This is a genomic window from Pseudomonas fluvialis, assembly GCF_014207935.1.
In the GTDB taxonomy this organism is placed as follows: domain Bacteria; phylum Pseudomonadota; class Gammaproteobacteria; order Pseudomonadales; family Pseudomonadaceae; genus Aquipseudomonas; species Aquipseudomonas fluvialis_A.
Map to the genome: position 1 here is coordinate 190231 of NZ_JACHLL010000002.1, position 115343 is coordinate 305573.

105 protein-coding genes and 4 tRNA genes (2 of these 109 only partly in view) are annotated in these 115343 nt (G+C 60.9%); 18 read left to right on the forward strand and 91 right to left on the reverse strand.

The window, feature by feature from the left end; translation table 11 throughout:
- The 55 genes from HNP49_RS05950 to HNP49_RS06220 all read right to left on the reverse strand — a co-directional run.
- Positions 1-2061, reverse strand: the 5' portion of a protein-coding gene (locus HNP49_RS05950; protein ID WP_184681501.1) for a chemotaxis protein CheA. Its footprint begins 180 nt before the window's first position; only the first 2061 of its 2241 coding nucleotides appear in the window; the start codon lies at positions 2059-2061; its stop codon lies off the left edge, out of view.
- Positions 2062-2072: 11 nt separating this feature from the next.
- A complete protein-coding gene (locus tag HNP49_RS05955) occupies positions 2073-2861 on the reverse strand; it encodes a protein phosphatase CheZ (protein WP_184681503.1) in 789 nt (262 codons plus the stop codon).
- A gap of 17 nt (positions 2862-2878) precedes the next feature.
- Entirely contained in the window at positions 2879-3253 is a 375-nt protein-coding gene (locus tag HNP49_RS05960) for a chemotaxis response regulator CheY (RefSeq protein WP_184681504.1), read from the reverse strand.
- Between the two features lie 78 nt (positions 3254-3331).
- Positions 3332-4063, reverse strand: coding sequence for an RNA polymerase sigma factor FliA (gene fliA, locus HNP49_RS05965; RefSeq protein WP_184681506.1), 732 nt, complete (start codon positions 4061-4063; stop codon positions 3332-3334).
- Positions 4060-4893, reverse strand: a complete 834-nt coding sequence (fleN, locus tag HNP49_RS05970; RefSeq protein ID WP_184681507.1) for a flagellar synthesis regulator FleN — start codon at positions 4891-4893, stop codon at positions 4060-4062. The genes fliA and fleN overlap by 4 nt, the downstream gene beginning before the upstream one ends.
- 69 nt (positions 4894-4962) lie before the next feature.
- On the reverse strand, positions 4963-6249 hold the full coding sequence (gene flhF / locus HNP49_RS05975; protein ID WP_184681509.1) for a flagellar biosynthesis protein FlhF: 1287 nt from the start codon (positions 6247-6249) through the stop codon (positions 4963-4965).
- 17 nt (positions 6250-6266) lie between these two features.
- Entirely contained in the window at positions 6267-8393 is a 2127-nt protein-coding gene (gene flhA / locus HNP49_RS05980) for a flagellar biosynthesis protein FlhA (RefSeq protein ID WP_184682503.1), read from the reverse strand.
- Positions 8394-8553: 160 nt separating this feature from the next.
- On the reverse strand, positions 8554-9693 hold the full coding sequence (gene flhB / locus HNP49_RS05985) for a flagellar biosynthesis protein FlhB (protein WP_184681511.1): 1140 nt from the start codon (positions 9691-9693) through the stop codon (positions 8554-8556).
- A 3-nt stretch (positions 9694-9696) separates the two neighbouring features.
- Entirely contained in the window at positions 9697-10473 is a 777-nt protein-coding gene (gene fliR / locus HNP49_RS05990) for a flagellar biosynthetic protein FliR (protein WP_184681513.1), read from the reverse strand.
- Between the two features lies 1 nt (position 10474).
- A complete protein-coding gene (gene fliQ / locus HNP49_RS05995; RefSeq protein ID WP_184681514.1) occupies positions 10475-10744 on the reverse strand; it encodes a flagellar biosynthesis protein FliQ in 270 nt (89 codons plus the stop codon).
- Position 10745: 1 nt separating this feature from the next.
- Positions 10746-11501 (reverse strand): flagellar type III secretion system pore protein FliP, encoded by a 756-nt coding sequence (fliP, locus tag HNP49_RS06000; RefSeq protein WP_184681516.1) that lies wholly within the window; start codon positions 11499-11501, stop codon positions 10746-10748.
- Positions 11501-11932, reverse strand: coding sequence for a flagellar biosynthetic protein FliO (fliO, locus tag HNP49_RS06005; protein WP_184681518.1), 432 nt, complete (start codon positions 11930-11932; stop codon positions 11501-11503). Before fliO ends, fliP begins: the two co-directional genes overlap by 1 nt.
- Positions 11932-12408, reverse strand: a complete 477-nt coding sequence (gene fliN, locus HNP49_RS06010) for a flagellar motor switch protein FliN (RefSeq protein WP_184681520.1) — start codon at positions 12406-12408, stop codon at positions 11932-11934. Before fliN ends, fliO begins: the two co-directional genes overlap by 1 nt.
- A gap of 43 nt (positions 12409-12451) precedes the next feature.
- Complete coding sequence (fliM, locus tag HNP49_RS06015) at positions 12452-13423, reverse strand: flagellar motor switch protein FliM (RefSeq protein ID WP_184681521.1); 972 nt, start codon at positions 13421-13423, stop codon at positions 12452-12454.
- A 9-nt stretch (positions 13424-13432) separates the two neighbouring features.
- Positions 13433-13972: a flagellar basal body-associated protein FliL gene (gene fliL, locus HNP49_RS06020; RefSeq protein WP_184681522.1), complete on the reverse strand. Its 540-nt coding sequence runs from the start codon at positions 13970-13972 to the stop codon at positions 13433-13435.
- A 160-nt stretch (positions 13973-14132) separates the two neighbouring features.
- Complete coding sequence (locus HNP49_RS06025) at positions 14133-15476, reverse strand: flagellar hook-length control protein FliK (RefSeq protein ID WP_184681523.1); 1344 nt, start codon at positions 15474-15476, stop codon at positions 14133-14135.
- Between the two features lie 77 nt (positions 15477-15553).
- Positions 15554-15904, reverse strand: a complete 351-nt coding sequence (locus HNP49_RS06030; protein WP_184681524.1) for an Hpt domain-containing protein — start codon at positions 15902-15904, stop codon at positions 15554-15556.
- 33 nt (positions 15905-15937) lie between these two features.
- Positions 15938-17632: a fused response regulator/phosphatase gene (locus HNP49_RS06035; protein ID WP_184681525.1), complete on the reverse strand. Its 1695-nt coding sequence runs from the start codon at positions 17630-17632 to the stop codon at positions 15938-15940.
- A gap of 9 nt (positions 17633-17641) precedes the next feature.
- Positions 17642-17947: an STAS domain-containing protein gene (locus tag HNP49_RS06040; protein ID WP_184681526.1), complete on the reverse strand. Its 306-nt coding sequence runs from the start codon at positions 17945-17947 to the stop codon at positions 17642-17644.
- A gap of 73 nt (positions 17948-18020) precedes the next feature.
- Positions 18021-18470, reverse strand: coding sequence for a flagellar export protein FliJ (gene fliJ, locus HNP49_RS06045; RefSeq protein ID WP_184681527.1), 450 nt, complete (start codon positions 18468-18470; stop codon positions 18021-18023).
- Between the two features lie 6 nt (positions 18471-18476).
- Positions 18477-19832 (reverse strand): flagellar protein export ATPase FliI, encoded by a 1356-nt coding sequence (gene fliI / locus HNP49_RS06050; protein WP_184681528.1) that lies wholly within the window; start codon positions 19830-19832, stop codon positions 18477-18479.
- On the reverse strand, positions 19822-20643 hold the full coding sequence (gene fliH / locus HNP49_RS06055; RefSeq protein ID WP_184681530.1) for a flagellar assembly protein FliH: 822 nt from the start codon (positions 20641-20643) through the stop codon (positions 19822-19824). Before fliH ends, fliI begins: the two co-directional genes overlap by 11 nt.
- Positions 20644-20732: 89 nt before the next feature.
- Positions 20733-21749: a flagellar motor switch protein FliG gene (gene fliG, locus HNP49_RS06060; protein WP_184681532.1), complete on the reverse strand. Its 1017-nt coding sequence runs from the start codon at positions 21747-21749 to the stop codon at positions 20733-20735.
- Entirely contained in the window at positions 21742-23541 is a 1800-nt protein-coding gene (fliF, locus tag HNP49_RS06065; protein ID WP_184681534.1) for a flagellar basal-body MS-ring/collar protein FliF, read from the reverse strand. Before fliF ends, fliG begins: the two co-directional genes overlap by 8 nt.
- An 8-nt stretch (positions 23542-23549) precedes the next feature.
- On the reverse strand, positions 23550-23879 hold the full coding sequence (gene fliE / locus HNP49_RS06070) for a flagellar hook-basal body complex protein FliE (RefSeq protein ID WP_184681535.1): 330 nt from the start codon (positions 23877-23879) through the stop codon (positions 23550-23552).
- Between the two features lie 144 nt (positions 23880-24023).
- The gene (fleR, locus tag HNP49_RS06075) at positions 24024-25445 is read right to left on the reverse strand and encodes a sigma-54-dependent response regulator transcription factor FleR (protein ID WP_184681537.1); all 1422 of its coding nucleotides are present in this window, start codon (positions 25443-25445) and stop codon (positions 24024-24026) included.
- A 5-nt stretch (positions 25446-25450) separates the two neighbouring features.
- Positions 25451-26662: an ATP-binding protein gene (locus HNP49_RS06080; RefSeq protein ID WP_184681539.1), complete on the reverse strand. Its 1212-nt coding sequence runs from the start codon at positions 26660-26662 to the stop codon at positions 25451-25453.
- Between the two features lie 162 nt (positions 26663-26824).
- A complete protein-coding gene (locus HNP49_RS06085) occupies positions 26825-28303 on the reverse strand; it encodes a sigma-54 dependent transcriptional regulator (RefSeq protein WP_184682505.1) in 1479 nt (492 codons plus the stop codon).
- 222 nt (positions 28304-28525) lie between these two features.
- Positions 28526-28819: a flagellar protein FliT gene (gene fliT / locus HNP49_RS06090; protein ID WP_184681540.1), complete on the reverse strand. Its 294-nt coding sequence runs from the start codon at positions 28817-28819 to the stop codon at positions 28526-28528.
- A 14-nt stretch (positions 28820-28833) separates the two neighbouring features.
- Entirely contained in the window at positions 28834-29214 is a 381-nt protein-coding gene (fliS, locus tag HNP49_RS06095) for a flagellar export chaperone FliS (protein ID WP_184681541.1), read from the reverse strand.
- Between the two features lie 69 nt (positions 29215-29283).
- Positions 29284-29679 (reverse strand): flagellar export chaperone FliS, encoded by a 396-nt coding sequence (gene fliS / locus HNP49_RS06100; protein ID WP_184681542.1) that lies wholly within the window; start codon positions 29677-29679, stop codon positions 29284-29286.
- A 3-nt stretch (positions 29680-29682) separates the two neighbouring features.
- Positions 29683-31413, reverse strand: a complete 1731-nt coding sequence (fliD, locus tag HNP49_RS06105; RefSeq protein WP_184681543.1) for a flagellar filament capping protein FliD — start codon at positions 31411-31413, stop codon at positions 29683-29685.
- Positions 31414-31488: 75 nt separating this feature from the next.
- Complete coding sequence (locus tag HNP49_RS06110) at positions 31489-31872, reverse strand: flagellar protein FlaG (protein ID WP_184681544.1); 384 nt, start codon at positions 31870-31872, stop codon at positions 31489-31491.
- Positions 31873-31943: 71 nt separating this feature from the next.
- On the reverse strand, positions 31944-33569 hold the full coding sequence (locus HNP49_RS06115; RefSeq protein ID WP_184681545.1) for a flagellin: 1626 nt from the start codon (positions 33567-33569) through the stop codon (positions 31944-31946).
- A 290-nt stretch (positions 33570-33859) separates the two neighbouring features.
- Entirely contained in the window at positions 33860-35449 is a 1590-nt protein-coding gene (locus HNP49_RS06120) for a flagellin (protein WP_184681546.1), read from the reverse strand.
- A 337-nt stretch (positions 35450-35786) separates the two neighbouring features.
- A complete protein-coding gene (locus tag HNP49_RS06125; protein WP_184681547.1) occupies positions 35787-36557 on the reverse strand; it encodes a cephalosporin hydroxylase family protein in 771 nt (256 codons plus the stop codon).
- A 48-nt stretch (positions 36558-36605) separates the two neighbouring features.
- Positions 36606-37502 carry an NAD(P)-dependent oxidoreductase gene (locus tag HNP49_RS06130; RefSeq protein ID WP_184681549.1) on the reverse strand — a complete coding sequence of 299 codons (897 nt, stop codon included), beginning with the start codon at positions 37500-37502 and terminating at the stop codon, positions 36606-36608.
- A 1-nt stretch (position 37503) separates the two neighbouring features.
- Positions 37504-38727, reverse strand: coding sequence for a class I SAM-dependent methyltransferase (locus HNP49_RS06135; RefSeq protein WP_184681551.1), 1224 nt, complete (start codon positions 38725-38727; stop codon positions 37504-37506).
- Entirely contained in the window at positions 38724-39284 is a 561-nt protein-coding gene (locus tag HNP49_RS06140) for a dTDP-4-dehydrorhamnose 3,5-epimerase family protein (protein ID WP_184681553.1), read from the reverse strand. The genes HNP49_RS06135 and HNP49_RS06140 overlap by 4 nt, the downstream gene beginning before the upstream one ends.
- Complete coding sequence (rfbG, locus tag HNP49_RS06145; protein ID WP_184681554.1) at positions 39281-40363, reverse strand: CDP-glucose 4,6-dehydratase; 1083 nt, start codon at positions 40361-40363, stop codon at positions 39281-39283. The genes HNP49_RS06140 and rfbG overlap by 4 nt, the downstream gene beginning before the upstream one ends.
- Positions 40345-41118, reverse strand: a complete 774-nt coding sequence (rfbF, locus tag HNP49_RS06150) for a glucose-1-phosphate cytidylyltransferase (protein ID WP_184681555.1) — start codon at positions 41116-41118, stop codon at positions 40345-40347. The genes rfbG and rfbF overlap by 19 nt, the downstream gene beginning before the upstream one ends.
- Positions 41115-43937: a tetratricopeptide repeat protein gene (locus HNP49_RS06155; RefSeq protein WP_184681557.1), complete on the reverse strand. Its 2823-nt coding sequence runs from the start codon at positions 43935-43937 to the stop codon at positions 41115-41117. The genes rfbF and HNP49_RS06155 overlap by 4 nt, the downstream gene beginning before the upstream one ends.
- Positions 43938-44010: 73 nt before the next feature.
- On the reverse strand, positions 44011-45684 hold the full coding sequence (locus HNP49_RS06160) for a flagellar hook-associated protein 3 (protein ID WP_260407080.1): 1674 nt from the start codon (positions 45682-45684) through the stop codon (positions 44011-44013).
- A gap of 11 nt (positions 45685-45695) precedes the next feature.
- Entirely contained in the window at positions 45696-47792 is a 2097-nt protein-coding gene (flgK, locus tag HNP49_RS06165; RefSeq protein ID WP_184681558.1) for a flagellar hook-associated protein FlgK, read from the reverse strand.
- An 8-nt stretch (positions 47793-47800) separates the two neighbouring features.
- Complete coding sequence (gene flgJ / locus HNP49_RS06170) at positions 47801-48994, reverse strand: flagellar assembly peptidoglycan hydrolase FlgJ (RefSeq protein WP_184681559.1); 1194 nt, start codon at positions 48992-48994, stop codon at positions 47801-47803.
- Positions 48995-49004: 10 nt separating this feature from the next.
- Entirely contained in the window at positions 49005-50144 is a 1140-nt protein-coding gene (locus tag HNP49_RS06175; RefSeq protein WP_184681561.1) for a flagellar basal body P-ring protein FlgI, read from the reverse strand.
- A 13-nt stretch (positions 50145-50157) separates the two neighbouring features.
- Positions 50158-50871, reverse strand: a complete 714-nt coding sequence (flgH, locus tag HNP49_RS06180; RefSeq protein WP_184681562.1) for a flagellar basal body L-ring protein FlgH — start codon at positions 50869-50871, stop codon at positions 50158-50160.
- Between the two features lie 30 nt (positions 50872-50901).
- The gene (gene flgG / locus HNP49_RS06185) at positions 50902-51687 is read right to left on the reverse strand and encodes a flagellar basal-body rod protein FlgG (RefSeq protein WP_184681564.1); all 786 of its coding nucleotides are present in this window, start codon (positions 51685-51687) and stop codon (positions 50902-50904) included.
- Positions 51688-51733: 46 nt separating this feature from the next.
- Entirely contained in the window at positions 51734-52474 is a 741-nt protein-coding gene (locus HNP49_RS06190) for a flagellar basal body rod protein FlgF (RefSeq protein ID WP_184681565.1), read from the reverse strand.
- A 189-nt stretch (positions 52475-52663) separates the two neighbouring features.
- On the reverse strand, positions 52664-53971 hold the full coding sequence (gene flgE, locus HNP49_RS06195; RefSeq protein ID WP_184681567.1) for a flagellar hook protein FlgE: 1308 nt from the start codon (positions 53969-53971) through the stop codon (positions 52664-52666).
- 27 nt (positions 53972-53998) lie between these two features.
- Positions 53999-54679, reverse strand: coding sequence for a flagellar hook assembly protein FlgD (flgD, locus tag HNP49_RS06200; RefSeq protein WP_184681568.1), 681 nt, complete (start codon positions 54677-54679; stop codon positions 53999-54001).
- A gap of 20 nt (positions 54680-54699) precedes the next feature.
- Positions 54700-55143, reverse strand: coding sequence for a flagellar basal body rod protein FlgC (gene flgC, locus HNP49_RS06205; RefSeq protein ID WP_184681570.1), 444 nt, complete (start codon positions 55141-55143; stop codon positions 54700-54702).
- Between the two features lie 12 nt (positions 55144-55155).
- Positions 55156-55560 carry a flagellar basal body rod protein FlgB gene (gene flgB, locus HNP49_RS06210; RefSeq protein ID WP_184681571.1) on the reverse strand — a complete coding sequence of 135 codons (405 nt, stop codon included), beginning with the start codon at positions 55558-55560 and terminating at the stop codon, positions 55156-55158.
- 212 nt (positions 55561-55772) lie between these two features.
- A complete protein-coding gene (gene cheR, locus HNP49_RS06215; protein ID WP_184681573.1) occupies positions 55773-56597 on the reverse strand; it encodes a protein-glutamate O-methyltransferase CheR in 825 nt (274 codons plus the stop codon).
- Between the two features lie 45 nt (positions 56598-56642).
- Positions 56643-57575: a chemotaxis protein CheV gene (locus tag HNP49_RS06220; protein WP_095939198.1), complete on the reverse strand. Its 933-nt coding sequence runs from the start codon at positions 57573-57575 to the stop codon at positions 56643-56645.
- Between the two features lie 81 nt (positions 57576-57656).
- Here HNP49_RS06220 and flgA point away from each other — a divergent pair, with 81 nt between their 5' ends.
- From flgA to HNP49_RS06240, 4 genes are all read left to right on the forward strand, one after another.
- Positions 57657-58406: a flagellar basal body P-ring formation chaperone FlgA gene (gene flgA, locus HNP49_RS06225; RefSeq protein ID WP_184682508.1), complete on the forward strand. Its 750-nt coding sequence runs from the start codon at positions 57657-57659 to the stop codon at positions 58404-58406.
- 125 nt (positions 58407-58531) lie between these two features.
- Positions 58532-58858 carry a flagellar biosynthesis anti-sigma factor FlgM gene (gene flgM / locus HNP49_RS06230; RefSeq protein ID WP_184681574.1) on the forward strand — a complete coding sequence of 109 codons (327 nt, stop codon included), beginning with the start codon at positions 58532-58534 and terminating at the stop codon, positions 58856-58858.
- Positions 58859-58901: 43 nt separating this feature from the next.
- Positions 58902-59369, forward strand: a complete 468-nt coding sequence (locus HNP49_RS06235) for a flagella synthesis protein FlgN (protein WP_184681576.1) — start codon at positions 58902-58904, stop codon at positions 59367-59369.
- Between the two features lie 70 nt (positions 59370-59439).
- Positions 59440-60180: a flagellar regulator YcgR PilZN domain-containing protein gene (locus tag HNP49_RS06240; protein ID WP_311772075.1), complete on the forward strand. Its 741-nt coding sequence runs from the start codon at positions 59440-59442 to the stop codon at positions 60178-60180.
- A 37-nt stretch (positions 60181-60217) separates the two neighbouring features.
- On the opposite strand, the gene HNP49_RS06245 is transcribed toward HNP49_RS06240, so the two are convergent.
- Positions 60218-61561 (reverse strand): glutamine synthetase family protein, encoded by a 1344-nt coding sequence (locus HNP49_RS06245; RefSeq protein WP_184681580.1) that lies wholly within the window; start codon positions 61559-61561, stop codon positions 60218-60220.
- A 286-nt stretch (positions 61562-61847) separates the two neighbouring features.
- Here HNP49_RS06245 and HNP49_RS06250 point away from each other — a divergent pair, with 286 nt between their 5' ends.
- Positions 61848-63077, forward strand: a complete 1230-nt coding sequence (locus HNP49_RS06250) for a site-specific integrase (RefSeq protein WP_184681582.1) — start codon at positions 61848-61850, stop codon at positions 63075-63077.
- Between the two features lie 511 nt (positions 63078-63588).
- Positions 63589-63789 carry a helix-turn-helix domain-containing protein gene (locus tag HNP49_RS06255; RefSeq protein WP_184681584.1) on the forward strand — a complete coding sequence of 67 codons (201 nt, stop codon included), beginning with the start codon at positions 63589-63591 and terminating at the stop codon, positions 63787-63789.
- 1076 nt (positions 63790-64865) lie between these two features.
- Here the strand turns inward: HNP49_RS06255 and HNP49_RS06260 are convergent.
- Together HNP49_RS06260 and HNP49_RS06265 are read right to left on the reverse strand one after the other, a co-directional pair.
- Positions 64866-66413, reverse strand: coding sequence for a relaxase/mobilization nuclease domain-containing protein (locus HNP49_RS06260; protein WP_184681586.1), 1548 nt, complete (start codon positions 66411-66413; stop codon positions 64866-64868).
- Positions 66410-66772: a hypothetical protein gene (locus tag HNP49_RS06265; protein WP_184681588.1), complete on the reverse strand. Its 363-nt coding sequence runs from the start codon at positions 66770-66772 to the stop codon at positions 66410-66412. Before HNP49_RS06265 ends, HNP49_RS06260 begins: the two co-directional genes overlap by 4 nt.
- A 173-nt stretch (positions 66773-66945) precedes the next feature.
- Here HNP49_RS06265 and HNP49_RS06270 point away from each other — a divergent pair, with 173 nt between their 5' ends.
- Complete coding sequence (locus HNP49_RS06270; protein WP_184681590.1) at positions 66946-67419, forward strand: hypothetical protein; 474 nt, start codon at positions 66946-66948, stop codon at positions 67417-67419.
- A gap of 234 nt (positions 67420-67653) precedes the next feature.
- Here HNP49_RS06270 and HNP49_RS06275 read toward each other — a convergent pair whose 3' ends face one another.
- The 3 genes from HNP49_RS06275 to HNP49_RS06285 form a co-directional block, all read right to left on the reverse strand.
- Positions 67654-69159, reverse strand: coding sequence for a diguanylate cyclase (locus HNP49_RS06275; protein ID WP_184681593.1), 1506 nt, complete (start codon positions 69157-69159; stop codon positions 67654-67656).
- Between the two features lie 129 nt (positions 69160-69288).
- A complete protein-coding gene (locus HNP49_RS06280; RefSeq protein ID WP_184681595.1) occupies positions 69289-69699 on the reverse strand; it encodes a hypothetical protein in 411 nt (136 codons plus the stop codon).
- 77 nt (positions 69700-69776) lie between these two features.
- Positions 69777-70802 carry a diguanylate cyclase gene (locus HNP49_RS06285; protein WP_184681597.1) on the reverse strand — a complete coding sequence of 342 codons (1026 nt, stop codon included), beginning with the start codon at positions 70800-70802 and terminating at the stop codon, positions 69777-69779.
- Between the two features lie 141 nt (positions 70803-70943).
- Here HNP49_RS06285 and HNP49_RS06290 point away from each other — a divergent pair, with 141 nt between their 5' ends.
- Complete coding sequence (locus tag HNP49_RS06290; RefSeq protein ID WP_184681599.1) at positions 70944-71495, forward strand: hypothetical protein; 552 nt, start codon at positions 70944-70946, stop codon at positions 71493-71495.
- A 358-nt stretch (positions 71496-71853) separates the two neighbouring features.
- On the opposite strand, the gene HNP49_RS06295 is transcribed toward HNP49_RS06290, so the two are convergent.
- A tRNA-Arg gene (locus HNP49_RS06295) sits at positions 71854-71930 on the reverse strand.
- Positions 71931-72198: 268 nt separating this feature from the next.
- On the opposite strand from HNP49_RS06295, the gene HNP49_RS06300 reads away from it, so the two are divergent.
- Entirely contained in the window at positions 72199-72525 is a 327-nt protein-coding gene (locus HNP49_RS06300) for an Arc family DNA-binding protein (RefSeq protein ID WP_184681601.1), read from the forward strand.
- A 56-nt stretch (positions 72526-72581) separates the two neighbouring features.
- Here the strand turns inward: HNP49_RS06300 and mgtE are convergent, their stop codons facing one another.
- Complete coding sequence (mgtE, locus tag HNP49_RS06305) at positions 72582-74024, reverse strand: magnesium transporter (protein WP_184681602.1); 1443 nt, start codon at positions 74022-74024, stop codon at positions 72582-72584.
- A 276-nt stretch (positions 74025-74300) separates the two neighbouring features.
- On the opposite strand from mgtE, the gene HNP49_RS06310 reads away from it, so the two are divergent.
- The gene (locus HNP49_RS06310; RefSeq protein WP_184681604.1) at positions 74301-74795 is read left to right on the forward strand and encodes a DUF4124 domain-containing protein; all 495 of its coding nucleotides are present in this window, start codon (positions 74301-74303) and stop codon (positions 74793-74795) included.
- Between the two features lie 40 nt (positions 74796-74835).
- Here the strand turns inward: HNP49_RS06310 and HNP49_RS06315 are convergent.
- From HNP49_RS06315 to HNP49_RS06390, 16 genes are all read right to left on the reverse strand, one after another.
- Positions 74836-74912, reverse strand: a tRNA-Arg gene (locus HNP49_RS06315).
- 64 nt (positions 74913-74976) lie between these two features.
- Positions 74977-75053, reverse strand: a tRNA-Arg gene (locus tag HNP49_RS06320).
- Positions 75054-75152: 99 nt separating this feature from the next.
- A tRNA-Ser gene (locus HNP49_RS06325) sits at positions 75153-75243 on the reverse strand.
- A gap of 61 nt (positions 75244-75304) precedes the next feature.
- Positions 75305-75490 (reverse strand): carbon storage regulator CsrA, encoded by a 186-nt coding sequence (csrA, locus tag HNP49_RS06330; protein ID WP_095939205.1) that lies wholly within the window; start codon positions 75488-75490, stop codon positions 75305-75307.
- Positions 75491-75681: 191 nt separating this feature from the next.
- Entirely contained in the window at positions 75682-76920 is a 1239-nt protein-coding gene (locus HNP49_RS06335) for an aspartate kinase (RefSeq protein WP_184681605.1), read from the reverse strand.
- A gap of 98 nt (positions 76921-77018) precedes the next feature.
- Positions 77019-79643, reverse strand: coding sequence for an alanine--tRNA ligase (alaS, locus tag HNP49_RS06340; protein ID WP_184681607.1), 2625 nt, complete (start codon positions 79641-79643; stop codon positions 77019-77021).
- Positions 79644-79737: 94 nt separating this feature from the next.
- Positions 79738-80736, reverse strand: coding sequence for a succinylglutamate desuccinylase (astE, locus tag HNP49_RS06345; protein ID WP_184681609.1), 999 nt, complete (start codon positions 80734-80736; stop codon positions 79738-79740).
- 23 nt (positions 80737-80759) lie between these two features.
- Positions 80760-81047 carry a topoisomerase II gene (locus HNP49_RS06350; protein WP_184681611.1) on the reverse strand — a complete coding sequence of 96 codons (288 nt, stop codon included), beginning with the start codon at positions 81045-81047 and terminating at the stop codon, positions 80760-80762.
- A 13-nt stretch (positions 81048-81060) separates the two neighbouring features.
- Positions 81061-82392, reverse strand: coding sequence for an N-succinylarginine dihydrolase (gene astB, locus HNP49_RS06355; RefSeq protein ID WP_260407102.1), 1332 nt, complete (start codon positions 82390-82392; stop codon positions 81061-81063).
- A gap of 14 nt (positions 82393-82406) precedes the next feature.
- Positions 82407-83870: a succinylglutamate-semialdehyde dehydrogenase gene (astD, locus tag HNP49_RS06360; RefSeq protein ID WP_184681612.1), complete on the reverse strand. Its 1464-nt coding sequence runs from the start codon at positions 83868-83870 to the stop codon at positions 82407-82409.
- Between the two features lie 51 nt (positions 83871-83921).
- Positions 83922-84947, reverse strand: a complete 1026-nt coding sequence (gene astA, locus HNP49_RS06365; RefSeq protein ID WP_184681614.1) for an arginine N-succinyltransferase — start codon at positions 84945-84947, stop codon at positions 83922-83924.
- Between the two features lie 88 nt (positions 84948-85035).
- The gene (gene aruF, locus HNP49_RS06370; protein WP_184681616.1) at positions 85036-86052 is read right to left on the reverse strand and encodes an arginine/ornithine succinyltransferase subunit alpha; all 1017 of its coding nucleotides are present in this window, start codon (positions 86050-86052) and stop codon (positions 85036-85038) included.
- A gap of 122 nt (positions 86053-86174) precedes the next feature.
- Positions 86175-87386: an aspartate aminotransferase family protein gene (locus HNP49_RS06375; RefSeq protein WP_184681618.1), complete on the reverse strand. Its 1212-nt coding sequence runs from the start codon at positions 87384-87386 to the stop codon at positions 86175-86177.
- Positions 87387-87627: 241 nt separating this feature from the next.
- Positions 87628-88404 (reverse strand): class II glutamine amidotransferase, encoded by a 777-nt coding sequence (locus HNP49_RS06380; RefSeq protein ID WP_184681619.1) that lies wholly within the window; start codon positions 88402-88404, stop codon positions 87628-87630.
- A gap of 2 nt (positions 88405-88406) precedes the next feature.
- Positions 88407-88853 (reverse strand): HIT family protein, encoded by a 447-nt coding sequence (locus HNP49_RS06385; RefSeq protein WP_184681621.1) that lies wholly within the window; start codon positions 88851-88853, stop codon positions 88407-88409.
- 14 nt (positions 88854-88867) lie between these two features.
- Positions 88868-89344, reverse strand: a complete 477-nt coding sequence (locus HNP49_RS06390; protein ID WP_184682512.1) for an MFS transporter — start codon at positions 89342-89344, stop codon at positions 88868-88870.
- A gap of 78 nt (positions 89345-89422) precedes the next feature.
- Here HNP49_RS06390 and HNP49_RS06395 point away from each other — a divergent pair, with 78 nt between their 5' ends.
- Positions 89423-91456, forward strand: coding sequence for a S9 family peptidase (locus HNP49_RS06395; RefSeq protein WP_184681623.1), 2034 nt, complete (start codon positions 89423-89425; stop codon positions 91454-91456).
- On the forward strand, positions 91456-92823 hold the full coding sequence (locus HNP49_RS06400; RefSeq protein ID WP_184681624.1) for a TIGR01777 family oxidoreductase: 1368 nt from the start codon (positions 91456-91458) through the stop codon (positions 92821-92823). Before HNP49_RS06395 ends, HNP49_RS06400 begins: the two co-directional genes overlap by 1 nt.
- 168 nt (positions 92824-92991) lie before the next feature.
- Here the strand turns inward: HNP49_RS06400 and HNP49_RS06405 are convergent, their stop codons facing one another.
- Complete coding sequence (locus HNP49_RS06405; protein ID WP_184681626.1) at positions 92992-93531, reverse strand: hypothetical protein; 540 nt, start codon at positions 93529-93531, stop codon at positions 92992-92994.
- Between the two features lie 160 nt (positions 93532-93691).
- On the opposite strand from HNP49_RS06405, the gene HNP49_RS06410 reads away from it, so the two are divergent.
- Positions 93692-94060 (forward strand): YajD family HNH nuclease, encoded by a 369-nt coding sequence (locus tag HNP49_RS06410; protein ID WP_095939218.1) that lies wholly within the window; start codon positions 93692-93694, stop codon positions 94058-94060.
- 188 nt (positions 94061-94248) lie between these two features.
- On the opposite strand, the gene HNP49_RS06415 is transcribed toward HNP49_RS06410, so the two are convergent.
- The 4 genes from HNP49_RS06415 to rnd form a co-directional block, all read right to left on the reverse strand.
- Positions 94249-95472, reverse strand: a complete 1224-nt coding sequence (locus tag HNP49_RS06415) for a hypothetical protein (RefSeq protein ID WP_184681628.1) — start codon at positions 95470-95472, stop codon at positions 94249-94251.
- 77 nt (positions 95473-95549) lie between these two features.
- On the reverse strand, positions 95550-95999 hold the full coding sequence (locus HNP49_RS06420; RefSeq protein ID WP_184681630.1) for a YcgN family cysteine cluster protein: 450 nt from the start codon (positions 95997-95999) through the stop codon (positions 95550-95552).
- Between the two features lie 62 nt (positions 96000-96061).
- Positions 96062-96355 carry a YcgL domain-containing protein gene (locus tag HNP49_RS06425; RefSeq protein ID WP_184681632.1) on the reverse strand — a complete coding sequence of 98 codons (294 nt, stop codon included), beginning with the start codon at positions 96353-96355 and terminating at the stop codon, positions 96062-96064.
- On the reverse strand, positions 96352-97473 hold the full coding sequence (gene rnd, locus HNP49_RS06430; protein ID WP_184681634.1) for a ribonuclease D: 1122 nt from the start codon (positions 97471-97473) through the stop codon (positions 96352-96354). Before rnd ends, HNP49_RS06425 begins: the two co-directional genes overlap by 4 nt.
- Positions 97474-97621: 148 nt before the next feature.
- Here rnd and HNP49_RS06435 point away from each other — a divergent pair, with 148 nt between their 5' ends.
- Complete coding sequence (locus HNP49_RS06435; protein WP_184681636.1) at positions 97622-98683, forward strand: SMP-30/gluconolactonase/LRE family protein; 1062 nt, start codon at positions 97622-97624, stop codon at positions 98681-98683.
- A 60-nt stretch (positions 98684-98743) separates the two neighbouring features.
- Here the strand turns inward: HNP49_RS06435 and HNP49_RS06440 are convergent, their stop codons facing one another.
- The 6 genes from HNP49_RS06440 to recQ form a co-directional block, all read right to left on the reverse strand.
- Complete coding sequence (locus HNP49_RS06440) at positions 98744-100885, reverse strand: FimV/HubP family polar landmark protein (protein ID WP_184681638.1); 2142 nt, start codon at positions 100883-100885, stop codon at positions 98744-98746.
- A gap of 173 nt (positions 100886-101058) precedes the next feature.
- Positions 101059-102471 (reverse strand): DHA2 family efflux MFS transporter permease subunit, encoded by a 1413-nt coding sequence (locus HNP49_RS06445; RefSeq protein ID WP_184681640.1) that lies wholly within the window; start codon positions 102469-102471, stop codon positions 101059-101061.
- Positions 102471-102905 (reverse strand): MarR family transcriptional regulator, encoded by a 435-nt coding sequence (locus HNP49_RS06450; RefSeq protein WP_184681642.1) that lies wholly within the window; start codon positions 102903-102905, stop codon positions 102471-102473. The genes HNP49_RS06445 and HNP49_RS06450 overlap by 1 nt, the downstream gene beginning before the upstream one ends.
- Positions 102906-103281: 376 nt before the next feature.
- Positions 103282-104298, reverse strand: a complete 1017-nt coding sequence (locus HNP49_RS06455; RefSeq protein WP_184681644.1) for a DUF2804 domain-containing protein — start codon at positions 104296-104298, stop codon at positions 103282-103284.
- Between the two features lie 111 nt (positions 104299-104409).
- Positions 104410-105567, reverse strand: a complete 1158-nt coding sequence (locus HNP49_RS06460) for a diguanylate cyclase (protein WP_184681646.1) — start codon at positions 105565-105567, stop codon at positions 104410-104412.
- 65 nt (positions 105568-105632) lie between these two features.
- Entirely contained in the window at positions 105633-107762 is a 2130-nt protein-coding gene (gene recQ / locus HNP49_RS06465) for a DNA helicase RecQ (RefSeq protein ID WP_184681648.1), read from the reverse strand.
- Positions 107763-107912: 150 nt separating this feature from the next.
- Between recQ and HNP49_RS06470 the strand changes: the two genes are divergently transcribed.
- From HNP49_RS06470 to lapD, 4 genes are all read left to right on the forward strand, one after another.
- Positions 107913-108500 carry a YecA family protein gene (locus tag HNP49_RS06470; protein WP_184681650.1) on the forward strand — a complete coding sequence of 196 codons (588 nt, stop codon included), beginning with the start codon at positions 107913-107915 and terminating at the stop codon, positions 108498-108500.
- Positions 108501-108507: 7 nt separating this feature from the next.
- Positions 108508-108909 carry a YbaN family protein gene (locus HNP49_RS06475; RefSeq protein ID WP_184681652.1) on the forward strand — a complete coding sequence of 134 codons (402 nt, stop codon included), beginning with the start codon at positions 108508-108510 and terminating at the stop codon, positions 108907-108909.
- 116 nt (positions 108910-109025) lie between these two features.
- A complete protein-coding gene (gene lapG / locus HNP49_RS06480; protein WP_184681654.1) occupies positions 109026-109685 on the forward strand; it encodes a cysteine protease LapG in 660 nt (219 codons plus the stop codon).
- 9 nt (positions 109686-109694) lie between these two features.
- The gene (gene lapD, locus HNP49_RS06485; RefSeq protein WP_184681656.1) at positions 109695-111641 is read left to right on the forward strand and encodes a cyclic di-GMP receptor LapD; all 1947 of its coding nucleotides are present in this window, start codon (positions 109695-109697) and stop codon (positions 111639-111641) included.
- Positions 111642-111719: 78 nt separating this feature from the next.
- Here lapD and HNP49_RS06490 read toward each other — a convergent pair.
- Positions 111720-115343, reverse strand: part of the annotated coding region (locus HNP49_RS06490) for a DUF5801 repeats-in-toxin domain-containing protein (RefSeq protein ID WP_184681658.1) (this coding region is incomplete at its 5' end). Its footprint extends 193 nt past the window's final position; 3624 of its 3817 annotated nt are in view.

Below are 115343 nucleotides of genomic sequence, written 5' to 3' on the forward strand. Positions count from 1 at the left end.
GGTACCAACCGAGAGGATCACAACATGCCCCTCGCCCCGCTCGTCGTAAGCGGCATTGGGCACCAGCCAGCGCTTGAGATAGAACAGCGGTAGCGCCTTGTCGCGCACGATCACTACTTCCTGCCCATCGACCACGTTGGTTCTGGACAGATCGAGGTGGAAGATCTCGTTGACGTTGACCAACGGGAAAGCGAAAGCCTGGTTGGCCAGCATGACCATCAGGGTCGGCATGATCGCAAGGGTCAGAGGCACCTTGATGATGATCTTCGAACCCTGGCCCTTGACCGAATAGACGTTGACCGTACCGTTGAGCTGGGAAATCTTGGTCTTGACCACATCCATGCCCACACCACGACCCGACACGTCGGAAATTTCCGTCTTGGTCGAGAAGCCGGGGGCAAAAATCAGGTTGTAGCATTCCAGTTCGTTGAGGCGATCCGCCGCGTCCTTGTCCAGCAGGCCCTTTTCCACGGCCTTGGCCCGCAGCACATCGGCATCCATCCCCTTGCCGTCGTCGGATATCGACAGGAGGATGTGATCGCCTTCCTGCTCGGCGGACAGCACGACCTTACCGGCACGCGGTTTGCCAGCCGCTTCGCGCTCTTCCGGGGTTTCCACGCCATGGTCGACGGCATTGCGCACCAGGTGCACCAGCGGGTCAGCCAGAGCCTCAACCAGGTTCTTGTCGAGGTCGGTTTCTTCACCGACCAGCTCCAGGTTGATTTCCTTCTTGAGGTTGCGCGCCAAGTCGCGCACCAGTCGCGGGAAACGCCCGAAGACTTTCTTGATCGGCTGCATCCGCGTCTTCATCACCGCGGTCTGCAGATCGGCAGTCACCACATCAAGGTTGGAAACGGCCTTGGACATTGCCTCATCGCCGCTGTTGAGGCCCAGACGCACCAGACGGTTACGCACCAGCACCAGCTCGCCGACCATGTTCATGATCTCGTCGAGACGCGCGGTATCCACCCGGACTGTGGTTTCGGCTTCACTGGCGGCACTGGCCTTGTCGCCAGAGGCTGCCGGTGTTGCGGCGGCACGGGCCGGCGCAGAGACAGGAGCCGGGGCGGCAGGAGCAGCCGCCGGCGCTTTGGGTTCAATCCGCGCCACGCTCTCTTCAGCAATAGGAGCGCTGCTAGAAACTGTCGGTACAGAAGCGGCGGGCTCATCGGGCGCGACAAACTTGCCCTTGCCGTGCAACTGATCAAGCAATGCCTCGAATTCGTCGTCAGTAATATGCTCGTCCGAGGCGGATGCAGGCGCCGAACTGGCACTCGGCTCCGCGGCGGCGGCAACAAACTTGCCCTTGCCGTGCAACTGATCGAGCAGCGCCTCGAATTCCGAGTCGCTGATTTCGTCGCCTCCACCCGCGACTACAGGCGCTGGCTCGGCGACCACAGGCGCGGTGGCGAACTTGCCAGGGCCATGCAGATCATCGAGCAGCTTCTCGAACTCGTCGTCACTGATTTCATCGCTGGCAACGCTGCTGACGGGCGCTTCGGTCGGGCTGGTGTCAGCGGGGCCTAGGGCATCAAGCAGCTGTTCGAACTCGCTATCGGTGATATCCCCCGAAGCCGCGACGGAACTGACGGTCTCAGCGACAACGGCAACCGGCTCTGCTACCGCGGCTGGGGCTGGGGCGGCAGCAGGTGGCGCACTGGGGGCCGCGCTCTGCGGTTCGGCCAGTCGCGCCAGGGCCTGCAACAGCTCCGGCGAGGCGGGGATCGGCTCGGCGCGCTCACGCACCTGACTGAACATTTCATTGACGGTATCCAGTGCCTGCAGCACCACATCCATCAGCTCCGCATCGACGCGGCGGGCGCCCTTGCGCAAGATGTCGAACACATTCTCGGCAATATGGCAGCACTCAACCAGAGCATTGAGTTGGAGGAAGCCTGCCCCACCCTTGACGGTGTGGAAGCCCCGGAAGATGGCGTTGAGCAGATCCATATCATCGGGCCGGCTTTCCAGCTCAACCAGTTGCTCGGATAACAGCTCAAGAATCTCGCCGGCCTCTACCAGGAAGTCCTGGAGAATTTCCTCATCGGCGTCGAAGCTCATGTAGGTGCTCCTTAGAAGCCCAGACTGGACAGCAGATCATCGACGTCGACCTGTCCGGAAACGACATCATCACGCTTATCGGCATGCATCTGCGGACCTTCACCCCGGGAAGAATCTTTTTGTTGTTCGGCTTCGGCCTTGATCTCGGCCTGATCATGTTCGATGCCGGCAAAGCGGTCGACATGACTGGCCATCATCACCAGCTTGACCAGGTTGCTCTCCACCTCGGTCACCAACGCGGTCACGCGTTTAATCACCTGACCGGTGAGATCCTGGAAGTCCTGCGCCAAGAGGATGTCATTCAGGTAGCTGGACAGCTGGCTGCTGTCCTGGTCGACCCGACCGAGAAAGCTGTCGACCTTCTTGGCCAGATCGCGGAAGCCATCGGCATTGATTTCGCGGCGCATGAAGCGCGCCCACTCTTCCCGAAGCTGCAGGGCCTCATCGGAGAGACCATTGACCAGCGGCGCGCTCAGCTCGACCAGATCCATGGTGCGATTGGCCGCTTTTTCGGTCATCTCCACCACATAGTTGAGGCGGTGGGTCGCATCGTTGATCTGCGACATCTCCTGGGCATGCTTGCCGTGGATGTCGATCTGGAAGTTGACAATGGCGTTGTGCAGCTCACGGGTCAGCTTGCCCACTTCCTGGTACAAGCCGCGATCACGCACCTGATTGAGTTCGTAGATGACCTGAATCGCTTCGGCGAAGTTGCCGTGCTCCAGGCTGTCCACCAGCTTGTTGGCGTGATCTTTCAGGGTCGACTCAAGTTCGCCCTGCGAAGATTCGTTTTGCTCCATAGCATCCTCGAGGCTGATCAGCCATTGACCCGCTCAAAGATCTTGTCGATCTTTTCCTTGAGCACCTGGGCCGTAAAGGGTTTGACCACGTAGCCATTCACCCCGGCTTGGGCCGCCTCGATAATCTGGTCGCGCTTGGCTTCGGCAGTCACCATCAGCACCGGCAGGCTCTTCAGGCGCTCATCGGCGCGCACCGCGCGCAGCAGGTCGATGCCGGTCATACCGGGCATGTTCCAGTCGGTGACGAGGAAGTCAAAGCTGCCACTCTGCAGCATCGGCAACGCCGTGGTGCCGTCATCGGCCTCCGACGTATTGGTAAAGCCCAGATCACGCAACAGGTTCTTGATGATCCGTCTCATCGTCGAGAAATCGTCCACGATGAGGATTTTCATGTTCTTGTCCAAGTCGACCTCCGTACAGTCTCAAACGCTTCCCTGAGGAAACGCCGTCAATTCTTGATCGGCCTTATCTCAGCCTAGACGCCAGTCCGCCAGTCGTGCACGCAATCTTGCCGCGCATTGACTGTGCAACTGACTCACTCGGGACTCACTGACACCGAGCACCGCACCGATTTCCTTCAGATTCAGCTCTTCGTCGTAGTACAACGCCAGGACCAGACGCTCGCGCTCCGGCAACTGGGCGATGGCCTCGGCCAGCGCCTGCTGGAACCGTTCATCCTCCAGACCGTGCGCAGGCTCCCCCTGATGGCTGGCATCGTCGTGTTCGCCGTCCTGCAACAAGTCATCAAAACTAAACAGGCGGCTGCCCTGAGTGTCGTTGAGAATGCCGTAGTATTCCTCGAGACTCAATTCAAGTTCGGCCGCAACCTCTTGATCTTTAGCGTCTCTGCCTAATCTGGCCTCAACGGTACGAATCGCCTCGCTGACCATGCGGCTGTTGCGGTGCACCGAACGCGGTGCCCAATCGCCTTTGCGCACCTCGTCCAGCATGGCGCCACGGATGCGGATGCCGGCGTAGGTTTCGAAGCTGGCGCCCTTGCTGGCGTCATATTTCTTTGCGGCCTCCAGCAGCCCGATCATCCCGGCCTGCATCAGGTCTTCGACCTGCACGTTGGCCGGCAAGCGGGCCAGCAGATGATAGGCAATGCGCTTGACCAACGGGCCATGACGCTCGATCAACATCTGCTGTGATTCTTGGGCTTGCGCCTTGCTGTACATACGGAGTCCGCTGGCTGCTGTCATATCGAACTTCCCGCAACCGGCTGCTGCACCAGGCGTTCGACGAAGAATTCCAGGTGGCCGCGCGGGTTGGCTGGCAGGGGCCAGCTATCCACCTTCTGCGCCACCGCCTTGAAGGCCAGGGAACACTTCGAGCGGGGGAAAGCTTCGTAAACCGCTCGCTGCTTCTGCACGGCCTTGCGCACGGACTCGTCGTAGGGAATCGCGCCAACGTACTGCAGGGCCACATCGAGGAAGCGATCAGTCACCTTGGTCAGCTTAGCAAAGAGGTTGCGACCTTCCTGCGGCGAGTGCGCCATGTTGGCCAGCACGCGGAAGCGGTTGACGCCGAAATCGCGGTTGAGCAGTTTGATCAGCGCATAGGCGTCGGTGATCGATGTGGGCTCGTCGCACACCACCACCAGCACTTCCTGAGCGGCTCGGACGAAACTGACCACACCATCGCCGATGCCGGCGGCGGTATCGATGATCAGCACATCGAGGTTCTCGCTGATCTCGCTGAAGGCCTGGATCAAGCCGGCATGCTGCATCGGCGACAGGTGCACCATGCTCTGCGTGCCGGACGCGGCCGGCACGATACGGATGCCGCCGGGGCCCTGCAGCAGCACATCCTTGATGTCGCACTCGCCACTGATCACGTCAGCCAGCGTGCGCTTGGGCGTCAGCCCGAGCAGCACGTCGACGTTGGCCAGGCCAAGGTCGGCATCCATGAGCATGACGCGCCGACCAAGATCCGCCAATGCCAGTGACAGATTCACCGACACATTGGTCTTGCCGACGCCACCCTTGCCGCCGGTTACAGCAATCACCTGTACGGGGTGCATGCTTGCCATTGATTCTTACACCTTGTCTTTCATTATCGGGCCAGATGCCGTTGCACTGGCCATTCTCTTAACGGCCTGTTAGCCGGCTTGCCGCGCCGGCTGCTGATACAGGCCGGCAAACAGCTCGGCCATCGCATCTTCACTCGGGTCTTGCGCACTCTGCAGACTCACCGCACGGCTGACCAGCTGATGGCTACGCCAGACCTGCAGATCGTCAGGAATTCTAGGCCCATCAGCCAGATAGGCTACCGGCAGACGCTGGCTGATCGCCAGCCCCAATGCTTCACCCAGGCTCGCCGACTCGTCGAGTTTGGTCAGGATGCAGCCGGAAAGACCACACTGTTTGTAACTATGGTAGGCCGCTTTCAGCACCTGACCCTGACTTGTGGCAGCCATGACCAGGTAATTGCGCGACTTGACCCCGCGCGAGGCCAGCATTTCCAGCTGCAGGCGCAGGCCCGGATCATTGGCCGGCAGACCTGCCGTATCGATCAGCACCACACGCTTGCGCGCCAACGGCGCCAGTGCTTGCAGCAGCGACTGACCGGGATCGACCGGAGTCACCGATACACCGAGGATGCGGCCGAGGGTCTTGAGCTGTTCCTGGGCTCCAATGCGGTAGCTGTCCAGGCTGACCAGGGCAATGCTCTGCGCGCCGTACTTGAGCACGTAGCGCGCCGCCAGCTTGGCCAGGGTGGTGGTCTTGCCCATGCCGGCCGGGCCGACGAGAGCAATCACTCCGCCCTCTTCCAGTGGCTCCTGCTCGGGAGTACGGATGGCGTGAGCCAGGTGAGCCAGCAGCATGCGCCAGGCCTGACGGGCATCACTGATGCCGGCCACCTTGTCCAGCAGCGGACGAGCCAGATCGGCGGGGATACCCATGCGCTGCAGGCGACGCCAGAGGTTGGCCTGCTGCGGACGACGGCTCTGCATCTGCCCCCAGGCCAGCGAACCGAGCTGGCTCTCGATCAGCTCGCGCAGGCCATGCAGCTCGAAGCGCATGGCCTCAAGGGCGCGCTGATCCATGGCCTGCGACGCCACCGCCTGCGGCTTGCTCGCGGGTTTGACCGCGGCAACGCCCGGGGTGAACAGCTGGCGGTCCTGGTTGTCCGGCAGGCTCACGGGCGCACTCAGCTCTGCGTGGGCCTGGGCGATGCGGGTCTGGGTCTTGCGCAGCTCGGCTTCGAGCTGCGGATTGGGCTGACTCGGTGCTGCCGCCGGCATTGGGTAATCCAGTGCAGCAGTCAGCTCCACGCCGCCGGCAACCCGACGATTGCCAATGATGGCCGCATCGGCGCCCAGCTCATCGCGAACCAGTTTCATGGCTTGACGCATATCGGCGGCGAAGAAGCGTTTGACTTGCATGCTGTGACCTCACTGGCTCAACCGTTTTGACCAACGGTGGCAACAATCGTGACCTGTTTGTTGTCCGGAATTTCCTGGTAGGCCAGCACATGCATGCTGGGTACCGCCATCCGGGCAAAGCGCGCCATCATGGCTCGAATCTGGCCGGCTACCAGGAGGATCACCGGCTTGCCGAGCATTTCCTGACGCTGCGCCGCCTCCACCAGGGAGCGCTGCAGCTTCTCGGCCATTCCGGGCTCGAGGAGAATGCCATCCTCGCTACCTTGTCCGGCCTTGTTGAGACTGTTCAGCAATATCTGTTCCAACCTGGGCTCAAGAGTGATCACGGGGAGCTCCGGCTCAAGCCCCACAACGGTTTGCACGATGGCGCGACTTAGCGCGACACGCACCGCCGCGACCATGGCGGCAGGATCTTGACTCTTGCCGGCCACGTTGGCGATGGCCTCGGCGATGGTGCGAATGTCGCGCACCGGCACCTGCTCCTGCAGTAGCGCTTGCAGAACCTTAAGCAGAGTCGACAGCGACAGCATGCCCGGCACCAGCTCCTCGGCCAGCTTGGGCGAGGTCTTGGCCAGCAATTGCAGGAGCTGCTGGACTTCCTCGTGGCCGATCAGCTCATGGGCATGCTTGTTCAGCACCTGATTGAGGTGGGTCGCTACTACCGTACTGGCATCCACCACCGTGTAGCCGAGCGACTGCGCCTGATCGCGCAGGCCCGTCTCGATCCAGACGGCCTCCAGGCCGAACGCCGGATCTTTGGCGGCGATGCCGTTGATGGGGCCAAACACCTGCCCTGGGTTGATTGCCAGCTCGCGGTCCGGATACACCTCGGCTTCCGCGAGGGAAACCCCCATCAGCGTCAGGCGATAGGCGTTGGGCAACAGATCGAGGTTGTCGCGGATATGCACCGACGGCATGAGAAAGCCCAGTTCCTGGGACAGCTTCTTGCGTACCCCCTTGATGCGCGTCAGCAGCTGACCACCCTGATTGCGATCGACCAGCGGAATCAGCCGATAACCCACCTCCAGCCCGACCATGTCCACCGCCGGCACATCATCCCAGCCCAGCTCCTTGGTTTCCTGCTGGCGCTGCGCGGGCAGTTGCTCCTGCTGCAGCGTCACCGCCTTGACCTCCTCCTCTTTGGCGACCCGCTGCTTGTTGGCAATCCAGTAGGCCGCTCCGGCAGCCACCACCCCTAGGCTGATGAAGGAAAAGTGCGGCATGCCCGGCACCAGGCCCATGGCGATCATGATCGCAGCCGATACCGCCAGCGCCTTGGGCGAAGCAAACATCTGCCGGCCGACCTGGGCACCCATTTCTTCCGAGGTCGACACCCGCGTCACCATGATCGCGGCAGCCGTCGACAGCAGCAGCGAAGGGATCTGCGCCACCAGGCCGTCACCGATGGTCAGCAGGGTGTATATCTTGCCCGCCTCAGCGAAGGCCAGGTCATGCTGCAGGACGCCGATGGCAATACCGCCGATCAGGTTGATGAACAGGATCAGCAGGCCGGCGATGGCATCGCCGCGGACGAACTTGCTGGCACCGTCCATCGAACCGTAGAAGTCGGCCTCCTGCGAGACTTCCAGGCGCCGGCGCTTGGCTTCGGTCTGATCGATCAGGCCGGAGTTGAGGTCGGCGTCGATGGCCATCTGTTTGCCTGGCATGGCATCCAGGGTGAAGCGTGCGCTGACTTCGGAAATCCGCCCGGCACCCTTGGTCACCACCACGAAGTTGATGATCATGAGGATGGCGAACACCACGATACCCACCACGTAGTTGCCGCCGATCACGACCTCGCCGAACGCCTGGATCACCTTGCCCGCGGCGCCATGCCCCTCCTGGCCATGCAGCAGCACCACGCGGGTCGAGGCAACGTTCAGTGCCAGCCGCAGCAGGGTTGCCGCCAGCAGCACGGTGGGGAATACGGCGAAATCCAGCGGCCGCAGCGCGTAGATCGCCACCAGCAGCACGACAATCGACAGGGCAATGCTGAAGGTGAACAACACATCGAGCAGGAACGGTGGGATCGGCAGCATGACCATGGCCAGCATGACCAGCAGCAGCAACGGAATGCCCAGGTTGCCGTGACGCAATCCCGACAGGTTGCTGCGGACATCCCCGATAAGTTGTGCGCGATCCAGTGCCACGTGTTTTCCCCAGCCAATTCAATCTTTTGACGCGGAATGGCGTCATGCAGGGGTAATGGCAAGAAGCGTTCCACAAAGCCCAAGCCAGCGGCAGGTCAGGCACGATACGGCTGAGCGAATGCTCGTGTTGAGGATCTGCTACGCGCGATGAGCCTTATTCGTCGCGACGCAGATCCGGAGGGATCGGCAGGTTGTCCGCCAGCGGCGCCGGGCGTTTGCCCTTGCCGGCCTGGTACTGCTTGATCTGATACACGTAGGCCAGTACCTGAGCCACCGCCAGGTAAAGGCCCGCCGGAATTTCCTGGTCCATTTCCGTGGAAAAGTACACCGCCCGCGCCAGGGCTGGCGACTCCAGCACCATGACCTTGTTCTCCTGGGCGATCTCGCGAATCTTCAGCGCCAGAAAATCTCCACCCTTGGCCAGCAATACCGGCGCGCTGCCCTTGGCCGGATCGTACTTGAGCGCGACGGCGAAGTGGGTCGGGTTGGTGATCACCACGTCGGCCTGTGGCACCGCTTCCATCATTCGCCGCTGGGCCATCTCGCGCTGCAACTGGCGGATACGCGACTTGACCTCGGGCTTGCCCTCGCTGTCCTTGTACTCGTCGCGGACTTCCTGCTTGGTCATCATCAGCTTCTGGCGGTTGTCCCAGAGCTGGAACGGCACATCCACCGCGGCAATCAGAATCAGGCCGCAGGCCAGCCAGATCGCACTTTGCGCCACGATCAGGGCGCTGTGCTGCAACGCCGGTTCCAGCGCCTCATGCCCCAGCGCCAGCAGGTCATCCTGATCCGCCTTCAGGACCAGCAAGGCGACCCCCAGCAGCACGAAAAACTTGGCCAGCGCCTTGAGCAACTCGGCCAGTGCATGCATGGAAAACATGCGCTTGAGGCCTGCCGCCGGGTTCATCCGGCTAAACTTGGGCTGCATTGCCTGCGCCGAGAACAGCCAGCCACCCAGAGCGATGGGGCCGATGATGGAAGCGGCCAGCAAGACCACAAACAGCGGAATCAGCAAAGTGAGCGCCAGCTCGCCGGAAGCCAGCAGGTACAGCGCCATGCTGCGTTCATCCATCACGGTATCGCGGCTGAGTTCGAAATTGGCCCGCATCAGATCGAGCAGACCGACCGCCAGACTGCCGCCGATGCTGAGCAGGGTAATGCAGCCTGCCAGCACCACCGCCAGCGTGTTGAGTTCGCGGGAACGGGCGATCTGGCCCTTCTCGCGCGATTCGCGCAGGCGTTTCTCTGTGGGTTCCTCGCTGCGGTCCTGGCCGCTTTCGCTCTCGGCCATGGCTCAGCGAATCCGCGCCAGTTCGCGCAACAGGTCCAGCGCCTCGCGCAGTAGTAACTGGAACTGACTGAGCAGATCGGCCATGCCGATCCATACGATGAATAGGCCGACCACCAGGGTCAGCGGAAAGCCGATGGAGAAGATGTTCAGCTGTGGCGCCGCACGGGTCATCACGCCAAAGGCAATGTTGACCACCAGCAAGGCAGTGATCGCCGGCAGCGCCAGCAACAACCCAGCCCCCAGTACCCAGCCCAGCTTGCCGGCCAGCAGCCAGTAGTGATCGGTGAGCAATCCCTCGCCCACCGGGATGGTTACAAAGCTCTCGGCGAGCACCTCGAACACCACCAGATGGCCATTCATCAGCAGAAACAGCAGGGTCACCAGCATCAGATAGAACTGACCGAGCACCGGCACCGAAATGCCATTGGTCGGGTCAACCATCGAGGCGAAACCCAGGCCCATCTGGGTCGAGATGATCTGCCCGGCGACAACAAAGGCGTGAAAAAACAGCTGCAGGGAGAATCCCAAGGCCACACCGATGAGCACCTGCTCGGCCACCAGCAGGCTGCTGCGCAGGTTCAGCGCGTCCACCTCGGGCATGGCCGGCAACACCGGCACCAGCACCAGGGTGAACGCTACGGCAAAATACATCCGCACACGCACGGGGACCAGTTGGGTACCGATCACCGGCATGGTCATCAGCACGGCGGCGATGCGGAACAGTGGCAGCATGAAGCTGCCTACCCAACCACCAATCTGCGCATCGGTCAGGGCCAGCATGTCAGCCGATCAGCTGCGGGATGTTCTGGATGAGGTTCTGCATGAAGTCGGTCAGTTGCTGGGTCAGCCAGGGCCCAGCGACGATCAGGGTCAGCAGAATCACCAGCAAACGCGGCAGAAAGCTCAGGGTCTGTTCGTTGATCTGGGTGGCGGCCTGGAACATCGCCACCAGCAGGCCGACTATCAGGCTCGGGGTGACGATCACCGCGACGATCAGAGCCGTCAGCCAGAGTGCCTCGCGAAACAGGTCAACCGCGACTTCCGGGGTCATCTCAGGTTCCTCCGAAGCTGGCGGCCAGGGTGCCCATGATCAGCGCCCAGCCATCGACCAGGACAAACAGCATGATCTTGAACGGCAGGGATACGATCAGCGGCGACAGCATCATCATGCCCATCGCCATCAGCACGCTGGAAACCACCAGGTCGATGATCAGGAACGGGATGAAGATCATGAAGCCGATCTGGAAGGCCGTTTTCAGCTCCGAGGTGACGAACGCCGGAATCACGATGGTCAGCGGCGCCGCCTCGGGGGTGGTGATGTCGGTGCGCTTGGACAGGCGCACGAACAGCTCGAGGTCGCTGGCCCGGGTCTGCGACAGCATGAACTCTTTGAGCGGCACCTCGGCCTTGGCGATTGCCTGCTGTGCCGGCAACTGTTCATTCAAATAGGGCTGCAGCGCCTCGCTGTTAATCCGGTCAAAAACCGGCGCCATGATGAACAGGGTGAGAAACATCGCCATACCGATGAGGATCTGGTTCGACGGCGTCTGCTGCAGGCCCAGTGCCTGGCGCAGAATGGAAAACACGATGATGATGCGCGTGAAGCTGGTCATCAGCATGACGAACGCCGGAATGAAGCTCAGCGCGGTCATGATCAGCAGAATCTGCAGGCTGACCGAATACTCCTGCTGGCCGTCGGCGTTGGTCGACAGGGTAATGGCTGAGATCTTCAGCGGGTCATCGGCGCCCAGCGCCATGGGTGCCAGAACAAGCAGCAGCAGCGCCAGCAGGGTACGCACGGCAGCCATCAGGTCGGGTCCTTCTGATCCTTGCCCAGCATCTCCATCAGGCGCTGGGCGAATTCGGGACTGGCCGCTTCCGCCTCGGGCAGATGCACCGGTTCCTTGAGTACATGCAGCGGACTGATCTGGCCTGGCGTCAGACCCAGCAGCACCTGCTCGGTGCCTACCTGAACCAGCAGCAAGCGCTCGCGCGGACCAATCGCCTGACTGGCCAGCAGGCGAATCAGACCATTACCGCGCATGCCGCTTTGCTGCTGCACACGGCGCAGCAGCCAGGCCAGCAGGAAGATCAGGCCGACCACCAAGCCAAGACCCAACAGCATCTGCACCACCTGCCCGGCAACGCCACTGCCAGCCGCTGCCAGCTTGGCCGGCGCCACCTCATCGGCCAGGGCCGGCCCCGTCAGCAGCCACAGGCAAAGGCTGTATTTGCTCATCAACGCAGCTTCTTGATGCGTTCGCTCGGACTGATCACATCGGTCAGCCGGATACCGAACTTCTCGTTGACCACCACCACCTCGCCGTGGGCGATCAGTGTTCCGTTGACCAGCACATCCAGCGGCTCGCCGGCCAGGCGATCGAGCTCGACCACCGACCCCTGATTGAGCTGCAGCAGGTTGCGGATGCTGATGTCGGTACTGCCCACTTCCATGGAAATGGTCACCGGAATATCGAGAATCACATCCAGATTCGGCCCTTCCAGACCCGCCGGTATGTTCAGCGGAGTGCCCGCACCGAACTCCTCCATCGGCGCCCGCGGCGGTGGCGGCGCACTGGGGGCAGCCGCCCCCTGATTCATCAGTGCGTCGATATCGTCCTGCGAGGCATCATCACCGGCCTCTGCCAGTGCCGCTGCCCATTCATCAGCCAGGGCCTGCTCTTCCGGTGAACTGCTTTCGTTTTCGTCTGCCATCACTATTCCTCATTCCTCGGCTGGCGAGTGCGACTGAACCCGCTTAGCGGGTACGCTCAACCGGTTCAAGAATCTGCAGGGCCAGATTGCCCTTGTGTGCGCCCAGTTTGACCTTGAAGGTCGGCACGCCATTGGCGCGCACCACCATCTGCTCGGGCATTTCCACCGGGATGATATCGCCCGGCTGCATGTGCAGGATGTCGCGCAGCTTGAGCTGACGGCGTACCACCGTGGTATCCAGCGGCACTTTCACATCCAGCACGTCCTCGCGCAGCGCCTTGACCCAGCGTTCGTCCTGATCGTCGACATCCGACTGGAAGCCGGCATCGAGCATTTCGCGGATCGGTTCGATCATCGAATACGGCAGGGTCATGTGCAGGTCACCGCCACCGCCATCCAGTTCGATGTGAAAGGTCGAGACCACCACCACCTCGCTGGGGCTGACGATGTTGGCCAGCGCCGGGTTGACCTCCGAGTTGATGTACTCGAAGTTGATGTCCAGCACCGCATGCCAGGCTTCCTTCATGTCGACGAAGGCCTGATCCAGCACCATGCGCACCACGCGCAACTCCGTGGGGGTGAACTCGCGGCCCTCGATCTTGGCGTGGCGCCCGTCGCCACCGAAGAAGTTGTCCACCAGCTTGAACACCAGCTTGGCATCCAGAATGAACAGCGCCGTGCCGCGCAGCGGCTTCATCTTCACCAGGTTGAGGCTGGTCGGCACATACAGCGAGTGCACGTATTCGCCGAACTTCATCACCTGCACGCCACCGACGGCGACATCGGCCGAACGGCGCAGCAGATTGAACATGCTGATGCGGGTGTAACGGGCGAAACGCTCGTTGATCATCTCCAGGGTCGGCATGCGGCCACGGACGATGCGGTCCTGGCTGGTCAGGTCATAGGACTTGATCGTGCCCGGCTCGGCATCGTTTTCCGTTTCGACCAGGCCGTCGTCGACGCCGTGCAGTAGCGCGTCGATCTCGTCCTGGGAAAGCAGATCCTGCACTGCCATGACTAACCCCTATTGCAGTACGAAATTGGTAAACAGCACCTGCTCGATGACCAGCTCGCCAATTTCCTTCTTGGCCAGCTCTTGCACCGTGGCCGTCGCCTGCTGGCGCAGCATTTCCTTGCCCACCGGTGTCAGCAGGCTGGCGAAGTCCTGGGAAGAAAACAGCATGACCAGACGATTGCGGATCAGCGGCATATGCGCATTCAGCGCTTCCATCTGTTTCTCGTCACGCCCCATCAGACTGACCGTCACCTGCATGTAACGTTGGCGGCCGGCATGGTTGAAATTGACCACGAAGGCGGGTGCGATGAACTGATAAATGGCTTCTTTCTTCTTCGCGGTCTTTTCCTCACCCTCAGCGACAGCGGCTTCTTCCTTCGCGGCCTCGGCCTTCTTGTCGCCCTTGCCGCCCAGCAGGAACCAGGTCGCGCCTACCGATGCGCCGATGACCAGCAGCAAGGCCACCACCACGATGATGATGAGCTTGAGCCTGCTCTTGCCCGCGGGCGCGCCCTCGGCGGCGTCCTGGGGTGCTTCTTTCTTTGCCATGCCAAATTCCCGTCACTGATCGCTCGAATAAGCGTCCGCCATTCAGTCAGAGCAAGTGTTATGCCAGCCAGCGGCATTGCTCTCCCACAAGACGGACACAGACAAACCGCTGCAAGAGCAGCGGTTCATTGTGCCTATTCTAGATCAGCACTGCAGCGAATCAGGCATAGAAGTCGACCAGTCCCGGTGCACCACCGGCCAGGCGCGAGCGAATATCCAGATGCCCCTGAGCGACCAGCGGCTCACTACCGAGCCCGTCATCGTCGCTCTGCCGGCCCGAACCACGCCCCTGTTCCTCGGCCTGCTGCCCCTGCCAGCCACGATTGAGCGACTGATCGGAAACATTCACATCGAGCTGCCCCATGCCCTGCTGGGCAAAGAGTTCACGCAGGCGATGCAGCTGACCTTCCAGCGCATCGCGCACCGATGCATGGGGGCTGGCAAACGTCACCTGCGCCTGATCCGACTGCAGATTGATGCGCACCTCCAGGCGCCCCAGCTCAGCAGGATCCAGCTGGATCTCAGCACTTTTCAGGTTCTGACTGGACAGCCACATGACGCGATCGACTACCGCCTCGCTCATGCCCGTGGCATGCAGCGCCACGGCCTGCCCCGGCACCAGCGCACTCGCCGCCCGCCCGGTCTGCTGGGTTATCGCCTGAGCCAGCATGTTCAGCTTGCCGGCGAAACTTTCCGGCAGACTGTCAGCCTTGCGCTCGCTCGCCACTTCCAGTGTTTCAGCGCCCAGATCGAGCACGCTGGCCTCGGCCGACTCGCCCTCAAGCGCGACGCCCTCACCCTGTACCTGCAGCTTGGCCATGGCCTGGGCAAACAGCGCCGCCGGCTGGCTGGCGGCGGCCGGCGTGGTTGCATTTTGTCCCGCACTATTGCCGGTACTTTTGCCGGCCTCGCCCTGCAGCTCTAGCTGCACATCGGCCAGACTGTTCAACGCATCGATCTGCGGGTCATGGCTGGCTAGGGTCATGCTGGCCGGTGCCGCACCGCCCAGGCCTGCCGACGCAGTCAAGGTCGTCGCCACACTGATCGCCTGGGTCACAGCGGTAGTCAGTAATGGCGCGCTCTCCTGGGTCAGCTCAGCGCCTTCGGGCAGAGCCTCGTCTGGCGTCGCGGCAACGTCGACATTCTGCCCGAGCCCCAGCAACAGCAGAGGATCCTCGCTCGGCGGCGCGGTCTGCGCTTCCCCCTCGCTTACCGCTTCGGCCGGCAAGGGCTTGCCGCTGTCGGCAACTGCGACACCCGCTTCGCCGCACTCGGCACTGGCGCTCGATTCATCGACAGGTTCGTCCCGGCCTTCATCGGCCGGCCGGGCCGCGGCATCCTTGCGTGCCGCAGGCGCTGCCTCGCGCTCGCGCTCATAGACACGGGCAAAGCTGGAAGGCGCGTCATTACTGGGCTGCTCATGCCGCGCCGGCGCGCGCGCGGGCGCCTGGCGGGCCTTGATATCAGGCGTAACCTGCAGCAGAAGATCAGGTGCGACGGACATGGGCACTCTCCGTTCAATGGGTTGGTGACGGGAGAGTTGCAAGGGGTGGGCCAATCAGCCGAAAGCCGCCCACTGTTTCAGGCGTGGCGCTGGCGCTCACTCTTGAACAAGATGCGCACGATGGCGAACTCGCGCTCGACCTGCTCGATCAGGTCTGGCGCCTGCTCCAGTTGTTCGCGACGCCCGGCTTCTTCCAGCTGCTTGCACAGGCTGGCCAGCAGTGGAGCGCCCATGTTGCTGCAACTGCCCTTGAAGCTGTGTGCAGCATGCCGCATGGCGGCGGCATCAGCATTGAGCAATGCCTCGCGCAGCAGGCGCAGGCGCTCATCGGAGTCGACAAGGAAGGTATCCAGCAGAACCGGGTACTCCTCTTCCATCACCTCGCGCAACGAGGCCAGGACCTGATTATCGATATGCGCCTCGGACACTGCTGGGTCACTCCTTGAGCCGTTCTGCGGCGATTATGCATTGCAAGACCAGTAAAACTCCACGCATACACGCTTGCCGTCATCGGACCAGGCACAGTGATCGGCCAATTGGCGAACCAGGGCCATGCCGCGACCGGACAGGCTATTCCTGCCTGTGGAGCCCTGCACAGGCTGCCCCACCTTGAACCCCTCACCACTGTCGCTGACCTCCAGGCGTAAACGTCCGCCTTGCTCGGTGGGGCTGACATCGATGCTGAAACAGACAAAACCTTCGTCGAGCTCCTGCAAGCGGCGGTTGCGCTCCTGATAGTACTGGGCAAAACCGCTGGCCCCCTGTTTCATCGCCGAGTCCAGGCCCATGACTCCGTGCTCCAGGGCATTGGAGTAAAGCTCAGCCAGCACGGTATACAGAGCGCCACCCTTGAGGCGCAGGCCATCCACCGCCATCAGCATCTGCATCAGCTGCGGCAACGGGTTGAAATGGCGCAGGGTCTGTGCACGGTACTCATACTGCGCGCGCCAGTCGGTCGGCCCACGCTGCCCCCCCCTTTCGGCATCGAGCAAGGGGCGCTGCAGGCTGGCGCCATCGACCATACTGACCTCAAGCAGCGTGACATCGTCCTGCACGCTGCCATTGAAGCGGGTCAGGGCCTGGTGGATTTCCTCGAACAGCTGTCCGCGCTCGCGATTACTGCGCAGCACCTCGGTGAAGCGCTGCTCACCAAACATCTCGTCGCACTGATTGCCGGTTTCCAGTACCCCATCGGACAGCAGCACGATGCGCTCACCCAGCTCCAGCGGGAAGACCTCGCACTCATCCTTGAAGGCATTGGCAGAGAGAATGCCCAGCGGCAAGTGCCGCGATGGCAGCGACTGCAGCTCTCCGTCCAGACGCAGCAGATAGCCATCGGGCAGCCCACCGTTCCACACCTCGACCAGACGCCGTTGAAAACTCAGGTTGAGCATCGTCGCGCAGCAGAACACCCCGACCGGAAGGATGCGCTTGAGCTTGGCATTCATCTCGCGAAGGATCTCGGCCATGCTGTGGCCCTTGGCCGTCATCGCATAGAACACCTCGGCCAGCGGCATGGCGCCAATCGCCGCCGGCAAGCCATGGCCAGTGAAGTCGCCAAGCAGCACATGCATACCGCCCGAAGGTTTGAAGGCGGCCAGCAGCAGGTCGCCATTGAACAGAGCAAAGGGTGACTGCAGGTAACGCACATTCGCTGCGTTAAGACTGCCCGAATGGGCAACCTTGTCGAACACCGCCTTGGCCACCCGCTGCTCGTTGAGCAGGTGCTCGTTGTGCCGGGCAATCAGATCGCGCTGTTCCAGCACCGTTGCCTGCAGCCGGCGCAGGCGCGCCATGGCATTGATCTTGGCCTGCAGAATCAGGCGGTTGTACGGTTTGGCCAGGAAGTCATCTCCGCCGGCCTCTAGGCAGCGCGCCAACTCCTCACTGCCGGTCAGCGACGTCAGGAAGATCAGCGGCACCAGTTGCTGCCCTGCCGCCTGCTTGATCTGGCGGGCCGCCTCGAAACCATCCATGACCGGCATCATGGCATCCATCAGGACCAGGTCTGGCCGTTCCTGTTCGAACAGCATCACGGCCTCCTGGCCATTGGCTGCCGTCAGAACACGGTACCCCTCACGGGTCAGGATGGTCGACAAGAGCAATCGATCGGCCGGGCTGTCCTCGGCAATCAGGATGGTCAGTGGCTCGCTCATGGGCGAAACCTAGGCAATCTGAAAGAGCTGCTCGAAATTGGAAATCGCGAGAATCTTGCGCACATCGCCGTTGCAGTTGGCCAGGCGTACCTGGGCGTGATCGCCGCCGGCGTGATCGCGCAGCAGCAGCAGCATGCCCAGCGCCGAGCTGTCGAGGTAGGTCGTGTTTTTCAGGTCAACCACATAGCGACGTGGCGAACTGTCGATGCGCTCGTACGCATCGCGGAATTCCTGATGGGCGCCAAAGTCGAAACGACCCTCCACATGGATGGTCAACTCCTGACCATCGGCAGAAGAATTAGCGGTAATGGCCATGCGGCTCTCCTTATTGTTGTCAGGCGCTATGTGAAGATGTAGCAGTCCGCCAGCAGGCCGGCAAGCTCAAGGCCTATAACGGCGGCACCGAGGCCAGGCGCTGCGCCAGCTCATCGAGCTGTTTCTGCTCACGCTTGTCCTCGGCCAGACGAGCCTCATCCCGGTAACGCTGGACCAGCTTACGCAAGCCCTCAAGGCGTGCATAGCGCTCCTGCCACTGCAGGCGAGCTTTATCCACCGCTCCCTGATGCCAGGCCAGTGCCTGCGCCTGCTGGCTGATGGCCTGTTCCAGCTGGGACAGGAAGCGCTGATAGTTCATCAGCCACTGGCCACTGACGCCCTGGCGCCCTGACTGCAGCCACTGCTGCTGGTAATCGCTACGGTAACGTTCCAGCTCACCCAGCTTGACCTCGGCCTGGGTCAGTTGGCTCTGGGCCCGGGCCAACTGCACCGCGGCAGCCCGTTCGGCACGCTGGGCCATATCGACCACCGGAGCCAAACGGCTGGCACGATCCCGCGCCATGGGTTATCAGCCTGCCGCCGGTCGCAGGATCTGCGCCAGCTTCTGCACGCTGCCCGGCAGCTGCTCGCTCTCGTTAAGTGCCTGCCGCAGGTAGGCCGACATCACTGGCTGCCGGGCGATAGCCAGGTCGGTGTCGGCGTCGCCGCCAGGCACATAGGCACCGACACTGATCAGATCGCGGCTCTGCTGGTAGCGCGACCACAGCTGTTTGAAGCGCTGGGCATCACGCTGATGCTCAGGCGTGACCACTTGCGGCATGACCCGACTGATCGAAGCCTCGATGTCGATGGCCGGATAGTGCCCCTCTTCCGCCAGCCGGCGCGACAGCACGATGTGCCCGTCCAGCACGCCGCGCGCGGCATCGGCAATAGGGTCCTGCTGATCGTCGCCCTCGGAAAGCACAGTGTAGAAAGCGGTGATCGAGCCGCCACCCTCCTCCGCGTTACCGGCGCGCTCCACCAGCTTGGGCAGCTTGGCGAACACCGAGGGCGGATAGCCCTTGGTGGCCGGCGGCTCGCCAATGGCCAGGGCAATCTCGCGCTGGGCCTGGGCAAAACGGGTCAGCGAATCCATCAGCAGCAGAACGTTCTTGCCCTTGTCGCGGAAGTATTCGGCGATGCGCGTGCAGTACATGGCGGCGCGCAGACGCATCAGCGGCGCGTCGTCAGCCGGCGAGGCGACCACCACCGAGCGCTTGAGGCCTTCCTCGCCGAGGATATGCTCGATGAACTCCTTGACCTCGCGGCCCCGCTCGCCGATCAGGCCGACCACGATGATCTCGGCCTCGGTAAAGCGCGTCATCATCCCCAGCAGTACCGACTTGCCCACGCCGGTGCCGGCGAACAGACCGATGCGCTGGCCGCGGCCAATGGTCAGCAGGCTGTTGATCGAACGGATGCCGACATCCAGCGGCTCGCTGATCGGATGGCGCTTGAGCGGGTTGATGGTCGGACCGTCCATCGGCACCCAGTCATCGGCCTTCATCCGCCCCTTGCCATCCAGCGCCCGCCCGGCGCCATCGAGCACCCGCCCGAGCATGCTCATGCCCATCGGCAGGCTGCCGGTCTCGGGCAGCGGCACCACTCGGGCGCCTGGGGAAATGCCAACCAGGCTGCCGACCGGCATGAGGTACAGCTTGCTGCCGGCAAAGCCCATCACTTCGGCCTCGACCTGCACGGCCTGCTGCCCATCCTGGTTGATCACCAGACAGCGACTGCCCATGGCGGCGCGCAGCCCCTCGGCCTCCAGGGTCAGGCCGACCATGCGCAGCAGGCGCCCCTCCACCACGGGCTGCGCCGGTAACTGCAACGCCTCGCCGTAGCCGGCCAGGCGCTGGGCGAAGCTGGAGCGTTCAAGGCGCATCGTGACTATCCGGGTGCAGATCCAGATCCTCGCCCAGATCCAGGCTGATATCCGCTGGCAACGGCTGCGTGGCCTGCTGCCGCTGCTGCTCGAACAGCTGCTTGAGCGCCTGTTCCAGGCGGGTTTCAACGCTGGCGTCGATCAGACTGTGCTCGGTTTCGATCCGACAGCCGCCGGGGGCCAGCGCCTCGTCCTCGAACAAGCGCCAGCTTTCCTCATGCCGCTCGCGCAGCTGCTTGACCTGCTCGAAGTCCTGGGGATTGAGGTGAATACGGATGTTCTGCGCGCCCATCGGCAGCAGTTTGAGTGCACCCTGCACCACCTGGCGAATCTGACTGGAGTCGTGGCTCAGTTCGCGGCGGATGACCTCCTGGGCCAACTGACTGACCAGTTGCACCAGCGCCACCTCGATAGCCTGATCCTGCTCCTGAATCGGCACCAGCAAATGCTGCATCAGCTGTTCGAGTTGAGCCACGCGCGCCGTCAGTGCCGTCTCGGCCTCCTGCCTGGCCTTGAGCTGGCCGGCGTGAAAGCCATCCTTCTCGCCCGTGGCGAAACCATCGTTGTAGGCTTCCTGGCGAATGGCCTCAAGCTGCTCAAGCGTCAGCGGCTGCACCGTGTCTTCAGCCACCTCCACCACCGCATCGGGTAGCGCCTCGGGCTCGGCAGCCTGCTCGGCCGCCACCTCGGCCGCCTGCTGCTCCGCACCACTCGACACCACATGGGCGCCCTCGCCGAAACTCGGCAATAGCCAGCGATCGAAGGCGGCCGTGCCGGGGCGGATCAGTTCGGAGGAGTCCTTGTTGGCCATCGCTGCCCCTTAGCAGGACGTTGAAAAACTAAATATTGAAACCACCCGCATCGTCTGGCCGTTGTTAAAAACGGCCTGTTGGACGGCGATCAGATCATGGCCTCGCCACCGGCACCGCCGAGGACGATCTCGCCGGATTCGGCCATGCGCCGGGCAATGGTGAGAATTTCCTTCTGCGCCCCTTCCACTTCGCTGACCTTGACCGGCCCGCGAGCCTCCAGATCGTCGCGCAGCAGTTCGGCGGCACGCTTGGACATATTCTTGAAGACCTTCTCCTTGATTGCATCGTCGGCGCCCTTGAGCGCCAGCACCAGCACCTCGGAAGAGACCTCGCGCAGCAGCGCCTGGATGCCACGGTCATCGACATCGGCCAGGTTGTCGAAGACGAACATGAGGTCCTCGATCTGGGTCGACAGGTCCTCGTCGACCTCACGGATCGAATCCATCAGCTGGCCTTCGATCGAGCTGTCGAGGAAGTTCATGATGTCTGCCGCGCGCTTGACCCCACCCAGCTGGGTGCGGGTGGCGTTGGCGCCGCCGGCAAACTGCTTCTCCAGAATCTGATTGAGTTCCTTGAGGGCGGTTGGCTGCACGGTATTGAGCGACGACACACGCAGCACGATGTCCAGGCGCACCTTGTGGTCGAAGTGGCCGAGCACTTCGCCGGCCTGGTCCGGATCCAGATAGGCCACCACGATGGCCTGGATCTGCGGATGCTCGTAGCGGATCACATCGGCCACGGCGCGTGGTTCCATCCACTTCAGGCTGTCCAGGCCGCTGGTGCTGCCACCGAGCAGGATACGGTCGATCAGGTTGTTGGCCTTATCCTCGCCCAGGGCCTGGGTGAGCATCTTGCGAATGTAGGTGTCGGCGCCAACGCCCAGGCTGGTCTGGTCGCCCACGGTGGAGACGAACTCGCCCATCACCTGCTCGACCTGTTCGCGCTGCACATTGCGCATCTGCGACATGGCCACGCCGACCCGCTGCACTTCCTTGGGCCCCATATGGCGCAGCACCTGCGCGGCATCGGTCTCGCCGAGCGAGAGCAGGAGAATGGCGGCCTTGTCGACCTTGTTCAGCTTGGCTGGGGCGCGATTATCACTCATCGGCGTTGATCCACTCTTTCACGACTTGCGCCACCCGGCCCGGGTCTTCGGCAACCAGGCTCTTGATGGCATTCAATTGGGCATCGTAGCCCTCGCTAGGGCTCGGCAGCAGGATGCTCGCCGGGCCGCCAAGGCTGACCCGATCCTCGGACAGGCCACCGACGCCACCGATGCCACCCATGTCACCCAGTTCCACATCGCCGCCCCGACCGCCGGCAGCACCCGCGGCGCCAGGCTTGCCGCCACTGATGATGGTATTGAGCACAGGACGCAGCACACCGAACACCAGCACCAGGATGAACAGAATGCCCAGCACCTGCTTGATGATGTCCCAGAACCAGGGCTGCGAATAGAAGGGAACCTCGAAGATTTCCTCCTGCTGATCGGTGAAGGCTGCATTGATCACGCTGACACTGTCGCCACGACTGGCATCGAAGCCCACGGCGTCCTGTACCAGGCGCTTGAAACGCTCGATATCGGCCGCCACCCAGGGCGTACGGGTGACTTCACCGGTCTCGGCATTGATCGCCACCTTGTCATCCAGCACCACGGCCACCGACAGGCGCTTGAGGCGGCCCTGCTGCTGTTTGGTGTGGCTGATCGAACGGTCCAGCTCAAAGTTTCGCGTGGTCTGATCACGCTTGTCCGCCGGGTAAGGTGCCAGCATGGGCTGACCGGTCGCAGGGTCCATCACCTGCTGGCCATTGGCATCGAGCAGCGGCTGGCCGGCAGCAATGGGTCCAGGCGGAGCAGGAGCAGCCGCCGCTTGTTCGGGGGCCGCAGCGGCGCCCGGCGGCTGATTGGACAGCGCACCCGGCACGCCTTGGGGCGGCAGGCCGCTCTGGCGCTGCTCCTTGAGCAACTGCTCGCTGCGCAGCGCCGGCTGGTCGGGGTTGAACATTTCGGCGGTGGACTCCACCGCACTGAAATCGATATCGGCGGAGATTTCCGCCTTGTAGCGGCCCTCGCCGAGTACCGGCTGGAGAATGCTGTGCACGCGCTGGGTCAGCACGCCCTCGACGCGGCGACTGTAGTCGAACTGCTTGCCGGCCATGGTCAGCTCGGACATTTCCTGCTGGTCGGACAGCAGGTTGCCCTTCTGGTCGACCACCGTGACCTGCGACTTGTCCAGTTCCGGCACGCTGGTAGCCACCAGGTTGACGATCGCCAGCACCTGGCTCGGCTCCAGGGTACGCCCGGGGTAGACCTCGACCAGCACCGAAGCACTGGGCTTGCGCTCATCACGGACGAACACCGAACTCTTCGGAATGGCCAGATGGACGCGCGCCGCCTTGACGTTGTTGAGGCTGCTGATGGTACGCCCCAGCTCGCCTTCCAGGCCGCGACGATAGCGGGTGGTTTCCATGAACTGGCTGGAACCCAACCCCTGATCCTTGTCGAGAATCTCGAAGCCGACCGAGCCATCGCTGGGCGCTACTCCGGCAGCCGCCAGCTTGAGGCGAGCCCGCGCCAAGTCCTCGTTCTTCACCAGCAGGGCGCCGGAGTTGGGTTCGATGGTGTAGGCGATATCGGCAGCCGTCAGCGCATCGACCACCTGCGCGGTGTCACCGCCGGCCAGGTTGGCCTGCAACGGGCGCCAGTCCGGCTGCTGCGACCACAGCACCACAGCGAAACCGATCGCCACACTGGCGGCCAGACCGACCAGCAGGCCGATCTGGCGCAGCATGGACATGGCGGCGAGGTTTTCCAGGAAGACCAGACCGAACAGCGGCTTCTTGTCCGCTGCATCATCGATCTTGGCCGGTACGTTACCCGCGACTGCTTCAGCCATGATTCACCTCAGACCGGCATCTGCATGATGTCTTGATACGCCTGAACCAGCTTGTTGCGCACCTGGGTCATGGCCTGGAAGGATACGCTGGCTTTCTGCGAAGCGATCATCACGTCCGTCAGGTCGATGCCCTTCTGCCCCATCTCGAAGGCGCTGGCCATCTCGCTGGCCGCATTCTGCGTTTCGCTGACCTTGTTCACCGCGCTGCCCAGCATCTCGGCAAAGCTCGGCGCACCGGCTTCCTGCGGCGCCGCAGTCGGCTTCGGACGGGCCATGGCATCCATCTGCATGGCTCGCATTTCCAACATCAGGCGATTGAACTCGACACCCTGACTCATGATGTTCTACCTCCATGGTCGCGATTTTTTTGACGCTGCGCGACTCGATACAGGAGAGATTGCAACAAGGGTGCCAGCCTCCTAGCGCCCATGAAAAAGGCGCGCCCCGAAGGAGCGCGCCTTGTCCAAACCGCCCGCTGGCACTCAGCTGGCGAACAGATAACCTTCCACGTCCAGCCCGGCATCGCGCATCTGCGCCAGCTTGTAACGTAGGGTACGCGGACTGATACCCAGCCGCTCGGCGGCCTCCTTGCGACGACCGCGCTCGGCCCGCAGGGTATCGATGATCAGTTGGAACTCGCGGCGGCGCAGGTCCTCGCCCAGGCCACCGGCATCGGCGCTGGCCGGCAGCGCCACCTCATGGCTGACGGGCACCACCGGCGACGACACCACCTGAAGAACCGGCGGCGGCACAGGTACTGCCTGATTGAGGCCGATCGGCGCATGCAGACACAGGTCCTCGGGCTGAATCAGTCCGCCCTGCTGCAGGATCAGGGCACGCTGCAAGGCGTTGTCCAGTTCGCGCACATTGCCCGGCCAGGCGTGCTGCACCAGCGCCTGCTGCGCCGCTGGCGAAAGGTTGACCGGGGCATGATTCATTTTTTTGACGTGTTTGCCGAGCAGGCGCTGGGCCAGCGGCAGAATATCGGCGGGACGCTCACGCAGCGGACGCCACGCCAGCGGGAAGACCGACAGACGATAGTAGAGGTCTTCGCGGAAGCGCCCGGCCGCCACCTCGCCCGCCAGATCGCGGTTGGTGGTGGCCAGCACGCGGATATCCAGGCTGATCGGCTTGCGCGCCCCGACCCGCTCGACCTCGCGCTCCTGCAGTACACGCAGCAGCTTGGCCTGCAGCCCTAGTGGCATCTCGGAAATCTCGTCAAGCAGAATGGTGCCACCGTCAGCCAGCTCGAATTTGCCCGGTGCACTGGCTATGGCACCGGTAAAAGCCCCTTTCTCGTGACCGAACAGGGTCGCCTCAAGCATGTTGTCCGGGATTGCCGCACAGTTGATGGCAATGAACGGTTTGTTGGCGCGCGGCGACTGCTGGTGAATGTAGCGCGCCAGCACTTCCTTACCCGTCCCCGATTCCCCCGAGATCAGCACCGTGGATTCGCTGCGCGCCACCCGCGCGGCCAGATCGAGCAACTGACGGCTAGCCGGTTCCAGCGCCACCGGTCCTTCGCTGGCGCTACTGCCAAGCTGACCCAGGGCATGACGGTTGACCAGCTCGAGCAGCACCTTCGGCTCGAACGGCTTGACCAGGTAGTCTGCCGCGCCCAGTCGCATGGCCTGCACTGCCCGCTCGACGGCGCCATAGGCCGTCATCAGCAGCACCGGCAGCATCGGATAGCGCTGGCGCGCCAGCGCCAGCAGCTCATGGCCATCCATGCCCGGCATGTTCACGTCGCTGATCAGCAGGCTGAAACTCTCTTCACCCAGGGCAACCAGAGCCGACTCGGCACAATCCACGGCCCGGTAATCATGGCCACCCAGGCTCAGGGTATCGGCCAGGGCTTCACGCAGGGCGCGGTCGTCTTCGACCAGCAGAATTTTGGCAGGCATGCGGATTACTCCTGAGCAATCGTCTGGGCCGCGGGGATCAGCGGCAGAATAAGAGTGGCGCAGGTGCCGCGCCCCGGGCGCGAGCGCAACTGCAGCTCGCCGTGATGGGCTCGCGCCACGGCCTTGACCACCGCCAGCCCGAGGCCGGTGCCGGTAGTCTTGGTGGTGAAGAAAGGCTCGCCCAGGCGCGCCAGGGTCAGCGCGTCGATGCCGGCACCACTGTCACTGATGCACAGGCGCAGGCTGCTGCCACGACTGTAAAGGTGCACCTTGAGGCGCAGCGAGGGGCCGGCGGCCTGAATGGCATTCTCGATCAGGTTGAGAACCGCCCCGACCAGGGTGTCGCGGTTGCACAGCAACTCGCCGCGCTCCACTTCACACTGCCAGCGCACATTCAAGCCCTCAACATGGGGCTCGGCGGCCTCGCGCAGAGCCCTGAAGAACTGACGCGGCGGCAAGCGGTCCGGCAAGGGCAGATCACCACGGGCAAACACCAGCATGTCACGCACCTGGTGCTCCAGCTCATGCAGGCGCTCCTTGAGGCGTCCAGCGAAACGCTGCTGCTGTTCGAAGGGCAGGGCCTGCTCACTGAGGTGGCTGGCATAGAGCATGGCCGCCGACAGCGGTGTACGGATCTGATGCGCCAGCGACGCCACCATCCGCCCCAGGGCCGACAGGCGCTCATGGCGCGCCAGCTGATCCTGCAGGCGACGGGTTTCGGTGAGATCGGTGAGCAGCACCAGCTGGCCCGGCTCGCCACTCAGGGACCGGGTGGCAATGGAAAGTCGCCGACCATCCTTGAGGGAGATTTCGTGACCGTCATCCTCGCGTGGCGCAAAGCAGCGGGCGATCACTTCGCGCCAGAGCATGCCCTCCAGAGGTTTGCCCAGCAGCAGGCAGGCAGCCGGATTGGCCTCACGCACCACACCCTGACCGTCGATCACGATCACCCCGCCAGGCAACAGGTCGAGCAGGCTGAGCAGGCGATTGGCCAGGCGCTCCTTCTCCGCCAACTCCTGCATGCGCTGCGCACTCACCAGGGCCAGCTCGCCCTTCAGCTCATTGACCCGAGCCTCCAGCAGGCCATAGGACTCGCTGAGCTGGCTGGACATCTGATTGAACAGCGCAAAGGCCTGCTCCAGGCTGGCACGGCTTTCCAGCTCGGCGGGAGCCTGGCTTGCGGGAGTGGCTGAAGTGGAAGTGACCAGCGCATTCATGCCTGTGTTCTCTTGTCGCTTGCGTCAAAGGACGGTCGTTACAACAAGACTTAGCAATCTGCGTGCCCAAAAAAATATCGTTATTTTTCAAAACCTTAAAAACAAAGGCCGAAGGATGTGTCAATCCTTCGGCCTTTTCAGGGGGCTGTGCCTGGGTGCCGACTAAAAATCGTCGGCCATCTCGTCGTCACGACGACCCATGCCGTACTTGCGCATTTTCTCCACCAAGGTGGTCCGACGGATGCGCAGGCGCTCGGCCGCACGCGCCACCACCCCACCCGCATCGTCCAGCGCCTGCTGAATCAGGCTCTGTTCCAGATTGCCCAGATATTCCTTGAGGTCCAGCCCTTCAGTCGGTAGCAAGGCTCCCGGCACCAGGCCTTGAGGAACACTGGACGACAGGGCCGCGCGCTCCTCGATATCCTCGCGCAACGAGGCCGCCAGTTGCTCGTCCTCATCCTCGACATAGCGGAATTTCTTCGGCAGTTCGGCCACACCAATCACGCCATAGGGATGCATGATCGCCATGCGCTCCACCAGATTGGCCAGCTCACGCACGTTACCCGGCCAGTCGTGGCGGCACAGGGAAAGGATCGCCGCGGAATTGAAGCGAATCGAACCGCGCTTCTCAAACTCCATGCGCGAGATCAGTTCGTTCATCAGCAGGGGAATGTCTTCAGCGCGCTCGCGCAGCGGCGCCATCTCGATCGGGAAGACATTCAGGCGGTAGTACAGATCCTCGCGGAAGGTGCCCAACTCGATCATCTGCTCGAGGTTCTTGTGAGTAGCGGCAATGATGCGCACATCGACATTCTGTGTTTTGTTGCTGCCGACCCGTTCGAAGGTGCGCTCCTGCAACACACGCAGCAGCTTGACCTGCATCGGCAGAGGCATATCGCCGATCTCGTCTAGGAACAGCGTGCCGCCATTGGCCAGCTCGAAGCGCCCGGCGCGGCTGGTTATGGCACCAGTAAAAGCACCCTTCTCGTGGCCGAACAGTTCGCTTTCCAGCAGTTCAGCCGGAATGGCGCCACAGTTGACCGGCACAAACGGGCCTTCGCGGCGCTTGGAGTGGTAGTGCAGGTTGCGCGCCACCACTTCCTTGCCGGTACCGGACTCGCCCAGGATCAGCACGCTGGCATCGGTATCGGCAACCTGCTGCATCATCTGCCGAACCTGCCCGATAGCCCGACTGGTGCCGACCAGGCTGCGGAACAGATTGGTTTCGCGCTGCCGACCGCGCTCGCGCGCCTCGTCGTACATCTCGCGATAGACCTGGGCACGATGCAGCGAGTCAAGCAGCTGGTTGTAGCCCGGCGGCATCTCCAGACTGGCCAGCACGCGCCGCCGGAAATCCTCTGGCCAATCGCCTGGCACCTGCTCGCCAAGGAGCAACACCGGCAGGAACTCATCACGCTCGCCCAGTTCCTTGAGCAACTCCAGCGCCCCGCCCTTGCTCTCGAGCGTTCCCAGCAACACGCAGAGCAGCCCGCGCAACGACTCCTGGCCGTCGCAATGCGCCTGCCAGCTGGCACTGTCACAGCAGATCAGTTCTTCGCCGAGGAAAGTAAAAATGACGCTCAAGTCGCGGCGGCGAGTCGCATCGTCGTCAATCAGCAAAATCTTGGTTTCACGCCACATCTTATTCTTCTGACTCATGTGGAGAACTGGAGGCGCGGCAGTGTTCAGGCAAAAAGCACTGCAGCGGCACATTGCCACTAGTTAAGTCAAAAGTTCGACATTAGTCAATTTAATGGCGTGATTTTTTTGCTGTATCAGCAGCGAAACTAAGTCGCTGAAAGGCGGGAACAAGCACTTGGAGCAAAGACCAGCCATGATGGCTGGTCAAGTCGACTAGGGCTATTAGCCAAATAGCTGATAGACCTTGGCACCTTGGCGGCCCTGGTTGAGCTGGGTCAGTTCGCCGGCCAGGCGCTGCTGCTCCTGCTGGCAGGTAGACACCAGTTGCCGATACAGCCCCAAGAGTTCCTGCATGCGCAGGCGCAAGGTCTCTGCATCCAGTGGTTCAACCATCGCGGCTTCAACGGCCTCGCGGCACTGGCGATCCAGCTCACCGATCGCCAGCCAGTCACGCCGCGCCAATGCCTCACGCAACGCCTCGCCAGTCAGCTCCAGCTGTTGTACTGCAGGACTCATGCTACCTCCCGAACTCAGGGTGCAATCGCATCCCAGCCAGATTTGACATTGCGCAACAAGCCAATCACCTCGTCGATCATCGCTACATCGTTGGCGATGTTGGCCTGGAACAGACGAGTCGACATGTAGTCATAAAGCCCGGCCAGATTCTCTGCCAGCTCTCCCCCAGTGCTCAGGTCCAGCGACTCACGCAAACCACCGATGATGGCAATACTCTGGCTGAGCAACGGGCCTTTCTGCTCGATCAGCCCACGCTCGGTAGCGCCACGAGCCTGAAGCAGACGACTGAGCGCCCCCTCCATGAGCATCTGAATAAGACGATGAGGCGATGCGTCGTCCACCTGTACGCGGGTGTTAACGGTCTGGTACTGCTTGAGGGCCGCCCTTGCGTTCATATCGACTCCTGCAGAGATATGCATGCCTGTTCAAACAGCATATCGGCGCCAGAGGGCAAAACTTTAGCCTCAGGCGTGCGCAGGAGCCACCTGAGGTTCTGGCTCGATAACATCCCAGGCGCCCTTGATGCGCAGCAGCAGCGCCTCTACCTCGTCCAGCGGGCGAGGCGAGTCATCCAGCGCCACCTGCGATAGGCGACGAGTCATGTAGTCATACAAGGCATCCAGATTCTCGGCGATTTCACCGCCGTGCTCCAGGTCGAGACTGGACTGCAGCACTCCGAGAATGGTCACCGTAGTACCGACAGCATTGCCCCGCACATCGGCATTACCTTCCTGCTGCGCCTGGCGGGCCAGACGAACACGCTCAAGCGCGCCATCCAGCAACAACTGGACTGCGCGATAGGGTGTTACCTCATTCCCTGTTTTGACCTGCTTGTATGTATCAATCGGCATGTTGCTCATGGCTTAGCTGTCCTTCTTCACGAGGCCCGGAAGGCTGGCCAACTGGCTGGCCAAGCTTTCACTGGTTTTCTGCAAGCGACCTACCAACTGGTCCATCGCGTTGTACTGTGCCAGCAGGCGCTCCTGCACCTTGGTAATCCGCAGTTCGAGTGCTTCGCGCTGCTTGTCAACGCTCGTCAGGGTGCTCTGCAGCCCCTTCTGCCGCTGGTCAAGAATGCCACTGGATTGCGAGTAGGGCTCTACAACCTTCTGCATGCGAGACATCAACCCGCCCTCGCCACCCAGGAAGTCGGCGACCTTGTCGTAATTGCTAGACAGCGCCGCATCCAGCTTAGTGGCGTCCAGTGCCAGCTTGCCGTCCTTTTGCGTAGTGATACCCAACTGGGCCAGGGAGCGTATGTCCAGATCGGTCCCAAGCTGGGTCATTTCCTTGCGCAAACCACTCATCAGGTTGCGAATGGACGTATCGCCCAGCAGTGGACCGGTGACTGGGGCCTTGCCCTCTCCGACCTGTACCACAGCAGTCATCTCACTCGAGCTCTGCACCAGCTTGTTATAGCTGTCGACAAACTTCTGCAGATTGGCTCGGACACTGCCCTTGTCCTGACCGATGCTAACAGTAATGCTCTTGCCATCGGCAATATCGCTAGCCGACTGTGCCGCGACCAGATTCAGCGTCACGCCGCTGATGACATCACTGACAGTATTGCTGTCCTTGGTCACCGACAATCCATCGACGCTGAATAATGCCGACTTGGCCTCGCTGACAGTGCGCCCACCAGCGTCAGCCGCCGGATTGAGCAGCGTCAGTGAGTTGTCACCCAGGGTGCCGGTTCCGGCATCACTGGCCGTAATCGTCAGGCTCTCGCTGTTGCTCGACTCAATGACCAGACGAGCCCCCGAAGAGACCGTTTCGATCCGTGCACTGATGCCCTGCCCGGCCCCGGAAGTGTTTATCGCATCGCGCACGGTGGTCAGGGAGTCGCCGTCATTGACGGCGACATTCAAATTCGCGGCGCCGGAAACGATACTCAACGAACCCGTTTTGAAAGTAGCCGCAGCGCCTGCGCTCAGCGCCGGCAACTGTGCAGTGCCGGTGCCTTTGCTGAAAGCCAGACTGGATAGTGCATTACTGCCAGCCGTCACTCCGTCCTGGGTCACACTGACCTGGATGTCGTTACCAGCGCCCGTCTTGGTGGAATTGAGCACCAGGCGCGAACCACTGGCATCGGTCACGATGCTGGCGGAAATGCCCTTGCTCTGGCCAGCAGTATTGATGGCATCGCGAATGCCGCTGAGACTGTTATTCGCCGCAGTGACATCAACCGTGATCGATGAGGTACCCGCACTGACCGTCAGCTCACCCGAGCCAAACGTAGCCGCCGTGCCACCACTGACAGACTGCAAGGCAACCTTGCTGCTACTGGCCAACTGCTGCACCTGCAAGCTGAATTGCCCTGCCGTCAGCGTGGAGCTGCTGCTTGCGGTAAGAATCGAAGTATTCGAAGAGACCAGTGTCTGTTTCTGAAAAGCAGACAGCTTGTTGAGGCTTTGCAGTGTCGAGCTCAGCTCGCCCACCACCGAACGCAGAGTGCCGATTGCGGAGATACGCGAGGTCGTCGACTGCTCGAGTCGATCAAGCTGCGACTCCTTGGGCGCTCGCTCGGCATCGACCAGTGCCTTGACGATACTGCTGATATCGATACCAGAGCCAATCCCAGTTACACCGGCCATTTTTCACCTCGTCAAAACAATGACTGTTTGCTCCTCGTGAGAGCAAACAGTCAAAAGCCGTGCCAACCTTTTCTGTCAGGCTTCAGCTTTGAACAACAAGCTGCGAACCTCCGTCAGGTTCTCAGCCAACTGCAACGCCTCTTCCGAGGGAATCTGCCGAATAAGATCACCTGAACTAGGGTCCGTCACCTTGACGATTACCTGACCCGAACCGTCATCGACAGCGAAGTTGAGATCACGCTTGACCGACTGCACGAACTCCTGAATGGATGCCACCGCATCCTCAACCTGAGAACGACTGACCTCGGCGACCACGGGCTGAGCCGCAACGGCCTGACTGCTGCTAGGCGCCACCGCCCCGGTAGCCTGCGCTACACGGCCGGCGGCCGCTTCAGTCGCAGCCATCCGATTGGTCGCTTGCATCGGGCTGAGCGCCGGCTTACTTGAGCTGACGTCCATAATTACCTCCTCACATTGAGGTTGCGAGAGAAGAAGTCACCTTCTCCTCTCGCAGTCTAGCCCCTATCCGCTTAGCCCAGAAGACTCAGCACCGCCTGCGGCAGCTGGTTGGCCTGTGCCAAGATGGCGGTACCGGCCTGCTGCAGGATCTGGTTCTTGGTCAGCTCCGAAGTCTCTGCCGCGAAGTCGGTGTCACGAATCCGGCTACGGGCGGCAGAGGCATTCTCAGCGATGTTCTGCAGGTTCGAGATGGTGTTCTCGAAGCGGTTCTGCACGGCACCGAGCTGAGCCCGCTGACTGTCAATGGTCGAGATCGCGCTGCTGATGATACCGAGCGCATTCTGCGCACCGATGGCAGAGCTGATATCGACATCAGCCACCGACTCCAGGTTGCTGAACACGCTGGCACCTGGGCCGGTCACCGCACCGTCGATATCATCGAAGTTTTCCACCTCGAAGGCATCCGGCGATTCGAAACGCACCTGACCGACAATCACACCACCGTTAGTCCCATCACCGGTCAGATCCAGAGCCGCGCCTACGGTGTCGCTGGCATCTGCCGCATCGGCGATGCCGTTGTCGCCATTGAAGGCCAGCGATTGCATTTCGGCGGCGACGGCGTTGGTTCCCGAATCGGTAGCGGTGTATTCGGTGACAACGATGTCATCGCCACTTTCGCTGACCATTTCCAGAGTACCGTCGACCAGAACACGAGCGCTGACGCCAGTGGTGCCGGTTTCCTTGTTGATCGCATCCGCCAGGCCGGACAGATCGCTCCAGTCGCTGATATTGGCGGAAATTTGCACACCGGCATCTTCATTGGCGTTATTGGCGCCGAACAAAGTGAAGCTGATGGTGCCGGTATCGGTGTTGCTGAACGAACCACCACCGTTAGCCTGCAGGCGCACAGCGGTACGCGCAGTCGAGGTCACGCCGGTGGAGTCGGCAATGGCATTAACTGCCGAAGACAACTCGCGGGCCGAGCTACCTGCAGCGAGCAGCACCGAGGAAGTCCCCAGCTTGCCGCGGATGGTCAGACCGTCAGTGGTCGCAGCGGAAGACGCATAGCCGAAGCTGGTGTCGGTCTGGTAGGTGCTGAACTCACTCACCGCAGCGGCGGCAATGCCTGCCTGCGACTGAGTGGCACTGGCGCCTGTACCCGCCAGGCTGCTGTTGAAACGGTTAGCACCGATGCTGGCAGCACCAGCACCACCAATGGCCACGCTGATGGTTTCGAAGGCGTTGGCGCCAACCTGGAAGCTCTGCGAGCCAAAGGTGCCGTCAAGCAGCTTGCGGGCACCGAAACTGGTGGTATCGGCAATACGGTTCAGTTCCTGTTGCAGCTGCGACACTTCACCCTGCAGAGCCGCACGTTCACTGGCGCCGTTGGAGCCGTTGGCGGCCTGCAGTGCCAGATCGCGCATGCGCTGGAGAATGCCAGTGGACTGTTGCAGAGCGCCTTCAGCGGTCTGCGACAGGGAGATACCGTCGTTGGAGTTACGCACCGCCACGTTCAGACCATTGATCTGACTGGTCAGGCGGTTGGAGATTTGCAAGCCGGCAGCATCGTCTTTGGCGCTATTGATGCGGAAGCCGGTGGAAAGACGCTGCAGCGAAGTATCCAGACCTTTGGACGAGGTGTTCAGGTTACGCTGGGTATTCAGCGACGCAACGTTTGTATTGACAGTGAGGGCCATGGTGATTTCCTCCAAAGGACCTAGCTTATGTGCCTGAGCTTGCGAGCTTTGGGCCTGCTTTAGCTCAGACGCCCCAGTAAGTTCGCATTCGTCCTTTGTATCGGCCCCACCGAGATCAACTTTAGGCAGGAAAAGCAAGAAATCTCCGATTTTTTATCCGATTGAAAATCAATCAGTTAGAAAATCAGAGAAAGCAATTTAGCAGGATTTTGGAAGTTTTGACGCCAGCAGACGCGCCGGATAAACCTCCGGGCGGAGGATGGGGAATCCCCTCCTCCGCCCGAGCGGGTTTAGGACTGCAGCAAGCTGAGTACCGCCTGAGGTAGCTGATTGGCCTGGGCCAGGATGGCCGTACCGGCCTGTTGCAGGATCTGGTTCTTAGTCAGCTCGGAGGTTTCGGCAGCAAAATCGGTATCGCGAATCCGACTGCGCGCCGCCGAAGCGTTCTCTGCAATGTTCTGCAGGTTCGAGATGGTGTTCTCGAAACGGTTCTGCACCGCACCCAGCTGAGCACGCTGGCTATCGATATTGGAAATTGCTCCGTTGAGAATGCCCAAGGCATTCTGCGCACCAATCGATGTGCCGACATCGATGGTGGCCACCGACTCCAGGGTGCTGAACACGCTGGCGTTGACGGCCGCCGGAGTAATCGTGTCGAAGTTCTCCACTTCAAACGCATCCGGCGACTCCAGGCGCACCTGACCGACGGCCACAGCCCCCCCTCCAGCCACGATACTGGCCACTGCACCGACCAGATCACTGGCATCAACCGTGTCATCCACGCGGTTGTCGCCGTTGAACACCAGGTTCTGCAGATCGGCCGTCACCACTGTGTTGGTGCTATCCACCGCCGCCCAGTCGGTGATAAGGATGTCTTCGCCTCGCTCACTGATCATTTCCAGGGTGCCATCGCTATTGGCCTTGGCGGAAATCCCGGTGATGCCCGTTTCCTTGTTGATCGCATCCGCCAGGGAGGAAAGATCACCCCAGTCCGCAATATTGGCGGAAATCAGCGCCCCATCCTCGACACGGCTGTTATTGGCCCCATACAGGGTAAAGCTGATGGTGCCGTTATCGGTCGTGGTACCGCCGATGTTTTCCAGGCGCGCCACAGTGCGGGCACTGGCAGTCACACCGGTGGCATCGGACACCGAGTTGACACCATTGGCCACGTCTCGGGCCGAGCTACCGCTGGCCAAAGCCACCGAGGCACTGCCCAACTTGCCATTGATCGTCAGGCCTGCGGTCGTGGCCGGCGAGCTGGCATAGCCAATCGCCGTGGTGTAGTCGGTAAAGCCGCCAACTGCCGAGGCGGCGATGCCGTCCTGGCTGTTCGTGGTAGCCGCTACCGTACTGTTAAAGCGATTGGCGCCGATATTGGCGGCACCGGCAGCACCAATCGACACACTGATGGTTTCAAAGGCGTTGGCACCGACCTGGAAACTCTGCGAACCAAAGGTCCCATCCAGTACTTTGCGACCACCAAAACTGGTGCTTTCGGCGATTCGGTTGATTTCCTGCTGCAGCTGCGCCACTTCACCCTGCAAGGCAGCGCGTTCACTTGCACCGTTGGAACCGTTGGCCGCCTGCAGAGCCAGATCGCGCATGCGCTGCAGAATGCCGGTAGCCTGCTGCAACGCGCCTTCAGCCGTCTGCGACAGCGAAATGCCGTCGTTGGCATTGCGCACCGCCACGTTCAGGCCATTGATCTGGCTGGTCAGGCGGTTGGAGATCTGCAGGCCGGCGGCGTCGTCCTTGGCGCTGTTGATGCGCAGGCCAGTGGACAGACGTTGCAGGGAGGTATCCAGCCCCTTGGATGTAGCATTTAGGTTTCGCTGTGTGTTGAGCGAGGCCACGTTCGTGTTGACTGTCAGCGCCATGGTGTATTCCTCCAAGGAATTTGCTAAGTACGCCTGAGCTTGTGCACTTCGGGCCGCGTCCTTAACAGGAGACCCTCTGCCACTGAGTTGTGCGACAACCTCACTTGAGCCAATTCCATGCCAACTTTTAAAAGTCCTTGTAAATCAATAAAAAAGCCGCACTAGTCAACACACAGGGACAACAAGCGGCAATGAATTGCCGCTGTTGCGCCGGACTTCTGGCAGCAGCCTGCCGCCTCCTATCCGCCAGGATTTGCCCGGTGCTGAAACAACAATCGCCATCACGCAGAAAAACAAAAGGCGCTCCGAAGAGCGCCTTTTCGATCCCTGAAATGCCTCAGCCGATACGTTTCAACCAGGCATTTGGCCAATGGGTAATATTCTGCGCCAACGTGCTCTCATTGAACGGCCATGCGGGCTGCTCGATAACAAAGGCCGGGGTGGCGGCGGCAAAATCGATGGCGGCCTGCGAGGGGTTATCCTTGTCCCACTCCGGCTTGCCACGCGGCACGATCGCCACGTCCTGCATGACACCGTCCGTGGAGACGATGTATGAGCCCTTGCTGACCAGCGGCGAGTAGAGTCGCAGCTCCTCGCTGACATGGGCGTAGGTGTGATTGGAGTCGAGAATCACCAGTACGGTCTCACCGGGATTCACCTGGGCCTTGACCTGCTCGACGATCTCGGCGGCTACCGAGCTACCCTCGATCAGGGTGATGTATTCGAACAACTCATGAGCCTCGATTGCCGCCCGGTTATGCGGCCGAATCTCGATATCCACCCCGACAACACGACCGGCCTTGCCCATGGCCTTGAACAGGCTGGCGTAGTAGATCAGGGAGCCGCCGTGAGCCACGCCGGTCTCGATGATCACATCCGGTTTGAGGCTGTAGATCACCTCCTGCATGCGGATCATGTCCTCGGGCAGCTGGATGATGGGCCGGCCCATCCAGGAGAAACAGTAGGGATATTTCTGGTTCCAACCCAGGCGCACCCACTCACGCGAAAGCAGTTCAAACGCGGCATCCGTGTACAACGGCATTTCACGCTGTACACCACCCTCTTCCAGCAGCAATACGGCATTATCGGTATCGACGGTCAATTTCATACTGTTCTCCTGCCTTGTAATTATTCAGTTCCTGAAACCAATCCAGCATCAGCCCTGGCACTGCCACCAAGCCAGGGTGTCATCCAATCCATCACGCAAGTCAAAACGTCCCTGCCACCCCAGCGCCTTGAGTTTGCGCACGTCCGCCACCAGCAGGGGTGGTTCTTCAGGGGAGACGGCAACACTGCCCAGGCGCAGCAGATTGGCACGCCCCAGTCGGTCGGCGACATACTCGACAGCCTCGGCCAACCGCTGCGGCAAACCATTACCGATGTTGAACGCGCCGCTGGCGCGTGCCGCCAAGAGGTGAAGCAAGGCCGAGGCCACATCATCCACATGGATGAAGTCACGCAATTGCTGCCCGTGTGAACAATGAGCCTCCTGCCCCTGGCTCAGCGCGGCAATCACCGAAGGCAACAAGCGCCCGGCGGCCTCGTGCGGGCCATACGCCTGGAAGATGCGTCCCCAGGCAACCGGCATGTCGTGCAACTGGGAAAATACCCCAGCCAACTCACTGCAGCTGCGCTTGCAGCGGCCATAGACGGTCGTCGGCTGCAAGGGCGTAAAGGCTTCCTGCATGAAACCGGTGCGCCAGTCGTACTCGGCACAGGTGCCGGCCACCACCGCAGCGTCGCCGCCCTGGAAGCGGAACTGCTCAAGCAGCTGCAACGTAGCCCCCACCCAACGCAGGTTATCAGGGGAAGTCCAATAACTACCGGGCTTGGCACACCAGGCCAGATGAACCAGCTGGCGTGCCTGAACCTGCCGGCACAGCTCCGCTACCTGGGCCAGGTCCAGCAGATCACATTGATGCCAGTGCACGGCATTGTCCGCTTCGGATGCTGCACTGGTGACCGCATGCACCTCATGGCCCTGCTCCAGCAGTTGCCGGACGAGCGGCCTACCGACAAACCCCCGGGCACCTGTGACCAGCACAACGGCCATATCAGTGCAGCTCCAGATGCGGTACCGCCACAACAAAATGCCCATTCCAGGACTTGATGATGGCTTGCTGCTGCATCACTTCACCACGCAGGTTCCAGGGCAGGATCAGCACATAGTCCGGGCGTTCCTCAGCGATCCGCTCGGGGGCGACAATCGGGATTCGACTGCCCGGCATGAACTTGCCCTGCTTGTGCGGGTTGGCATCGGCCACCCAGGCCAGCAAGTCACCGCGCACACCGGCATAGTTGAGCAACGTATTGCCCTTGGCTGCCGCACCGTATCCCACCACACGCTTGCCCTCGGCCTTGGCCTTGAGCAGAAAGCGCAGCAGGTCATGCTTGATCCGCTCTGCGGCGGGCGCCAGGCTGGCGTAGTAATCCGCAGAACAGATACCGATCGCTGCTTCCTGCGCCAGCAACTCGGCAACCGCAGCGCTCACCGGCTGACGCCCCTCCTCGCGCTGCACATAAATGCGCAGCGAGCCACCGTGAGTCGGCAATTGCTCGACATCAAACAGCCGCAGGCCATTGCGCTCCAGTTGAGCCCTGACCGCCGTCAGCGACAGGTAGGAGTAGTGTTCGTGATACAGCGTATCGAACTGGCTCTCGGCCATCAGGCACAGCAGATGGGGGAACTCGAAGGTGGCCACACCGGTCGGTTTGAGCAATCCGGCAAAGCCCTGGAGAAAATCATTGATATCCGGCACATGGGCCAGCACGTTGTTGGCTGCCATCAGGTCAGCAGCCCACCCCTCTTCACGCAGCGCCTGTGCGGTCTCCCGGCCAAAGAACAACTCACGGATCTGCAAGCCTTTCTCGCGGGCCGCCCGGGCCGTGCTGGCCGTTGGCTCAATGCCCAGACAGGGAATGCCGCGCTGGGCCACGTACTGCAACAGATAGCCATCGTTGGCGGCCACCTCCACCACGCGACAATCTGGCGTCAGGGCAAAACGCTCGACCATCTGCGCCACATAACGCTCGGCGTGAGCCAGCCAGGTACTGGAGAACGAGCTGAAGTAAGCATACTCGGCATCGAACAGGCTATCCGCAGCGCGATAGTCCTCGGTCTGCACCAGCCAGCAGTGCTCACAGACCAGCGCCCGCAACGGCACCCAGGACTCCGCCTGATCCAACTGTTCGCGCCGCAGATAGGCGTTGGACGGCGGCGCCGTCCCCAGATCGATCAGTGGCAGACGCAACTCCGCGCTGCAACCACGACACTTCATAGACAGACTCCTTGAAATGATTCATCCAGCAACATGTGCTGACTGTCACGAGCTGACAGCTGCTGCACGGGCAATGGCCAGTCGATCGCCAGCCGCGGATCGGTCGGTCGCAACCCGCCCTCATGGCTTGGGTCGTAATCCGCGCTGTGCAGGTAGAGCAACTCCGCATCCTCGCTCATGGCCTGAAAACCATGGGCAAAGCCGGGAGGCAACAACAGGCTGCGGCCATCGCCGGCCTCAAGCAACTCGGCATGCCAACAGAGGAATGTCGGTGAATCCCGACGGATATCCACCGCCACATCCCAGACCGAGCCCCGCAGGCAGGTGATCAGTTTGTGCTCGGCATGCGGCGGAAACTGAAAGTGAAGGCCGCGGACCGCCCCTCGCAATGCCGTACGGGAATGATTGATCTGGCGGATATGCACGGTCTGCCCAAGAGCGGACAACGTACCTTCGCAAAACAGTCGGGCAAACCGCCCACGCTCATCCTCGTGAACCTTGTGCCTGAGGCTGAACAGCCCCTGCAGCGGCAACGCCTGCAACTGCAGATCACTCATGCCAGCCCCCGGTAGGACGCCACCTGCTGCAAGGTAACGCTGCGCATATCCTGGCCACCACGCCAGGCCTGATGCCACTCCAGCGTGGCTGCGAGGCACTGCTGCAGATCCCAGCGCGGCAGCCAGCCCAACAGCTGCCGAGCCCGCGTACTGTCCAGACGCAGCAAGCCGGCCTCATGCAGCTCGGCCGGCTCGATACGCAGGCCAGGGCAATCAGGCCAATGCTGCGCCAGATGTTCGACCACCTGACCAACACGGCACATATCGGTATCGGCCGGCCCGAAATTCCAGGCCCCGGCCAGCGCCGGTCCCTGCTCATAAAGCCCCTGCGCCAGTTGCAGATAGCCAGCCAGCGGCTCCAGGGCATGCTGCCAGGGCCGTACCGCCTGCGGATAACGCAGGGTCACCGGCTCTCCGCGACTCCAGGCCGCCAGCACATCGGGAATCAAGCGGTCGGCGGCGAAGTCGCCACCGCCCAGCACATTACCGGCACGCGCGGTGGCCATGGCCAGGCCATGCTCGGCATAACGTGAGGGGTGGAAGAATGAGGCCGCATAGGACTGCGCCAACAGCTCGCAGCAGGCCTTGCTGCTGCTGTAAGGGTCGTGCCCGCCCAGCGGCTCGTCCTCGCGGTAGGGCCACAGCCACTCGCGATTGGCGTACACCTTGTCGGTGGTGACCAGCACGCAACTGCGCACCCCGCCGACCTCGCGCATCACCTCCAGCAGGTGCAGCGTGCCCATCACGTTGCTGGCGTAGGTGCCGAGCGGGTCGCGGTAGCTTTCACGCACCAGCGGCTGCGCCGCCAGGTGCAGGACAATCTCTGGCCGCGCGCTCCGCACGACAGCCTGCAATGCCGCGAGATCTCGCAGATCGCCAATGTGACTGCTGATGCCTTCACCGACACGCGCCAATTCATAGAGGCTGGGCTGGGTCGGTGGCGCCAGGGCGAACCCGGTGACCTGTGCGCCAAGCTGCTCCAGCCAGAGAGCCAGCCAGCTGCCCTTGAAGCCGGTGTGACCGGTCAGCAGGACCCGCTTGCCCTGCCAGAACGCGGAATTCAGGACCACTGTTTCCATGGCGCGGCTCCGCTCTGCCACAAATGTTCGAGGTAGTTCTTGTCGCGCAGGGTATCCATCGGGTGCCAGAAGCCTGAGTGTTCAAAGGCCATCAGCTCACCCTCGCTGGCCAGGCGCGCCAGCGGCTCGGCCTCCCAGGTGGTGTCCTCACCGTCGATATAGGGCAGGACTTTCGGCGACAGCACGAAGAAGCCGCCGTTGATCCAGCCGCCGTCCCCGCGTGGCTTCTCGATGAAGCCGGTGACCTGATCACCTTCACGCTGCAAGGCGCCGTAACGGCCTGGCGGCTGCACGGCCGTAACCGTGGCCAGACGACCATGTTCCTGGTGAAAACGCAGCAAGGCGCCGATATCCAGATCGGAAACGCCATCACCGTAGGTGAAGCAGAACGGCTCATCGCCCTGCAGGAAATGCGCGGTCCGCTTGAGGCGGCCACCGGTCATGCTCTCATCACCGGTATCGACCAATGTCACCTTCCACGGTTCGCTGTAGTTCTGGTGCACTTCCATGCGGTTGTTCTGCATGTCGAAGGTGACATCCGAGGTGTGCAGGAAGTAGTTGGCGAAGAAATCCTTGATCGCATAGCCCTTGTAACCCAGACAGATCACGAACTCATGGATACCATGCGCCGAGTACATCTTCATGATGTGCCAGAGGATCGGCATACCGCCGATCTCGATCATCGGTTTGGGTTTGAGGTGCGACTCTTCGCTGATTCGGGTACCCAGGCCACCGGCCAAAATCACTGCTTTCATTGTTGTTCTCCCTGCGCGCAGTAGTCTTGCCACATCTGCTGGAAGCTCGCCTCCATGCGTTTGGCGAAGTCGGCAGCATCACACAGTGGCGACGCCAGCATGCCCTCGCGCAATCCCGCACGGATTGCCGCCAGCTTTGGCAGATCACTGGCCAACGCTACCAGTTTCTCGATGTATTGTTCTTCGGTATCGGCGATCCACTCGTCATGCCCGGCGCCGTGCAGAATCAGCGCCCCAACGCGTCCCATCGACGGCCGATCACGCAAGCTGACGACCGGCACTCCCATCCACAGGCTCTCATACAGCGTGGTACCCGAGTTGTGCGGGAAACAGTCCAGGCCAATGTCCATGGCCGAGAGTGCCGCAGTGGCCGGTGAGGTACAACCGATCAGCAAGCGCTCGGGCTCAATACCCTGAGCCTCGAACAGGGCACGGTAATGCTGCTGCAGACTCTCATCTCGCAGCAGGATGCTGTCGAGCATGAGCTTGGCATTGGGAACTCGGCGCAACAGTTCGGCCCAGACGCGGATCACCCGGTGATTCAGACGAATCGGACGGGTCAGCGTGCCAAAGGTGACATAGCCATTGCTCAACGCCGGCAACGCCGTGACCTCGACCTGCATGTGCTCAGGCGCCTGGTAGGCCACTGCTGGCGCCTGCATGCGCCACAGGCGCTCGGCAAAGGATGACTCACAACCAGGCGGCAGCATTTGCTCGTCGGCCAGGAAGTAGTCCACCTGCTTGAGCCCCGTACCAAAGGCAAAGCCCATCCACCAGCTGACCTGCACGGGCGCGGGCTTGAGCGCCAGAATCGGCAAGCCGTTGTTACCGGTATGGCCGGCCAGGTCGACCAGAATATCGATGCGATCCTCGCGGACCTTTTCCGCGATAGCGTCGTAGCTCAAGCCGACACAGTGGCGCCAGTGATCGACATAGCCCATGAAACGCTCGGTCACCTGATCCTCGCGCTTGACCAGCGAGTAGGCATACACCTCGACCAGCGACTTGTTGTGGTTGGCCAGCAGCGGCTCGATGAACTGGGCACAGACGTGGTGCCGGAAGTCCGGAGAGACATAGCCAATACGCAAGCGCCGGTTGCTGGTCAGCGCATTGGCATAATCGAAGTAACGCCTGGCCGGCAGGCGCTTGGCCACTTCCTGATAAAGGGCAAACACCTGCTCGCCGCTCCAGTCCGGGTGGTAGTTGGCGAAAAACAGGATATTGGTCCAGGCCTGCGGACTGTCGATGATGATGCGCAGCAGCTCGATGGCTCGATCCAGATTGCCGAAATGCGATTCCACGCCGGCCAGGTTGGCGAGGACCGGACGATAGTCCGGCGCCACCTCCAGCACCTGCCGATAAGCCTCCTGGGCGTCCTTGAGGCGGCGAGCGGCACTCAGAATGTTGCCCAGGTTGTTCCACAGGTTCGGCTCATCCGGCGCCAGGTCGATCGCCACGTGCATGACCCGCTCGGCTTCCTCGAGCAGCAAGGCATCCAGATAGGTATTGGCCAGGTTGTTCCAGGCATAAGCCTGATCCGGTGCAATAGCCAGTGCCCGCATGAAGCAGCCTTCGGCCTCGTGCTGACGCCCAACCGACTGATACACGCCGCCCAGCATGTTCCAGCCGCCCTGATAGTCGGGTTTGAGCTGCAGGCCGTGGGCCAGGTAGCCCAGAGCCTGCTGGGGTTCCTTGCGATTCTGGAAGGACATGCCCAGCCAACACCAGGCCTCGTGCTGATTGGCATCCAGGGTCAACGCCTGTTGCAGGACCGGACGTGCCTGCTCGGCGTGGTCGGCCATGACCAGACTCATTCCCCATTGCGTCCAGGCCTCCGCATTCTGCGGGCAACGCTCTGTCCATTGCCGGCCGAGTTCCAGATCATCCGCGACGCGGCCGAACTTGCGCAGGAAGTGGCTGAGGCGCTGCCAGGCCATGTCGCAATTAGGGTTGTGACTGATCAGCTCACGCAAGACCAGCTCGGAAAGCCCAGGGTCCCCGGCACGCGCGTGGCAAGCTGCCAGAACCAGAGCCGCCCGCCAGTTGTCCGGCTGGGCCTCGAGGACCGATTCAGCCAACGCTTTGGCGCCGCCTAACGAATAGTCCAGCTCCAGATCTGCCTGGGCGGCACGCAGCTCGAGATCGTCGGGAAATTCGCTGATGGCCTGCTTGATCAGGGGATAGGCCGGCCCTCGCTGGCTCAATTGGTAGCGAGCCAAAGCCAGAGAACGCTGGGCAATCGCCGTCAACTGGGGCAGCTCATCGGCCAGCGACACCACGGTGCTCCACTCACCATCGGCAAAGGCCTGCTGCAAGCGCTGCAGCATCAGCTGCTGGGAACTCTTGGCCAGACAGCACTTCTTGTATTTCAGGCCGCTGCCGCAGGGGCAGGGATCATTGCGCCGCGGTGCCGCGGCAGGCAGCTGCTCCAGCGTTTGCAGGCGGGCCTGCAGCTGCTGCACCAGAGCCAGTGCCTGCAGCGCCTCGGCATTGTCTGGCTGCAGTTCCAGTGTCTGTTCCAGGGCCGCAATTGCCGCTGGCCAGTCCTGCAGCTGCAAAGCTGCCTTGCCTAGCCGCAAGGCGTGTTCGGCGGTCTCGGGCTGCAGCTCCAGCAAACGCTCGAAAGCGTGTATTGCCGTAGCACTGTCATGGCTGGCCAGGGCGGCCTCGCCGAGCAGCGTCCAGGCCTCGACATCCGTCGGCACACGCTGCAGTACGCCACGGCAACAATTGCGCACCCGAGTGAAATCGCCTTCTTCGAAGCCGAGGCGGGCCTGCTTGCGGAAAAACTCGACCAGCCAATCCGTGTCTACCTGCATAACCTCTTCCGTCAACTTTCCAGCGCTGCGCGTCAGTTGAGGAGTGACAGGCAATTAGCAGGCCAGCCGCACATCAGCGCAGCTGGTTGAACAGGTTGAGACCGGCAATCTTGACGTAGCTCTGTTGCGCCGCCTCCAGCACGATGGTCTGGAACGACAGCCGCGACAGCGCCTCGGCGTAATCCAGCTCACCCAGCTCGGCCTGAGTGGCCTTGTTGACCAGCGTCACATCCTCGTTGTCATTGGCCGTGGACTCGACCAGATTCAGGCGTGCGCCGATCTCGGTCTGCACTTCCAACACCTGCCCCATGCCATTGTCCAGGTTGCTCAGGGCGATACTGACCTCATCGCGAACCAGCAGGTTGCCCGCCGAGCCGGCCGGAGCCGATTCCAGTGCCTGACGCAGGCGCGAGATGGTATTGAGGATGCTGCGCTGCTCGGGAGAAATGGCCTGCACACTGAACTCATCCCCAGCCGCTGCAAAGCTGCTGATGGTGAAATCGGCGCCATACAGGCTGATGGTTTCCGGGAAGGCCCCGGCCAGCGCACCGCTGGCAACCGGGGTACTGCCTGCACCAACCGGCTGGGCATAGACGTCATAGTTGCTGGCACTGGTAAAGCGCAGCAGCAACCCGGACACCGGGAACTGCGCGTCGAAGGTTGCCTGGTTGCTGACGGTGCCCGCGGTGAGCAAGGCCGTCGACGTATTGGCTCCGCCGCGGATCAGCGCAAAATCAGTGGGCGACGACTGCAAGGTAAAGGTGTGGGTATTGATGCCCGGCACCCCTGGCGTGGCCGTATCGGCCAGCAGCCCGTCCAGATCGAGGGCGTTATCGCCTTGCTGCAACACCACATCCAGCTGGAAGCGCATGCCGCGGAAATTGATGACATTGCCACCACTGACCAATGGATCGATCTGCCCGCCGCCTGTGGCCTCGGCTGTCACATCGGTGCCGGCTGCATCGTAGATGCGGAACTCGGTACCGCTGACAAAGGCCAGCGAATAGGGCTCACCGGCCTGAAAGTCGGCCCGGTAGACATCGGAATCCTGAACCAGCCCCGGCGACATGAACACCCGCTCGGTGCCGGCGGCGCGGGCCGGGATGGTGGTAGCCGGCAGTGGCGGCGTGGGCAGCGCCGCGTTGTCGATACCGGCGAAATTTTCCGTGCGATTGGCGTTGGTGACATTCTCGAACAGGCGCTGGCCATTGTCGTTGATCGCCACCGTCGTCGAGTTGGCCACCTGCAGGCTGCGCTGCCCCTCGTCGCCCTGATAGCTGTAGGTGCCATCGGGATTGCGCAGGAACGGCTGGGTCTTGCCCAGGTAGCCGGAAAACAGGTAATCACCCTGGGCATTACGGCTGTTCATCAGGTTGAGCAGCTCGTTCTCACGCTCACCCAGTTCCTTGGCAATCGACTTGCGATCCTCGCCAGACAACGCGCCACCACCGGCCTGAACGGTCAGCTCACGGATGCGTTGCAGGACGTTAACCACCGAGTTGAGGGTCGTTTCTTCCTGGGTCAGGCTATTTTTCGCCGCGGTGAGATTGTCCTTGTACTGCGACAACAAGGCTTCCTGCTGATCCAGCTGCAACAGGCGCACCGATGCCACCGGGTCGTCGGCCGGGGTAAGGATGCGCTTACCACTGCTGATCTGCTCCTGGGTGCGGGTAACGCTGGCGTAGTTGCGCTGCAGGCCGTTAACGCCGTTGTTGAATGCCTGCAGACTGGATATGCGCATGACCATGATGGCGCACCTTAATTGAAGGTATTGATCAGAGTATCAAACAGACTGCGGGCGACCTGGATGATCTGCGCCGAAGCCTGGTAATACTGCTCGAACTGAATCAGCTTGGCGGCCTCCTCATCCAGGCTGACGCCGGAGATCGAGTCGCGGTTGTCGGTGGCCTGCTTGAGAATCGCGCTGGTCGCCTCGCCATCCACCCGCGCCTGGCTGGTCAGGGTGCCGACCCGCTCGACCAGATCGCCATAGGCATCGGTAAAGCTGGAGCCGGTTGTGCCCGGCGCGGCCAGGTTGACACCAATGACCGCACGACTCTGCAGTTCGGTGAGTTTCAGCGCGTTACGGTTGTCGGCCACGCCATTGGCATTGAACGATACCGTGAAGTTGTCACCTTGCGCCGGACGACCGCTGATCGTGACCTGAAAGTCGAAGGTGCTGGGCACCGAGGGCGGGCCTGCCGAGGCCGGCACACTGATGCTGACGGTATTGCTCTGGCCGGGAATGAAGCTGCCACTGGTCAAGACGTTACCGTTGATATCCACCACATCGTAATTCTGCGTGGCGCCACCGGCTGCCCCCATGACGATACGCATGGGCGGCGCATTGCGCAGGCTGGTTTCCAGATTGGCCTGGGCGGTAGCGTCGTAGATGTCGATCTCGGTCGTTACGCTGGGCTGGCTGAGCACGCCACCGCCACTGTTGCTCGGGTTGCTGACCAGCTTGAGCGGCGACGCGAAGGCCAGCTCCTCGGCGCGGGTCATGTCCATGCGCATGTAGCTGCCTTCATTACGCGTAGGCGTAATGCGGAACACATCACCCGCGGCAAAGGTGCCGGAAGCCACATTGAGGGAGAAACCGTCGAACTGCAGGGGAATGGCACTGCCAATGTCATAGGGCGCCGGCGCCGTGACCAACGGCGTGCTCGGGTCGGCATCATCGTCATACAGCGGCTGAATCATCTGCCCATCCGACACCCGGCGCACCGTGTACTCGGTTGCGCTGGTGAAGGTCACTTCGTAGTCGCTGGTGCTCAGCTGGCTGCTGTCCTCGATCAGCACATTGAGATTGGCCGACGTATCACTGTTGCCAACACGCGCCAGGCTGCGCTGGCTGACCAGTGCCGGATCATTGATCGAGCGAAACAGCTCCTCGCCAAACTGGCCATTGAGATCCAGACCCTGGCCCAACTGGCGATTGACCTGATCGGCCACGGAAATCGCCAGGCGCCCAACCGAGTTGAGGGTGACGTCCAGCACATCCTCGCGGTAGCGAATCAAGCCGCCCATCTCGCCACCGGTGATCAGCGAGGTGACGCCCTGTACCGAGTTGCCACTGACGAACTGCACCTCGCTGCGCAGTGGATCGGCCAGGCCGGGAACCACCTGCAGCTTCGCGGCCTGATTGCTGACCACCAGCGGCTGACCGGAGCCGATGAACAGGTTGTAGGTATTGTCATCCTGCGGCACCACGGTGACACCGATGAACTCAGACAGCTTGCGCACCGCTTCTTCGCGGGCGTCGAGCAGATCATTGGGTTGCTGGCCGTTGGCCGAGGCGATGGCAATCGCATCGTTGTAGCCGGCAATCGAACCCGCCAGCTGGTTGACCTGATCGGTGACCGCCGACAGCTGCTTGTTGATGAAACCGTTCTGTTCGTACAGGCGGTCGTAGATGGTGTTGAAGCGCTTGGCTACGCCTTCCGCTTCGGACAACACCAGTTGCCGCGCCGGAATGTTGGCCGGATCCTCGGCAGCCGTCTGCAGGGCGTCGAAGAAGCGCTGCAGCCCCGGCGTCACACCGGTGGTGCTACCGGCCAGCAACGAGTCGAGCTGGTTGATCTGGCTCAGGTAAGCGTCGGTATCGCTGTTGAGTGCCGTGGCAGAGCGCAGCTGGGTGGTCAGAAACTCGTTATAGATACGCCGCACATCGGTCAGCGTGGTTCCGGAGCCGATGTAGCCAGCACCGAACTGCTGAGGCACGCGGGTGGCCTGCACCGTCTCCTGGCGGGTAAAGCCCGCGGTGTTGACGTTGGTGATGTTGTGGCCGGTGACGGTCAGCGAGGTCTTGTTGACCGACAGGCCCGACAGGCCAATGTTCAGAAGATCAGCCATGTGCCACCTCAGCCGCGCGTGGACTCGGCATCAGCGCTGGCTACCGCTTGGTAGGCCTGCATCTGCCGGGCGATCTGGGAGATCTTGCGCGCGTATTGCGGGTCGGTGGCATAACCGGCCTGCTGCAATTCGCGCACGAAGCCCTCGGGGTTGTTATCGGCCTTCTCCAGCGCCTCTTGATAACGCTGGTTGCCTTTGAGGAAGCTCACGTAGTCCTTGAAGCTGTGTTCGAACGACTCGTAGGCCCGGAAGGACGCGGCCTCACGGACGGCCTTGCCACCCTTGTACTCGGTGGTCAGCACCCGCGCGGACTCGCCTTCCCAACCGCCCAGCGACTTGATGCCGAACAGGTTGTGGCTGCTCGAGCCATCCTGCTGACGAATGATCGACTTGCCCCAGCCGGTTTCCAGCGCCGCCTGGGCCACCAGATAGCGTGGGTCGATGCCGAGGCTTTGCGCCGCTTCTTCAGCCATGGGCAACATGGTGGCGACGAAGTCCTCTGGCGAGGCGAAGGCGGCCTTGCCCGGCGCCAGCGGCGGCTGGGCAATACGCCGGCCACTGATGGCATCGCTGCCAGCCACGTTGAGCGGCTTGCTCTGCGGTGCGGCAAACGCCTGCGCCGGCACCCAGTCGGCACCACTCAGCGGTTGCGCCGCCACATTTGCGGTCGTCTCACCGGCTGGCGGCACGATACCGGCCAGAAGGCGGTCAGTCAGCTTGCTGGGCAACGACAGGCGCCGCTGGTTGAGCAGCTTGGAGTCGTCACGCGCCGTATCGGACACCGTTGCGGCCGCACTGCCCTTCTCTGGCCACACGGCCTTCTGGGTGGCCGCCACCTGGGCAAAGGGATTGGGGCGGCTATCGGCCTGTTTCATCTTCGACATCTGCCGTACCAGCACATCGGCCAACCCCATGCCCTGATTCTTGGCCAGGGTCACCGCCAGTTGCTGATCGTGCATGCCTTCGTAGAACTGGGTGTCCTTGCTGTTCATGAAGTTGCCATCGGCAAATACCTGATTGGCCGAGCGCATGGCTTTCATCATCTCATTGAGAAACAGCGATTCGAATTCCTGGGCGACCTTGCGCAGGTTGCCCTCGCTGTCACGATCCTTGCCGACCTTGAGCTGATTCAGGCGATTGAGATCGGTATAGGCGCCGGAGTCGACACCACCACCGATACCAGCCATCAGACGGGAATCCATGCTGGCCTCCTCAGATCACGATCAGGTCGGCTTGCAGGGCGCCGGCCTGTTTCAAAGCTTCAAGAATGGCCATCAGGTCCGAGGGCGCTGCGCCCACCTGATTGACCGCCCGCACGATCTCATCCAGCGTGGTACCGGGGCCGAACTTGAACATCGGTTTGGCCTCCTGCACCGCATCCACCTTGGAGCGCGGCACCACGGCCGTCTGCCCACCCGACAGCGCTTCCGGCTGGCTGACGATCGGATCTTCGGTGATGGTCACGGTCAGACTGCCGTGGGTTACGGCGGCCGGCGACACCTTGACGTTCTGCCCGATGACGATGGTGCCGGTGCGCGAATTGATGATGACCTTGGCCGCCGCCTGGCCCGGATCGACTTCCAGGTTTTCCAGGATGGCCATGTAATCGACCCGCTGACTGGCCTCAATCGGCGCACTGACCCGCACCGAGCCGCCATCCACGGCGCTGGCCACACCCGGACCGAGCAGTTCATTGAGCTTGTCGACGATATTCTTGGCCGTAGTGAAGTCCGGGCGATTGAGGTTGAGGGTCAGGGTATTGCCCTGTTCGAAACCACTCGGCACCGGGCGCTCGACGGTCGCGCCGGACGGAATGCGCCCCGCCGTCGGCACGTTGACGGTAATCCGCGAGCCATCGCTACCCTCGGCATCGAAACCACCGACCACCAGATTGCCCTGGGCCACCGCATAGATGTTGCCGTCGATCCCCTTCATCGGCGTCATCAGCAGGCTGCCGCCGCGCAGGCTCTTGGCATTTCCGATGGCAGATACGGTGATGTCGATCTGCTGACCCGGCTTGGCAAACGGCGGCAGGTCGGCATGGATCGACACCGCGGCGACGTTCTTCAGCTGCACGCTGCCACCCGCCGGCACCTTGATGCCGAACTGCGCAAGCATGTTGTTGAAGGTCTGCAGGGTGAATGGCGTCTGGGTGGTCTGGTCACCCGTACCATTGAGACCGACCACCAGTCCGTAACCGATCAGCTGGTTGCTGCGCACACCCTGGATGCTGGCAATGTCCTTAAGCCGCTCGGCATGGGCGGGGGGCGCCAACAACAACCACAGCAGGCAGAGCACGGCCACCAGGCTGTAGGAGATGCCGTCTTGATCGGCGCGGGGTTGTCTGTTCATGAGTTTCACCTGTTCAGAACGGCCACAGCGGGCTCATGAAGAAACGATCCAGCCAACCCGGCTGGCTGGCATCGGCGAAGGCACCGGTGCCGGAATAGGTAATCCGCGCATCCGCTACCCGGGTCGAAGCCACGGTGTTGTCGGTGGCGATATCGTCTGAACGGATCATCCCGGAGATACGCACCAGTTCGTCACCGGTATTCAGGGTCAGCCATTTCTCGCCTCGCACGGCGAGGATGCCGTTGGGCAGTACATCGGACACGGTGACGGTGATCGAGCCGGTCAGGCTGTTGCTCTGCCCGGCCTTGCTGTCGCCTTCGGTCTCACGGGTTGCGTTGTATTCCGCCCCCAGACTGAGGTTGCTGCCATTGATCGGATTGAGACCGATATCCGGGTTATCCACCGATACCGAGCCACCGAACAGCGAGGTCAGGCCGATATTCGCCGTGCTGTCCTTGGCCATTGCCGAGTTGGCGTTCTTGCTGGCCTGGGTCTTCTCGTTGAGGGTGATGGTGATGATGTCGCCGACACGGAACGCCTTGCGGTCGTTGTACAGGTCCATGCCGAATCCCGACTGGAAGATCGCCCCGTTGTTCTGCGCCGCCGGCAGTGGCGTGCGCGGCAGCACCGGCGCGTAGTAAGGATCATTCGGCTTCGGCGCCGGTGCCACACAGCCCACCAGCAGGCTGGCGCCCAGGAGCGTGGAGCAAAGTGTCAGCCGTTTCATGTCCCTTACCTCACTGCGACGGGATCAGACTCAGAGGTTCTGCGTGATGAACGAGAGCATCTGGTCGGCGGTGGAAACCACCTTGGAGTTCATTTCATAAGCACGCTGGGTGGTGATCATGTTGACCAGCTCCTCCACCACGCTGACGTTGGAGTTCTCCAGCGTGTTCTGCAGCACGACGCCTAGCCCTGTGAGACCCGGGGTACCCACTTGCGGCGCACCGCTGGCGCCGGTTTCCAGGAACAGGTTGTTGCCGATGGCCTGCAGACCGCCCGGATTGATGAAATCGGCGGTCTGGATATTGCCCACGACTTGTGGCGTCGGATTACCGAAGGTGGTAACCGACACGGTGCCGTCTTCACCCACGGTAAAGCTCTGAGTTTCCGGCGGAATGACGATGGCCGGCTCCAGCGCATAACCGTTGGAGGTAACCAACTGACCGTCGGAACTCAGATGGAAGCTGCCATCGCGGGTATAGGACGTAGTGCCATCCGGGAGCAGTACCTGAAAGAAGCCGCGACCGTTGATTGCCATGTCCAGCGGCTGCTCGGTGGTCTGCAGACTGCCTTCGGTGAAGATCTTCTGCGTACCGACGATACGCACACCGGTACCCAGCTGCAGTCCGGACGGCAGCTCGCTGTCCTGGGTCGACTGTCCGCCGGGCTGACGCCGGATCTGGTACAGCAGATCCTCGAACTCGGCGCGATCACGTTTGAAACCCGTGGTGGAAACGTTGGCCAGGTTGTTGGAAATGGTCGTCAGGTTCATGTCCTGGGCAGACAGACCCGTTTTGCTGACCCACAGTGCCGGTAACATCGCAGCTCTCCTCGGGCGCCAAGTTCATGGCGCCCTCTTCTACTGATTAGCTAAGTTGCATGACCCGTGCCACAGCCGAGGCGTTGTCCTCGGCTGTGCGCATCATCTTCACGTGCAGTTCAAACTGGCGAGCCAGAGCGAGCATCGAGGTCATCTCGGCGACCGCATTGACGTTGCTGCTTTCCAGAAAGCCCGAGGTCAGCCGTACATTCGCATCGGCCAGCTGGGTTGCCGGCTCTTTCAGGCGGATCATGCCGTCCTCGCCCTTGACCAAGCTCTTGGGATCGGGATTGACCATCTTGATCCGATCAACCTGCGCCACCACGTTCGGCGCCTCCCCCAGCGAACGGATACTGATGGTGCCGTCCTGGCCGATCTCGATCTGCTGCTGCGGCGGCACGGCAATCGGCCCGGCGTTGCCGAGCACCGGCAAACCGCTGCCGGTACGCAACATACCCAGGGCGTCAATTTTCATGCTGGCAGTACGCACATAGGCTTCGCTGCCATCAGGCGCTTGCACGGCCAGCCAGCCCTGCCCCTCGATAGCCACGTCCAGTTCGTTACCGGTTTCCTGCAGAGTGCCTGGCGTGAAATCGGTAGCCGGCCTCTCGCTCATGGCATACACCCGCGCCGGATAGCCGTCACCGAACAGCGGCATGGAGCGCGCCTGTTCAAAATCGCGACGGAAACCACTGGTCGACAGGTTGGCCAGGTTGTTGGCATGGGCACGCTGAGCCAGGGTGTTCTGGCTGGCGCCGCTCATGGCGAGGTAAAGCATCTTGTCCATGTCACTCTCCGCAATGGGGCTAACCCCGTGCTGTTAAAGAGACATGAGCAAAGCCTGTGCCAGCATCGAAGCATCAGCACAAGCAATTGATTTTAAATAAGATATTTTATGGAATTGAATATTGCCGGCCAGCGCATGCCGGCAACGGCAAGGTGAATTTGCCGCCACCTGCCGGTGGCGGCAACCTCATTAGCGGATATTGAGGATGGTCTGGGTAATGGCGCTTTCGGTCTCGATCGTCTTGGCGTTGGCCTGGTAGTTGCGCTGCGCCACGATCAGGTTGACCAGCTGGTCCGACAGCTCGACGTTGGAATCCTCCAGCGCGCCGGACTGTAATGCGCCCAGCGTACCGGTGCGCGGCGTACCCACTACCGGCTCACCGGACTGGAACGACTGCACCCAGGCGGTCTTGCCCACTGGCGTGAGCCCCTGCACGTTGGCAAAGTTGGCCAGCACCACCTGCCCCTGGATCAGCGACTGCCCATTGGTATAACGGGCAAAAACGATACCGGTGTCATCGATTTCCAGACCAGACAAAGTGCCAGTGGTATAGCCGTTCTGCGACACACTGCTGACCGCAAACGCACTGGCGAACTGGGTCGCCTTGGTGATATCGATATTGATGCCCGTCGGACTGGCCGTCGCGCCATTGGAGCTCCATACCGGCGGCACAGCATTATCCGGCGCCGCCGGCACCCAGTTGGTCAGGTCAATGGTGCCATCGGCATTGACCGTGAAGTCCGCCGAGGTGGTCGCAGCCGTATCCAGCTGCCCGGCCGTGGTGTAGGTCAGGTTGGCCACAAAAGGCGAGGTCAGGGTCGGATCATTGGGATTGCGACCATCGATCAACACGTTCATGTTCCAGGTATTGGGGCCCGTCTTGACGAAATACTGGGTCAGTACATGGGCGTTGCCCTGCGTGTCATAGACGTTGGTTGAGGTCGACGAGTTGTAGCTGGTCGGATCAGCCGGATTGAATGGCGCCGTCACCGGCACGCTATTGGTGGAGTTCAGGTTGAACACCTGATCCATGGTCGAGGTCGCCTGCGGTGCCTGGCTGGCAGTCTGAATCTGCAGATCACTGACCACACCGTTTTGCAGGTTGCCACTGGCATCCACGGCATAACCCTGCAGACGATAGCCGAAGTTGTTCACCACGTAGCCGTCCCGGTCCGTGCCAAAGTAGCCGGCGCGGGTATAGCCGATATCACCGTTGTTACTGGTGACGAAGAAGCCATTGCCGTTAATCGCCATGTCCAACGCATTCTGCGTGTAGTTGATGTTGCCCTGGTTGAACAGCTGCGACACATCTCCGAGGAGCACACCACTGCCCTGCGGGTTGGAGCCTGAGCCCAGTACCGACGCCGCGTAGACGTCGGCGAACTCGGCGCGGGACTGTTTGAAGCCCACGGTCCCGGCGTTGGAGATATTGTTACCTGTCACGTTCAGGTCACTGGTGGCGGCGCGCAGCCCGCTAAGACCGATATTGAAAGCCATGATGAACTCCTTAGCCGTTCAAGCGGCTTACTGACCGATGACCTGAACCTTGGACAGCCCGATGCTGCCAAGTCCAGCCAGATTGAGCATGAGCTCGCCACCATTCTGACCCAGGGTGACGCTATCCACGTTTGCCGGCAGCATGGTCGACAAAGCCTTGTTTTCACCATTGATCGAAGCCTGCGCCTCGAAGCGGTAAGCACCTGGCGGCAAGGTATTGCCGCTGGAGTCCTTGCCATCCCACATGAAGCTGACATTGCCAGCGGACTGCTGCCCCAGATTGACTCGATTCACCACAGAGCCACCGTTGTCATAGACATTGACCCAGACATTGGGGCTGCTGGCGGGTAGCACTGCCGTAGCCTTGAATGTCTGCGCCGTGTCCACTTGCGCCCTGTCCGTCGGCACGATGACCTTGCGCCCAACCAGAGACGAAGCCTGCAGAGCCTGAGATGACTGGTAGCCGGACAACAGCGACTCCATGCTGGTATTGAGTTTCTCGATGCCTTCGACCTGACTGAACTGCGCCAACTGGGCAATGAACTCGCCATTTTCCTGAGGAGAAAGTGGATCCTGGTTATTCAGCTGGGCCACCAGCAGGTTGAGGAACTCGTTCTTGCCCAGTTCCTTGTCAGTCTTGGTCTCCGTTTTCAGCTGATACTGATCAAGCACACTTCCGGTGGCATTGACGCCGCTACTAATACTCATGGCTGCTCAACTCCTTGCGCTTACTGACCCAGCGTCAGCACACGCTGCATCATCTGCTTGGCGGTATTCATCATTTCCACGTTGGTCTGGAAAGCCCGGCTGGCAGAGATCATGTCTGCCATTTCTTCGACCACGTTGACGTTGGGGTAATACACATAACCATTGGCATCGGCGGCTGGATGATTGGGCTCGTAGCGCGGCATCAGGCTGGCCTGATCCTCGATCACGCCCAGCACCTGCACCCCGGCACCGGAATTGTCCTGCTCGGCAAACAGCGAGCCACGATCACCATTGGCTGCCTGATCGAACACCGTGGCAAAGACCGGATGGCGGGCCCGGTAAGTCTGATCGATGCTCGACGAGACGGTCTCGGCGTTGGCGATATTGCTGGAGATGGTATTCAGGCGAGTACTCTGGGCACTCATGCCGGTTCCTGCGATGTTGAAGACGCTCGACAAGGACATGACTGCTCTCCGTTATTCGCCGCGCAAGGCGCCCATCAGGCCCTTGAACTTGCTGTTGAGGAAGGTGAAGCTGGCCTGGAACTGCACCGCATTCTCCGCGTAGCGCGCCTGTTCCTGCTGCATATCCACCGAGTTCTGGTCGAGCGACGCATGCATGGCACCGCGAAAGCGCAGGGCCGGATCGGCTACTTCAACGCCTTCTAGGGCAAAGTGCTGCTCATGGGTACGCTGCATGCGCATACCGCTATCACGCTGCTGGGACTGCTCGGCCAGCACCGCCGAGAACTCCAGATCGCGCGCCTTGAAATTGGGGGTGTCGGCATTGGCAATGTTGTTGGCCAGCACTTCGGCACGCTGGGCGCGAAAGTTCAGCGCCTGCTCATGGATACCTAGGGCTTTGTCGAAGCTGATGCTCATGGCCGTTACCTGCCGATCTGTGGTGACAGCAAGACTTCAGCAAAGCCCATGCCAAATATAATTACTCTTATATTTCAACAACTTAAAAAATAAATAACCCTCCACGGCAAGGCGAGCGGCAATCCTTATCCGCCTACCGGCAAGGACAGTCAAAACGCAGGCGAAAAAAAACGGAAAGCTCAGCCTTCCGTTTTCATATGGCGCGACCGCAGTCATTTGACCTTGTAGATGATCCCCGGGCTGCACTGCACCATCTGGTAATGATCCGGCAAACCATTGAGCGCTTCGGATGCCCCCAGGAACAAATAGCCTCCCGGCTTCAACGTGGCATGAATCCGCGTGAGGATGTCCTTCTTAACCTCGGCCGAGAAATAAATCAGCACATTGCGGCAGAACACCACATCGAACTTGCCCAGACTGGCATAGCTGTCCAGCAAATTCAGCGCGCGGAATTCGACGCGATTCTTGATCGCCGGCTTGAGCGCCCAGCGCCCAGGCCCCTTGGCATCAAAGTAGCGATTCAGACGTTCCTGCGACAAGCCACGCCCCATCGCCAGACTATCGTACTCACCTGACTTGGCTGCATTGAGCATGGAGCCGGAAAGATCAGTGGCCACAATCTGTACACCAGCCTTGAGCTGACCAAGATTGGTCTTCTCGAACTCATCCAGCGTCATCGACAGTGAATAGGGCTCCTGACCGGAGGAGCTGGCTGCCGACCAGATGCGCAGACGCTGGCCGGGGTTGGCCTTGATCAGCTCCGGCAGAACACGCGCCTTCATCACCTCGAAGGGATAGGTGTCACGAAACCACAGCGTCTCATTGGTGGTCATGGCATCGACCACCTGCTCCTTGAGACCACCACGTGGCTGAGCCTGCATGCGCTGAACCAGCTCGCCCAAGGTTTTGATGCCTTGCTGCTCCATCAGCTTGTTCAGGCGACTGGACACCAGATACTGCTTGTTGCTGCCCAGCAAGATGCCGCAGGCCTTCTCCAGAAAGACGCGGAACAGCTCAAAATCAGCGTTTACAGACACTACTCAGGCCTCGCCCGACTGCTTTTATCTGCCAAGAAAACCATCTCAGCCCCCATCCACGGCATTGATGCGATCAATTACCCGCGCCGCCAACTCATCAGGTTTGAATTTGGCCAGGAAATCATCCGCACCCACTTTTTTGACCATGGCCTGGTTGAACACCCCAGACAACGAAGTATGCAGGATGATATGCAGCTTCTGCATGCGCGGATCATTGCGAATCTCGGCTGTGAGGGTATAACCGTCCATTTCCGGCATCTCGATGTCGGAGATCAACATCAACAACTCACGCTCCGGCGACTTGCCCTCCTGCACCATATTCAGCAGATAGTTGTATGCCTCTCGGCCATCGTTGAGCGCCACCACCTCTACTCCGACTGTCTCCAGGCAGCGCACGACCTGCTTGCGCGCCACCGATGAGTCGTCGCAAATCAGTACGCGCTTGGATACCGCCTTGCTCTGTGTGGCGACATCAACCACACCGTCGGAAATGGCCTCGTTTGTCGGCGAAACCTCGGCGAGGATTTTCTCCACGTCGATGATTTCCACCAACTGCTTGTCGACTCGCGTCACCGCCGTCAGGTAATGCTCGCGTCCGGTTCCCTTGGGTGGCGGATGGATCTCTTCCCAGTTCATGTTGACGATTCGCTCGACCGACTGAACCAGAAATCCCTGAATCTTCGAGTTGTACTCGGTAATGATGACGAAGCTGTTCTTCAGGTCATCCAGTCCGCGCCGTCCGGTCGCCATCGACAGGTCAAGAATAGGAATGGTGCCACCACGGATATTGGCCACACCACGCACCACCGGACTCGACTTCGGCATGATGGTGAGTTTGGGACACTGCAGCACTTCTTTGACCTTGAAAACATTGATGCCATACAGCTGAGAGCTGTCCAGGCGGAACAGCAGCAGTTCGAGACGGTTCTGCCCCACCAGCTGGGTACGCTGGTTAACCGAGTCCAAAATACCGGCCATGCCCTGACTCCTTAATGGGGATGTATGGTCTGCACGCAATTGAGAGTAGCAGTGCGGCACGCCGCTTGCTTTTTCACCTTCATGAAAAAGTATTCGTCAGTTTTCCGTCGGCTGCCAGCCTTGGCGCTATCTGGTGCCTTGAGCTCGCTCATGGCCCTGAATGCGATCGCTGCCAGCCCGGCCTTCACCACCAGCGAAATGCTTATCGGCGCCAGCCAGAGCTTTCTTGAGCAACGGGTCGGAGAATATTTGCAACAAAGCAGCATCGAAGGTCGTCCTCTAATCGAGATCAAGCGCCTCGACCCTCGACTGCGCCTGGCAGCCTGCGACACGCCACTGAGCATACGACTGGAAAGTCCAAGCGAGCCCATTGGACGCATCAGCCTGCGCGTTCGTTGCGACAGCACAATGCAATGGACGGTGTTCGTGCCCGCCCAGGTCAAGCTATACCGCCAGATAGTTGTCGCCAGCCGCCCGGTAAAACGGCAAACCTTGCTGGACGCAGCAGACGTGCACCTGGCCGAGCGCGATGTGGGCACCCTAAATGCTGGCTACCTGACAGAACTGACACAAGCGATCGGCAACAAGAGCACCCGCCCCCTGCTGGCAGACCAGGCTCTGACCCCCAACATGGTTGAAATGGCTGACGTTGTCAGCAAGGGAGATCAGGTGGTGATCAGCGCCAGCACCCACAGCATGAGCGTGAAAATGCCCGGAGAAGCGCTATCCGATGGAGCACCCGGAGAACAGATTCGCGTGCGAAATTTGAGCTCGCAGAGGGTCATCAAGGCACGGGTGACAGGGCCTGGCCAGGTTGAAGTCAACATGTAGGCATGAATCTTGTTATGCATAATCAACCCAATTGTTTAGACTGATTTTTGACGAAGCTTGTCGCTAAAGTTTTTCCGCCTGCGACCGAAACAATGGCAAGCGTCCAATTCTTCGAGGTTCACACCATGGTCATCGACTTCAACAGGCCCATCGGCAACGGCGCAGCCCAAGCAGGAAAAGCCGGTGCCAACCAGAATGGCGCACGAGCTGAAGGCCCTGCGGCTCAGGTGCAGCCTCAGGCTGAACCGAAGATCAGCAACAAAGGTGGCGAATCCGTCATGTTGAGCAATGAGGCCCAACAACTGCAGAAAGTTGCAGACAAGCTGCGCGACCTGCCGAGCATCGACAAGGAAAAGGTTGCCCGCCTCAAGCAGGCCATCGCCGATGGTAGCTATGTGGTGGATAGCCAAAAAGTTGCTAGCAAACTTCTGGACTTCGAATCCCAGCGTTAAGCCCCTGGCTGCGCTGGGTGACGCCCTATTTCCCGAGGCAGCCATGTCAACCAATACCCTGCATCAACTACTGCTCGATGACATTGGCCACGCCGAACAGCTACTGATGCTGATTGATGCCGAGTATCAGGCCCTGCAAGCACGTGATCTGCAGAGCCTGGAAAAGTTATTGGCCGACAAGCTCCCCCTACTCACTCTCCTCGATCAACATGGCCAGCAGCGCAGCCGGCTATTGATTGAGGCGAACTTCAACCCCAATGCCGACGGCCTCAAGCATTACGCCAATCTGCTCGCCAACGGTGACCAGTTGCTTCAGGACAGTAAGCACTTGGCAGAACTGATCGGGCAATGCCAGCAAGCCAATGTTCGCAACGGTCGCCTTATCAAGGCCAATCAGAGCAGCACATCCAGCCTGCTAAGCATTATTCGCGGCAGTCACGGTCAAGGCCTCTATGATAGCCGTGGCGGCGCAGCTAGAATCGCCAGCAAAAGACCGATCAGCCAAGCCTGACGACGCACTAAGAAGCCCCCAACAGGCCCCTCGCCTACGGGGCCTTAGCTTTCTGGGAGATGTCCGCAGCGTGTCCAGCCCCTTTGCCGAGGATGATGGTCCTCAACCGCCTAAAGTGCTCAAAACACCGCTGGAGGTCTGCGCCAGCTTGCGCATGCTGGAGCAGAACCATGACGCCTTGGTCGTCACTTTCGAAGGCCGCAGTCAGCGTTTTCAGAGTTATCTCGTTCACCTTGACCGCGAACGCGGTCGCCTTGCGCTGGATGAAATATTTCCCACTGATGCAGAGCGACTGCTGAACAGCGGCGAAGGCTTTCACGTAGAGGGATACCACGACGGAGTGCGTATCGCCTGGGAATGTACACAAGCGAAAGCCGGAGAGCATGAAGGCAGCCGGTGCTTCTGGACTCCTATCCCCGGGGAAATCACCTATCACCAGCGTCGCAATGCATTTCGCGCCAGCATCAAGCATGGCCAGGCAATCACTGTCGAAATGTCCGGCAAGCACCTCCGGCTGCCCGTGCGCGGACAGATGCTGGATATTTCTGCCACTGGCTGCCGCCTACGTTTCCCAGGAAATCTGGGTGATCGCCTGCAGACTGGACAGGTGTACGAGTGCCTGCACTTTGCCACGCCTTTCGGCAAACTGAATGTTGCCATTGAGCTGCGCCACCTGGATTTCCAGCTCAAGGTCAACACCACCTTTGCCGGCGTGCGCTTCCACCAGGTTGGCGGCCTTGACCAGCGCCACATTGAGCGTTTCGTCTATCAACTGCAGCGCGAAGCACGCCGCACGGGGCTGGACGACTGAGACCGCCGCGCCAGGCAATCCCGGCGCGGCATGCAGGTCAAATCTGCGTCGAAAGCACTCTTCGCTCCCAGGGCGTGATCTCCCCGAGAAAATCACTCAGTTCCAGCGCCTTGCAAGCCAGATAACCGTCAATGAACTCTTCACCAAAAGCCTCACGCGCCTGACGGCTGCCGCGCAGCCTACGCAGCGCCTCCTGCAAACTGTCGGGCAACAGTAGTTCCGGCGACGCCTCGACCTCTCCGGTCACTGGCTCGGATGGCTGCAACTGCCGCTCCAGTCCATGCAGACCCGCCGCGAGGCTGGCGGCCAGCGCCAGATAAGGATTGGCATCGGCGCCCGGCAGGCGATTTTCTACCCGCCGGGCTTCCGGGCCACTGGCAGGAATACGCAATCCAGCCGAACGGTTATCGTACGACCAGCAGGCATTGTTGGGCGAAGCGTAGGGATTGCAAAGCCGCTGGAACGAATTGATGTTCGGCGCAAACAGCAAGGTAAAACCTGCCAGGCAAGCCTGCTGGCCAGCAATGAACTGATAGAAAGCAGGCGTCGCAGCGCCGTTCTCAGCCGTAAAGATATTCTGCCCCTTCGGGTCGACCACACTCTGATGAATATGCATGGAGCTGCCAGCCGTATGAGCCAGCGGCTTGGCCATGCACACGGCCAGTAAATCGTGCTGGAGCGCCACCTCCCGCAGCAGATGCTTGAACAGAAAAGTCTGATCGGCAATCAGCAGCGGCTCGCCATGAATCAGATTAATCTCAAACTGACTGGTACCCATTTCATGCATGAAGGTGTCGCGCGGTATGCCAACAGCATCCATGCAGCGATAGACATCCTCGAAAAAGGGCCGCAACCCGTTGCCCGAGCTGACGCTGAACGCAGAAAAACCTGACTCGCGTCGTCCATCGACCCCTACTGGCGGCTGGAATGGCTGCCGTGGATCGCCATGGCGATCGAAAATGAAAAACTCCAACTCCGTCGCGACCACAGGCTCCAGGCCTTTGGCCCGATAACGCGCCACAACTCGTTTCAGCAGATTGCGCGTTGACAGACCGGACCCCTGGCCGGTCAACTCATCCGCATCGCAAATGGCCAAGGCACGCAGCGGCTTCGACCAAGGCAGCACATGCACTTGGCCAGGCACGGCATTGAGCACCAGATCCCCATCATCGCTGCCATAGAAGCGTGGCGCAGGGTAACCACCCATCACACACTGCAGCAGCACTCCACGCGCCAACTGCAAACGCCGCCCCGAAAGGAAGCTCTCGACCGTCATCACCTTGCCACGGGGGATGCCATTGAGGTCCGCCGTCACGCATTCGATCTCGACAACCCCGGACAACTGTTCGCGTAAGGCGGCCAACTCTGTGCTAGTCAACATCTGCTAATCCTTGAAATGACTGCATCCGCGGCAATTCAGAGCGATATGCAGCGGATGCTTGAAATATCAAGCATGCCCCAAGATGGGCCGGGGAACATGGACAACGGAGGGGGAACTGGTGTCCCAGAGAGGGGTCGAACCTCCAACCTTCCCCTTAGGAGGGCCATAAAACACCCTATAAAATCAATTACTTACCTTATAAATCAACAACTTAAAGTCCAGTTGTGTCCGGTATATCCGAGCAGTATAGTCATATTTGCACCCACCATGCACCCATGATGAAAACATGAAAGAGAAACTGACACCTCGCAGACTGAACAGCCTTCCCGTTACCGGCAAGGAATACGAGATACATCATTCGGCCGTACCAGGCCTGTTCGTTCGTGTCACCGCTGCCGGAGCGAAGTCATTCGTTGTCACTTGGGGACGTGGCCGCAAGAAGGCCTTGGGGCGCGTCGGCAATATGACCCTTGCCCAAGCCGAAGAAGAAGCGCTGCAATACCTCACCGAAGCCCGTAAACATGGCGAGCCCCTGGCCGTCACTCAAGGCCGCAAAGGCTCAGCAACCCCCACTCTTCGCGACTTCATAGACAACAACTATCTTCCCTGGTTTAGGGCGCAGCACAGCAGCCATAAGAAGACCACGAACACCCTATCCACCAGCTTTGAACCAATCATGGACAAGCGACTGGTGGAGATCACTGGTCGTGACGTTGAACAGATCCGTACCAGCTGGCTGATTGGCGGCAACAAGCCATCCACCGCCAATCGCAAGCTAGGTAGTCTCAGAGGAGTCTTAAGTCGCGCCGTGGACTGGGGCTATCTGGAAATCTCTCCGCTGAGCAAGGTGAAGACCCTGAAAACCGATTCAAATGGGCGCATACGCTATCTCTCGAAGGACGAAACCAAGGCCCTACGAGAGGCTCTGGACGCACGCGAGGAAGGCATGAGGGCAAAGCGTGACAGCGCTAACAAGTGGCGTACAAAGCGCAAACGAGAGCTCCTGGCAGATCTGCGTTTGATCACATTTACCGATCATCTGAAACCTATGGTCATCCTCTCGCTTAACACCGGCCTACGTCGAGGCGAGCTGTTCAACCTGCGATGGCTCGATATGAATCTGGAGAGCAAGACCCTCACCGTTGCCGGCGAAGGTAGTAAGTCCACCAATACTCGACATATTCCGCTTAATGCAGAGGCTCTTGCCACGCTGTTGAGCTGGAACGAACAGCGCTCGCCCGAAAGTCTCGGCAGTAACGGCAGTTACGTCTTTCCTGGCACGGATGGCAGACGCATGACGGACGTGAAGACAGCCTGGCTTGAGCTACTAGAGTCAGCGGGCGTGAGGAACTTCCGCTGGCACGATATGCGTCACGACTTCGCATCACGTCTAGTTATGGCTGGCGTACCGCTCAATACCGTGCGCGACCTGATGGGACACAGCGATATAAAGATGACTCTGCGCTATGCCCACCTTGCCCCGGAAAGCAAAGCAGCGGCTGTGGAGCTTATCTAGTACGCGGGAGATTTGGCGGCCTCGATCCGAGCTCTAGGGAAACTCCAAACAAGCCAGCGGCTTTCCGGCTGTAGCTTGTTTCACACGGATCCTTGCCGACCCCTGCCGGCTAAATCATCCAGAAATCCAGGGACTCCCTAAACAATAAGCCGATTGTGGTTGCACCAAACACCGCCTGGCCAACCTAAGCGCATCTACCGCCTTCTACAAAGCCCCCCAACACCATTATGCCGTCGCCATCAGTCAGATATTGAAACTCCGGCAGAGCGGAACATCAAAAAAACTCAACCTCGATTAACGTATTACAAAAAGAGGGCATTCATAAACCCCAATTAATGTATTACAAAAACACGAGGACACCCAGCACCTTAATTAAGGTAATACAACAATTTGAAGGCATTAAGCCACGATTGCATCAAGCTATAGACCGTCATAATCTTGCCTCCGCCAGAGCGCCCAAATAAGTCATTGAACGCAACTGGATATATCAAATCACACTTGGAGACTGGATATGCAAACGTCACTTAACACATCAAACCTAGCAGTCGGCCCAGACGAAGCAGCACGACTCACAGGCCATACGCGATCCGCAATCTACGAAGCAATAGCAAGAGGCGAAATCGTGTCATTCAAATCAGGACGTCGCCGCTTGATCCTGACCAAAAACCTTGCGTCATGGATAAACAAAATTGCAGAACGAAACTCAAGATAATCAGGAGGTAACATGTCTAGAAAAAACAAAAAGTCCTCCGCTCCATTTTTTAAGCTAGAAAGACGACTTGTGCAATCAGAGCAACACCGCTCATTGAGCTTTACTGCAAGAGTAGTTCTAGGAGAGCTGATGGTTCAATATAACGGAAACAACAATGGAGACCTGGTTGCAACTCGAACAATTGCGAAGCGCTGGGGCATCGGCTCACCCTCAACCCTACAAAAGGCTTTACGCGAGCTAATTGATGGAAAATGGATTGTCATGAGCAGAGTTAGCCACTTTAGCAAAACTGGCTCTAGGTGCTCTCTCTATGCTTTAAGTTGGCTTCCGATAGATGAATGCATTGGGAAAGATCTCGAAATTTACCCAAGATCCGCACCGCTACACCCCCTACCAGAGATCATCAAGTAAATTAACCTGTTCACTTATTCCACACCAGCGGAACAAAAATAGAACGCAGGACACGCAAATCCTGCGTTACCTTTTAAATTATGGTACAAAACCCATACTTAAATGAAAAACAACCCAGTACATTTTCCGAACACCTTTTAATATCTGCCAAGCATATACGTTATGAATGGCGCTCCTCAGATGGAAAAACACGCAAGCACAGACACCATACCCACAACAAAAAACCACCCTTAAGAAAGGTCTAAGATGAAAAAAACAGAGAGCAAGCACACCAAAAAAATGTAGAAATGATCCGCAATCTGCATAGTGCACTGAAAGCTTATGGAATGAACCAACACGATGACGTTAGGAAATTCCAGCACAATAAGATGAAATTTATGAAAATTTGCCAAGAGGCCAATCACTCACAATTCCAGACTGAACTGTAACGGCGAATGCAGTACGTCTTGGATCTATACCAAGATACAGAAACGGTGGGCACAATATTCTCAAACCTGCCGCACTAGGAAATTACAAGGGTATTAGGGTTTTTCGCCCGCCCCCCTCGCCCCGACCATGTGGGCATGTCGCAAGTCGCGACTTGTTGTTTGTGTGGCAGCTTGAGGCTGCGCCTCAGTACCGCGTTTTTTCGCCTCGCCCCAGAGCACCTCACGCTCTCCCAGCATTCAATAGCCACTCTCTACCGAAACCTCCCATTTTTTCCGCCTCTGCCTGGCTGCATCAAGCTCGGCGCAATCGCGTTGCTCCAGCGCCTGTCGGTATGCCTGCACGCGACTCGTCGCGTGCTCCAATGCCTGGAGAGCCACATCTAGCTCCGCGCCCTGTAACACCTGTGAAGGGGCTTTGGGGGGCTGCTGTACCGGCCTGGACGGACTCTCGCGACGCGTGGCGCGGCTATCACGGATAAACCGAGCCGAGTTCGCCAGCAGATGCATAATCAGGCTGTTGCCGCTGCCGCCTTGGATAGCGCGGCGTATGCTCGCGGACAGCTCGGCTAACGCAGCAGCAATAGGGCCACGGCTGCCAGGCCAGGCAGCGCGCAAAAAATCATCCCCGCGGCAGTGATTGTCTCCAACCGCGCCAAACCCTGCGCTAGGTGCTCGATGCGCCTCGACACGTTGTACGGTTTCCCCTTCGGCTTGGCCGGCTGTGCCGGTGCCGACTTGGGAACTTGCGCCAGCAGGGTTTCTAGCCCCTGCAGCGTCTGCTGCAGCTGGCACTGCACGCTGAGAACGTCCGTCAACGTCTGCTGTATCTCCGCACGAAATAAACCCGCCGCCTCCTGGGGAATAATCGACAGCGCTTGTCGTAAATTCTGCTCCGACAATAGCGCCTCTAGGACGTGCAGAGTTTGCTGCATCTGCCCGGCTGCTCGGACTATTTCCAACTGGCTCTGTGAGTGATTTAAGACGCGCATAGTCTCTATCTTGTTCATACGTTAAACCTCGTTCGTAAAGTGCTCTCCCTGTGTAATTCTTTCCCAACTGGCTGCCCTTGAACGGCACGCCATTTAAACTAAAGCTAAACCCGTTGAGCTTATCTCCACTGAAATTGGCGCGAGTCTCGACGCCAGCAAGTGCCAAGCGCTCGGCAAATTCTCTTGCTGTCGGTTTGTCTTCTAATGCCAGGTCGATTATCTGTATTAGTTGATACCGCTCCGGCTGCTCTCCGGTTCGCTCATACTTCCCAACCTCGCCAGACTTAGGCCTGACAATATCGGCAGCAATAACACGGCCATCTTTAACAATTGGCCCTTTTGTTATTGTTAGTCCGTGCTCGAACTCTAGGGCCTGAATGTGTTTTGTCGATATAAGATTTTCGTTTTTCCCTAAATACAAATGATCATCTAGGGCAATGCGGCTTGCAATTATGTGTATGTGCTGACCTTCCGGCTCGTCATGTAGAATATAAACGCGCTGGTGAAATTCACTAAACCCCATGCGCTGCATGTAGTCATCAGCGATTCGGCACCAATTTTCAGCGTCCAGATTGTCGCCTGCAGGCAGGCGCAAACTGTTGTGCCAAACTGGCCTTTCGACTAACGGCTTTAATTTCCTGGACACTGTAAATTCAGCACTTAAACTGCCGACATCGACTCCGGACATATTGCCACCGATTATTTTCCCCTCAAATTCGCCATTGTCGTTTCCCAAGGCGTAGCTAATAACGCCTCTAAATCCTGATCCGCGCTTTATCTTTTGCATTCCTTTCATACCGCGCCACCTGTTGTAAGCAGTGCGGCCCGCAAGCCGGCTACAAGCTCCCTAGCAGTTTCGATCTCGGCATTGCTAATGCCTTGCGCGTGTATCAGCCTGACAAGCTGATTGAGGTTATTTTGAAGCCCTGAAGAGGCGACCCAGGCTTCCAGATTTACCGCAGGTATCTTCGCAGGCACTGGCGCAGGCTTGGACTTGAGCGCCGATGCGCGGATATATGCAGGCATCGCAGATATGCTGCCGGCCTTCTTTTCGATCTGCTGATAATCAGACTCGGTGAAGAATACCGATATACGCCTAAGTTTCTTTTTATCTTTGGGCCTTGGTATTGGCCCAGGTTTTCTCTTTGCTTTCATTTTTTATTCTTTTATTTATGAGCACAGCGAATAAACCAGGCGAACAAAGTGAGGAACTCGATGCAATCGAGTTAGCCCTGGCTCCAGTACTATTTATGCTTGCAAATGAGCATGCTCATTGTCAAAACTACAAATGCAAGACAAGGGAAAAATACAACAACTATAGGTGATATATGAAAGTTACCGCTGACAAGTTATTAAGACCATCCGTAGATGAGCTAGAACTATTAAAAAAAATTGAGGACGTTTACGGCCTGGACGATGGATCGCTTTTTGAAAGCCTGGTGCGCGCAGCGCTGGCGGAAGACCTGCAGAGAGGGAGAGTCAAAGTAGGCAGCCTCGATGTCGAGGAGCGCGACAGCGGGCTTAATCTACGGGGCTCGTACTACCTGTTGAAAGACAACGAGCTGCCGCCCGAGGATCGCCGCGAGATATTTCGTCGCCTGTGCAGCAAGTCGCCAGCCGAATCGATTGAGGTGGAGCTACCAGGTGGGCAAGTGGTTACCGCCCAACTGGTAGAGCAAAGCGATTGGCAGCGACTAATGCGCGGTATCGTGGCCTCCGTTCGGAAACTGCTCGGGTGCGACCACGGAGGCCCTACGCACGGTAAGCACGAACGCACTAGCAACAGCGGCCTAGCGCTATAGCCGGGCCTGCAGCCCGAAAAAGCGAGCTCCTGCAAGTACTGCACAGGAGTTGGGATTGCTATCTCGCCTCAACTTCGCATGATCTACCAGATTGAGTTCACCTGGATTGGGCCAATTCTGTCCTAGTAGCCGGCAGCTTTTGGCCGGGAGGCGCCTGTCGCGACAGGCAGGAACCGGCCAAAAGCAGTCATTTAGTCTCAAGGGAAGCCAGTCCAATTCAGCTTGGACTCATAGTCATGTCGTTTGTCTTGCCTGTTTGCGCTGCTGCTTATCCGCGTACATCAGAGCATCCGCATTAGCCAGCAACTCAGCCAGCGGCTTTAGCTCCTGAGGCGAACAGCAGATAGCTCCAATGCTAAGCCCGATGGGATAGCGGCAATGATCGCTGTTGTTGAACTCATCAACCAGGGTACGGATACGCTCAGAAATGAGTTCTGTTGGCTCGCAGATATCCACCGCCAGAGCGACGAATTCATCGCCCCCAATCCTGGCTACAACATCGTTCTCTCGGAACGCGGCCTTGAGTACCTGGGCGCAGGCCATAATCGCGAGATCGCCTGCTTCATGACCATGAGCATCATTGATCTTCTTCAGGCCATCCAGATCTACAAAGAACAACAGGCAGGGGAGTCCGTTGCGGCGGGAGTTGCGCAGCATCTGCTCTGCAAGCAGGAAAAAGCTACGGCGGTTGTGCAGTCCAGTCAGCTCGTCGGTCAGTGATAGTCGGCGCGACTCATCTTCGATCTCTATCCGTAGCTCGACTTCTTTGGTCAGTTTGGCGTTGGCTGTTTTTAGTTCGGCGGTGCGCTCAATTACGCGCTGCTCAAGCTGTGTATTCAGTGCAGCCAAGGATTGCTGTGAGTACTCGCGAGCATGATCTATGTGGTGCAGTTTTCCGGCGATCTGAAGAATGACTGCGACCAGGGTGCTGATGCTCAAAGTTGCCATTAGCGCCAAGCTAAAGCGGCCTTCGTAGTAGCCCAGTTGTTCTCCAACCAACAGGATGCTGCCGATTCCCAAAACAATGAGTGGGATACGTAGCAGCAGGCTTCTGGCAATAGTTCCGCCCGCCGATTTGGCAGTGAGTAGTTCGATCAGCTTGGAATTTGGCAGACTGGCGAGCTGTCCGGCGCTGAGTAGGAGCAGGGCCAAGGCTGTGTGTGCAGCGACGACGCTGTACATACCGACTGAGTAAAGTGCACTGACACCGAAGCAGTAGCCGATGATCGCCATGAGCGAGATGAACAGACTGGTTACTGAGCACATCTGTGACAGTCGGGGGCTATTTCGCAGCACCAGAGCCATACCACACAACAACAGACACAGCGCCGTTGCGAAAGCCATACGCCCTGGAAATTTCATGCTCAGGCTTTGCTGGTGCTCGAAGGGGAGCAGTAGGTCGAGGCCAATATCGATCTGGGCGAAATACTCCAAGAGGGTCAGGCCACCCAGCAGTATCCCCACTCCTCCGGTCAGACGCACAAGCAATAGAAGACTTGTCGACGGTTTGAGGCTTGAGCACCACAGGCCTGCGCTAAGCACAGCCAAACCCACGGAGGTATTTGGCACCATGACCACCCAAATGGGTAGCACTCGCGTCAGTATAGGAAGATCAAATTGCCAGCCGATCAATACCGCCAGAGCGATGCCCATGACCACGCCCGCCATCAGGCGCGTAAAACGTCGGAATTGATCTACTCGCCTCGCTTCATCTACTTCAAGTACTAAGCCCACTGACATGATCCTTTCCGGCGAAATTCGGTGCCATCTCGATGATGGCGTTTGGCCAGTGCTGGCATGAACTCACTTGCGAGATGGGTTTGATCAACACAAATAGCCGAGTCGCTAGAAATCACTTCGGCGGGACTGTTACTTACCATTCCAAAATTGCAGAGCCCACCGACTGCTATCGCTCCACTGTGAGGCGGAGAAAGGAAACAGGTGGTATTGGTCGTGCTGGGGTTTCTCGGATATGACAATTCGACCAGAAGTAGAGAGATAGAGTTTGAATCCTGACATCTCCAGCTCCTGCAAAATCTTGAGCACCTCGGCACGGCAGGAGCGGTTTTCAGCGTGCGCCTGCATCACAGCTATGCCCGCCACAAGAAATAGCGCGCCAATCCCTGCGAATAGAACGAGGCTGGGCCTGGTCGCACCGATACCGAAAAGCCAGTTGAAAATGGCATACAGACCAATACTGACCAACGTCAGAACCAGACCAGTTCCGAGTACCATCCGGCGCGCATCAGACTGCAAATAACGGGAGTGTAAGGCATTCAAGTGCTCCTCCACTGATGAGTCTCGCTCCATCATCACACTCGCTGCTTATGGCATAGCCACTGGTGAAGCCTACCGCACTAAAGTGACAAGTTATCCAAACGCTTGCGCTCTCGCTTATTTTGGTACATGGCCTTGTCTGCATGCTCTACAAGAGCTTCAAGGGTAGTGCCGTCTTTGAGCGCAATCGCCGCCCCAATACTGACTCCTAACTTCAGCCAGTTGGACTCGAACTCGAAGGGTTCAGAGATAGCTTCCCGAAGCCGTTCAACGCCTTCTGCTAAGTACGACATGCCGTTAGTTGGCTGCAAGATGACACCGAATTCATCCCCTCCTAGGCGTGCAATGATGTCTGACCGTCTGAGCGCATGGGTAGCTCGGCGGGCTACCTCGCAAATGGCCGCATCGCCTGCACGGTGACCGTAATGGTCGTTAATGGCTTTGAGTCCGTCCATGTCAATCAGCAACAACCCGAACTCTGACCCATCGCGTGCTGCGCGAGCAAGATCACTCCTCAACCGGTCAAAGAACAGTGCGCGGTTCGCAACGCCTGTCATTTCGTCATGGGTCGCCCGGTAGTAAAGATCTTGAGCTGCATATGTAGCCGCCATGAACATGTCAGCGCCAAGTACTTCTGCAAGCAATCCTAAAACCGCTTCATCAGCATCATTAAACGCAGCGACAGCTTTCGACATGACTTTCAAGACACCGACAGTAGTGTCCTCGTGCCGCAGAGGGATCACCAGCATCGAACGAATGCTCATACGCCTGCATGCTGCTCGGTCAACACGCTCATCGGTTTCGGTATCAGTGCAACGCAGTATCTCGCCGCTCATTACGCAACGACCTGATAGGCTGCTGGCGCGCTTCAGTCGCAGCCCTAGTTGACCTGCTGCTATACCTGAGACCGCGCGATAGACCATATCCTCGTCTTCGGCCAGCTCAATCACTGCTCCCTCTGCTTTGATCAGATCAAGCGCACGCTCCACCACGACCGACATTACCTGGGCGAGATCTAGCCCTTGTCTGGCAATTTCGGTCTGGATGCGGATGATCGCGATCAGTTGGTCGCGACTTGGAAGCGTTATATCTGGCTCACGAGGCATACCGCACCATGCCTTACTGGCTATGAGGAATTTTCAGTGTAGCCATTTTGATGGCGAACTGCCTTCATCAGGTCGACGGGTGACGTTTTTTTGTCGAGCGTCAGGCTGAAGATGATCGCTCTAGAGTCAGGAGGACGGTGGATGGCAGCGGGCTATCGTGGCTTAATCCTCTGGCGATTTACAGGATGTCCTAGCTTTCTTAGGCTTCATCATCTGTCGAATCTAGAGCAAAAGGAATTGAAGGTGACTGAGTTATTCTCCGCTGTGGAATGTCGGCTGAATGAATTGCACACCCGCTACTTGCAGTCTAGTGAGCGACGGTTGGTGCTAGGCGCTGGACTAATACTAGCGGTGATCAGCGCCGGCCTGATTGCCCTTGTGAACTCATTCTTTGATATGGCTGCGAGCTACCCCAGCCTATTTCTCATCATTGGCGTTTCTGCGCTTGGCCTGGTTGCCTGCATAGCAGTGATACAGGCGCACACTGAAAACCGCTTCTGTCGTGCCGAGGTACTCAAGATTTTGCAGGATCTGGAGACTTCAGGATTCAAGCTTTATCGCTCTGACGCTGGGCGCCTGGTTGTATCGAAAGAAACCCAGTATGGCCAAAAGCACCTGTATCCTTTCACTGCTGCCCAGTGGAATGAGAAAAACTTGTGGTCTCTTCGTTACTGGCAAGGTGAGTCGAGCTGAATCGCGCCTTGCTTCGTAGAGGCCTTAGGTCTCAAGGCTGCCTACCAAGTTGGTACGCAATTGCCCGCACCATGGTCACTGCGGCACAGACTACGCCATACGATTACTCAGTGTTACCTTGCCAGCAAGGGTCAGTGAACCCCCACAGCGTGCAACCCGCCCCTGCCGAGCCGATCATTCAGCTGGAGACCTGAAATGGGCACTAAGCAAGTCACTATCGAAGACTGGGATGGCGATACTTCACCCTGCCCCCAAGCTTAGAGATTAAAAAGCCAACTCCAGGCCTCACAGATGCACCCACAATGCACCCACAGGAAACGAGCTCGCAGTATCACTGTGCTCGAAAGCCTAGTATTAATGGTGTCCCAGAGAGGGGTCGAACCTCCAACCTTCCCCTTAGGAGGGGGATGCTCTATCCAATTGAGCTACTGGGACACTGAGCGCCGGCGAAAACCGGCGGGCGGCATGGTAACGGCCCTTGAAACATTTGTCATGCCCACCGCAACGCCACCTAACCCGCCACTCCGCCAGTGCATTTGTCGGACTGAGCACATTTCAGACAATTGGTGCTGGCCAATCGCCGCCACGCCGCCCAAAATCCGACTATATGTTGGCGTCAATGGAATGTCCCAATGATCAGTAGCGATGGCGCCACGTGTAGCGGATTGCCAGTATCGCTTTAACCTGCCAACCGGTTTAATGTATGCGCCCTATGAAACAGGCATCCTACTCCAGCCGCACGGCTGACAAATTTGTGGTCCGACTCCCAGAAGGCATGCGCGAGCGCATTTCCGAGGTAGCCAGAGATCATCACCGGAGCATGAACTCCGAAATCATCGCGCGCCTCGAGCAAAGCCTGGTGCAAGAAGGCGCACTGGATGCCGATAGCGCGCGCACTCTGGACAGCAGCGATCTGAGCCTGGCTGAACGCGAGCTTCTGCAGCGCTTCCGCCAACTCAGCCGCCGCCAGCAAAATGCTCTGGTCGCACTGATTGCCCATGACGCAGAGATGAGCGCCACTGACGATTGAGCACTCTTTGACCCAACAAAAAAGCCGCTCTTTGAGCGGCTTTTTTGTTCCAATTTCTAAAGCAAAAACAGCGTAGCTAAGCCCAAAAAGATAAAGAACCCACCACTGTCGGTCATGGCCGTAATCATGACACTAGCCCCCATTGCCGGGTCACGCCCCACCCTTGCCAGCGTCATGGGAATTAGCACACCCATCAACGCTGCCAGCAGCAGATTAAGCGTCATAGCCCCCGTCATCACCACGCCAAGCGACCAGCTGCCGTACAACAGGTAGGCCACCACACCGATGACCCCACCCCAGACCAAACCATTGATCAACGCTACTGCAAGCTCCTTGCGCAGCAATCGCGAGGTGTTACTGGTACCCAACTGATCAAGGGCCATTGCGCGCACGATCATGGTGATGGTCTGGTTGCCAGAATTGCCACCTATGCCTGCCACAATGGGCATCAGCGCAGCCAGCGCCACCAACTTCTCGATCGAGCCCTCGAACATGCCGATTACCCGAGAAGCAACGAAGGCAGTAATCAGGTTTACTGCCAGCCAGGCCCAACGGTTCCCCAGGGACTTCCACACCGAGGCAAAGATATCCTCCTCCTCGCGCAGACCGGCCATGTTGAGCACTTCGGTTTCGCTTTCCTCACGAATCAGGTCGACCATCTCATCGATGGTCAGTCGCCCGGTGAGTTTGCCCGTACGATCAACGACTGGAGCGGAAATCAGGTCATAACGCTCGAAAGCCTGCGCCGCATCATGAGCATCCTCATCCGGATGAAAGATAACCGGATCACTGGCCATCACCTCGACCACCAGTTTTTCCGGGTCATTGACCAGTAAGCGCTTGACCGGCAGAACACCCTTGAGAATGCCGTCATAATCGACCACAAACAGCTTGTCGGTATGCCCTGGCAACTCCTTCAGACGCCGCAGGTAACGCAGCACCACCTCGAGACTGACATCCTCGCGGATCGTCACCATCTCGAAGTCCATCAGCGCACCGACCTGATCTTCCTCATAAGACAAGGCCGAACGCACACGCTCGCGATCCTGAGCATCCAGGGAGTCCATCAACTCATGGACTACATCGCGCGGCAGCTCTGGCGCGAGATCGGCCAGCTCATCGGCATCCATGTCACGCGTAGCCGCGAGAATCTCGTGATCATCCATGTCGGCGATCAGTGATTCGCGTACGGCATCCGACACTTCGAGGAGGATGTCACCGTCGCGTTCGGCCTTGACCAACTGCCAGACGGTCAGGCGATCGCCAAGCGGCAACGCTTCAAGGATGTGAGCGATGTCGGCAGGGTGCAGTTCGTCCAGCTTGCGCTGCAACTCGGCAAGATTCTGCCGATGGACCAGATTTTCTACGCGCGCATGTTGATGGCCTTCCTGGCGATGCGCGAGATCTTCAACCAGTTTATGCCGATGCAGGAGATCGACCACTTGGGCCAAACGATCCTGCAGGCTATCTGGAGCCTTCTTGAATTCTACTTCGGACATAGCGCGCTCCTCCCCCAGCAGGCGAGCACGCTACGGGGGAATCAAACAGTCAGTACGCTGAACAATCGAGGTTCTGAGTGACTACTGGGTAAGTCCATGGTTGGGTTCCACAAGCCCCGACGGGGCTGACATCACAATAATAACAGCTCAACTGACGGCAGGCTCAGCAAAATCAGCTCAAGAACAAGCATTTGCAGCGCAAAGTTAAGCAACCCGGGAGAACTGGACAGGCGCCTGCGGCGATCTACGCTGAAAATGTCGTCAGGAGGACGCCTTATGCACGGATCGCTTAAATCAGGCCTATTCGGCCTCTACCTACTTTTTTCTCAAGCCTCTTTTGCCACCAGCGTTTTTCGCTGCGAGGACATGAACGGTCATGTGACCTACACCCTGAGCGGCTGCCCCGTCAGTCACGATCAGACGATACAGCACGCTAGCAATCCCACACCCAGTTCTGGGCGCCCTACCCTCATGGCCGCGCCGAGCAAAAATACAAAAAGCGGCGAGCACACAGACAATCAAGGGCCAACCGTTGTCGGCGCACGAGACGACGGCTGCGGCAATCAGCTCAGCACCAGCGAAAAACGCAGCGCCGTCATCCGCAAGGAAGTGCGGCGCGGCATGACTCGAAGCGATATTGAGAGCGCCCTTGGGAAACCAGACAACAGCAATGAACAGAATGGGCAGGCGCGCTATGTCTATAAGGACCAGGATGGTCGCAAGCGGCAAATCAGCTTTGATGAAAACGGCTGCGTCAGAAGCAAACGCTAGAAAAACAAAAGGCCCGCATCACTGCGAGCCTTTTGACAGATGGCGCACTCAGGAGGATTCGAACCTCCGACCGCCCGGTTCGTAGCCGGGTACTCTATCCAGCTGAGCTATGAGTGCACGTTGAGCTTGATAAACCAGGTCTCACTGGTATCCGACCGAAGCGAAGCTTCAATCTCGAATATGGCGCACTCAGGAGGATTCGAACCTCCGACCGCCCGGTTCGTAGCCGGGTACTCTATCCAGCTGAGCTATGAGTGCGCTGAGGGCATGCATTATAGGTATTTTAAATCCTATCTCAATCTTTTTCTTTAAATTTCAACAACTTAAAGATGATTGATAACACCTATAAAACAAATATGGCGGAGAAGGGGGGATTCGAACCCCCGACACCCTTTTGAGGTGTACTCCCTTAGCAGGGGAGCGCCTTCGGCCACTCGGCCACCTCTCCGCAACACGGGGCGCATGATAACCAGCTTTTCCCCGTTTGCAAAGCAAAAAATGCAGAAAAATTAGTGGTTTGGTTCGTGATCCTTTTCTTTTTGGATCCGCTGATAAATCTCTTCGCGGTGCACCGCGACTTCCTTGGGAGCATTGACGCCAATGCGCACCTGGTTACCTTTGACACCCAGAACGGTGACAGTAACGTCATCGCCTACCATCAGGGTTTCTCCAACCCGACGAGTCAAAATAAGCATTCCTTTCTCCTTTCGGATATCTGTTCAGGACAACACGTTCGATCTGCAAGAAAAATGGTGTCAAACCCAGCGATCTCAAGACCATCCAAGTCCTTCACCCAAGTATTGACCACGACTGGCAAAAAGAAAGTTCCGCCAGCAAGCCAAAAAAGACAAAAGGCGCGGACTAGCCGCGCCTTTCGAGTCAAACCTTACTCACCCTGTCGGGCCGGAGCATCCAGCTCGAAAGCAGTATGCAGAGCGCGGACAGCCAGCTCGAGGTATTTCTCCTCGATCACCACCGAAATCTTGATTTCCGAGGTGGAGATCATCTGGATGTTGATGTTCTCTTTTGCCAGCGCCTCGAACATACGACTGGCCACACCGGCATGGGAGCGCATACCAACGCCGACGATGGAAACCTTGGCGATGTTGGTGTCACCACTGACTTCGCGAGCGCCGATAGCCTCTGCAGTCTGCTTCAGCACATCCAGAGCCTTCTGGTAGTCGTTGCGATGCACGGTGAAGGTGAAATCGGTGGTGTTATCGTGAGAGACGTTCTGCACGATCATGTCCACTTCGATATTGGCACCACTGACAGGGCCCAGAATTTTAAAAGCCACGCCGGGAGTATCCGGCACGCCACGGATGGTCAGCTTGGCCTCGTCGCGGTTGAAGGCGATACCGGAAATGATCGGCTGTTCCATGGATTCCTCGTCATCAAGGGTAATGAGGGTGCCCAGACCCTCCTGAAAGCTGTGCAGGACGCGCAGCGGCACGTTGTACTTGCCGGCAAACTCGACCGAACGAATCTGCAGCACCTTGGAGCCGAGACTGGCCATCTCGAGCATTTCTTCGAAAGTGATCTTTTCCAGGCGACGCGCCTGGGCCACCACGCGCGGATCGGTGGTGTAGACGCCATCGACGTCGGTATAGATCTGGCACTCGTCAGCCTTCAGGGCCGCCGCCAGGGCCACGCCCGTGGTGTCGGAGCCGCCACGGCCCAGAGTGGTGATATTGCCTTGCTCATCCACCCCCTGGAAACCGGCCACAACAACGACACGACCCGCATTCAGATCGGCACGAATCTTCTCGTCATCGATCTGCAGAATGCGCGCCTTGTTGAAAGCACTGTCGGTAAGAATGCGCACCTGATTGCCGGTGTAGGAAACCGCCGGAACACCGCGATTGATCAGAGCCATGGCCAGGAGAGCGATAGTCACCTGCTCACCGGTGGACACCATCATATCCAGCTCACGCGGCTCCGGATTGCCGTCACTGGCCTGTTTGGCCAGATCGATCAGGCGATTGGTCTCACCACTCATTGCGGAAACCACGACCACAATGTCGTCGCCGTTTTCGCGGAACTTCTTCACCTTGTCGGCCACCTGCTGGATACGCTCGATGGTGCCGACGGAGGTGCCCCCAAACTTCTGTACGATCAAAGCCATTTCAAAGCCGCCTGATTCTGCGAGGGCGCCCATTACACCCACAACGGGTCACACTGCCAAGGCTCGTCGGACGCGCTGCGAGCCTGGCTGAATGGTGTTTAAACGGTCTGTTCGACGTAAGCCCTGGCCAAGGCCAGTGCCTCGTCCAGCTTGGCAACTTCGGTACCACCACCGCGTGCCATATCCGGGCGACCACCGCCCTTGCCACCCACAGCTGCAGCAGCCTGTTTCATCAGGTCGCCGGCCTTGAGCTGTGCCGTAAGGTTCTGGGTCACGCCGGCAACCAGCGTGATCTTGCCATCCAGCTCGCCACCGAGCAGGATCAGAGCACTGCCAAGCTTGTTCTTCAGTTGATCGACCAGGGCCAACAGGGCATCGCCATCCAGCCCATCGAGGCGGGCAGCCAGCACTTTCACGCCCTTGATATCGACAGCAGAACCCGCCAGATCATCGCCGGCTGCACTGGCAGCCTTGGCTTTGAGCTGTTCCAGCTCTTTCTCCAGCTGACGGTTGCGCTCCAGAACACCAGCCAGGCGCTCCAGAACATTGTCGCGATTACCCTTGACCAACACCGCCGCTTCCTTGAGCTGCTCTTCAGCCGCATTCAGGTAAGCCAGCGCCGCGGAACCGGTCACGCCCTCAATACGGCGCACACCGGAGGCCACACCGCCTTCACTGGTGATCTTGAACACGCCGATATCACCGGTACGCGCCACGTGAGTACCACCGCACAGCTCGACCGAGAAGCCGCCGCCCATGGTCAGCACGCGCACGCTGTCGCCGTACTTCTCGCCGAACAAGGCCATGGCCCCCTTCTGCTTGGCCGTGTCGATATCGGTGACTTCGGTTTCCACCGCACTGTTCTTGCGGATCTCGGCGTTAACCAACTCTTCCAGCGCCTTGATCTGCTCGGGCTTGATGGCCTCGAAGTGGCTGAAGTCAAAACGCAGGCGCTGACTGTCGACCAGCGAGCCCTTCTGCTGCACATGTTCGCCCAAAACCTGACGCAGCGCGGCATGCAGCAGGTGCGTGGCCGAGTGGTTCAGTGCCGTTGCCTGGCGCACCGAGGCATCCACCTGTGCGGTTACAGCCGAGGCCGCCTTGAGCACGCCGCGGGCCACCACACCGTGGTGCAGGAAAGCGCCACCAGCCTTGGTGGTATCGCGCACATCAAAGCGAAGACCCGGCGCAGCGAGATAACCACTGTCACCTACCTGACCGCCGGACTCGGCATAGAACGGTGTGCGATCAAGCACCACCACGCCCTCCTCGCCTTCGGCCAGACTCTCGACCGCTGCCCCCGCCTTGAACAGACCGACAATCTTGGCTTCGCCAACGGTAGCGCTGTAGCCGGTGAATTCGGTTTCCACGTCGACCTTGACCAGGCTGTTGTAGTCAAGACCGAAAGCACTGGATGCACGCGCACGCTCGCGCTGGGCCTCCATCTCACGCTCGAAACCAGCCTCATCGATGCTCAGGCCGCGTTCGCGAGCGATATCACCGGTGAGATCCATGGGGAAGCCGTAGGTATCGTAGAGTTTGAACACCACTTCGCCCGGAATTTCCTTGCCGGCCAGCTCAGCGAGATCCTGTTCCAGAATCTTCAGACCCTGTTCCAGGGTCTTGGCGAACTGCTCTTCCTCGGTTTTCAGCACACGCTCGACATGCGCCTGCTGCTCCACAAGTTCAGGAAAGGCAGAGCCCATCTCGCTGGCCAGGGCCGCATAGATCTTGTGGAAGAAGGCGCCACTGGCACCGAGCTTGTTGCCGTGCCGGCAGGCGCGACGAATGATGCGGCGCAGCACATAGCCGCGACCTTCGTTGGACGGCAGCACACCGTCGGCAATCAGGAAGCCGCACGAGCGGATATGGTCAGCCACCACCTTCAGCGAAGCCTGACTTTCGTTGGCGCAGCCAATCGCAGCTGCAGCCGCATTCAGCAGGCTCTGGAACAGGTCGATCTCGTAGTTCGAGTTGACGTGTTGCAGCACGGCGCTGATGCGTTCCAGCCCCATGCCGGTATCCACGCTCGGAGCCGGCAGCGGGTGCAGCACGCCGTCCGCAGTACGGTTGAACTGCATGAACACGTTATTCCAGATTTCGATGTAGCGATCGCCGTCTTCTTCCGGCGAACCGGGCGGGCCGCCCCAGATGTGCTCGCCGTGGTCGAAGAAAATTTCGGTGCACGGACCGCACGGACCGGTATCGCCCATCGCCCAGAAGTTGTCGGAAGCGTACGGCGCACCCTTGTTGTCACCGATGCGCACCATGCGCTCTGCAGGGATGCCGACTTCCTGAGTCCAGATGTCATAAGCCTCGTCGTCGGTGGCATAGACGGTGACCCAGAGCTTCTCCTTGGGCAGGTTCAGCCATTTGTCGCTGGTCAAAAACTCCCAGGCGTAAGTAATGGCATCGCGCTTGAAATAGTCGCCGAAGCTGAAGTTACCCAGCATCTCGAAAAACGTGTGGTGACGCGCGGTGTAGCCGACGTTCTCCAGATCGTTGTGCTTGCCGCCGGCCCGCACACACTTCTGGCTGGTGGTCGCGCGGGTGTAGGCGCGCTTTTCCAGGCCGAGGAAACAGTCCTTGAACTGGTTCATCCCCGCGTTGGTGAACAGCAGGGTCGGATCATTCGCCGGAATCAGCGAACTGGAGGCCACACGGGCGTGCCCCTTCTCTTCGAAGAAGCGGAGGAAGGCTTCACGGATTTCTGCGCTTTTCATTCAGGTCTTCCAGGCGAACTGCGGGCAAAAAATGCCGACAAAACCCGCATTATATCGGGCTCAGCGCCAGGAAAAAGCCTTTTCTGCTAGAGACTCAGAGGGAAGCGGTCGGAACCACGACAATTCCGGCACGCAGACCGTTCTTCACCTTGGGATTGGGGAAGATGATGCGGGCACCCTCCTCCTCGATCAGCCAGCGGCTGCCGGCAATGTCCTCGGCCAGCAGGAAGCCCTTGGGCAAGGCGGTGAAGTTCTCCACATCCGGCGCCAGGTGCAACTGAAAACCGTCACTGTGTTTGATGACTTCACGCGCCACGACGAACAGCTGCAGACCGCTTAAGTCTTCGTCTTCACCGACACTGCCATTGGCGATCAGATCTCGCAGCACGGCTTCGAGCCGCGAGAGATTGACACCCTGGTTCTCCCCGAACGGTCGCGCCTTGCCCAGCTCCAGGGTAAAGGCTTCGGCCTGCAGGTGCGCATAGGTGTGTGAGCTGAAGGTAATACCGGTCTTGTTCTGCAGCAGCACGGCGCCGATGCCGGCATCGCGCAGCCGGGCCAACTGGCGGGCGGAGTGCTGGCAACCATCGCGGTAGGGATAGAGGGCAAACTGCTCGATCTGCGAACCGCGGATTGCGGTGTGCAGGTCGTAATGCAGGCGCTCGCGCCCGGCAAGACTGAAGAAATTGGCCGCCAGCTGTTCCAGCTCACCGGCGCGCAATGCTTCAAAACCACTGACTGCTTCATGTCGGCCGCTGAACAGGCGATTGATATCCTGCTCCACATAGCGCTCGCCACGGCGCATGGCTTCGGGATTGCCCAGCAGAAAGAGAATCCGCGCCCGTGGCCGCAGCTCGCCACTGGCAATTGCCTGCAGCAGGCGGTCGAGCAACTCGATCGGTGCCGTCTCGTTGCCATGCAGACCGGCGGAAAGGAGCAGGTCAAGCCCGGCATCCTCCGCCTTGAGCGGACTGACCTCCAGAGCGCCCTCGGCCAGCCAGTGCAGACGCACACCAGCGGCCGTCAACTGAATCTTCTCGGTCGGCTCACGGCCAGCCAGAGTCAGATCAAGCAGTTTGCCGAGGGACAGCATGGGCGTTTCTCCGTCAGGCCACCTCAGTGGTCATGATTGCAATCTGGGCCGTGCACATGATCATCCTCAGCGCCATCGGCCGGCTCCATCTCCAGCTGCAGGCTGACCAGATTGGTAGCCAGCGGGCGCAGCAGCAGGTTGGCGTACTCGGTATCACCCTCCTCTACGTCCACGCCGATCAGCAGCTGACCATTACCTGCCTGCTGGATCCACACTTCCTTGCCCTGCCAGACCACGGCAAACCGCGTGCAGGAGGTTTCCAGCTGGGTACCGTCAGTATCTTCAAGAATCAGTTGCAGGGCATCGGACATGGGATCGTTACTCTCAGACTAGTTGGAATGGATAAACCGAGCCCAGTTTAAGGATCTGCGTCAGTTCATCCAAGGCCGTGCGACATTCCACCAGCAACTGCGGATCAGCCAGATCGGCTTCGCTGAGGCGGTCGCGGTAGTGTTTGCCGACCCAACTGACCAGCGTATCGTGCAGCGTCGGCGTCATGATCACGCCCGGATTGACCGCCGCCAGCTCGGTTTCGTTAAGGGCCACGCGCAGGCGCAGACAAGCCGGTCCACCGCCGTTCTGCATGCTCTGCTTGAGGTCGAAGACCTTGACCTCGCGAATCGGACCATTGCCCGCCGTCAACTGCTGCAGGTAATTCCAGACCCGGGCGTTCTTGTGGCATTCCTCCGGCACGATCAGCAGCATGCTGCCATCGGCGCGGGTCAGCAGCTGGCTATTGAACAGGTAGGAGCGCACCGCATCCTCAACGCCAACGGCCTCGCGCGACACGCACACCGCCTGGAACTGCCCGCCACGACGCGCCAGCTTGTCGCCCAGCTCTGCCAGTACCCGTTCGGTATCGAGGAAGGCATCCTGGTGATAGAACAACACCTCGCCGTTGCCCACGGCAATCACGTCGTTGTGGAACACACCCTGATCAATCACCGCCGGATTCTGCTGGGCATAGACCACGCCGTCATCGCTCAGACCATGCAGACGGGCCACAGCCTGGCATGCTTCCAGGGTCTGCCGCGCCGGATAACGCTGCGGCGCCGGGTAGCGCGGATCGAAGGCGCTGCGGCCGAACACGAAAAACTCCACCCCCGCCTGGCCATAGCCAGCACAGAAGCGCGTGTGGTTGGCGGCGCCCTCATCGCCAAACTGGCTCACCGCTGGCAACGCGGCGTGATGGGCAAAGTGCTGCGGATTGGCAAACATGGCGCCCAGTACACGACTGGTGGTCGGGTGCTCGATGCTGCGGTGGAACTTGCAGTTGAGGTTGGCCGCCGTGAAATGCACACGCCCGTCGGCCGTATCGGCACTCGGGCTGACGGTGCAGGAGTTGGCCGTCCACATGCTGGAAGCAGAGCTGCAGGCCGCCAGCAGCGGCATGGCTTCCTTCGCCGCGCGGGCGATCACCTCGGCATCGCTGCCGGTAAAGCCGAGACTGCGCAGCGCGGCCACATCCTGGCGCTCCTGCGGGGCAAACACGCCCTGCTTGAAGCCCATTTCCATCAGCGCCTTCATCTTGCCCAGGCCCTGCAATGCCGCCTCTTTCGGACTGGACGCCGCCTGACTGTTGCTCTGCGACGCCACGTTGCCGTAGGACAGGCCACCGTAGTTGTGGGTCGGGCCGACCAGGCCGTCAAAATTCATCTCATAAGCAGGAATCACAGGCTTACTCCCGGGGTCAGAGTGGCAGGCAGGCTCAGGCTCTCGCATTCGAGCGAAGCCACCGGATAGGCACAGTAATCCGCCGCGTAGTAGGCGCTCGGGCGGTGGTTGCCCGACGCACCGATGCCGCCGAATGGTGCGGTGCTGGCGGCTCCGGTGAGCTGCTTGTTCCAGTTGACGATGCCGGCGCGACTTTCCAGCCAGAACTGCTCGTAGCGGGCCTTGTCGTCCGACAGCAGACCGGCGGCCAAGCCGAAGGCGGTGTTGTTGGCTTCCGCGATGGCGGCTTCGAAGCTGCTGTAACGAATCACCTGCAACAGCGGCCCGAAGAACTCCTCGTCGGGCCGTGCAGCAACGGCGGTGACATCGACGATACCCGGCGTCAACAACGCCGCATCGGCCTGCGGCTGAGTCATGGTCAGCAGCGCCGTGGCGCCACGCGCCAGCAGATCGGCCTGGGCCACCAACAGCTGCTGCGCGGCCTGCAGGGAAATCACCGAGCCCATGAACGGCGCCGGCTGCTCGTCATAGCGTCCCACCTTGATCTGCCGGCAGACCTCGACCAGCCGGGCCAACAAGGCATCGCCCCAGCTACCCGCCGGCACCAGCAGACGACGGGCGCAGGTGCAGCGCTGGCCAGCCGAAATAAACGCAGACTGAATGATGGTGTAGACGGCGGCCTCGACATCCTTAACCTGATCGACCAGCAGCGGATTATTGCCACCCATTTCCAGCGCCAGAATCTTGTCCGGGCGACCGGCGAACTGGCTGTGCAGCAGGTTGCCGGTACGGCTGGAGCCAGTGAAGAACAGACCATCGATGCCCGGATTGCCGGCAAGGGCCACACCGGTCTCGCGGGCGCCCTGCAGCAGATTGAGTACGCCGGCCGGCAGGCCGGCCTCGACCCAGCACTTGACGGTCAACTCGGCCACCAGCGGCGTCAGCTCGCTGGGTTTGAACAGCACGCAGTTACCGGCCAGCAGGGCCGGCACGATATGGCCATTGGGCAGGTGGCCGGGAAAATTGTAGGGACCGAACACCGCCACCACGCCATGCGGCTTGTGGCGCAGCACGGCCGCGGCATCGGCCAGTGGGCCGCTCTTCTCGCCGGTGCGCTCGCGGTAGCTCTGGATCGAGATGGCCACCTTGTTGACCATGCTGGTGACTTCAGTGGCGGCTTCCCAGAGCGGCTTACCGGTTTCCTCACCGATAGCGCGAGCCAGCAGGTCGGCCTTGTCCTTGAGACAGGCGGCAAAGCGCTCCAGAACGGCGATGCGCTCCTCCAGCGGACGCCGGCCCCAGGTCGGGAAGGCCTGACGGGCAGCCTGTACGGCGGCCTCGACCTGGCCGGCAGTGGCGCCTTGCCCCTGCCAGATCACCGCCTGACTGACCGGGTTGAGCGATTCGAACGCCTCGCCCTGCCCCGCCTGCCAGACTCCTGCAATAAATTGGCTGCTCATCTTGTTATGGTCCTCGACAGCGAAACCCGGCCGCGTGGGCCGCGGCGAAAATCAGTTCTGCGCGTCGCGCGCCGACAGCGGCACGGCTCGTACCTGGCTGCCTGCGGTGAGCTGCAGACGCTTGGCGGTCAGGGCATCGACCACCAGGGTGCCGGAAGCCACGCGTGCAGGCGCGGCAGTAATCCGACAGTCCCCGCGCTTGCGGTTGTGCATCAGGTACGGCACGGCCTCGTCGCCCGGCGTGCCGATAGACAGAATCAGCAGCTGGCTGTCGGCCACGGCGCGAATCTTGTCGGTCTGCACCTCGATGGCCGGGCCGGCGTCGAAGATGTCGACATAGCCCTGATAGCTGAAGCCCTCGCCCTTGAGCATGGCCAGCGCAGGTTCCGTGTGCGGGTGCACACGGCCGATCACGGCCTGTGCTTCCTCGGTGAGGAAACAGGTATAGAGCGGGAACTTGGGCATCAGCTCGGCAATGAAGGCCTTGTTACCCAGCCCGGTGAGGTAGTCGGCGCGAGAGAATTCCATGGTGAAGAAATGCCGGCCCAGGCTTTCCCAGAACGGCGAGCGACCATCGGCATCGGACATGCCGCGCATTTCGGCAATCACCTTGTCGCCGAACAGATCACGGAACTCGGCGATGAACATGAAGCGCGCCTTGGACAGCAGACGGCCATTGAGACCACTGCGATGATCGGCATGCAGGAACAGCGAGCAGAGTTCGGAATGCCCGGTCAGGTCGTTGGCCAGAAACAGCGTGGGGATTTCACGGTGGATACCCAGTTCCTGCGAGGCACTGACGGTCAGGCCGACGCGGAAGTTGTACCAGGGCTCGCGTTTGCCCACGGCACCAGCCACGGCAGAGATGCCCACCACCTCGCCGTCATCGTTCTCCATGACGAACAGATAATCGGCGTCGGCGCGCTCGGCTTCGCCGCTGAAGGCCTTCTCCGCCCAGCTGACGCGATGGGACAGGCGCTCCTCGTTGGCCGGCAGGGTAGTCAGGCCGGTGCCGGTGCTCTGCGCCAGGGCCATCAGTGCCGGCAGGTCGCTGCTGCGCACGGGACGAACAATCATAGTGCCTCCAGGCTCTCAGGGCCGTCGCCATAGGCGCTCGGCCAGCATGCCGCAGGGTGCCGCCGCAGGGCGACGCCCGGTTGATCGATCAGAGGGCGACCAGGCGCACCGTGGCGCCCTCACCCACACCCAGCGCCTCGGCAGCCTCTGCCGACAGGGTCACCGGCTTGCCGGGCACCCAGTCGAGGTCGGCAACGATGGCGCGGTAATCCTGCAACTGGCCGTTGCACACCAGGTACTGGCGGCCACCCTTGCCGGGCTCGCCAACACGCACCGGCACCACGCGGCTCTGGCTGATCGAGCGAATGCTGGTCGTGCGCGCATGCAGGGTCGGCCCGCCGTCGAAGATATCGATGTAGTGGTCGGTCTCGAAACCCTCGCGCATGAGGATGTCGAAGTTGATCTGCGCGCGCGGGTAAACCTGGCCCATGACTTCCTGCGCTTCATCCGGCAGCAGCGGTACATAGATCGGGTAATGCGGCATCAGCTCGGCGAGGAAGGTCCGGCTCTTCAGACCGCACAGGCGCTCGGCTTCGACGTAGCTCATGTCGAAGAAGTTGCGGCCCACGGCATTCCAGAACGGTGACTCGCCCTGCTCGTCGCTGTAACCGACGATCTCCACCACCACCGCATCGGAGAAGCGCTCCGGGTGGCTGGCGAGAAACAGCAGGCGGCCGCGCGAATTGAGCTCGGCATAGGGCGTCTGCACCAGTTCGGGCTGCACGTAATAGCTGGTCAGCAGGCTGTTGCCGGTAAGGTCATGGCACAGTGAGAGGACATGAATCTTGTTGTGGATGCCCAGCGAACGCGAGGCATGCACGAAGGTTTCGTTGCGAAAGCTGTAGAAGGGTTCGGAGTAGCCGGCCGAGGCGACCACCCCGGAGCAGCCGACCAGGCGTCCGGTCTGGCTGTCTTCTAGGACGAAGAAATAGCTTTCCTCGCCGTTGAAACTGACCTCGGCGCCAAACGAGGCCTCCGAGGCCTGGATCTTCTCCTGCAGACGCTGCAGGTCGTCCGGCAGGGAAGTGACACCAATCGGGCTATCCGCCGCCAGGCGCTGTACCTCGGCGAGATCGGACAATTGCGCAGGGCGCATCACCAGCATGGTGTCACTCCTTCTTGTAAAAACTCCGGCAAACCTGGGCCTGCCAGAGAAAACCGGGGGATGAGGGTCACCCCGGTACGCATGGAATCGTCAGGTCGCGCGCCCAGGCACGCGACCGCCCGTCATGCCGTCAACTGACGCACGGCACGTTCGAAACGCTTGAGGCCTTCATCGATATCGGCGTCTTCCACCACCAGGCTCGGGGCGAAACGCACCACGTCCGGGCTGGCCTGCAGCACCATCACGCCTTCTGCGGCCGCGGCATCCAGTACCGCCTTGGCCTTGCCTTTCCAGGCATCGCTGAGCACGCAACCGAGCAACAGGCCCAGGCCACGCACTTCACTGAACAGGCCGGTGGCCTGACCGATGGCCAGCAGGCGCGAACGGAACTGCTCGCTCTTGGCATTCACACCGGCCAGCACCTCGGGGGTGTTGACGATGTCGATCACCGCTTCGCCCACCGCGCAGGCCAACGGGTTGCCGCCGTAGGTGGTGCCGTGAGTGCCGACCGCCAGGTGTTTGGCAATTGCGTCCGTGGTCAGCATGGCGCCGATCGGGAAGCCGCCACCCAGGCTCTTGGCACTGGAGAGGATGTCCGGAGTTACGCCGTAATGCTGGTAGGCATACAGGTGGCCGCTACGGCCCATGCCGGTCTGCACTTCGTCGAAGATCAGCAGCGCGTTGTGCTGGTTGCACAGCTCGCGGGCACCTTCCAGATAGGCCTGCTGGGCCGGCAGTACGCCGCCCTCGCCCTGCACCGGCTCCAGGATGACCGCGCAGGTCTTGTCCGAAATGGCCGCTTTCAGCGCGTCCAGATCGTTGTACGGAATGTGCGTGATCCCGGCGATCTTCGGGCCGAAGCCGTCGGAATACTTGGGTTGGCCGCCGACGTTGACGGTAAACAGGGTGCGGCCGTGGAAGCTGTTCAGCGCCGCGATGATTTCGTACTTGTCTTCACCGAACTCTTCGCAGGCATAACGACGCGCCAGCTTCAGCGCCGCCTCGTTGGCCTCGGCGCCAGAGTTGCAGAAGAACACGCGGTCGGCAAAGGTCGCGTCTACCAGCTTGTGCGCCAGGCGCAGGGCCGGCTCGTTGGTGAACACGTTGGAGATATGCCAGAGCTGGCCCGCCTGCTCGGTGAGCGCCTTGACCAGTGCCGGATGGGCATGACCGAGGGTGTTGACGGCGATGCCGCCGGCAAAGTCGATCAGCTCGCGGCCCGACTGGTCCCAGACGCGGGAGCCTTCGCCGCGAACCGGAATAAAGGCGGCCGGAGCGTAGTTGGGAACCATTACCTGATCGAAATCGGCGCGTTGCACATGCGAAGCGGACATCGGGGTCTCCTGCCTAGAGCGGCTATCGATGAAAGGATTGTAGGGACTGATTGGCAACCGGCATTGCCGCCATGCGACAACTTCTTACAGCGCCAACCCAGCGCCAGCCGGGGCTTACAGAAAAGCGACAGAAAGCGACGGGAAGGCGCAGTTTAAACGCAGCGCAGACGTATTAGGACCCATTCGACGGCAATTTGACGGCTTTTACCGCCAAGCCAGACGGCCCGCACCAGAAGTGGCTTCAGTCGAGGCGCCCGCTGGCGATGCACTCACCAGCCGCCCACAGTCCCCATTCGCCCGGCTGGAACAGGGTCCATTGCTCGTTGTCGGTGAGTGCTTCGGTGGCCAGCACGGTGACCACGTCATTGGCGGTGGTCTGCGCGTGGAAGTCGACTTCCAGCTCGACATCCTTGAGGTGCGCAGGGCCAAAGGGCGCACGCCGGGTAATCCGCGCCAGCTTGGTACTGCAGAAGCCGAACAGCCACTGGCCATTGCTCAGAAGGCAGTTGAACACGCCCTGACGGCGGTACTCGGCGCAGGCATTGAGCAGCAGTGGCAGCAACAACTGCACCGGAGCATCATCGGCAAAGGCGCCGCGGATACGGTTGAGCAGATCGCAGAACACCGCCTCGCTGTCGGTATCACCCACCGGACAATAGAAATCACGCCGACCGGTGAAAGCCGTCAGCTGGCCGTTGTGGGCAAAGCACCAGTTGCGTCCCCACAGCTCACGCACGAACGGATGGGTGTTGGCCAGGCAGACCTGCCCCACGTTGGCCTGACGCACATGGGCGATGACCACTTCGCTCTTGATCGGAAAGCGCTGCACCAGCTGGGCGACTTCCGAGTCGCAACCCGGCGCCGGGTCCTGAAAGAGGCGCACACCCCGGCCCTCGTAAAAAGCCACGCCCCAGCCGTCCTTGTGCGGCCCGGTACGACCGCCACGCTGCATCAGGCCGGTGAAGCTGAAGACGATATCGGTCGGCACATTGGCGTTCATGCCCAGCAGTTCGCACATGCTCAGGCTTCCTCGGCCAGGGCGGCCTGCAAACGCTGCTGCTCGGCTTGCAGGCGGCGCTGCAGGCGCTGGCGGCCAAACGGCAGGAAACGCGTGAGCACGCGCAGCAGCAAGGCCGGTACATCGCCGCGCCGACGCGGAATCAGGTGCAGATGCAGGTGTGGCACGTGCTGGTTGGCTTCGGGCCCGTCGTTGATCAGCAGATTGATGCCGTACTCGCCATACCCGGCGCGGCGCAGCACCCGCGCCAGGCGCTCGGCCAACGGCAGCAGACGTGCCTGTACCGGCGCGGGCAACTCATGCAGATAGGGGGCATGCTGGCGCGACACGATCAGCAAATGAGCCGGGCGCAGCGGAAAGATATCCAGCAGGACGATGAAGTCTTCGTCTTCATACAGGCGGTAGGACGGCAACTGCCCGGCAGCGATGGCACAGAACACGCAGTCCATGCTGACGCTCCGTGCTACAGACGCGGTTCGATGCGCAGGCGACGATCGCCGTGGGCATCCTGACGGGTATCGACGTCGGCACGACCTTCGCGGTCCATCAGCTCGCGCAGGGTTGGCTCATCGTCCTCGACTACCGCCTGGCGCGGTTTGCGCCGCGACTGCCACCAGCTTTCCAGCGGCCAGCGCAGAAAGGCAAAGACCAGATAGAGGGCCATGCCGATGGCGCCGTACATGGCCAGATCGGAGAAGGCCAGCGGGTTGTTACCGACCTTGAGCAGAATATCCAGCGCGGCAATCGCCACGGCCGGGGCATACAGCTCCTTGGCCGGATCGACGATGGTCGGCGTCAGCAGCAGCACCGCCATCAGCAGGCGCAACGGCTCGCGCAGCCAGCGCCACATCCAGCCGGTCATCTGGAACCACACCAGCAGGCAGCCGAGTCCGGCAACGGCATAGAGAGCCCAGGCAAGCAGATAGTCGTTCTCGGTCATCGTGGCGCGTGGCATGGCTGGTCAGGGGGCACGTATGATAACGGCTTTGCCCGTTGTCGTCTGCCAAGAGAGCCCGCCATGTCTACCGCCCCGATTGCCCGTGCCGAGCACGGCGCCGACCCTTATGCCTGGCTGGAGCAGCGCCACAGCGAGGCCGTGCTGGCTTACCTGCAGGCGGAAAACGCCTACCTGGAAGAGTCCCTGGCTGAGCAGAATGACCTGCGCGAGCAGCTGTTCCAAGAGATCAAGGGGCGCATCCGCGAGACCGACCTCAGCCTGCCGACACCCTGGGGCAGCTACCTGTACTACCAGCGCACCCAGGCCGGTGAAGAATACCCGCGGCATTACCGCTGCAATCGCCCCGTCGACGGCCTGGCCGTGGATGACGCCAGCGAGCAGTTGTTGCTCGACCCCAATGCCCTGGCCGAGGGCGGCTACCTGAGCCTGGGCGCGTTCAGCATCAGCCCGGACCAGCGCCTGCTGGCCTATAGCCTCGACCGCAGCGGCGACGAAATCTACCAGCTGTTCGTCAAGGATCTCGACAGCGGTGCCGTGACTACCCTGCCCTTCAGCGATGCCGACGGCAGCCTGACCTGGGCCAACGACAGCCAGACCCTGTTCTTCACCACCCTCGACGACACCCACCGGCCGCACCGCCTGTTTCGCCACCGACTGGGTGAGGCAGACGCCAGCCTGGTGTTCGAGGAAGCCGACGGGCGCTTTTTTCTCAGCTGTCACCGGGCCAGCTCCGAACGCCAGCTGATCCTGCTGCTGTCGAGCAAGACCACCAGCGAAGCCTGGGTGCTGGATGCCGCGCAGCCCCAGGCCGAGTTCCGCTGCCTGGCCCGCCGCGAGGAAGGCCATGAGTACTACCCCGACCACGGCCGCCTCGACGGTCAGTGGACCTGGCTGATTCGCAGCAACCAGAGCGGCATCAACTTCGCCCTGTACCAGGCGACGGAAGACTGCCCGGAACGTTCCCACTGGCAGGAGCTGATCGCCCACGATCCAGCCGTGATGCTCGAAGGCCTCAGTCTCAATCAGGAGGCCATGGTCCTCAGCCTGCGCGAAGACGGCCTGCCGCTGCTGGAGCTGCGCAGCAGCGGCCAGCCGCCCCGTCGCCTCAGCCTGCCGGATGCGGCTTATAGCCTCTATGTGCAGGACAGCCTGGAATTCCACAGCCCGATACTGCGTCTGCGTTACGAGGCACTCAATCGGCCCGCGCAGATCCGCCAGTTGGACCTGCGCAGCGGCGAACAGTGCGTACTCAAGGAAACCCCGGTGGAAGGGCCGTTCGATGCCGACGCCTACGTCAGCCGCCGCCTCTGGGCTTCGGCGGCGGACGGCACCCAGGTGCCGATCAGCCTGGTGGCCCGCCGCGAGGTGCTCGCCACCGGCCAGCCGGCGCCGCTCTATCTCTACGGCTACGGCGCCTATGGCGAATGCCTCGACCCCTGGTTCTCCCATGCCCGCCTGAGCCTGCTGGAGCGCGGCTTCGTCTTCGCCATCGCTCATGTGCGTGGCGGCGGCGAACTGGGCGAAGCCTGGTACCGCGCCGGCAAGCTGGAACACAAGCAGAACACCTTCGACGACTTTATCGCCTGCGCCGAGACATTGATCAGCGAGCGACTGACCACAGCCGCGCAGCTGGCTGTCAGCGGCGGCAGCGCCGGCGGGCTGTTGATCGGCGCCGTGCTCAATCAGCGTCCCGAGCTGTTCGCCGCAGCGATTGCCGAAGTGCCCTTCGTCGACGTACTGAACACCATGCTCAATCCCGATCTGCCGCTGACGGTGACCGAGTACGACGAGTGGGGTGATCCCAACGAGGCCGAGGCCCATGCGCGGATCAAGGCTTATGCGCCCTATGAAAATGTGCGCCCCCAGGCCTATCCGGCGTTGCTGGCCGTGGCCGGCTACCACGACAGCCGCGTGCAGTACTGGGAAGCAGCCAAATGGGTGGCCAAGCTGCGCGCGCACAAGACCGATGATCGCCTGCTGCTGCTCAAGACCGACTTCGACGCCGGCCATGGCGGCATGAGCGGTCGCTACCAGGCGCTGCGCGATGTGGCCCTGGAGTATGCGTTCCTATTCAAGATACTGGGGATAGCCTGATGCAAACCATGCTCTACCGCTGGTTACTACTTGTCGGCCTGGGCCATGTCTTGCTTGGCATAATTCTAGCCTTTGCAGCCCATCTACCAGTGAGTCAGCTCTACCTCGACTACCTGCATGCCAGCGTTTCGAGCGTACCGCCCAGTGCCGAATTCGATGGCTTGCTGCGAACCATGGTCGGTCTATTCGGGCCCACGGTGGCCAGCTGGGGCGTGCTGTTTAGCCTGCTGATAGTGCTCTACCGCCAGCATGGCCATCGGCAGATCAAGCCGATGATCTTCAACGCATTGCTGGTCTGGTGCGTGCTCGACAGCTCCATCTCCGTCTACTTCGATCTGTGGCTGCATGCGAGCCTGAATGCTGCTACGGCACTCGCGATCGCCATTCCGCTGTACTACCTGCAGCCCTTCACCAACCGGCGGGGAGCACCACCGCAGCTACGGCATGCCCCAAAACGACAACTGCGCATACTGCTCACAGGGGGCAGCGGCTTTATCGGCAGCCCACTAGCCAGCGCCTTAAGCCAGGCTGGCCACGATGTACTGGTGCTGACTCGCAACTCAGCAAACCTCAGACAGATCCAAGGCCGGGTTACCTGTCTGACCGATATGGCGCAGATTGCCGATAGCGAACGCATCGACTGCATCATCAATTTGGCAGGAGAGCCGTTAGCCGCCTCGCGCTGGACCGCTGCCCGCAAGCACGGTTTTCTGCAGAGCCGGATAACGGTCACCAAGGCGCTGTTGCAACTCGTGCAACGCCTGGAACACAAACCCGAAGTTCTACTCAGTGGTTCCGCAGTTGGCTACTACGGACACTGGGAGGATCAACCGCTGGACGAGTCTAGCGCGTCACGCAACTGTTTTTCCCACCAGCTTTGTGCTCAATGGGAGCAAAGCGCACAGCAGATACAAGAGTTAGGGGTCCGTGTCTGCTTGCTGAGGATAGGCATAGTTCTAGGCCGCGACGGGGGCCCCTTAGCTGAACTCAAACGCCCATTTGAGCTTGGCGTTGCAAGTCAGTTGGGGCATGGCAGGCAATGGATGCCGTGGATTCACTTGCATGATGTGCTGGATATATGCGCCTTCCTGATCAATCACCCGGATATAGAAGGACCGATCAATCTCAGCGCCCCAGTCCCTGTCACCCATGCCGATTTTGTTACCCAGTTGCAGCGACACTTGCCCACCGCACTGATCCGGGTCCGAGTACCGGCCTTCCTGGTGCGCTGGCTTATCGGTGAAATGGCCGATGAAGTATTGCTCAGCGGACAGCGGGCACTTCCCAAGAGACTGCTCAAGGCGGGCTACACGTTTCGCTACCCAGAGCTACCCTCTGCTCTGCATCAGTTGACTCGGACCGACTGAGCTGTAGCCGAGAGCCAGCGCCAGATTGATGTGCACTACCAAATGCATACAGCAGCGCACTCAAGGCACTTGCGGGGCTAAAAGTGTTTCAAAAAGTCGACACCAGAAACGGAAAAACCCGCTGCGATCGCTCGCGGCGGGTTTTCGGGGGCAGCAATTGCCGCCGTCTTACATGTGGTTCTTCTTGAACTGAGCGATGGTCGCGTCTGGACGACCTTCTTCCTTCTGCAGGCCATAGGTGACCGACACGCCATCCGGGCCACCGCCAATGTCGGTGTAGCGGAAGATCGGCTCACCGAGCTGGACCATGTCACGCATGTCGCCGTAGCGTTTGAACACATAAATGCGCCCTTCCTGACGCACTTCACCGTAGAACGGATGGGCAGGCACCAGAGCCACCTTGAGGAACTGGTAAGCAGCAATCTGCTCTAGCGGCTTGCCCTGATCCTCGGCACGCAGGGCGAGAATCACTTCCTGGCCGGCCGGATCCTTCTCTTCCAGTTTGCGCAGAACCGGGGCCTTCTCGGTGCTGAGGAAGTTCTTGAATACCTGGTAGTCATCGAAGACAAACACCTGGGTTTCTGTGCGCACTTGGTACCAGTCTTCGTTGTTCAGCACCGGGGCCTTGCTGGCCACGGGAACCTGGCTGCTACAGGCACTGACGGCGGCTGCCAGCAGGGCGAAGGAAACTGGTTTGAGAAACGACATGGCAACTCCTGGGAAGGCGATGATTGAGGCCTGCCACCTTGCCGAAGTTCCATGACCGCGCAGTGAATTTAGCGTGTCAGTTAAATGACAGCCGTACCGACTCGCCGCCTGCCAGTACCGGCGTTAGACTGGCGCCACGACCACTCAGGAGCCCAGCCCCATGGCCCAACCACCCTCTCCCACCAGCAAGGTTGATCGCCTGCTTGCCGAAGCCCAGCGCGACCGCGAGCAGAGCTACCGGGCCAAGGCCCTGCGCATGTACCCGCACATCTGCGGCCGCTGCGGGCGCGAGTTCAGCGGCAAGCGCCTGAGCGAACTGACCGTGCACCACCGCGACCACAATCACGACAACAACCCCGAAGACGGCTCCAACTGGGAGCTGCTGTGCCTGTACTGCCACGACAATGAGCACCAGCGTCAGGTCGATGCGCACTACCAGACCAGCGACGCTGGCCGCGGCGGTGCCAGCACCGTCAAGCACAAGGCCTTCGCCGATCTGGCAAAGCTGCTCGGCAAGAGCGACAGCTGAAATGAAAAGGCCCGGTCAAACCGGGCCTTTTCATTTTGTGCGGACTCAGAACCTGTTTACGGTCTTGCGAGCTAGAGCGAGACAAGGCAAAAACAGCCGAAGAAGCGCAGTTTACGACTGGTAAATGAGCATTCTGAGGCTGTTTTTAACGCCGTATCGGCGACGCGCAGCAGATCGTAAACAGGTTCTCAACGCAGCAGCGGCGTATCCAGCACCTTGGACGGCCCGCGCAGAACGCTTTCGGTCACCGCGATGAAGTCCTGGGTACTGACCTTGTCCATGCGCATCAGGCCACGGGTGACGTTATCCAGCGACAGCTCACCCTTGGTGGTCTCGCGGATTTCCTTGTCCAGTTCCATCAGCAGAATCACCGCCCGCGCAGTGGACTGCCCGGTGGACTGATCGGTGCGCAGGGTCGTGACCGGCTTGCTCCATTTGCGCAGTTTGTCGCGCACCTTGGCGTAGCGGTCCTCACTCATGCCGCCGGCGCGGTGCACCAGTTCGATGGCGTAGAACTCGGCCAACCCCTCGGCGATCCAGTCGCTGCGATCGGTATCGCGAATGCGACTGAACACATGGGTCAGCTCGTGCACCAGGGAGCTGGTGCCATTCTCGCTGACCAGCGGCCGGTCGGCATGCAGGAACAGCGAGTTGCCGGCCGACAGACCGCCCCGCCACATCGGCTCACCCGCGCCGACCACCAGCAGCTTGCCCGGATCCCGCGGAAACACGTACTGGGCGTGCGGCCAGACGAAGCTGAGCATGGTCAGTGCATCCATGCGGCGCATGCCCTCGCCGATCGGAGCGGCCACCGTCACATCGGTATTGCCCAACTGAGCGCGGCGGCTGCCAATCTTGCCGGCCAGCATCCAGCCGGTGGGACGGTCGAACAGGCGCGCCGGGTTGTCGATACGGAAGCGGTTCTTGCCGATGCGCGGCCAGCCGGTTTCCACCGACGGCCAGCCTTTGGGCAGCTCGAACTGCAGGCGCGACACCAGCTGGGTGCCATCGACCTGATCGAGACGTGCACTGGGCACCAGATCATCGCCACGCAACAGCGCCCAGTCCGGCGTCATGCGCGCATCGAAACGACCGTCCTCGCGCTCATGGCTGACCTTGACCTTGTAGGTCAGGCTCGATTTGCCACTCTTGGGCTGCCAGACACCGCTGTGCGGTGCGCTCTGCAGCCATTGGCCGTCAGTCTGGAAGTCGCTGTAGTAACCCTTCTTGCCCAGATTGAAGGTCAGGCTGCGCACTTCCTCGCCCTCATCCAGGGTAATGCGCACTTCGGCCTGGTCGGATTCCGGCAGGAAACGCACGTTGTATTCCAGATCGACGCGATTCTTCGCCAGCAAGGGCGTGGAGAGCAGCAACAGAGCCAGCGGCAAGGCGGAGAGACGACGCTCAAGCATGATGGAAAATCCTTTTGGCAGACCTGCCCGCAGCGGACAGGAAATGGAATGCAGCGTAGCGGATGCCCGCGCCGGGATCAGCCCGCGCGGAAAATCAGGTGTTCTTCCCAGTCCTCTTCGGCCACCGCATGCTCGGCGAGCATCTTGCCGGACTGGGAAATGCCGGCGTCGTGCACGGCCTGCGGATCACCGCTGACCAGGTGGTGCCAGGACAGCAGGTCCTTGCCCTCGCTGACCAGGCGGTAGGCACAGGTCGGCGGCAGCCAGCGGAACTCGTCGGCCTGGGCCGGCGTGAGCTGGATGCAGTCCGGCACGAAGTCGCGGCGCTTCTCGTAGTTGGTACAGCGACAGGTCTTGAGGTCGAGCAGCTTGCAGGCGATGCGCGTGTAATAGACGCTGCCATCGTCCTCGTCTTCGAGCTTCTGCAGGCAGCACAGGCCACAGCCGTCGCAGAGCGACTCCCACTCGTCCTGGTCGAGCTGATCAAGAGTCTTGCGCTTCCAGAAGGGTTCAACTTTGGCGGCCATGGCCCACTACCTCATCACCACGCCGGCCCAGGGCCGGCTCAAACCTGACAGTTGGAGCACGATCACAGCGGATCGTTCATGCGCAGCAGCTCATCGGGCAGGTGCTCGATGTACTCGTCCTCGGGCGGCGGCATCTGCAGGTGATAGCCCTGCTTGTCGAGGTTTTCCAGCACCGTGTGGATGTTCTCGCGGGCCAGCTCACGCTCTGGGCTGAGCACCAGGTCGAAGGCATGCTGCGGTGCACCGAAGGCACTGAGCAGGCCTTCGGGCACGCGCTTTAGCGCGTCGGCCTTGAGTACGTAGAGGTACATCTCGCGCTTGCGCGGGCTGCGGTAGATCGAACAGATACGTTTCATGCTTGCTCCAGGGCCGCCAGCAGGTCGGCACCCATCAGTTCACGGCGCCAGCCACGCAGGGAATCGGGCAGCTGGTACGGGCCGTTGGGATAGCCACTGCGCAGCAGGGCTTCCAGGTTTTTCTTGCGCAACATCAGCTCGGGCGCCATCTGCAGACGCTCAGCGGTCTGCAGGCCAATGGCACGCAGGCGCTTGAGCACAGCGCTGGCCTCGATCGGCAGGGGCTCGGCCAGACGCTCTGGGCACTGCTCGGGCGGCGTGGCCGCGGCCTCGCGAATCAGCCTGAGCAGCGTTTCGCCATCCTGGCGCACAGTCCGAGGATGCATATCCTCGATACGCGCCAGGGCCACGCTGTTGTCCGGCTGATAACGCGCCAGGGGCCACAGCGACGCCTCTCGCAGGATACGGTTGCGCGGCTGATTGCGCTTGCGCGCCTCGCGCTCGCGCCAGGCGCAGAGTGCGCGCAACACGGCGAGCTGCTGCGGATTGAGCTTCCAGGCCAGCTTGGCGTCCAGATAGGCCAGCTCGGGATCGCTTTCCCGACGCAGGTTGGCCACCAGCTCGGCACCGTCGTCCAGCAGCCAGGCCAGCTTGTCTGCCGGCAGGCGCGGCAGCAGGCGCTGATAGACCTCAACCAGGTACTCGGCATCCTGCGCGGCGTACAGCTCCTGCATGGCGGTCAGCGGGCGCTGCAGCCAGTCGGAGCGGGTCTCGTCCTTGGGCAGCTCGACACCCAGCTCATGCTGCACCAAGCGCGAATAGCCCATGGAGAAACCGATATTCAGGTAGGCCGCAGCCAGCTGGGTATCGAACAGCGGCTGTGGCAGGCTGCCGGTCAGACGCAGGAAGACTTCCAGATCCTCGCTGCAGGCGTGCACCACCTTGACCACGGCCGGGTCTTCGAGCAAGGCAGCAAAGGGGCGCCAGTCGCTCACCAGCAACGGGTCGATCAGGCAGGCACGCTGGCCATCACCGACCTGCACCAGGCCGGCCTTGGGATAGAAGGTATCGACCCGCATGAACTCGGTATCCAGCGCCACGAACGGCAATTGCCGCCAGCCGGAGCAGGCCTCGGCCAGCGCCGCATCGTCGCGGATCCAGTGAATCTCAATCGCCACAGGGCTCTCCTTCATCAGTGCCGCGCAGTATATAGGCTCGCCCCTCTGCCGGGCAGGGTCAGGCCGACCGAGCGCCCCGCCCCTGCCCAAGGGCCGGGCAAACTCTGTATGCTCGCGAGCTTTCCCCCGTCACAAGGCAGATAACAAGATGAAGAAACTGCTTGGCCTGATCGCCCTGCTGGTCGCCGCGGTTGCCGTTTACCTCGGCATCACCCCCAGCCCGATACGCCCACTGGCCTGGGAGGCGCCTACCGCACCGCTGCCGGTCGGCCCGATGGAGCCCAACGACACCCTGATGAAGGCCGAACTGCTCGCCGTTGGCCAGATCGAAGGCCCGGAAGACACCGACGTCGACAGCCTGGGCCGCCTGTATGCCGGCCTGCATGACGGCCGCGTTGTCCGCCTCGATGCACAAGGCCAGGTCGAGACCTTCGCCAACACTCAGGGCCGCCCGCTGGGCATGGAGTTCGACCAGAGCGGCAACCTGATTGTCGCCGATGCCTGGAAGGGACTGCTGCGCATCGATCCCAAGGGCCAGATCGAAGTGCTCAGCACCTCCGCTGACGGCCTGCCGTTCGCCTTCACCGACGACCTAGATATCGCCAGCGACGGCCGCATCTATTTCAGCGACGCCTCCAGCCGCTTCAATCAGCCTGACTACCTGCTCGACCTGCTCGAAGCCCGCCCCCATGGCCGCCTGCTGCGCTACGACCCGGCCAGCAAGCAGACCGAAGTGCTGCTGCGCGAGCTGTACTTCGCCAATGGCGTGACGCTGTCGGCCAATGAGGATTTCGTGCTGGTCAACGAAACCTACCGCTACCGCATTACCCGCTACTGGCTCAAAGGCGACAAGGCCGGCCAGAGCGATGTCTTTATCGACAACCTGCCGGGCCTGCCGGACAACCTGCAGGGCGACCGCGCCGGCACCTTCTGGGTAGCCATGCCGACCCCGCGCAAGGCCGATGCCGATTTCCTGCACCGCCACCCCTGGCTCAAGGCCCAGCTGGCCAAGCTGCCCCGCGCACTTTGGCCGAAAGCCGTCCCCTATGGTCTGGTGGTGGCTCTCAATGAGCAGGGCGAAATCGTCCAGAGCCTGCATGACAGCAGCGGCACCCACCTGCGCATGATCACCTCCGCCAAACCGGTGGGCGATTACCTGTACCTGGGCAGCCTGAACAACGACCGCATCGGCAAGCTGAAGATCCGCTGAGGCCTGCTGCAACAATGAAAAGGGGCCGCAATTGCGGCCCCTTTTGTTTGCCTGCGAAGGTCAGGCAATGCGCGAGAGCAAGGCCTTGGCCTCGCGCTTCTGCTCATCGCTGCCATCGCTGATCAGCTGGTTGAGGATATTGCAGGCCTCGTCCAGGTTGCCCTGTTCGATATAGGCCAGCGCCTGGTTGAGCTGACTGAGGTGCTCACGCTTGCCTTCCAGATGGCTCAGGTCGTGGCTTTCCTCGAAGCTGCGGAACTCGCTGAGGGTTTTGCCCACCGGCTCGCGGCCCCAGGGCGACACTTCCTCGTCCTCTTCGACCACCACGGGGCGTGCCGAGGTCCGTCGTTCGAACGCCTGCGGCAGTTCGGTCAGTTCGCTATGGCCCATCTCGAACACCTCGGGCAACTCGTTGAGGTTGCTGCCGATCAGGCTGTCCTCCTCCACACCCTTGCTCACCGGACGCACGGTCTGGAACGGCTCGATCTGATCCCAGTCGGCATCCAGCGGCAGGTCCTCCAGGTTCAGCTTGAAGTCATCCTCCAGCAGCGGACTGGCTTCATTGAGCGGCGCCACGGCCTCATGCACCACCTCGGTGGGTTTGCCACCCGACTGCTGGGCGTACTGCTCGCGGATACGTGCCAGCGGCGTGGCGCACTCGGGAATGCTCTGCAGCACGGCCAGCTCACGCTTGAAGCCCACCTCGTCACCCAGTTGCGCCAGAACCTCCAACAGGCGCAGACGCAGCTCGTGACGCTCGGGATCCTGCTCCAGAGCCTGGCGCAGACAGGCGCGGGCCTCGGCAAAATTGCCATAGGCGATATACACATTGGCCGCCGCCAGGGCATCGCTGTTGCGCGCCGGGGTAACCGGAGCCAGTTGCTCGGCCGGTGCCTGCACCGGTGGCAACGGTGCTGCGCGCGGCGGCTGTTGCGGCGGCGGCACAACAACCGCACGCGGCGTCGGAGTGGGCGCAGCCGCATGGGCTTGCCGCTTGCCACGACGCAACCAGCCCGCCGTGACCAAGGCTCCCAGCAACAGGCTGGAAGCCAGCCACCAGTGCCAGGTACTCGGGGTTTCGGCGCTGATACTGGCCGGCGCCGGCGCAGCCGCTGCGGGCGGAGTTTCGGCAACAGGTGTTTCGGCAACCGCTGCATCGGCTGCCGAAGGCGCGGCTGTGGCAGCCGCAGGGGTGGTCTGCTGCAGACGCTGCTGCAGTTCAGCGATCTGCTGATCACGCTGGCTAACCGCCTGCTGCAGGGTGTTGAGTTGCTGACTGAGGGTCTGCAGTTGCGCCATCAGCTCGGCATTCTGCTGCTGGTTAGCCTGCAGTTCGCTGTCCAGGCGCTGCTGCAACTGCGCCACGGCCTGCGTCTCGGTCGCTACCGTGGCAGCCGGCACAGGCTCGGCCAGAGGCGCCGCAGCCTCGGCGGCAACTTCGACCGGTGCGCTGGCGGGTGCCTCGACAGAGGTGTCAGCGACGGGCGCCGGGGACTCTGCCGACGCAAACGGCCGCGCTTCATCTGGTAGCAACAGTTCGACATCGGCTTTCAGCCGCGACGCATCCCCGCCCATGAAAGCCTGCGGGTTGAGTGCGAGAATGCCATCCATCAGACGCTGCAGCGAGAGCGTGCTGCCAGCCTGCTGCAGACGCTTGGCAATCAGCCACAGACTGTCGCCGCGACGCACCTGATAGCGTTCGCCGCGCATGGCGGTGGGCAACACCTGCGGCACGCTGATACGGCTGCGCACAGGCTGCTCGATACGGGGCGCCAGGCTGGTCAGTGGTGCTGCCTGCTGGCGATAGGCCGACGACTCCGGTGGGTCGAACAGCACGGTGAACTCACGAACGAAATGGCCATTGGGGCGCACCACTTCCACCAGGAAGTTCAGGTAGGGCTCGCGCATGACCTTGTTGCTTTGCACCCGAATGTAACGCTCGCCGCCCTGCAGCACCGGGGTGAAGCGCAGGTCGTTGAGTACGTAGAAGCGCTCGACGCCGGCACGGGCGAATGCCTGCTCGCTGGCCAGGCGCACCTTGAACTCGTCGGCCTCCAGTTGACTGGCATCGATCAGCTCGATGCGGGCATCCAGTGGCTGGTTGAGGGCCGAATACAGGGTGATCTCACCCAGGCCCAGCGCCATCGCGGCTCCCGGGCACAGCACCGAACTGGAAGCGAGCGTGAAAAGCAATGTGCGCATCTGTGGCATAACGCCTCCTCAAGCACCGACTTGCCGATCTCTGCATTCCCTTGACGACCGCGGGTCGGGCTGTCCACTCATGGTGCGGGCACCACCCTGGCGCCGCTCCCTCATTCAGTATGGTCTCTGTCACGCAATGTGCTTGCCACACCGCCAGACAATCTGCCGAATGGTCATGGGCTGGACACCTGCTGCGAACGCAAGCGCCAAGCTGGCCACAAGGTCAGGATAAAGCACAATGCCATCACCCAGAAAGTCTGCGCGAACGCCTCAGCTTCGGCCGAAGCGCTGCTGCCCAGAGCCGCGTGCCGCCACTCGAGGAAGTAGGTCAGCAGGTTGACGCCGAAGGCGCCACCCAGTTGACGCACGAAGGTAATCACGCCCGCCGCGCTGGCCAGATGCTGCTCCGGCAGGGCATCCAGGGCGACGGCATTCAGCGCCGGCAGCAGCAGGCCGAAACCGATCCGTCCCAGACAGGCCAACAGGCATAGCCAGGCGAATCCGGCCGGCGAGCCCCAGACGGCAAAGCCCAGCGCCGAAGCGGCGAACAGCAGCAGGCCGGCGCACAACAGCCAGGCCAGCGGAAAGCGATCGGACAACCAGCCTCCGGCAAAGGACGCCAGGCCCAACGCCATCCCGGCCGGCAACAGCAGCAATCCGGCGCGGCCGGCGGAATAGCCCTCGACGGTCTGCAGGAACAGTGGAATCAGGTAGGTCGAACCATACAGACCAAGGCCCAGCACCAGAGCCACCCAGCTGGCCTGACGAAAGGCGGCGCTTTGCCAGAGCATCAGCGGCAGCAATGGCTGGGGGCTGTGGCGACTACGCCGGACAAAGCGCCAGGCGGCCAGCACCGCCAGCAACCCCGGCGCCCAGGCTCGGGGCTCGGACCAGCCAAAACGCTGGGCCTCGGCCAGGCTGCCCAGGGCGGCGAACAAGGCCAGCAACAGCCAGAGAAATGCCCGGTAGTCCAGGCGTGGCGGCTGTGGACTACGTTCGTCCGGCAGCAGCCAGATGGCCCCGAGCATGGCCAGGGCGCATAGCGGCAGCGGCATCCAGAACACCGCCGGCCAACTGAAATGATCGACCAGATAGCCGCCAATGGTCGGCCCCAGGGTCGGCGCGATCATCACCCCCAGGCCATAGATACCCAGGGCCATGCCACGACCACCGCCGGCATAGACGCGGAAGATCAACACCATGGCCAGCGGCTGGACGATGCCGGCGCAGCCGCCCTGGGCGATACGCACGGCAATCAGTTGCCAGGCCTGATCGGCCGTCAGAGCCAGCAGCGAGCTGAGGATGAACAGGCCGAGGCCGAGCAATACGGTCAGGCGAGTACCAAGGCGCTGCTGGGTCCAGTTGGCCAGCAGCAGACCGGCCGTCATCGCTGCGAGAAAACCGGTCGACAGCCACTGGGCCAACGGCCGGCCAATGGCAAAGTCATCCATGATCGCCGGCAGGGCCACATTGATGCTGGTGGAAGCCAGCACCAGGGCCATGCTGCCCAGCATCAGCAGGCTGAGCAGCCAGAGTGGGTAACGGGGGCCGAAGCGCGCCTGCAGCTGCGCCAGATCGGCCGCCATCAGAGCTGTTCCAGGTTGGCCAGCATGCGTGAGTGAACCTGCTGACACAGGCGCAGATCGGCCTCGTCAATGCCGGCAAACAGTTCGTTGCGCAGCTGCCCGGAAATCGCCTCGATCTGCGCGATCAATGGCCGCGCCGCTGGGCACAGGCTGATCTGCTTCGCGCGTCGGTCGCCGGCCACGGCCTGGCGTTCCACCAGTCCCTGCTGCTCCAGACCATCGAGCAGACGGGCCAGGGTCGGCCCCTCCACAGCCAGGCTGGCCGCCAGCTCACGCTGGGTCGGCAGGCCTTCGAAACGCGCCAAATGCAACAGAACCAGCCAACGCGCCTGGGACAAGCCAAGATCGGCCAGGCGTCGGTCCAGCTCTGCACGCCAGCCCCGCGACAGCTGGGCCAGCTGCATGGCAAAACGGTGTTTATCGGGTTGCGCCATGAATCGTGATCCGCAAAGTTCGGTAATTGCGAGGGTCTGTTCCCGTTTCGGCGCAAGCCGCGTTGCTGCGCCAAATGGCGCCAGGCTAGGCGCGGGATGCCGGCAATGGTCATTCCCTTGCCAAATCCTGCAACGACGCATGGCGCCATTTGCCGCGCAACCCGAAGGGACGGGCCGTTTTTGGCGCACAGCGGTGTTGCTCGATGACTCATTTAGCTCGCTAAACTTCGCATCTCGCGCCTAGCTGTGCGCCAAAAACGGCTCCGTCGCGGCGGCGCCGAAACGGGAACAGACCCTAACTATTAGCCAGCTAACCATACTGCGAAACACCAGACAAGTAGACCAAAGGAGGCGCTAAGTCGCACCCCAGGCCGGGCTACCACTTCGCATACTGATCCTCAACAAAGCCCCAGAGCTGGTCGATACGCACAGACTGGCGCCCCCTGGGGCGCAATTCGCCGGTGAAGCGCCCGAATATCTGCTTGAAGTTGCTGGCGATCAGCCCGGCATTGACCCGTTCCTGATGCAGCCCCGCGCCACTGAAGCGCAACGCCACCTGACCATCGTTGGAGGTGATGGTCCAGGGCTCCAGGGGCTGATCGCGATTGAAGGCAAAGCGCACACCGTCGACCTTGATCAGTTCGCCATCAAGCCAGAAGCAGTTCTCGCTGAAGCTGGTCTCGTTGACCCCGCACGACAGATTCAGCCCGACCCGCTGGCCGTCGACCTGCCCGGACAGGCAGGCCCAGTTCCAGAAGGTTTCCGGGCGCATGTAGCCGGCCGACCAGTCATGGTGGGCAAAGGCATCGATGGTCCCGAGATCGAAATCGCCAAGGCTGCTGCGCACGTGCCCCTGGCAGCGGACACCCGCCACCTTCTGCGCGTAGACCCAGCCGTTGACCGCCGTCGGCGTGCACAGGCACATCGGCGCGAAAGCCGGCTCGCGTTCGCTGAAACGGGCCTCGATCGAGGTGCCGTCATCCAGCGTCACCGAAAGGTGCTTTTCCAGGCTAGGACCGCTGTTTTCCAGGCGCAGGCGATTGTGCCCCCAGCGCAGCTCGCACACGCCCTGATTGGGGTTCTGGCTGAACAGCGTGCCCAGGCCCAGCGGCAGCTTGAACTGACGCTTGATCATGCGCCCGCTGGCCGGGTGGAACAGATAGACAAAACCCACGCCCAGCAGGCTCAGGTTGGCCAGCGCGCAGCCGCCGATCAGTTGGTCGCTGATGATGCCGAAGTACTGGAACTGGTGAAAACGCCGCCATTTGGCCAACGCCCCCTGGGGCCGGCCCATGGGCGAGCGGAAATCATAATCGCGGTAGTTGATCAGCTCGGGAGCCGCGGCAAACTGGCCGTAATGGGGCTGGCCATCGGCCTGGATCAGCTGGTGCATGGCGCAACGCCTCGGAAAGTCAAAAGCCCGATCCTAGCAGCGCGCCTGGCGGGCTCAATTCACCAATCGGGCCAGCCCGGCAGGCAAAAACGGCCAGCGACAGGACTGTATTCAGTGAGCGATTTGATTACGGCCATTGGCCTTGGCCAGGTACAGCGCCCGGTCGGCCTGTTCATACAGCTGGGTCAGCGCCAGACCTTCAGCGGGCTGCAGCGTGGCCACGCCGACCGAGAGCGTCAGCACAGCGCCCGAGCTGGAACCACGATGCTCGATGCCCAGTTGCTCAAGCTCCACGCGCAAGCCTTCGGCAAGCTGCAGCGCCACGGCCTGATCGCTCCCGTACAGCAGCACGGCAAACTCCTCGCCACCCAGACGCACCGCCATGTCCAGCGGCCGCCGCGCCCGTTCCTCGACCAACCTCGCCACCGCCTGCAAGGCATGGTCGCCGGCATGATGGCCGTAGGCATCGTTGTAGGCCTTGAAGTGATCGACATCGGCAATCAACAACGACAGCGGCACGCCGTCGCGCTGGCCCTGACGCCACAGCGAGGTCATCTGCCGATTGAAGCTGCGCCGGTTATGCAGGCTGGTCAGCCCGTCGCGATCCGCCAGCAGCTGCATCAGCCGGGTATTGAGAAAGCTTTCCCGCGACTTGTACTCCAGCAGGTAGCACCCCACCGCGCCGACCACACTGCCGGACAGCAGAAACAGCAGGTTATTGATCAGTCGCGCCAGCGGAAAGCCCACCCACCACTCGCCAACCCCGTAAGCCACGACACCCAGCAGGGACACCAGCAGTGCCTGGCGCAAGCGCAGACCGGCGAGGAAGTAGCCCGCCATGCTGATCAGCAGCAGACCCTCGTAGGGGAAGTTGTGGTCCACCCCGTGGGCGATCGCCACCACCACCGCAGCGCCAACCCCAAGGGCGGCGATGCTGGCCATGCTCATCCACTCCAGATGCTGCCGGTGGCCGCGCCAGAGCAGCGCGCCACAGCCCAGCAATACCGCCAGCACCACCAGGCGCACCGCGCTCATCCACCAGCGCTCGCTGCTGCTGATCAGCAGGTGATCGAGGATGGCAAACAGCAGCCAGAGGATCGTCCCTACCGCCAGGGTGATGCGCAGCAGGCTCTGGGTCTGGGCGAACTGAGCCTCGCGATATTCGCGCTCCAGAGGCCCACGAAAACGCAGCCAGGTAAAACCACCCAGCAACTGGTCGACGTAGGGATTGGGGCGGACTTCGTCCAGCCAGGCCTGATGAGGGGACAAACAGATGCCTTATCGGAACGGGTTCAGTGAACCTTAGCCCCTACGGCAGCACGCCACAAGCGAGGCTAGAGCTCGAACTCGCTCTGCAGTGCGGCGCGCACGCAGTACAGCACGCCCTCCTCGACCCGCCCGTGGAACATCGGCGCGATCGCAGCCGCCGGCGGCAGATCGCCGTCGCCATCGAGGAAGGCATCCTGGATCTCGCCCAGCAGCTCCTCGGGCAGATCCAGCGCCTGCTCCAGCGACAGCTGGTTACGGGTAATGGCCTCGGCCAGCAGGTTGTACACGCTCTTTTCCGCGCACTTGAGCTGGTTGGCGATCTGCGCCGGGGTCATGCCGGCACGGGCCAGGCTGACCAGTTCGTGGCGCAGGTCGGCGACCACCGCAGGCGCCGCTTCCTCGCCCTGATTGAGCACGTCGAGGAAGGCCTCGCCATAACGATCCAGCTTGCGTGCACCAACCCCGCTGACCCGCGCCATGTCGCTGAGGGTGCGCGGCTGGCTGCGCAGCATCTCCAGCAGGGTCGAGTCGGGGAAGATCACGTAAGGCGGCACTTCGTGCTCCTCGGCCAGGCGCCGACGCAGGGCTCGCAGCGCCTCCCAGGTGGCGCGCTCATCGGCACGCACCAGCTGGCTGGCCGCGCTGGCCGACGCCTTCGGCGCCGTCTGCGGTTTCAGATCACGGCGCAACTGCAGGGTCACTTCCCCACGCAGCAGAGGACGGCAGGTCTCGGACAGGCGCAGCCCGCCAAAGCCATCCAGGTCGATATCGGCCAGACCGCGCCCTACCAGTTGGCGGAACAGGCTGCGCCACTCGCCCTCGTTGAGCGCCTTGCCAACGCCGAAAACCGCCAGGTGCTGGTGGCCGGAGGCGCGGATCTTGTCGTTCTCGCGCCCCAGCAGGATATCCACCAGATGACCGACGCCATAGCGCTGGCCATTGCGGTAGATCGCCGACAGCGCCTGACGCGCCGGCTCGGTGGCATCCCAGGTCTGCACCCCGTCGATGCAGTTGTCGCAATGCCCGCAGGGCTTGGCCAACTCCTCGTCGAAATAGGCCAGCAGCGCCTGGCGCCGACAGCGGATCTCTTCGCACAGGGCCAGCATGGCTTCGAGCTTGTGCTGCTCGATGCGCTTGTGCCGATCATTGCCTTCGGAGTTGGCCAGCATCTGCTTGAGCAGCAGCACATCCTGCAGGCCGTAGGCCATCCAGGCATCGGCCGGCAGGCCGTCGCGGCCGGCACGGCCGGTTTCCTGGTAATAGGCTTCCAGCGACTTGGGCAGATCGAGGTGGGCCACGAAACGCACGTTGGGCTTGTCGATCCCCATGCCGAAGGCAATGGTCGCCACCATGATCAGGCCTTCCTCATTGAGAAAGCGCTTCTGGTGGTAACTGCGCAGCTCGCTGGGCAGCCCGGCGTGGTACGGCAGCGCCGGGAAGCCCTGGGCGCTGAGAAAGGCCGCCACCTCATCGACCTTCTTGCGCGACAGGCAGTAGACGATGCCGGCATCGCCCTTGCGCTCGGCGAGGAAGGCCAGCAGCTGCTTGCGCGGCTGATCCTTGGGCACGATGCGGTAGAAGATGTTCGGCCGGTCGAAACTGGAGAGGAAGCGTTCGGCCTGATCCAGGTGCAGGCGCTGGGCGATCTCCTCGCGGGTGCGCTTGTCCGCCGTGGCGGTCAGGGCAATCCGCGGCACGTTGGGGAACAGCTCGGCCAACTGCCCCAGCTGCAGGTATTCCGGGCGGAAATCATGGCCCCACTGGGACACGCAGTGGGCTTCATCGATGGCGAACAGGGCAATCTGCAGGCGCTGCAGAAACGCCAGCATGCGCGGCTGCACCAGACGCTCCGGGGCCACATAGAGCAGTTTGATCTCACCCTGGCGAATGCGCTCGGCCACCTCGCGCTGCTCGTCGGCACTCAGGCTGGAATTCAGCGCCACAGCAGCGACACCCAGCTCATCCAGGGTGGAAACTTGGTCTTCCATCAGCGCGATCAGCGGCGACACCACCACCGCCAGGCCTTCGCGCAACAGGGCCGGCACCTGATAGCACAGCGATTTGCCGCCGCCAGTAGGCATCAGCACCAGGGCATCGCCGCCCTCGGCCACGCGCTGGATGATCGCCGCCTGCTGGCCACGGAAGGCGTCGTATCCGAAAACATCTTTGAGAATGCGCGAAGCGGCAGAAGACATGGCGTAAGTCTGAATGGCTGGCAAATCCGGGCGCGCAGTATACGCCAGCCATGCCGGGACGATGGCCTCGCCTGTCGGCCGTGCTTTTAGCGGTCCACGAGGCTAAACTTCACGGCCATACATTCGAACGATCCCTCAAGGTAGCCCCCGATGTCCTTCGCTGAGCAACTGCACCGCCTGCAAGCCTTCCTCGATGCCGATGACCTGCACGAGGAAGCTCTGGACTACATGGCGGCCCATGGCTACCTGACCGCCCTGGCCATCTGCACCGAGCAGGTGCCGGCGCGCGAGTGGATCGACGCCCTGTTCGCCGAGCCGCCGCACTACCGCAGCGACGCTGAGCGCGCCGAAATCGAAGAAACCCTGCAACAGCTCAAGGCCCATATCGGCCGTCAGCTGGCCAGCGACGACGACATGGAGCTGCCCTGCGAGCTGGACCTGGGCGAAGAGCCGGACGACGCCGACCTGCGTGGCTGGTGCATCGGTTTCATGGAAGGCGTATTCCTGCGCGAAGGTGCCTGGTTCGAAAATGCCGAGGACGAAGTCAGTGAGCTGCTGCTGCCGATCATGGTCGGCTCCGGCCTGTTCGAGGATCAGCCGGAGTTTGCCGAAATGGCCAGCAACCCGGACCTGATGGACGAGATGATCGAGCAGATCCCGGAAATCCTCACCGCTCTGTTCCTGCTGTTCAACGCCCCGGAAGAAAAGCCGGCGCTGCTCAAGCCCCGCCACCACTGAGCCCCGCATGTCGCACCGCGACATCGAGCAAAGCCGTTCGCCCGTGATCCGCACGCTGCTGCTGGCGATCGGCTGGCTCAGCGTGACCCTCGGCATCATCGGCATCTTCCTGCCGGTGCTGCCCACCACCCCCTTCCTACTCCTGGCCGCCGCCTGTTTCGCCCGCAGCTCGCGGCGCTTCTACCTGTGGCTGGTCGAACACCCGCGCCTCGGCCCCTGGGTACGCGACTACCTGGACGGCCATGGCATTCCACTCAAAGCCAAGGTCTACAGCATCGGCCTGATGTGGTGCAGCATCGGCCTGTCCTGCTACCTGGTGCCCGTGCTGCCGGCACGCCTGTTCATGCTGTGCAGCGGCACCCTGGTGACGCTGTATATCCTCAAGCAGAAGACCCTACCGCTGCGCTGATCCGGCAACTTCCGACCAGCGGCACCCGACCTGGCCCTGCAGACCCGCTCAACGCCTAGACTGGAGGTGTTCAGCTCTGTCAGGGACGTCAGCCTGTCATGATCTCGCGCCCACCCATGCTGCGCCCGCTTGCTGCCGCACTCTGCGCCAGCCTGGTGCTGTGGCTGAGCGCCTGGGCCGAATGGCCCGCCTGGGACTTCACCCAGATACTGCTCAAGGCCGAACAGCGCTATGGCAACCTGGGCAATGCCAAAGCCAGGCTGCTGGCCTGGAACGAACTGATGCAGAGCAGCAGTGGCCTGGGCGAAACAGAAAAACTGAAGTTGGTAAACAGCTTCTTCAACCGCCAGTTCCGTTTCTCCGACGACAGCCGCAACTGGCGCCAGACCGACTACTGGGCCACTCCGGTGGAAGCCCTGATCAAGGGTGCCGGCGACTGCGAGGACTACTCGATCGCCAAGTATTTCACCCTGCGCCGCCTCGGCGTGCCCAGCGACAAACTGCGCATCACCTACGTCAAGGCCCTGCAGTACAACCAGGCGCACATGGTCCTGACCTACTACGCCAGCCCCACGGCCACGCCGCTGGTGCTGGACAACCTGATCGGCGAGATCCGCCCGGCCTCGCTGCGCAAGGACCTGCTGCCGGTCTATGCCTTCAACGCCGAAGGCCTGTACCTGCCCAATGGGAAAAAAGGCGACAGCAAGAAGCTCTCGCGCTGGCAAGAACTGCTGCAGAAGATGAAGGCCGAAGGCTTTGCCGTCGGCGAGGGATAGGAGAAGCCCATGTCACTACTCAAACAACTGTTCCTGGCCATCTGCCTGTTTCTGGTGGTGGCCTTTACCGGCAGTTTCATCTCCGGCGTGGAGAACTCCCGCGAGCAGCTGCTTGGCCAGTTGCGCTCGCATGCACAGGATGCTGCCACGGCCCTGGGACTGTCGATGACCCCGCATGTGGACGACCCGGCAATGATCGAGCTGATGGTCAGCTCGATCTTCGACAGCGGCTACTTCGCCACCATTCGCGTGGTACGCATCCCCGACAATCAGGTGATCGTCGAACGGCGCACCACAACCACCTCCGACAAGGTGCCCGGCTGGTTCGTCGACCTGGTCGATCTGCAACCCCAGGGCGGCGACGCCCTGATCATGCGCGGCTGGGAGCAGGCCGCACGGGTCGAGGTGCTCAGCCACCCGCAGTTCGCCCTGGCCAAGCTGTGGGACAGCGCCATTGGCAGCGGCCTCTGGCTGCTGCTCTGCGGTGTGGTCAGCGCCGTGCTCGGCGGCTGGCTGTTGCGCCACCAGCTCAAGCCCCTGGACACCATGGTGCAGCAGGCCCAGGCCATTACCCGGCGCGAATTCCTGACCATGCCCAAGGTGCCGCACACCCCGGAACTCAAGCGCGTGGTGGTGGCGATGAACCAGATGGTCGAAAAGCTCAAAGCACTGTTTGCCGAAGAGGCCGCCCGCAGCGAGAAGCTGCGCGAAGAAGCCTATCAGGACACCCTGACCGGCCTGGCCAACCGCCGCCTGTTCGATGCCACCCTGAACAACCTGCTGACGGTCAGCGAGAATCACACCGAAGGCTATCTCATGCTGATGCGGGTCAATGACCTCGGCGGCCTCAACCAGCGCCTGGGCGGCCAGCGCACCGATGCGCTGATTCAGGACATCGCCGAACTGTTCAAGACCCTGCTGGCCGAGCACGGCAAGCCCAACTGGCTGGTCGCACGCAGCCGCGGCGGTGAATTCACGTTCCTCGCACCAGGCCTGGCCGCCGAGGAAGTCGAACTACGCGCCAACCGCCTCTGTCAGCAACTGGAAAACCTGCGTGCCACCGGCGCCAGTGATTGCACGCCGGTGATGCACATGGGCATCACCACTTTCCGCCCCGGCGAAGAGGCCGCGGCCGTCTTCGCCCGCGCCGACCAGGCCCTGGCTCAGGCCCAGAGCCAATCAGGCAAGGCCTGGCAACGTCTGGACAGCTTCGACGCACAGCCCAACCAGGGCCTGCATCAATGGCGCGAGTGGGTCGATGACGCACTCAACCACAACCAGCTGCAGTTGTATTTCCAGCCGGTGGCGCAATGCGCCGCCACCGATGTGCTGCTGCACCACAAGGTGCTCGCCCGTCTGCTCGATCCCAAGGGCGAGGCCATCGCCGCCGGGCGCTTCCTGCCGTGGATCGAGCGCCTGGGCTGGCTGGCCCGCTTCGACCTGGCCATGCTCGAACATTGCCTGACGCACCTGCAGCAACAGCCGCGGCCGCTAGCCATCAGCCTGTCCGCCGCCACCCTGCTGGAACCCGGCAGCCGCGCCCGCCTGCTCGCCCTGCTTCGCGAGCACAGCCAGCATGCCGCCCTGCTGACCCTTGAAATCGACGAACACCAGTTGCCCGAAGCCAAGGAAATGGAGCGCCTGTGCCTAGCCATTCGCGGCACCGGTTTCCAGGTTGCGCTGCAGCATTTCGGTGGGCGCTTCAGCCTGATCGGCAACCTCACCCACCTCGGCCTGGCCTACCTGAAAATCGATGGCAGCTACATCCGCGCCATCGACCAGGAAAGCGACAAGCGCCTGTTCATCGAGGCCATCTACCGTGCCAGCAACAGCATCGACCTGCCGCTGATTGCCGAAATGGTGGAAACCCAGGGTGAACTGGATGTTCTGCGCGAACTGGGCATCCAGGGCGCCATGGGCCGCCTGATCGGTGCACCGGAGCCTGCACAGCAATGAGTTCGCCAGATTGAGACATAACCAAATAAAAGCCCCCGCGACGCAGAGCATGGCGGGGGCTTTTTCCTCCCTGTGTCGCTAAACGGTATCGACCTTCAAGCTGCCATCATCGAGCATCTTGGTGATCAGCTCTCCGGCGTCCAAGGTGCCGTACTGGTCGAACAGGTTGACGTCCTGCAGTACCACCGTCTGATCAGGCGTGGCGAAATTGCCATCACCCGATGCATCGACCTTGATCACCGTATCCACCGAGGCCGTACCGCTTCCCGGGGCCTGAGTCGTGATGTTCAGGTAGCTGAGCAGATTGCCCAGCTCGGCCGGTCCACCATTGACCCCGCCGGTGACGTCGCTGTCGAGCAGCTCGGACAGATCAATACGGTCGCCCTCCGCCACACTGGCATAGTCCCGCGTAAAGTTGGTCACGGTATCCGTGCCCGACTCGCCTGCCTTCCACACATAGGTATCCTTGCCGGTTCCACCGTTGAGCAAATCGTTGCCCGTGCCACCGAGCAGCACATCATTGCCACCACCACCGGACAGCGTGTCGTCGCCTCCCAACCCATAGAGCACGTTGCTCAGACTGTTGCCGGTAATGTTGTCGGCATGGCTGGAGCCAATCACATTTTCAATATTGCTCAGCGTGTCGCTACCGGAGCCACCGGTCGCCTGGGCAGTCAGGGTCTCCAGCGAAACACTCACCCCGGCCGTGGCGTACTTGTAGCTGACGGTATCGCTGCCATCCTGGCCATTGATCACATCATTGCCGCCGGTTGCCTGAATCACCTCGTCACCAGCGCCACCGACGAAGTTGCTGCCATTGACGATCGCCACATTGAGCAACTGTGAACTGGTGACATCACCATCGCTGTCGATCAGGTTGAAGTCGAACGTCAGGTTGGCATCCAGGGCGCTGGTTTGTGGGCTGAGCAAGCCGATGTCGACCACCTTGATCACATCCTGATCGGTCGTGTCGGCCTCAGGGCCAGAGGTATTGGCCTCGAAGCCCAGCAGCGCAGACAGCACGGTCGAGGCACCCGATGCTCCGGTACCGCGCACCAGATTGATCCCCGAGCCTTTCACATCCTCGGTCGAAACCAGCAGCTGCGCACCGTAGATCAGGTAGTTCTCGCCCGCGGCGTTGTAGTCATTGGCTTCGATGATCACCACACCATCACTGCCATCCGTAAACGTGATGCCATAAGGGTTGGTCTGGTTCGCCAGGAAGATATCGGCGTAATCCACCACGATGGCCCGCGTCGTCGTGGCGTTGGTCAGCGGGTTGATCAGTTTCAGGACCACGACAAAGTCCTCGCCATTCCCCAGCTGATCCAGCTTCAGGTACATCACGCTGGCCCGTGCCGTGCCCGGCCCAGGCGCACCGGAACTGCCTGGGCTGCTGGTGTAGAAGTCCATATTCAGAACTTCACCGGCCTGCAGGGTATCACTGGCCACGCCATTGGCATTGCCGGAGATACTTACCCAGGTCTGGCTCGCGGTGAACGTCTCACCATTGACGAAGGTCTTGTCGCTGTTGCTGGTCTGCAAGTCGACCGCCCCGCCGCCGCTGGTTTCCTCTACGCCGCTGAAACGCACGTAGAAGTTGTCTGCCAGTTTCGAGACCACGATTTCCGGTTGCGACTCGGCGCTGCCGTCGGTATTGAAGCTCTCCTTGGAAACCGTCTGACTGGTCTTGAGGAAGGTATAACCTTCCAGCGGCGCATTGAGATTGAGCGTGTAGGTCCCTGCCACCTTGTCGAAGGTCAGAGTACCGGTTGCCTGGCTCAGCGCGTTGCTGCTGGAAAGTGGGTCAGCATCGTACTTGAAGGACACGTTGAAAACGGCCTGGGCATCCGTTTCCGCCGCCCAGGTCACCGAGCTATTGCTGATTCCCGCCACGCCCACGGTCCCGGCCAGCAGAATCGGCGAGAAGTCCGAGTTGCCAAGTGCGTAGCTGCGATTGGCATCACCACCAATCTGGTAGTCGAAGATACCGGTACCACCGATCACACCATTTGCCGCATTGGCATAAACCAGATTGCTCTTGGCCAACACCACCGGGATGTCATCCTCGACATTGACGATGAAACTACCGGCCAACGGCACCGGGGAACCACTGACAGTGGCCTGCAGCAGGCTGCTGAAATTCAGTGGCAACAGCGCACTGTCGGACGTCCCCGCCGGGTGATCGATGCTCCCGCTGAGGGTAAAGGTGAAGTCACCATCAGCCTCGACCTGCAGCGTGAAAATCACCTTGGCACCGGCCATGGCAGTCAGGGTATCGCCTGCTAGGTTGACCGAGTAGGTAATGGCCACGCCATCAGAGGTCAGATCCGCCAGCCCCGAGGTAACCGAGCCAAGCTTGAACTGGGCCGAGGATATACCGATCAGCAGTTCCGACAAATTGCCAGTTGCCACCGTAGTGAACGCATCACCGTCGGTGTTGCCATTGGGCAGCTCGTCCTCATCGACCTGCGCCACGACCGGATCGGTATTTTCCACAAAGATCGACAGTACGGCAGGCGATCCATCACCATCGGCATCCACCATGGTGTAGGCAAACTGCTCGGTGACATCCGCATCCAGATCGCTCGGAGCGACATAGCTCCAGGCGCCGGTCACGAAATTGAAACTGAGCTTGCCACCCTCGGCGGTCGTGACATCGGTCAGCGTGCTACCGGCCAGTGAACCGCCATTGGAAAGGTCGATGGTGTTCTGGCCGTTCCAGGTGTAGGTCACGCCATTGATGGTGATGGCACGGACAAAACCCGCACCATCCGTACCGTAGGCATCGTTACTCAGCACATTGCCGGTGACTGTGCTGTCCGGAATCTGTGCAACCAGGGCATCGACCAGATCATCGAAGTCCGCCACAGCCACCGGTGAGCCAACACCATCCACATCGATATCCTGCAGGCGATCATTCTGGATACCGTCACCTACGCCAATGGTGCTGACCGAGATGCCATTGAGGTCGACAAAGCTGTTCCATTCTGCCGCCACGCTGTCCAGCAGCGAGCTACCCCCAGTCCCCGTCTGCTCATTGGGGTTGCCGTCGCTGATGAAGAACACCTGGTTGTTCCAGCCACTGAGCGGCGTATAGGCACTCATGGTTTCCTGGATGGCCGCCGTGAAGTCCGTCGTACCGCTGAACGGCCGGTTATTGATGATATTGGTGATGAGCGCATCGAACTCGGCAAGGGTGTCGACGCCCAGATACGAGGTCGCCGTCGAAGAGAACGCGACGATGTTGATGTTCACCATCCCTGAGGTGCCATCAAAGAGTGCATGGCCGGCCTCACGCACCGCATTCATCATGGTGAGGAACTCACTGCCACTGATGCTGCCACTGGAGTCAATGACAAAAGCGGCATTGATGTTGGTGCTCTCGGCGGTCACCGCCGCATCCGGCTGAGCCGTCGGGCCATCGTCCTCGATGCTGAACACGCCGTTGCCGAGGTTGATCGACGCCGTGTCGCGGTCGCCGTCGGCATCGGTCACCGTCTGCACGATCTGCAGCAGGTTGGCGTTGCTCAGGGTCAGCGTCGAACTGTCGTCGTCACTGCCCGTATTGCTGTGCCAGATATTGTTCAACTGGGTGAACGTCACCACCCCGCTGGTCGGATTGATCGTGATAGTGAAGTAGTTGATCAACCCCACCGAACCCGTGATGGTATCGCCCGACTGGTTGAGTACGATCTGCGC

Coding starts and splice junctions, on each gene's coding strand:
- HNP49_RS05955 (WP_184681503.1), bottom strand. CDS start 2,861: ATGGAGCAAAACGAATCTTCGCAGGGCGAACTTGAGTCGACCCTGAAA.
- HNP49_RS05960 (WP_184681504.1), bottom strand. CDS start 3,253: ATGAAAATCCTCATCGTGGACGATTTCTCGACGATGAGACGGATCATC.
- fliA (WP_184681506.1), bottom strand. CDS start 4,063: ATGACAGCAGCCAGCGGACTCCGTATGTACAGCAAGGCGCAAGCCCAA.
- fleN (WP_184681507.1), bottom strand. CDS start 4,893: ATGGCAAGCATGCACCCCGTACAGGTGATTGCTGTAACCGGCGGCAAG.
- flhF (WP_184681509.1), bottom strand. CDS start 6,249: ATGCAAGTCAAACGCTTCTTCGCCGCCGATATGCGTCAAGCCATGAAA.
- flhB (WP_184681511.1), bottom strand. CDS start 9,693: ATGGCCGAGAGCGAAAGCGGCCAGGACCGCAGCGAGGAACCCACAGAG.
- fliR (WP_184681513.1), bottom strand. CDS start 10,473: ATGCTGGCCCTGACCGATGCGCAGATTGGTGGTTGGGTAGGCAGCTTC.
- fliQ (WP_184681514.1), bottom strand. CDS start 10,744: ATGACCCCGGAAGTCGCGGTTGACCTGTTTCGCGAGGCACTCTGGCTG.
- fliP (WP_184681516.1), bottom strand. CDS start 11,501: ATGGCTGCCGTGCGTACCCTGCTGGCGCTGCTGCTGCTTGTTCTGGCA.
- fliO (WP_184681518.1), bottom strand. CDS start 11,932: ATGAGCAAATACAGCCTTTGCCTGTGGCTGCTGACGGGGCCGGCCCTG.
- fliN (WP_184681520.1), bottom strand. CDS start 12,408: ATGGCAGACGAAAACGAAAGCAGTTCACCGGAAGAGCAGGCCCTGGCT.
- fliM (WP_184681521.1), bottom strand. CDS start 13,423: ATGGCAGTGCAGGATCTGCTTTCCCAGGACGAGATCGACGCGCTACTG.
- fliL (WP_184681522.1), bottom strand. CDS start 13,972: ATGGCAAAGAAAGAAGCACCCCAGGACGCCGCCGAGGGCGCGCCCGCG.
- HNP49_RS06025 (WP_184681523.1), bottom strand. CDS start 15,476: ATGTCCGTCGCACCTGATCTTCTGCTGCAGGTTACGCCTGATATCAAG.
- HNP49_RS06035 (WP_184681525.1), bottom strand. CDS start 17,632: ATGAGCGAGCCACTGACCATCCTGATTGCCGAGGACAGCCCGGCCGAT.
- HNP49_RS06040 (WP_184681526.1), bottom strand. CDS start 17,947: ATGGCCATTACCGCTAATTCTTCTGCCGATGGTCAGGAGTTGACCATC.
- fliJ (WP_184681527.1), bottom strand. CDS start 18,470: ATGGCGCGGGATCGTGCCAGCCGTTTGGCTCCGGTGGTCGATATGGCC.
- fliI (WP_184681528.1), bottom strand. CDS start 19,832: ATGCGCCTTGAACGCTCCAGCTTCGCCCAGCGCCTGGCCGGCTACGGC.
- fliH (WP_184681530.1), bottom strand. CDS start 20,643: ATGGCCAACAAGGACTCCTCCGAACTGATCCGCCCCGGCACGGCCGCC.
- fliG (WP_184681532.1), bottom strand. CDS start 21,749: ATGAGTGATAATCGCGCCCCAGCCAAGCTGAACAAGGTCGACAAGGCC.
- fliF (WP_184681534.1), bottom strand. CDS start 23,541: ATGGCTGAAGCAGTCGCGGGTAACGTACCGGCCAAGATCGATGATGCA.
- fliE (WP_184681535.1), bottom strand. CDS start 23,879: ATGAGTCAGGGTGTCGAGTTCAATCGCCTGATGTTGGAAATGCGAGCC.
- fleR (WP_184681537.1), bottom strand. CDS start 25,445: ATGCCTGCCAAAATTCTGCTGGTCGAAGACGACCGCGCCCTGCGTGAA.
- HNP49_RS06080 (WP_184681539.1), bottom strand. CDS start 26,662: ATGAATGCGCTGGTCACTTCCACTTCAGCCACTCCCGCAAGCCAGGCT.
- HNP49_RS06085 (WP_184682505.1), bottom strand. CDS start 28,303: ATGTGGCGTGAAACCAAGATTTTGCTGATTGACGACGATGCGACTCGC.
- fliT (WP_184681540.1), bottom strand. CDS start 28,819: ATGAGTCCTGCAGTACAACAGCTGGAGCTGACTGGCGAGGCGTTGCGT.
- fliS (WP_184681541.1), bottom strand. CDS start 29,214: ATGAACGCAAGGGCGGCCCTCAAGCAGTACCAGACCGTTAACACCCGC.
- fliS (WP_184681542.1), bottom strand. CDS start 29,679: ATGAGCAACATGCCGATTGATACATACAAGCAGGTCAAAACAGGGAAT.
- fliD (WP_184681543.1), bottom strand. CDS start 31,413: ATGGCCGGTGTAACTGGGATTGGCTCTGGTATCGATATCAGCAGTATC.
- HNP49_RS06110 (WP_184681544.1), bottom strand. CDS start 31,872: ATGGACGTCAGCTCAAGTAAGCCGGCGCTCAGCCCGATGCAAGCGACC.
- HNP49_RS06115 (WP_184681545.1), bottom strand. CDS start 33,569: ATGGCCCTCACTGTCAATACAAACGTTGCGTCGCTGAATACCCAGCGT.
- HNP49_RS06120 (WP_184681546.1), bottom strand. CDS start 35,449: ATGGCGCTGACAGTCAACACGAACGTGGCCTCGCTCAACACACAGCGA.
- HNP49_RS06125 (WP_184681547.1), bottom strand. CDS start 36,557: ATGAAATTGACCGTCGATACCGATAATGCCGTATTGCTGCTGGAAGAG.
- HNP49_RS06130 (WP_184681549.1), bottom strand. CDS start 37,502: ATGGCCGTTGTGCTGGTCACAGGTGCCCGGGGGTTTGTCGGTAGGCCG.
- HNP49_RS06135 (WP_184681551.1), bottom strand. CDS start 38,727: ATGAAGTGTCGTGGTTGCAGCGCGGAGTTGCGTCTGCCACTGATCGAT.
- HNP49_RS06140 (WP_184681553.1), bottom strand. CDS start 39,284: ATGAGTGATCTGCAGTTGCAGGCGTTGCCGCTGCAGGGGCTGTTCAGC.
- rfbG (WP_184681554.1), bottom strand. CDS start 40,363: ATGGAAACAGTGGTCCTGAATTCCGCGTTCTGGCAGGGCAAGCGGGTC.
- rfbF (WP_184681555.1), bottom strand. CDS start 41,118: ATGAAAGCAGTGATTTTGGCCGGTGGCCTGGGTACCCGAATCAGCGAA.
- HNP49_RS06155 (WP_184681557.1), bottom strand. CDS start 43,937: ATGCAGGTAGACACGGATTGGCTGGTCGAGTTTTTCCGCAAGCAGGCC.
- HNP49_RS06160 (WP_260407080.1), bottom strand. CDS start 45,684: ATGGTCATGCGCATATCCAGTCTGCAGGCATTCAACAACGGCGTTAAC.
- flgK (WP_184681558.1), bottom strand. CDS start 47,792: ATGGCTGATCTTCTGAACATTGGCCTGTCGGGCCTGTCGGTCAACAAG.
- flgJ (WP_184681559.1), bottom strand. CDS start 48,994: ATGGATTCCCGTCTGATGGCTGGTATCGGTGGTGGTGTCGACTCCGGC.
- HNP49_RS06175 (WP_184681561.1), bottom strand. CDS start 50,144: ATGAACAGACAACCCCGCGCCGATCAAGACGGCATCTCCTACAGCCTG.
- flgH (WP_184681562.1), bottom strand. CDS start 50,871: ATGAAACGGCTGACACTTTGCTCCACGCTCCTGGGCGCCAGCCTGCTG.
- flgG (WP_184681564.1), bottom strand. CDS start 51,687: ATGTTACCGGCACTGTGGGTCAGCAAAACGGGTCTGTCTGCCCAGGAC.
- HNP49_RS06190 (WP_184681565.1), bottom strand. CDS start 52,474: ATGGACAAGATGCTTTACCTCGCCATGAGCGGCGCCAGCCAGAACACC.
- flgE (WP_184681567.1), bottom strand. CDS start 53,971: ATGGCTTTCAATATCGGTCTTAGCGGGCTGCGCGCCGCCACCAGTGAC.
- flgD (WP_184681568.1), bottom strand. CDS start 54,679: ATGAGTATTAGTAGCGGCGTCAATGCCACCGGAAGTGTGCTTGATCAG.
- flgC (WP_184681570.1), bottom strand. CDS start 55,143: ATGTCCTTGTCGAGCGTCTTCAACATCGCAGGAACCGGCATGAGTGCC.
- flgB (WP_184681571.1), bottom strand. CDS start 55,560: ATGAGCATCAGCTTCGACAAAGCCCTAGGTATCCATGAGCAGGCGCTG.
- HNP49_RS06220 (WP_095939198.1), bottom strand. CDS start 57,575: ATGGCCGGTATTTTGGACTCGGTTAACCAGCGTACCCAGCTGGTGGGG.
- flgA (WP_184682508.1), top strand. CDS start 57,657: ATGAAAAAGTATTCGTCAGTTTTCCGTCGGCTGCCAGCCTTGGCGCTA.
- flgM (WP_184681574.1), top strand. CDS start 58,532: ATGGTCATCGACTTCAACAGGCCCATCGGCAACGGCGCAGCCCAAGCA.
- HNP49_RS06235 (WP_184681576.1), top strand. CDS start 58,902: ATGTCAACCAATACCCTGCATCAACTACTGCTCGATGACATTGGCCAC.
- HNP49_RS06245 (WP_184681580.1), bottom strand. CDS start 61,561: ATGTTGACTAGCACAGAGTTGGCCGCCTTACGCGAACAGTTGTCCGGG.
- HNP49_RS06250 (WP_184681582.1), top strand. CDS start 61,848: ATGAAAGAGAAACTGACACCTCGCAGACTGAACAGCCTTCCCGTTACC.
- HNP49_RS06255 (WP_184681584.1), top strand. CDS start 63,589: ATGCAAACGTCACTTAACACATCAAACCTAGCAGTCGGCCCAGACGAA.
- HNP49_RS06260 (WP_184681586.1), bottom strand. CDS start 66,413: ATGAAAGGAATGCAAAAGATAAAGCGCGGATCAGGATTTAGAGGCGTT.
- HNP49_RS06265 (WP_184681588.1), bottom strand. CDS start 66,772: ATGAAAGCAAAGAGAAAACCTGGGCCAATACCAAGGCCCAAAGATAAA.
- HNP49_RS06270 (WP_184681590.1), top strand. CDS start 66,946: ATGAAAGTTACCGCTGACAAGTTATTAAGACCATCCGTAGATGAGCTA.
- HNP49_RS06275 (WP_184681593.1), bottom strand. CDS start 69,159: ATGTCAGTGGGCTTAGTACTTGAAGTAGATGAAGCGAGGCGAGTAGAT.
- HNP49_RS06285 (WP_184681597.1), bottom strand. CDS start 70,802: ATGCCTCGTGAGCCAGATATAACGCTTCCAAGTCGCGACCAACTGATC.
- HNP49_RS06290 (WP_184681599.1), top strand. CDS start 70,944: ATGGCAGCGGGCTATCGTGGCTTAATCCTCTGGCGATTTACAGGATGT.
- HNP49_RS06300 (WP_184681601.1), top strand. CDS start 72,199: ATGCGCCCTATGAAACAGGCATCCTACTCCAGCCGCACGGCTGACAAA.
- mgtE (WP_184681602.1), bottom strand. CDS start 74,024: ATGTCCGAAGTAGAATTCAAGAAGGCTCCAGATAGCCTGCAGGATCGT.
- HNP49_RS06310 (WP_184681604.1), top strand. CDS start 74,301: ATGCACGGATCGCTTAAATCAGGCCTATTCGGCCTCTACCTACTTTTT.
- csrA (WP_095939205.1), bottom strand. CDS start 75,490: ATGCTTATTTTGACTCGTCGGGTTGGAGAAACCCTGATGGTAGGCGAT.
- HNP49_RS06335 (WP_184681605.1), bottom strand. CDS start 76,920: ATGGCTTTGATCGTACAGAAGTTTGGGGGCACCTCCGTCGGCACCATC.
- alaS (WP_184681607.1), bottom strand. CDS start 79,643: ATGAAAAGCGCAGAAATCCGTGAAGCCTTCCTCCGCTTCTTCGAAGAG.
- astE (WP_184681609.1), bottom strand. CDS start 80,736: ATGCTGTCCCTCGGCAAACTGCTTGATCTGACTCTGGCTGGCCGTGAG.
- HNP49_RS06350 (WP_184681611.1), bottom strand. CDS start 81,047: ATGTCCGATGCCCTGCAACTGATTCTTGAAGATACTGACGGTACCCAG.
- astB (WP_260407102.1), bottom strand. CDS start 82,392: ATGAATTTTGACGGCCTGGTCGGCCCGACCCACAACTACGGTGGCCTG.
- astD (WP_184681612.1), bottom strand. CDS start 83,870: ATGAGCAGCCAATTTATTGCAGGAGTCTGGCAGGCGGGGCAGGGCGAG.
- astA (WP_184681614.1), bottom strand. CDS start 84,947: ATGATTGTTCGTCCCGTGCGCAGCAGCGACCTGCCGGCACTGATGGCC.
- aruF (WP_184681616.1), bottom strand. CDS start 86,052: ATGCTGGTGATGCGCCCTGCGCAATTGTCCGATCTCGCCGAGGTACAG.
- HNP49_RS06375 (WP_184681618.1), bottom strand. CDS start 87,386: ATGTCCGCTTCGCATGTGCAACGCGCCGATTTCGATCAGGTAATGGTT.
- HNP49_RS06380 (WP_184681619.1), bottom strand. CDS start 88,404: ATGTGCGAACTGCTGGGCATGAACGCCAATGTGCCGACCGATATCGTC.
- HNP49_RS06385 (WP_184681621.1), bottom strand. CDS start 88,853: ATGGACTGCGTGTTCTGTGCCATCGCTGCCGGGCAGTTGCCGTCCTAC.
- HNP49_RS06390 (WP_184682512.1), bottom strand. CDS start 89,344: ATGACCGAGAACGACTATCTGCTTGCCTGGGCTCTCTATGCCGTTGCC.
- HNP49_RS06395 (WP_184681623.1), top strand. CDS start 89,423: ATGTCTACCGCCCCGATTGCCCGTGCCGAGCACGGCGCCGACCCTTAT.
- HNP49_RS06400 (WP_184681624.1), top strand. CDS start 91,456: ATGCAAACCATGCTCTACCGCTGGTTACTACTTGTCGGCCTGGGCCAT.
- HNP49_RS06405 (WP_184681626.1), bottom strand. CDS start 93,531: ATGTCGTTTCTCAAACCAGTTTCCTTCGCCCTGCTGGCAGCCGCCGTC.
- HNP49_RS06410 (WP_095939218.1), top strand. CDS start 93,692: ATGGCCCAACCACCCTCTCCCACCAGCAAGGTTGATCGCCTGCTTGCC.
- HNP49_RS06415 (WP_184681628.1), bottom strand. CDS start 95,472: ATGCTTGAGCGTCGTCTCTCCGCCTTGCCGCTGGCTCTGTTGCTGCTC.
- HNP49_RS06420 (WP_184681630.1), bottom strand. CDS start 95,999: ATGGCCGCCAAAGTTGAACCCTTCTGGAAGCGCAAGACTCTTGATCAG.
- HNP49_RS06425 (WP_184681632.1), bottom strand. CDS start 96,355: ATGAAACGTATCTGTTCGATCTACCGCAGCCCGCGCAAGCGCGAGATG.
- HNP49_RS06435 (WP_184681636.1), top strand. CDS start 97,622: ATGAAGAAACTGCTTGGCCTGATCGCCCTGCTGGTCGCCGCGGTTGCC.
- HNP49_RS06440 (WP_184681638.1), bottom strand. CDS start 100,885: ATGCGCACATTGCTTTTCACGCTCGCTTCCAGTTCGGTGCTGTGCCCG.
- HNP49_RS06445 (WP_184681640.1), bottom strand. CDS start 102,471: ATGGCGGCCGATCTGGCGCAGCTGCAGGCGCGCTTCGGCCCCCGTTAC.
- HNP49_RS06450 (WP_184681642.1), bottom strand. CDS start 102,905: ATGGCGCAACCCGATAAACACCGTTTTGCCATGCAGCTGGCCCAGCTG.
- HNP49_RS06455 (WP_184681644.1), bottom strand. CDS start 104,298: ATGCACCAGCTGATCCAGGCCGATGGCCAGCCCCATTACGGCCAGTTT.
- recQ (WP_184681648.1), bottom strand. CDS start 107,762: ATGTCTTCTGCCGCTTCGCGCATTCTCAAAGATGTTTTCGGATACGAC.
- HNP49_RS06470 (WP_184681650.1), top strand. CDS start 107,913: ATGTCCTTCGCTGAGCAACTGCACCGCCTGCAAGCCTTCCTCGATGCC.
- HNP49_RS06475 (WP_184681652.1), top strand. CDS start 108,508: ATGTCGCACCGCGACATCGAGCAAAGCCGTTCGCCCGTGATCCGCACG.
- lapG (WP_184681654.1), top strand. CDS start 109,026: ATGCTGCGCCCGCTTGCTGCCGCACTCTGCGCCAGCCTGGTGCTGTGG.
- lapD (WP_184681656.1), top strand. CDS start 109,695: ATGTCACTACTCAAACAACTGTTCCTGGCCATCTGCCTGTTTCTGGTG.